At 72.2% G+C, this 112,562-nt stretch carries 108 protein-coding genes and 1 pseudogene (2 of these 109 cut by a window edge); 50 read left to right on the forward strand and 59 right to left on the reverse strand.

Translation table 11 applies throughout. From position 1 onward, the window contains the following. The 5 genes from OG417_RS25925 to OG417_RS25945 form a co-directional block, all read left to right on the forward strand. Positions 1-36, forward strand: partial view of a FecCD family ABC transporter permease gene (locus OG417_RS25925; RefSeq protein WP_329261245.1) — the 3' end only. Its footprint begins 996 nt before the window's first position; the window shows 36 of its 1,032 coding nt (coding positions 997-1,032); the start codon falls outside the window, past its left edge; the stop codon is at positions 34-36. Then, on the forward strand, positions 33-881 hold the full coding sequence (locus OG417_RS25930; protein ID WP_329261247.1) for an ABC transporter ATP-binding protein: 849 nt from the start codon (positions 33-35) through the stop codon (positions 879-881). Before OG417_RS25925 ends, OG417_RS25930 begins: the two co-directional genes overlap by 4 nt. Positions 882-969: 88 nt before the next feature. Next, positions 970-1,356: a DUF2752 domain-containing protein gene (locus tag OG417_RS25935; protein ID WP_329261249.1), complete on the forward strand. Its 387-nt coding sequence runs from the start codon at positions 970-972 to the stop codon at positions 1,354-1,356. Between the two features lie 11 nt (positions 1,357-1,367). After that, positions 1,368-1,646, forward strand: coding sequence for a DUF4190 domain-containing protein (locus OG417_RS25940; protein ID WP_329261252.1), 279 nt, complete (start codon positions 1,368-1,370; stop codon positions 1,644-1,646). A 244-nt stretch (positions 1,647-1,890) separates the two neighbouring features. After that, entirely contained in the window at positions 1,891-3,012 is a 1,122-nt protein-coding gene (locus tag OG417_RS25945; RefSeq protein ID WP_329261255.1) for an NAD(P)/FAD-dependent oxidoreductase, read from the forward strand. Between the two features lie 38 nt (positions 3,013-3,050). Here the strand turns inward: OG417_RS25945 and OG417_RS25950 are convergent, their stop codons facing one another. Continuing rightward, positions 3,051-4,289 carry a serine/threonine-protein kinase gene (locus OG417_RS25950; protein ID WP_329261258.1) on the reverse strand — a complete coding sequence of 413 codons (1,239 nt, stop codon included), beginning with the start codon at positions 4,287-4,289 and terminating at the stop codon, positions 3,051-3,053. Between the two features lie 197 nt (positions 4,290-4,486). Between OG417_RS25950 and OG417_RS25955 the strand changes: the two genes are divergently transcribed. Next, complete coding sequence (locus tag OG417_RS25955) at positions 4,487-5,431, forward strand: DUF72 domain-containing protein (protein ID WP_329261260.1); 945 nt, start codon at positions 4,487-4,489, stop codon at positions 5,429-5,431. 154 nt (positions 5,432-5,585) lie between these two features. Here OG417_RS25955 and OG417_RS25960 read toward each other — a convergent pair whose 3' ends face one another. Beyond that, entirely contained in the window at positions 5,586-5,852 is a 267-nt protein-coding gene (locus OG417_RS25960; protein WP_329261262.1) for a hypothetical protein, read from the reverse strand. A gap of 325 nt (positions 5,853-6,177) precedes the next feature. Here OG417_RS25960 and OG417_RS25965 point away from each other — a divergent pair, with 325 nt between their 5' ends. Next, positions 6,178-6,504 (forward strand): putative quinol monooxygenase, encoded by a 327-nt coding sequence (locus OG417_RS25965; protein ID WP_329261264.1) that lies wholly within the window; start codon positions 6,178-6,180, stop codon positions 6,502-6,504. 63 nt (positions 6,505-6,567) lie between these two features. Here the strand turns inward: OG417_RS25965 and OG417_RS25970 are convergent, their stop codons facing one another. The 4 genes from OG417_RS25970 to OG417_RS25985 all read right to left on the reverse strand — a co-directional run bounded on the left by OG417_RS25970 (position 6,568) and on the right by OG417_RS25985 (position 11,075). Then, the gene (locus OG417_RS25970) at positions 6,568-7,461 is read right to left on the reverse strand and encodes a diacylglycerol/lipid kinase family protein (protein WP_329261266.1); all 894 of its coding nucleotides are present in this window, start codon (positions 7,459-7,461) and stop codon (positions 6,568-6,570) included. 93 nt (positions 7,462-7,554) lie between these two features. Next, the gene (locus OG417_RS25975) at positions 7,555-10,080 is read right to left on the reverse strand and encodes an FtsX-like permease family protein (RefSeq protein WP_329261269.1); all 2,526 of its coding nucleotides are present in this window, start codon (positions 10,078-10,080) and stop codon (positions 7,555-7,557) included. Positions 10,081-10,083: 3 nt separating this feature from the next. Beyond that, positions 10,084-10,845: an ABC transporter ATP-binding protein gene (locus OG417_RS25980; RefSeq protein ID WP_329261272.1), complete on the reverse strand. Its 762-nt coding sequence runs from the start codon at positions 10,843-10,845 to the stop codon at positions 10,084-10,086. Beyond that, complete coding sequence (locus OG417_RS25985) at positions 10,842-11,075, reverse strand: hypothetical protein (protein WP_329261275.1); 234 nt, start codon at positions 11,073-11,075, stop codon at positions 10,842-10,844. Before OG417_RS25985 ends, OG417_RS25980 begins: the two co-directional genes overlap by 4 nt. A gap of 200 nt (positions 11,076-11,275) precedes the next feature. On the opposite strand from OG417_RS25985, the gene OG417_RS25990 reads away from it, so the two are divergent. The 3 genes from OG417_RS25990 (at position 11,276) to OG417_RS26000 (ending at position 15,230) form a co-directional block, all read left to right on the forward strand. Continuing rightward, positions 11,276-12,553 (forward strand): sensor histidine kinase, encoded by a 1,278-nt coding sequence (locus OG417_RS25990; protein ID WP_329261278.1) that lies wholly within the window; start codon positions 11,276-11,278, stop codon positions 12,551-12,553. Further along, positions 12,541-13,200: a response regulator transcription factor gene (locus tag OG417_RS25995; protein ID WP_329261281.1), complete on the forward strand. Its 660-nt coding sequence runs from the start codon at positions 12,541-12,543 to the stop codon at positions 13,198-13,200. Before OG417_RS25990 ends, OG417_RS25995 begins: the two co-directional genes overlap by 13 nt. 95 nt (positions 13,201-13,295) lie before the next feature. Beyond that, positions 13,296-15,230: a WD40 repeat domain-containing serine/threonine protein kinase gene (locus OG417_RS26000; RefSeq protein ID WP_329261284.1), complete on the forward strand. Its 1,935-nt coding sequence runs from the start codon at positions 13,296-13,298 to the stop codon at positions 15,228-15,230. A 26-nt stretch (positions 15,231-15,256) separates the two neighbouring features. On the opposite strand, the gene OG417_RS26005 is transcribed toward OG417_RS26000, so the two are convergent. Genes OG417_RS26005 through OG417_RS26035 form a run of 7 tightly spaced genes read right to left on the reverse strand, consistent with a single transcriptional unit; the run spans position 15,257 to position 23,091 of the window. Further along, positions 15,257-15,889 carry a GntR family transcriptional regulator gene (locus tag OG417_RS26005; RefSeq protein ID WP_329261287.1) on the reverse strand — a complete coding sequence of 211 codons (633 nt, stop codon included), beginning with the start codon at positions 15,887-15,889 and terminating at the stop codon, positions 15,257-15,259. A gap of 33 nt (positions 15,890-15,922) precedes the next feature. Further along, positions 15,923-16,702, reverse strand: a complete 780-nt coding sequence (locus OG417_RS26010; RefSeq protein ID WP_329261290.1) for an N-acyl homoserine lactonase family protein — start codon at positions 16,700-16,702, stop codon at positions 15,923-15,925. Beyond that, positions 16,699-18,168, reverse strand: a complete 1,470-nt coding sequence (gene tcuA / locus OG417_RS26015) for an FAD-dependent tricarballylate dehydrogenase TcuA (RefSeq protein ID WP_329261293.1) — start codon at positions 18,166-18,168, stop codon at positions 16,699-16,701. The genes OG417_RS26010 and tcuA overlap by 4 nt, the downstream gene beginning before the upstream one ends. Continuing rightward, entirely contained in the window at positions 18,165-19,067 is a 903-nt protein-coding gene (locus OG417_RS26020) for an NAD(P)-dependent oxidoreductase (protein ID WP_329261296.1), read from the reverse strand. The genes tcuA and OG417_RS26020 overlap by 4 nt, the downstream gene beginning before the upstream one ends. Beyond that, positions 19,064-20,395: an MFS transporter gene (locus tag OG417_RS26025; RefSeq protein WP_329261301.1), complete on the reverse strand. Its 1,332-nt coding sequence runs from the start codon at positions 20,393-20,395 to the stop codon at positions 19,064-19,066. Before OG417_RS26025 ends, OG417_RS26020 begins: the two co-directional genes overlap by 4 nt. Positions 20,396-20,416: 21 nt before the next feature. Further along, on the reverse strand, positions 20,417-21,889 hold the full coding sequence (locus OG417_RS26030) for an aldehyde dehydrogenase (protein WP_329261304.1): 1,473 nt from the start codon (positions 21,887-21,889) through the stop codon (positions 20,417-20,419). After that, on the reverse strand, positions 21,886-23,091 hold the full coding sequence (locus tag OG417_RS26035) for an alpha/beta fold hydrolase (protein ID WP_329261307.1): 1,206 nt from the start codon (positions 23,089-23,091) through the stop codon (positions 21,886-21,888). Before OG417_RS26035 ends, OG417_RS26030 begins: the two co-directional genes overlap by 4 nt. 126 nt (positions 23,092-23,217) lie before the next feature. On the opposite strand from OG417_RS26035, the gene OG417_RS26040 reads away from it, so the two are divergent. Further along, on the forward strand, positions 23,218-24,717 hold the full coding sequence (locus OG417_RS26040; RefSeq protein WP_329261310.1) for an FAD/NAD(P)-binding protein: 1,500 nt from the start codon (positions 23,218-23,220) through the stop codon (positions 24,715-24,717). 25 nt (positions 24,718-24,742) lie between these two features. Here the strand turns inward: OG417_RS26040 and OG417_RS26045 are convergent, their stop codons facing one another. Continuing rightward, a complete protein-coding gene (locus OG417_RS26045) occupies positions 24,743-25,333 on the reverse strand; it encodes a DUF6817 domain-containing protein (RefSeq protein ID WP_329261312.1) in 591 nt (196 codons plus the stop codon). A gap of 227 nt (positions 25,334-25,560) precedes the next feature. Here OG417_RS26045 and OG417_RS26050 point away from each other — a divergent pair, with 227 nt between their 5' ends. Next, on the forward strand, positions 25,561-26,481 hold the full coding sequence (locus OG417_RS26050; RefSeq protein ID WP_329261314.1) for a LysR family transcriptional regulator: 921 nt from the start codon (positions 25,561-25,563) through the stop codon (positions 26,479-26,481). Between the two features lie 46 nt (positions 26,482-26,527). Here the strand turns inward: OG417_RS26050 and OG417_RS26055 are convergent, their stop codons facing one another. Then, the gene (locus OG417_RS26055; protein ID WP_329261316.1) at positions 26,528-27,850 is read right to left on the reverse strand and encodes an MFS transporter; all 1,323 of its coding nucleotides are present in this window, start codon (positions 27,848-27,850) and stop codon (positions 26,528-26,530) included. A 137-nt stretch (positions 27,851-27,987) separates the two neighbouring features. Between OG417_RS26055 and OG417_RS26060 the strand changes: the two genes are divergently transcribed. Together OG417_RS26060 and OG417_RS26065 are read left to right on the forward strand one after the other, a co-directional pair. Continuing rightward, a complete protein-coding gene (locus OG417_RS26060; RefSeq protein ID WP_329261319.1) occupies positions 27,988-28,581 on the forward strand; it encodes a TetR/AcrR family transcriptional regulator in 594 nt (197 codons plus the stop codon). Positions 28,582-28,643: 62 nt separating this feature from the next. Then, on the forward strand, positions 28,644-29,675 hold the full coding sequence (locus tag OG417_RS26065; protein ID WP_329261322.1) for a histidine kinase: 1,032 nt from the start codon (positions 28,644-28,646) through the stop codon (positions 29,673-29,675). Positions 29,676-29,756: 81 nt separating this feature from the next. Here the strand turns inward: OG417_RS26065 and OG417_RS54440 are convergent. Then, positions 29,757-29,975, reverse strand: a pseudogene (locus OG417_RS54440) (phosphatase PAP2 family protein); the annotation flags it as partial. Here OG417_RS54440 and OG417_RS26070 point away from each other — a divergent pair. Together OG417_RS26070 and OG417_RS26075 are read left to right on the forward strand one after the other, a co-directional pair. Further along, positions 29,884-30,315: a hypothetical protein gene (locus OG417_RS26070; protein WP_329261324.1), complete on the forward strand. Its 432-nt coding sequence runs from the start codon at positions 29,884-29,886 to the stop codon at positions 30,313-30,315. The pseudogene OG417_RS54440 and the gene OG417_RS26070 overlap by 92 nt on opposite strands. Positions 30,316-30,695: 380 nt before the next feature. Next, positions 30,696-31,733: a fatty acid desaturase family protein gene (locus OG417_RS26075; protein WP_329261327.1), complete on the forward strand. Its 1,038-nt coding sequence runs from the start codon at positions 30,696-30,698 to the stop codon at positions 31,731-31,733. 307 nt (positions 31,734-32,040) lie between these two features. Here OG417_RS26075 and OG417_RS26080 read toward each other — a convergent pair whose 3' ends face one another. Continuing rightward, positions 32,041-32,775 carry an SDR family NAD(P)-dependent oxidoreductase gene (locus OG417_RS26080; RefSeq protein WP_329261330.1) on the reverse strand — a complete coding sequence of 245 codons (735 nt, stop codon included), beginning with the start codon at positions 32,773-32,775 and terminating at the stop codon, positions 32,041-32,043. 62 nt (positions 32,776-32,837) lie between these two features. Here OG417_RS26080 and OG417_RS26085 point away from each other — a divergent pair, with 62 nt between their 5' ends. Both OG417_RS26085 and OG417_RS26090 read left to right on the forward strand, forming a co-directional pair. Then, on the forward strand, positions 32,838-33,707 hold the full coding sequence (locus OG417_RS26085) for a DMT family transporter (RefSeq protein WP_329261333.1): 870 nt from the start codon (positions 32,838-32,840) through the stop codon (positions 33,705-33,707). Next, a complete protein-coding gene (locus tag OG417_RS26090; RefSeq protein ID WP_329261336.1) occupies positions 33,704-34,564 on the forward strand; it encodes a DMT family transporter in 861 nt (286 codons plus the stop codon). Before OG417_RS26085 ends, OG417_RS26090 begins: the two co-directional genes overlap by 4 nt. On the opposite strand, the gene OG417_RS26095 is transcribed toward OG417_RS26090, so the two are convergent. Beyond that, complete coding sequence (locus OG417_RS26095; RefSeq protein ID WP_329261339.1) at positions 34,545-35,606, reverse strand: MGDG synthase family glycosyltransferase; 1,062 nt, start codon at positions 35,604-35,606, stop codon at positions 34,545-34,547. The two genes, OG417_RS26090 and OG417_RS26095, sit on opposite strands and share 20 nt — an antisense overlap. Positions 35,607-35,635: 29 nt before the next feature. On the opposite strand from OG417_RS26095, the gene OG417_RS26100 reads away from it, so the two are divergent. The 15 genes from OG417_RS26100 to OG417_RS26170 all read left to right on the forward strand — a co-directional run bounded on the left by OG417_RS26100 (position 35,636) and on the right by OG417_RS26170 (position 49,629). Beyond that, the gene (locus tag OG417_RS26100; RefSeq protein WP_329261342.1) at positions 35,636-36,346 is read left to right on the forward strand and encodes a polysaccharide deacetylase family protein; all 711 of its coding nucleotides are present in this window, start codon (positions 35,636-35,638) and stop codon (positions 36,344-36,346) included. Positions 36,347-36,532: 186 nt separating this feature from the next. Further along, positions 36,533-37,399 carry a squalene synthase HpnC gene (hpnC, locus tag OG417_RS26105; protein WP_329261345.1) on the forward strand — a complete coding sequence of 289 codons (867 nt, stop codon included), beginning with the start codon at positions 36,533-36,535 and terminating at the stop codon, positions 37,397-37,399. Further along, entirely contained in the window at positions 37,396-38,253 is an 858-nt protein-coding gene (hpnD, locus tag OG417_RS26110) for a presqualene diphosphate synthase HpnD (RefSeq protein ID WP_329261347.1), read from the forward strand. The genes hpnC and hpnD overlap by 4 nt, the downstream gene beginning before the upstream one ends. Before the next feature lie 123 nt (positions 38,254-38,376). After that, positions 38,377-39,702, forward strand: coding sequence for a hydroxysqualene dehydroxylase HpnE (gene hpnE / locus OG417_RS26115; RefSeq protein ID WP_329261350.1), 1,326 nt, complete (start codon positions 38,377-38,379; stop codon positions 39,700-39,702). Next, positions 39,699-40,712, forward strand: a complete 1,014-nt coding sequence (locus tag OG417_RS26120; RefSeq protein WP_329261352.1) for a polyprenyl synthetase family protein — start codon at positions 39,699-39,701, stop codon at positions 40,710-40,712. The genes hpnE and OG417_RS26120 overlap by 4 nt, the downstream gene beginning before the upstream one ends. Beyond that, positions 40,713-42,596, forward strand: a complete 1,884-nt coding sequence (shc, locus tag OG417_RS26125) for a squalene--hopene cyclase (RefSeq protein ID WP_329261356.1) — start codon at positions 40,713-40,715, stop codon at positions 42,594-42,596. Beyond that, on the forward strand, positions 42,596-43,195 hold the full coding sequence (locus OG417_RS26130) for a phosphorylase family protein (RefSeq protein WP_329261359.1): 600 nt from the start codon (positions 42,596-42,598) through the stop codon (positions 43,193-43,195). Before shc ends, OG417_RS26130 begins: the two co-directional genes overlap by 1 nt. Continuing rightward, entirely contained in the window at positions 43,195-44,199 is a 1,005-nt protein-coding gene (hpnH, locus tag OG417_RS26135; protein ID WP_329261361.1) for an adenosyl-hopene transferase HpnH, read from the forward strand. Before OG417_RS26130 ends, hpnH begins: the two co-directional genes overlap by 1 nt. Positions 44,200-44,284: 85 nt before the next feature. After that, positions 44,285-44,614, forward strand: a complete 330-nt coding sequence (locus tag OG417_RS26140) for a YbaB/EbfC family nucleoid-associated protein (RefSeq protein WP_329261364.1) — start codon at positions 44,285-44,287, stop codon at positions 44,612-44,614. Continuing rightward, positions 44,611-45,534 carry a WXG100-like domain-containing protein gene (locus OG417_RS26145; RefSeq protein ID WP_329261366.1) on the forward strand — a complete coding sequence of 308 codons (924 nt, stop codon included), beginning with the start codon at positions 44,611-44,613 and terminating at the stop codon, positions 45,532-45,534. The genes OG417_RS26140 and OG417_RS26145 overlap by 4 nt, the downstream gene beginning before the upstream one ends. Positions 45,535-45,563: 29 nt before the next feature. Further along, positions 45,564-46,100, forward strand: a complete 537-nt coding sequence (locus tag OG417_RS26150) for a LysM peptidoglycan-binding domain-containing protein (RefSeq protein WP_329261369.1) — start codon at positions 45,564-45,566, stop codon at positions 46,098-46,100. A gap of 170 nt (positions 46,101-46,270) precedes the next feature. Then, positions 46,271-47,323: a Dyp-type peroxidase gene (locus tag OG417_RS26155; protein ID WP_329261372.1), complete on the forward strand. Its 1,053-nt coding sequence runs from the start codon at positions 46,271-46,273 to the stop codon at positions 47,321-47,323. Continuing rightward, positions 47,320-48,120, forward strand: a complete 801-nt coding sequence (locus OG417_RS26160; RefSeq protein ID WP_329261375.1) for a family 1 encapsulin nanocompartment shell protein — start codon at positions 47,320-47,322, stop codon at positions 48,118-48,120. Before OG417_RS26155 ends, OG417_RS26160 begins: the two co-directional genes overlap by 4 nt. 103 nt (positions 48,121-48,223) lie before the next feature. After that, positions 48,224-49,249 carry an MDR family NADP-dependent oxidoreductase gene (locus tag OG417_RS26165; protein WP_329261378.1) on the forward strand — a complete coding sequence of 342 codons (1,026 nt, stop codon included), beginning with the start codon at positions 48,224-48,226 and terminating at the stop codon, positions 49,247-49,249. Next, on the forward strand, positions 49,249-49,629 hold the full coding sequence (locus OG417_RS26170; protein WP_329261380.1) for a MerR family transcriptional regulator: 381 nt from the start codon (positions 49,249-49,251) through the stop codon (positions 49,627-49,629). Before OG417_RS26165 ends, OG417_RS26170 begins: the two co-directional genes overlap by 1 nt. Before the next feature lie 42 nt (positions 49,630-49,671). Here OG417_RS26170 and OG417_RS26175 read toward each other — a convergent pair whose 3' ends face one another. Beyond that, a complete protein-coding gene (locus OG417_RS26175; protein ID WP_329261385.1) occupies positions 49,672-50,046 on the reverse strand; it encodes an RNA-binding S4 domain-containing protein in 375 nt (124 codons plus the stop codon). A 55-nt stretch (positions 50,047-50,101) separates the two neighbouring features. Between OG417_RS26175 and OG417_RS26180 the strand changes: the two genes are divergently transcribed. Continuing rightward, positions 50,102-51,127, forward strand: a complete 1,026-nt coding sequence (locus OG417_RS26180; RefSeq protein WP_329261388.1) for an aminotransferase class V-fold PLP-dependent enzyme — start codon at positions 50,102-50,104, stop codon at positions 51,125-51,127. Between the two features lie 11 nt (positions 51,128-51,138). On the opposite strand, the gene OG417_RS26185 is transcribed toward OG417_RS26180, so the two are convergent. Further along, the gene (locus OG417_RS26185; RefSeq protein WP_329261392.1) at positions 51,139-52,020 is read right to left on the reverse strand and encodes a LysR family transcriptional regulator; all 882 of its coding nucleotides are present in this window, start codon (positions 52,018-52,020) and stop codon (positions 51,139-51,141) included. Between the two features lie 152 nt (positions 52,021-52,172). On the opposite strand from OG417_RS26185, the gene OG417_RS26190 reads away from it, so the two are divergent. The 5 genes from OG417_RS26190 to OG417_RS26210 all read left to right on the forward strand — a co-directional run bounded on the left by OG417_RS26190 (position 52,173) and on the right by OG417_RS26210 (position 57,834). Beyond that, positions 52,173-53,618: an MFS transporter gene (locus tag OG417_RS26190; protein ID WP_329261395.1), complete on the forward strand. Its 1,446-nt coding sequence runs from the start codon at positions 52,173-52,175 to the stop codon at positions 53,616-53,618. Between the two features lie 154 nt (positions 53,619-53,772). After that, a complete protein-coding gene (locus tag OG417_RS26195; RefSeq protein ID WP_329261399.1) occupies positions 53,773-54,207 on the forward strand; it encodes a T3SS (YopN, CesT) and YbjN peptide-binding chaperone 1 in 435 nt (144 codons plus the stop codon). Positions 54,208-54,426: 219 nt separating this feature from the next. Then, a complete protein-coding gene (locus OG417_RS26200; protein WP_329261402.1) occupies positions 54,427-55,557 on the forward strand; it encodes a M23 family metallopeptidase in 1,131 nt (376 codons plus the stop codon). Continuing rightward, the gene (locus OG417_RS26205) at positions 55,544-56,329 is read left to right on the forward strand and encodes a hypothetical protein (protein WP_329261405.1); all 786 of its coding nucleotides are present in this window, start codon (positions 55,544-55,546) and stop codon (positions 56,327-56,329) included. Before OG417_RS26200 ends, OG417_RS26205 begins: the two co-directional genes overlap by 14 nt. Further along, a complete protein-coding gene (locus tag OG417_RS26210) occupies positions 56,326-57,834 on the forward strand; it encodes an NADH-ubiquinone oxidoreductase-F iron-sulfur binding region domain-containing protein (protein ID WP_329261408.1) in 1,509 nt (502 codons plus the stop codon). Before OG417_RS26205 ends, OG417_RS26210 begins: the two co-directional genes overlap by 4 nt. Positions 57,835-58,031: 197 nt before the next feature. Here the strand turns inward: OG417_RS26210 and OG417_RS26215 are convergent, their stop codons facing one another. The 5 genes from OG417_RS26215 to OG417_RS26235 form a co-directional block, all read right to left on the reverse strand. Then, complete coding sequence (locus OG417_RS26215; RefSeq protein WP_329261411.1) at positions 58,032-58,352, reverse strand: DUF6191 domain-containing protein; 321 nt, start codon at positions 58,350-58,352, stop codon at positions 58,032-58,034. Positions 58,353-58,653: 301 nt separating this feature from the next. Next, positions 58,654-59,910: an MFS transporter gene (locus tag OG417_RS26220; protein ID WP_329261415.1), complete on the reverse strand. Its 1,257-nt coding sequence runs from the start codon at positions 59,908-59,910 to the stop codon at positions 58,654-58,656. A 49-nt stretch (positions 59,911-59,959) separates the two neighbouring features. Beyond that, on the reverse strand, positions 59,960-61,213 hold the full coding sequence (locus tag OG417_RS26225) for an MFS transporter (RefSeq protein WP_329261418.1): 1,254 nt from the start codon (positions 61,211-61,213) through the stop codon (positions 59,960-59,962). 66 nt (positions 61,214-61,279) lie between these two features. Further along, positions 61,280-61,738: an RpiB/LacA/LacB family sugar-phosphate isomerase gene (locus OG417_RS26230; protein ID WP_329261421.1), complete on the reverse strand. Its 459-nt coding sequence runs from the start codon at positions 61,736-61,738 to the stop codon at positions 61,280-61,282. Positions 61,739-61,792: 54 nt separating this feature from the next. Next, positions 61,793-62,740: a hypothetical protein gene (locus OG417_RS26235; protein ID WP_329261424.1), complete on the reverse strand. Its 948-nt coding sequence runs from the start codon at positions 62,738-62,740 to the stop codon at positions 61,793-61,795. A gap of 222 nt (positions 62,741-62,962) precedes the next feature. Between OG417_RS26235 and OG417_RS26240 the strand changes: the two genes are divergently transcribed. After that, positions 62,963-63,745, forward strand: a complete 783-nt coding sequence (locus tag OG417_RS26240) for a FadR/GntR family transcriptional regulator (RefSeq protein ID WP_329261426.1) — start codon at positions 62,963-62,965, stop codon at positions 63,743-63,745. Positions 63,746-63,778: 33 nt separating this feature from the next. On the opposite strand, the gene OG417_RS26245 is transcribed toward OG417_RS26240, so the two are convergent. The 14 genes from OG417_RS26245 to OG417_RS26310 form a co-directional block, all read right to left on the reverse strand. Continuing rightward, positions 63,779-65,371, reverse strand: coding sequence for an ethanolamine ammonia-lyase reactivating factor EutA (locus tag OG417_RS26245; protein WP_329261430.1), 1,593 nt, complete (start codon positions 65,369-65,371; stop codon positions 63,779-63,781). Further along, entirely contained in the window at positions 65,368-66,483 is a 1,116-nt protein-coding gene (locus OG417_RS26250) for a hypothetical protein (protein ID WP_329261432.1), read from the reverse strand. The genes OG417_RS26245 and OG417_RS26250 overlap by 4 nt, the downstream gene beginning before the upstream one ends. Before the next feature lie 140 nt (positions 66,484-66,623). Continuing rightward, positions 66,624-67,388 carry a phosphoglyceromutase gene (locus OG417_RS26255; RefSeq protein WP_329261434.1) on the reverse strand — a complete coding sequence of 255 codons (765 nt, stop codon included), beginning with the start codon at positions 67,386-67,388 and terminating at the stop codon, positions 66,624-66,626. A 2-nt stretch (positions 67,389-67,390) separates the two neighbouring features. Further along, a complete protein-coding gene (locus tag OG417_RS26260; RefSeq protein ID WP_329261436.1) occupies positions 67,391-68,395 on the reverse strand; it encodes a hypothetical protein in 1,005 nt (334 codons plus the stop codon). After that, positions 68,396-69,418 carry an amidohydrolase family protein gene (locus tag OG417_RS26265; protein WP_329261439.1) on the reverse strand — a complete coding sequence of 341 codons (1,023 nt, stop codon included), beginning with the start codon at positions 69,416-69,418 and terminating at the stop codon, positions 68,396-68,398. Between the two features lie 25 nt (positions 69,419-69,443). Next, the gene (locus OG417_RS26270) at positions 69,444-70,133 is read right to left on the reverse strand and encodes a 4-carboxy-4-hydroxy-2-oxoadipate aldolase/oxaloacetate decarboxylase (protein ID WP_329261442.1); all 690 of its coding nucleotides are present in this window, start codon (positions 70,131-70,133) and stop codon (positions 69,444-69,446) included. Next, entirely contained in the window at positions 70,130-71,245 is a 1,116-nt protein-coding gene (locus OG417_RS26275; protein ID WP_329261445.1) for a zinc-dependent alcohol dehydrogenase, read from the reverse strand. Before OG417_RS26275 ends, OG417_RS26270 begins: the two co-directional genes overlap by 4 nt. Before the next feature lie 71 nt (positions 71,246-71,316). Then, complete coding sequence (locus OG417_RS26280) at positions 71,317-72,165, reverse strand: alpha/beta fold hydrolase (protein WP_329261447.1); 849 nt, start codon at positions 72,163-72,165, stop codon at positions 71,317-71,319. A gap of 32 nt (positions 72,166-72,197) precedes the next feature. Beyond that, complete coding sequence (locus OG417_RS26285) at positions 72,198-73,031, reverse strand: 3-methyl-2-oxobutanoate hydroxymethyltransferase (RefSeq protein ID WP_329261450.1); 834 nt, start codon at positions 73,029-73,031, stop codon at positions 72,198-72,200. Between the two features lie 66 nt (positions 73,032-73,097). Then, complete coding sequence (locus tag OG417_RS26290) at positions 73,098-73,589, reverse strand: hypothetical protein (protein ID WP_329261453.1); 492 nt, start codon at positions 73,587-73,589, stop codon at positions 73,098-73,100. Between the two features lie 7 nt (positions 73,590-73,596). After that, entirely contained in the window at positions 73,597-74,883 is a 1,287-nt protein-coding gene (locus OG417_RS26295) for an aromatic ring-hydroxylating dioxygenase subunit alpha (protein ID WP_329261456.1), read from the reverse strand. 170 nt (positions 74,884-75,053) lie between these two features. Continuing rightward, positions 75,054-75,386, reverse strand: coding sequence for a 2Fe-2S iron-sulfur cluster-binding protein (locus OG417_RS26300; protein ID WP_329261459.1), 333 nt, complete (start codon positions 75,384-75,386; stop codon positions 75,054-75,056). A 116-nt stretch (positions 75,387-75,502) separates the two neighbouring features. Beyond that, the gene (locus tag OG417_RS26305; RefSeq protein ID WP_329261461.1) at positions 75,503-76,777 is read right to left on the reverse strand and encodes an NAD(P)/FAD-dependent oxidoreductase; all 1,275 of its coding nucleotides are present in this window, start codon (positions 76,775-76,777) and stop codon (positions 75,503-75,505) included. 380 nt (positions 76,778-77,157) lie between these two features. Continuing rightward, positions 77,158-77,337: a hypothetical protein gene (locus OG417_RS26310; protein WP_329261463.1), complete on the reverse strand. Its 180-nt coding sequence runs from the start codon at positions 77,335-77,337 to the stop codon at positions 77,158-77,160. Between the two features lie 209 nt (positions 77,338-77,546). On the opposite strand from OG417_RS26310, the gene OG417_RS26315 reads away from it, so the two are divergent. The 6 genes from OG417_RS26315 to OG417_RS26340 all read left to right on the forward strand — a co-directional run bounded on the left by OG417_RS26315 (position 77,547) and on the right by OG417_RS26340 (position 84,477). Further along, complete coding sequence (locus OG417_RS26315; RefSeq protein WP_329261466.1) at positions 77,547-78,260, forward strand: class II aldolase/adducin family protein; 714 nt, start codon at positions 77,547-77,549, stop codon at positions 78,258-78,260. 272 nt (positions 78,261-78,532) lie between these two features. Continuing rightward, positions 78,533-78,709, forward strand: a complete 177-nt coding sequence (locus OG417_RS26320; RefSeq protein ID WP_329261468.1) for a hypothetical protein — start codon at positions 78,533-78,535, stop codon at positions 78,707-78,709. A 483-nt stretch (positions 78,710-79,192) separates the two neighbouring features. Then, positions 79,193-80,299, forward strand: coding sequence for an ABC transporter substrate-binding protein (locus tag OG417_RS26325; protein ID WP_329261471.1), 1,107 nt, complete (start codon positions 79,193-79,195; stop codon positions 80,297-80,299). A 58-nt stretch (positions 80,300-80,357) separates the two neighbouring features. Further along, a complete protein-coding gene (locus OG417_RS26330) occupies positions 80,358-82,109 on the forward strand; it encodes an ABC transporter permease (RefSeq protein ID WP_329261474.1) in 1,752 nt (583 codons plus the stop codon). A gap of 19 nt (positions 82,110-82,128) precedes the next feature. Next, a complete protein-coding gene (locus tag OG417_RS26335; RefSeq protein WP_329261477.1) occupies positions 82,129-83,340 on the forward strand; it encodes an ABC transporter ATP-binding protein in 1,212 nt (403 codons plus the stop codon). 51 nt (positions 83,341-83,391) lie between these two features. After that, on the forward strand, positions 83,392-84,477 hold the full coding sequence (locus tag OG417_RS26340; protein ID WP_329261480.1) for an ornithine cyclodeaminase family protein: 1,086 nt from the start codon (positions 83,392-83,394) through the stop codon (positions 84,475-84,477). Positions 84,478-84,486: 9 nt separating this feature from the next. Here OG417_RS26340 and OG417_RS26345 read toward each other — a convergent pair whose 3' ends face one another. The 6 genes from OG417_RS26345 to OG417_RS26370 all read right to left on the reverse strand — a co-directional run bounded on the left by OG417_RS26345 (position 84,487) and on the right by OG417_RS26370 (position 92,408). Further along, positions 84,487-85,608 carry an extracellular solute-binding protein gene (locus OG417_RS26345; RefSeq protein WP_329261483.1) on the reverse strand — a complete coding sequence of 374 codons (1,122 nt, stop codon included), beginning with the start codon at positions 85,606-85,608 and terminating at the stop codon, positions 84,487-84,489. Between the two features lie 93 nt (positions 85,609-85,701). Next, positions 85,702-87,468, reverse strand: coding sequence for a thiamine pyrophosphate-binding protein (locus tag OG417_RS26350; RefSeq protein ID WP_329261486.1), 1,767 nt, complete (start codon positions 87,466-87,468; stop codon positions 85,702-85,704). Between the two features lie 181 nt (positions 87,469-87,649). Further along, positions 87,650-89,401, reverse strand: coding sequence for a thiamine pyrophosphate-binding protein (locus OG417_RS26355; RefSeq protein WP_329261489.1), 1,752 nt, complete (start codon positions 89,399-89,401; stop codon positions 87,650-87,652). 17 nt (positions 89,402-89,418) lie between these two features. Continuing rightward, positions 89,419-90,306, reverse strand: coding sequence for an AAA family ATPase (locus tag OG417_RS26360; protein WP_329261492.1), 888 nt, complete (start codon positions 90,304-90,306; stop codon positions 89,419-89,421). After that, a complete protein-coding gene (locus OG417_RS26365; RefSeq protein ID WP_329261496.1) occupies positions 90,303-91,373 on the reverse strand; it encodes a cupin domain-containing protein in 1,071 nt (356 codons plus the stop codon). Before OG417_RS26365 ends, OG417_RS26360 begins: the two co-directional genes overlap by 4 nt. Before the next feature lie 9 nt (positions 91,374-91,382). Beyond that, positions 91,383-92,408: a cupin domain-containing protein gene (locus OG417_RS26370; RefSeq protein WP_329261499.1), complete on the reverse strand. Its 1,026-nt coding sequence runs from the start codon at positions 92,406-92,408 to the stop codon at positions 91,383-91,385. A 340-nt stretch (positions 92,409-92,748) separates the two neighbouring features. Here OG417_RS26370 and OG417_RS26375 point away from each other — a divergent pair, with 340 nt between their 5' ends. Then, a complete protein-coding gene (locus OG417_RS26375) occupies positions 92,749-93,582 on the forward strand; it encodes an NAD(P)-dependent oxidoreductase (protein ID WP_329261502.1) in 834 nt (277 codons plus the stop codon). A 39-nt stretch (positions 93,583-93,621) separates the two neighbouring features. Here OG417_RS26375 and OG417_RS26380 read toward each other — a convergent pair whose 3' ends face one another. The 13 genes from OG417_RS26380 to OG417_RS26440 form a co-directional block, all read right to left on the reverse strand. Beyond that, entirely contained in the window at positions 93,622-94,404 is a 783-nt protein-coding gene (locus OG417_RS26380) for an enoyl-CoA hydratase/isomerase family protein (RefSeq protein WP_329261505.1), read from the reverse strand. Further along, the gene (locus OG417_RS26385) at positions 94,401-96,533 is read right to left on the reverse strand and encodes an acetate--CoA ligase family protein (RefSeq protein ID WP_329261508.1); all 2,133 of its coding nucleotides are present in this window, start codon (positions 96,531-96,533) and stop codon (positions 94,401-94,403) included. Before OG417_RS26385 ends, OG417_RS26380 begins: the two co-directional genes overlap by 4 nt. After that, positions 96,533-97,369, reverse strand: a complete 837-nt coding sequence (locus OG417_RS26390; protein ID WP_329261511.1) for a p-hydroxycinnamoyl CoA hydratase/lyase — start codon at positions 97,367-97,369, stop codon at positions 96,533-96,535. The genes OG417_RS26385 and OG417_RS26390 overlap by 1 nt, the downstream gene beginning before the upstream one ends. A gap of 26 nt (positions 97,370-97,395) precedes the next feature. Beyond that, positions 97,396-98,490, reverse strand: coding sequence for an ABC transporter substrate-binding protein (locus tag OG417_RS26395; protein WP_329261514.1), 1,095 nt, complete (start codon positions 98,488-98,490; stop codon positions 97,396-97,398). A 47-nt stretch (positions 98,491-98,537) separates the two neighbouring features. Next, positions 98,538-100,016 carry an aldehyde dehydrogenase family protein gene (locus OG417_RS26400; protein ID WP_329261516.1) on the reverse strand — a complete coding sequence of 493 codons (1,479 nt, stop codon included), beginning with the start codon at positions 100,014-100,016 and terminating at the stop codon, positions 98,538-98,540. 42 nt (positions 100,017-100,058) lie between these two features. Next, positions 100,059-100,949, reverse strand: a complete 891-nt coding sequence (locus tag OG417_RS26405; protein ID WP_329261518.1) for a DUF6282 family protein — start codon at positions 100,947-100,949, stop codon at positions 100,059-100,061. 9 nt (positions 100,950-100,958) lie between these two features. Further along, positions 100,959-102,713, reverse strand: a complete 1,755-nt coding sequence (locus OG417_RS26410) for an ABC transporter permease (protein ID WP_329261521.1) — start codon at positions 102,711-102,713, stop codon at positions 100,959-100,961. A 6-nt stretch (positions 102,714-102,719) separates the two neighbouring features. Then, on the reverse strand, positions 102,720-103,826 hold the full coding sequence (locus OG417_RS26415) for an ABC transporter substrate-binding protein (protein ID WP_329261524.1): 1,107 nt from the start codon (positions 103,824-103,826) through the stop codon (positions 102,720-102,722). A 33-nt stretch (positions 103,827-103,859) separates the two neighbouring features. Continuing rightward, positions 103,860-104,639, reverse strand: a complete 780-nt coding sequence (locus OG417_RS26420) for an SDR family NAD(P)-dependent oxidoreductase (RefSeq protein ID WP_329261527.1) — start codon at positions 104,637-104,639, stop codon at positions 103,860-103,862. A 278-nt stretch (positions 104,640-104,917) separates the two neighbouring features. Next, on the reverse strand, positions 104,918-105,640 hold the full coding sequence (locus tag OG417_RS26425; protein ID WP_329261531.1) for an ABC transporter substrate-binding protein: 723 nt from the start codon (positions 105,638-105,640) through the stop codon (positions 104,918-104,920). An 18-nt stretch (positions 105,641-105,658) separates the two neighbouring features. Next, positions 105,659-107,290: an FAD-dependent monooxygenase gene (locus tag OG417_RS26430; RefSeq protein ID WP_329261534.1), complete on the reverse strand. Its 1,632-nt coding sequence runs from the start codon at positions 107,288-107,290 to the stop codon at positions 105,659-105,661. Positions 107,291-107,292: 2 nt separating this feature from the next. Continuing rightward, entirely contained in the window at positions 107,293-108,318 is a 1,026-nt protein-coding gene (locus OG417_RS26435; RefSeq protein ID WP_329261537.1) for an amidohydrolase family protein, read from the reverse strand. Positions 108,319-108,411: 93 nt separating this feature from the next. Continuing rightward, positions 108,412-109,161, reverse strand: a complete 750-nt coding sequence (locus tag OG417_RS26440) for a class II aldolase/adducin family protein (RefSeq protein ID WP_329261539.1) — start codon at positions 109,159-109,161, stop codon at positions 108,412-108,414. Between the two features lie 99 nt (positions 109,162-109,260). On the opposite strand from OG417_RS26440, the gene OG417_RS26445 reads away from it, so the two are divergent. Beyond that, a complete protein-coding gene (locus OG417_RS26445) occupies positions 109,261-110,019 on the forward strand; it encodes an IclR family transcriptional regulator (RefSeq protein WP_329261541.1) in 759 nt (252 codons plus the stop codon). Positions 110,020-110,252: 233 nt separating this feature from the next. On the opposite strand, the gene OG417_RS26450 is transcribed toward OG417_RS26445, so the two are convergent. Then, entirely contained in the window at positions 110,253-111,068 is an 816-nt protein-coding gene (locus OG417_RS26450) for an SDR family NAD(P)-dependent oxidoreductase (RefSeq protein ID WP_329261543.1), read from the reverse strand. Positions 111,069-111,138: 70 nt separating this feature from the next. On the opposite strand from OG417_RS26450, the gene OG417_RS26455 reads away from it, so the two are divergent. Next, entirely contained in the window at positions 111,139-111,705 is a 567-nt protein-coding gene (locus OG417_RS26455) for a TetR/AcrR family transcriptional regulator (RefSeq protein WP_329261546.1), read from the forward strand. A 106-nt stretch (positions 111,706-111,811) separates the two neighbouring features. Beyond that, positions 111,812-112,562: the 5' portion of a penicillin acylase family protein gene (locus OG417_RS26460; RefSeq protein WP_329261548.1), read on the forward strand. The gene runs 1,730 nt beyond the window's last position; only the first 751 of its 2,481 coding nucleotides appear in the window; it begins with the start codon at positions 111,812-111,814; its stop codon lies beyond the right edge, outside the window.

A 112,562-nucleotide genomic window follows, 5' to 3' on the forward strand; every position in this document is an offset into this window, starting at 1 on the left:
CTCTTCCGTTCGCACCGGACCACCGAAAAGGCATGACCTCCCTCATGACACCTGGCCTGCGAGTGCGCTCGCTCCACGCCGGCTACCCCGGCCGCCCCGTCGTCAAGGACGTCGACCTCACCGTCCCCACCGGGCAGGTCGCCGCCATCGTCGGCCCCAACGGCTGCGGGAAGTCGACCCTGCTGCGCACCGTCGCCCGCCTGCACCGGCCCGACTCCGGCACCGTCCAGGCGGCCGGGGACGACGTCTGGCGGCTCAGCCGGCGGCAGGCCGCCCACCGCATCGCCCTGCTGCCGCAGTCGCCGCGCGCCCCCGAGGCCGTGACGGTGGCCGGCCTCGTCCGCTACGGCCGCCATCCCCACCAGGGCCTGCTGCGCCAGTGGTCGCACGAGGACGAGGAGGCGGTGCACGACGCGCTGGAGGCCACCGGCACCGCCGAGCTGGCCGGCGAACGCCTCGACCGGCTCTCCGGCGGGCAGCGGCAGCGCTGCTGGCTCGCGATGGTGCTCGCCCAGCACACGCCCGTCGTCCTGCTCGACGAGCCGACCAGCGCCCTCGACCTCGGTCACGTCGTCGACGTCCTCGAACTGGTCCGCGAGGTCGCGGCCGCGGGCCGCACCGTCGTCATGGTCCAGCACGACCTGGCCGCCGCCGCGCGCTACGCCGACACCGTGGTCGCCATGAAGGACGGCCGGGTCGTCGCGACCGGCACGCCCCGCGACACCGTCGACGAGGGGCTGGTGAAGGAGCTCTACTCCGTGGAGGCCGACATCTTGCGCGCGCCCGGAGACGGCTCGCCGGTCGTCGTGCCGCGGGCGCGGCCACCGCTCACGGACCCCGTGTCCGGTGCCGACGCGCATCGGCCGTCCGCCGGGCTGTGATCTTCGTCTCCTCACCGCGCTGCGCCGCGGTGCGGGTCCGCGTGGTATTCACCGGAGAAGCCGCACGTCCGTGGTGCACACTGTGCGTATGGTGATTACGCGCCCGCTGGCGGTGGCAACGCGGTCGGCGGTGCTCGTCGCCGTCGTCGTCGCGCTGGCCGCTCTCCGCATCCCGCGCCCGCCGACGTTGTGCCTGCTACGGCAGGTGACGGGGATCCCGTGCCCGATGTGCGGGTTCACCACGGCCGCGGTCCATCTCGGGCACGCCGACCTCGTCGGGGCGGCCGGGGCCTCTCCGCTGGCGGTCGCCGTCTGCGTCGGGTTTGTTCTCGTTCCCTTCACCCGGCGTTCCCGGATGGCGACATTTTGGCGTGAGCTACCGAATCGGTGGCGACAGTTGCTCCCTGTATTCGCTATTGTCGCGGTCCTTGCTTTCGCGGAGATCTGGCAGCTCCAGCGCTTCGGCATTCTCTAACGGGAGGAAATATGGGATACCCGCCTCAGCCGCCGCCCCCTGGTTATGGCGGCGCGGGCTACCCGCAGCAGCAGCCCGAGTCCAGCACGCCACAGGTCCTGTCGATCATCGGCATCGTGTGCTGGTTCTGCTGCTCACCGGCGGCGATCGTCCTCGGGCTCGTCGCCCAGAGCCAGTTCCGCTCCCAAGGGAGGCCGGACACGATCGCCAAGGTGGCGTGGATCGGCGGCATCGTCGCCATCGTGGTCAACATCCTGGTCTTCATCGTCAGGCTCAACTCCATGAGCTAGCTGACGACGTACCGAAGCCGGGCCGGGATCGTCCCTCGGCCCGGCTTCGTCGTGCCAGGGGCCGGGCCGCCCGCTCCGTACGGTGAGCGTGCGGGCCGGTCCGTCGCGGAGGCGGCCCCGCACCATGCTCGGAAGGCCCTCCGGAGCCATGGCGAACCGTCGCTGACGGACCGTCCGTGCCGACGTGGCAGCCTGGGGATCCGGTCGCGCCGCGATCGGCGCGCCGTCGTACGGAGGGAGAGCCGTGGAGATCATCGTTGTCGGCGCGGGCATCGTCGGGGCCAGCACCGCCTACCACCTGAGCACGGCCGGAGCCCGGGTGACGCTGGTCGACCGGGCGGACGAGGGACAGGCGACGGCGGCCGGGGCCGGCATCGTCTGTCCGTGGCTGTCCCGGGGGACGGACCCGGCGCGGTACCGGCTCGCGAGCGCGGGCGCGCGCTACTACCCGGAGCTGATCGGCCGGCTGAACGCGGACGGCTGGTCCGACACCGGGTACGCCCGTACCGGAGCACTGGCCGTGGCCGGCTCGGCCGAGCGGGTACGGGAGAGCGCCGAGCGGGCCCGGAGCCGCCGAGCCGGCGCACCGGAGGTCGGCGAGGTCACGGTGCTCGACCCCGGTGAGGCGAAGCGCCTGTTCCCGCCGTTGCGCGAGGACTGGCCGGCGGTCCACGTCACCGGCGCGGCCCGCGTGGACGGCGGGCGACTGCGCGACACGCTGCTGGCCGCCGCCGAACGGCACGGGACGGTGCGCCGCAGCGGCTCCGCGCGCGTCACGCTGACCGAGGACGGCCGGTGGACGGTACGGGTCGGCGGGGACGCCGTCGCGGCCGACGCGGTGGTCCTGGCGGCGGGTGCCTGGTCCGCCGACGCCCTGGCGTCGCCCGCGGCACCGCTGCCCGTGGTCCCGCAGCGCGGACAGATCGTGCACCTGCGGCTGCCGGGCACCGACACCGGCGGATGGCCGATCGTGCTGCCCGAGAGCGATCACTACATGCTGGCCTTCGACGACTCACGGATCGTGGTCGGGGCGACGCGCGAGAGCGGCGCGGGGTTCGACCACCGGGTGACCGCCGCGGGACTGCGCGAGGTGCTGGACGAGGCCATCTCCGTCGCGCCCGGGCTGGCGGACGCCACGGTCGCCGACATCCGCGTCGGCTTCCGCCCGGCGAGTCTGGACGAACGCCCGCTCCTCGGCGCGGTCGCGGGAGCCTCCGGCCTCGTCGTGGCGACCGGCTTCGGCCCGAGCGGCCTGACGATGGGCCCGTACGCCGGCGCGGCAGCGGCCGAACTCGCGTTCGGCCGCACGCCGGAGCTCGACCTGAGCCCGTATGACCCGTCGCGCGCCGTCGAGGGCCACGGCTGAATCTCCACGCTCGGCCGTACGCCGGAGTTCGAGCGCGGTCACGGCTTCTTGGGAACCGTCTTGGGCTTCTTCTGCCCGCCCTTGCCGTGCGACGCCGGTTTGTGGGCGCCGGCGGCCTTCGCGGTGGGGGCGGTGTCCTCCGGTCGGCCGACGGTGCGGGTGGCGCGCTGCCCGACGGGCTCGCGAGAGATCGCCGCGACGTCCGCCGCGGTCGGCGTGCGGTGCGCCTGCCGTACGGGGGCGCCGCCACCGGCCGGCGTCCCCGGCTGCACCGCGCCCGGCAGGATCCAGGCGCCGGCGGTGACGGCGGCCACCGACGCCGCACAGACCGCAACCAGCATCCGCGGCCTCCGGCGGGTGCCGGTGATCGGCGTCAGGTTCGTCGCGGTGTCGTCGGCCAGGTCGTCGGTCGCGAGAGGGTCGGCCGCATCCAGCCGGGCGAGCAGTTGCCCGGCGGTGGGCCGGTCGTCGGGCTCCTTGGCGAGCGCGGCGGTCACCAGTGACCGTACGGACGGGTCGAGGTCGCCCAGATCGGGCTGCTCGAAGAGGGCGCGGCCGGCCATCTCCACGGCGTCGCCCTCGCCGAAGGGGTTCCGCGCGGTGCCCGCGTAGGCGATGAGACATCCCCAGCAGAAGACGTCGGAGGCGGGCGAGGCCGGCCGGCGGGAGAGGCGCTCGGGCGCGATCCAGCCGACGCTCCCGACGACCTTGCCGGTCTCGGTGGGCCCGCCGGCGGCGGAGACGCTCTGCGCGATGCCGAAGTCGATGACGCGGGGGCCGGTCCGCGCCATCAGGACGTTCGCCGGCTTCAGATCGCGGTGGACCAGGCCCGCCCGGTGGATCGCGGCCAGGGCGCGCAGGACACCCGTGGCGAGCGCGCGCAGCCGTTCCGGCGGCAGCGCGCCGTCCCGTTCGACGATCTCCTTCAGCGAGGGGCCCTCGATGTACTCGGTGACGATGTAGGGCGGGGTCTGCTCGGTGCCGTCCGCCAGCGGGCGGGCCGTGCAGTGGGAGGGCACCCGGATCAGGGACGCCACCTCCTCCCGGAACCGGGTGCGCGCCTCCTGCTCGCCGACTCTCCCCGTGTGCGCGACCTTGACCGCCGCCAGGCCGCCGTTCGCGTCGCGGCCGAGGTACACCACGCCCATGCCACCGGCGCCCAGCCGCCCGACCAGCGTGTGCCCTCCGACCGCGTCCGGATCCCCGGGTGCCAGCGGGAGTACGCCTTCCGGCAGGACCTCACTCCCGCCCCCGGCCGGTACCGGTGTTCCGTCCATCCGTGTCCCTCCTTCGGGAAGGTTCGAGTTCCCCCGCCGGAGTGTCCTAATCGTGATCAAAGGTGCGATCTGCCACTTTTCACGGATGAATCGGCCCCGCCGTGGCCGGTCGGCCGCCTTGGCCGGGGACGCGAAGGGAACGCGATGACCGCGCCCGGCGCCGGGCCTGAGCCGGTGGTCCGCCTATCGTGGGGACCGTGGGTGACGTGCTGGTCGGCACGGCGTCATGGACCGACGAGACACTGCTGACGTCGGGGTGGTATCCGCCCGGGGCCCGTACGCCGGCCGAGCGCCTGCGCTACTACGCGAGCCGGTTTCCGGTCGTGGAGGTCGACTCGACCTACTACGCGCTGCCGGGCGAACGCACCACGCGGCTGTGGGCGCGGCGGACGCCGGACGGCTTCATGTTCGACGTCAAGGCGTTCTCGCTGCTCACCTGCCACCCCACCCGCGCGGCGATGTTCCCCAAGGACCTGCGCGCGGCGCTGCCGCCCAAGGACGGCAACCTCTACCTGCGCGACATCGGCCCCGAGGTCGTCGAGCAGGTCTGGCGGCGCTTCGTGACCGCGCTGACGCCGCTCCGCGAGGCGGGAAAATTCGGGGCGGCGCTGTTCTCCTTCCCGCGCTGGTTCCCGATCGGCCGGCGCAACAAGGACCACGTCGTGGAGTGCGCGCGGCGTTGCGAGCCGCTGCCGATCGCGGTGGAGTTCCGCAACCACACCTGGATGAGTGAGGAGAATCGGGAGGAGACACTCGGGTTCCTCCGCTCGCACGCCATCGCGTACGTGTGCGTCGACATGCCCCAGGGGCGTCCCTGGTCCGTCCCGCCCGTGGCGGCCGCCACCGCCGGCCTGGCGGAGGTCCGGTTCCACGGCCGCGGCCGGTGGCCCGGAGATGACCGGTACGAGCGCTACGGATACCTGTACTCCGGCCGGGAGCTGGAGGAGTGGGCGCCGCGCATCCGCGACCTCGCCCGGGAGACGTCGAGCACTCACGTGATCATGAAGAACGCCTACCGCGACTACGCCCCGCGCAGCGCACGGCGGCTCATCGAGCTGCTGGAGGCGATGCCGGACTGCCCGGTCCGCCCTCCGGGCGTGCCGGAGGCGACGGTGGGCGGCGCGGACCAGGCCGGACTCTGAGGGCCGCCGGCGGAGATGGGTGACGGTGGCCCCGCGCCGAGCGGCCGGTGCGAGCGTGTGCGGGCCGCCCCGTCGAGGAGGCGGCCCGCGCCGCGATCCGTGCCGTGCTCGGAAGGCCGCCCCGGAGCCACGGCGAACCGTCACCGATGGACGGTTACAAGACCTTCGTGCCGACCAGGCACCGGGACACGACGTCTCCGGTCGGGATGGTCTCGGCCCCCAGGGCGGAACAGACGGGAGAACTCCCGCTGAGGCCGGAGACGCCGTCGTCGGAACTGTCCCCGTCGCCCGTCATCTGCACGGACGCGATCGCCCGGCCGGACTGCGCGAGCGGAACGGCCGCGGCGAAGGCGGGCGCGGCGAATCCGATTGTCATGGTCGCCAGCGTGGTGCCGGCCAGGACCATTGTCTTGAGCCCCATATCTCCCCTTAGGTGTTAGTAGGTGCAGGCCAGTGCCTTGCTACCGGCATCGCCACGCGTTTCGCTGATTACCCGCGGATCCGGCCTTCGCCCGGGTTGTGAACGGGTTTTGAGGAAGATCTAGGCTCGCTTCACGCCCGATGCGCCACTTCCCGCGCCATTCCGGCCTCACGCCCTACTGAGGCGAACCGCGCGAAAGCGGAATCGCCCGAATATTTCGCCGATCCCCCGGACCACCCAGGCGGCACCGGCCCCGAACGCGATGGGACACCGACCCCGTCGCCGGATCGCGGCGAGGGACGGGATCCCGGTAACTTTGCCGGTCATGAACCGGATCGCACGCTATGGAAAGCTGGTCGCCCAGGACGGCCGCGGGGCGGAGCTCGCGGAGCTGCTCCTGGCGGCGGCCGCCGGTCTGGAAGATCGGCCCGGTTGTGAGCTGTACCTGGTCAACCGCCAGGCGGATGCGCCCGACACCATCTGGGTGACCGAGCTGTGGCGCGACAAGGACGCGCTGGACGCCGTGCTCGAGGCGATCAAGGGCACTCCCGAGACGGCCGCCGCCATGAAGCTCGTCGCGGCGGCGGAGATGATCGAACTGGATCTGCTCGGCGGCAAGGGGCCGACCCCGCGCGCCGGCGGATCCACCTGAGGCCCGCGAAGACCGCCCATGGACGGGGGCCGATGGGCCGCTCCACGAGATCGGTCCGGCCCGTCAGTCGCCGTCCGGCGGGGCGATGATCCGCCACGCCTTCGGGACGACGCGCCAGGTGCGCCGCGTGTACGGCCCGGACACCTCGCCGTCGCTGTTGACGAGGAACTCCTCGCCGCTGACGGTAGCGTTCGTCGCCGCCGTGTACATGACGTCGTCGTGATGCTTGTGCGCGCCGCTGCGCAGGCCCAGGGCGTACCGGATCCGGGCCAGCGGGCCGGTGGCGGCCGACACCACCAGTTCGACCCGGCCGTCACCGGGGGAGGCGTCCGGGGCGAGCAGCGCGCTGCCGCCGGCGATGCCCGGTGCGTTGCTCAGCCCCACCATGAGCAGCTTGTCCTCGGCGACGACCTCGCCGTCGGCCTCGACCGTGAGCCGCCAGCCCGTGGAGCGCGTTCCCGCCAGGACGGCGCCCACGGGGAACGCCGCGGACTTGAGCCAGGGCTTGAACCGCGCGGCGAACGTCGCCGCGACGGCGCCCACGCCGACGTGGACGGCGTTGAGCACCACGCCGCCATCGTCGTCGGCGAGGAGGTCGAGATCGCGGGTGCGGCCCTCGCGGATCACGCGCGCCGCCTCGTCCGGGTCCAGGGGGATGCGGAGGTTGCGGGCGAGGTCGTTGCCGGTGCCGAGCGGAAGCAGGCCCACCGTCCGCCGGTCCAGTTCGCCCCGTGCGTACAGCGTGGCGACGAGCCGGTGGATCGACCCGTCGCCGCCGGCCGCGACGACGGTCTCGTCGCCGGTCTCCTGCCGGTCGAGCGCCCGTTCGAGCTCGTCGGCCGAGGCGCACTCGCAGAGGGTGACGGGCTCCTCGCCTCCGGCACGCAGACGCTCGCGCACACGCTCCAGCGTGCCGGAGTCGAAGCGCCCGGCACCGCCGTGCGTGATGATCAGCATCTGTTCCTCCCGTTCCGCGAACATCCCGTACGGGGACGGAACACCCGTTTCCGGCCCTCGCCCCTTTCTGCCTCCGAGCAGGCGTCCTAATCCTCAGGCGCGGGTGAGCGCCTCGGCCGGCGGGATGCGCAGGGCGCGGCGGGTGGGCACCTCCATGGTGAGGAAGGCGATCCCGGCCACGACGGCCGCGATGGCGGGGAACAGCCACAGCGGCCCGGCCGGCCACGGGCGGTGCAGGAAGCCGGCGGCCAGGAGCGCGAGCGGTACGACGGACAGCAGCAGGCCGGTACCGAGGGCGACGACACAGATCAGCGCCGCCTCCCGGCGCATCATCGAGCGGATCTGCCCGGGCGTCGCGCCGATCAGCTGGAGCGCGGCGATCTCGTGGCGCCGCTGGACGGTGCTCGCGACGAGCTTGTTGGCGATGCCGAGGAGGAGGTAGCCGAGCAGCACCGCGAGGATCGCGATGTTGATCCACAGCTCCGGCGGCACCCCGTACGCGCCGTCCGGCGCGCCGTGGGCCCGGCCGAGCGCCAGCCCCGGACGCGAGGAGGCGAGGGCGGCCAGGCCGCGCCCGGCCGCGTCCGAGCCGTCGGTACGGATCAGCAGGCTCTGGTCGAGTCCCGTGGTGGTGTGCCCGGCGGCGAGGTCACGCGAGATCGCCACGGGGCCGAACCCGAGGCCGCGCGAGTAGATCGCCACGACGCGGGCCTCGACCGGGGCGCCGTCCCCGAGGACCAGGCTCACCGTGCCGCCCACCGACACCTTCCGCAGCCTGGCGGCGTCGGCGTCCACGGCGACCGTCGCGCCGGTGAGGTCCGCCAGGTCGCCGGACCGTACGCCGAGGTCGAGGACCGAGGACGCGGCCGGGGTCAGGATCGGCGCGGAGTGGGAGTCGGCCTCGTCGTCGCCGAACATCGTGTAGGTCCAGATGACGGTGGTCGTGGTGACCGGGGCGGTGGCCCGTACGCCGGGCGTGGCCCGCACGGCGGCGGCCAGGTCGTCGGGCAGGCCGCCCAGCCCGGGCGCGGTCATCGTGTACTGGGCCCTGGTGGCGGACTCGACGTCGTCGGACGTCGCCTTGAGCAGCGTCGTCTGGGTCAGGGCGTAGGTCAGCGTGAACACCACCGCCATGGCGAGCGTGGTGACGGCGCCCGCGACGCGCAGGGTGTACCCCCGGCTGTTCGCCACGGCCAGCCAGGTCGGCGCGGACGCCCGGGCGGGCAGCCTCCGCGCGAGGGCCCCGCTGATCCGGCCGACCACCACGGGGCCGGCGAGTCCGAGGCCGATCGTGGCGAGGATGCCGGCGAGGGCGGTCACGGCGGCGCCCTCCTGCGTCCGCGTCAGCAGGGGAGCGACCGACAGGACGGCGGCGCCGCCCATCAGCAGGAACCCGGCGAAGGCGCGCCGCGTGGAGGGAGTACGGGGTTCGCTGCGGGACTCGGCGACCGCCTCGGTGGCCGCCATCCGTGAGGTGCGCAGCGCCGCGCACCAGGCCGAGACCCGTACGACGAGGAGCAGCAGGAGGGCGGCGGCGATCGCGGGGAGAGGGCTGTAGGTCAGCGGCAGCGAGGAGGGGAGCATGCCGGCGAAGACCAGCAGCCGTCCGAGCCGGTCGGCCAGCAGGTACCCGAGGGGAATGCCGGGCACCAGGGCGGCGGCCGCGACGGCGACGGCCTGCGCGGCGGCGAGACGGCGGACCTGCTTGGGAGTCGCGCCGACGGCGCGCAGCAGGGCGAGGTCCCGACGCTGGGCGCCGATCGAGACGGCCAGCGAGCCGCCCACGATGAACCCGGCGACGAGCAGCGTCACCCCGGCGAGCGAGCCGGCCAGCAGGGGCAGCACGCTGCGCCCGGCCATCGCGTCGGGGGACTCGACGTCACCCCGCGCCGCCCCGGTGGACACGACCAGCCCGGCCGGACCCGCGACGGCACGGGCCCGCTCCGCGACGGAGTCGCGGGCGCCGGGGGCGGTCCGCAGCGCGACCAGGTCGACCCGGCCCCGCCCGCCCAGGTTCGCCGCGGTGGCGTCGGTGAAGAAGACCCCGCCGTCGGCGGCGCCGATCACGGCCGAGACCCGGTACGTCGCGCGGCGGCCGGCCGCGACCACGGTCACCTGGCCGCCCGGTGCCACGCCCGCGGCGGCCGCGGTACGCGTGTCCAGGGCGACGTCGCCGGGACCGGCCGGGGCCGCGCCGGACACCCGGGGGTGGTCCAGCAGCCCGGTCGAGGACCATCCGTGCCCGGCGACGGCCGGGTCGCCGGTGTCCCCGGTGGACAGGACCGCGCCATGCCGGTCGAGGACGGCGGCCGGGAAGCTCACGTCACCGACCGCCGCCGTCACGCCGGGCAGCCGCGCCAGCCGCGCGGTCAGCTCACGCGGCACGCGGGCGCGCTCGGGCAGCCCGATGGCCAGGCCGCCCTTCGGGTGGTACGTCTGGGCGGCCGACACGACGACGTCGGCGCGGGTGAGCCGTTCGACCGGGGCGTGCGAGCGGAAACCCGACTCGGCCAGCACACCGATGCCGGTGACGAACGCGGCGCCGCCCAGAGCGGCGCAGGCGACCGCCAGCAGCGCGGCGATCCGGTGGCGGGCCATGCGCAACGCCAGGTGCAGCATCGCTTACTCCGATTCCAGCGTGGTGATGCGGTGCGCCAGCTCGGTGGCGGTGGGCCGGTCCAGCGTCTCGCGCAGGCGCCCGTCCGCCATGACGAGGACCTGGTCGGCGCGGGCCGCGGCGGCCGGGTCGTGGGTCACCATCACGACGGTCTGGCCGAGGCCCGACACCAGGTCCCGCAGCAGGCCGAGCACCTCGCGCGCGGTCTTCAGGTCCAGCGCGCCGGTCGGCTCGTCGCCGAACACGACCGCGGGCCGGGTCACCAGCGCGCGGGCGATCGCGGCGCGCTGCTGCTGCCCGCCGGACAGCTCGGCCGGCCGGTGGCCGAGCCGGCCGCTCAGCCCGACCCGCTCGACCAGCAGGCGCACCCAGTCGTGGTCGGGCGCCCGGCCCGCCAGCCGCAGCGGCAGCGTGATGTTGTCCGCGACGCTGAGCGAGGGGACCAGGTTGTAGGACTGGAAAACGAACCCGACGCGCTCGCGGCGCAGCTCGGTGCGCCGCGTCTCGTTCAGCCCGTCGATGGCCACGCCGTCGATGCAGACGCTCCCGCCCGTCGGGGTGTCCAGGCCGGCGGCACAGTGCATCAGCGTGCTCTTGCCCGACCCGGACGGGCCCATGATCGCGACGAACGCGCCGCGCTCCACGGTGACGGACACGCCGTCGAGGGCGCGCACCCCGCCCGGGTACACCTTGGTGACGTTCCGCAGCGCCACGGCGGGGGCCTGGCGCGCGGTGGGGGTGGGCCCGTACTCGGCCGCGGTCCTCATTTGCGCCGCTGCCGGTAGTGCTGGACGATCAGCGCGGTGCCGCAGGCCAGCGTGGCCACCCCGAACGCCACGCCGACGAACACGTTGACGCCCGCGGTCGAGGTCACCATGTTGCCGGCCGCGCTGACCACCAGCAGCAGCCACAGCACCGGCCGTACGATCCCGCTCCGGTGACTCGCGGAGCCGGGCGGCGCCTCCTGTGCCTCGGTGATGCGGTACGGATCGGTCACGGTGTGCTCCTCGCTTGTGTCTTCCTTCGAGAGTTGCTGCGAGCCACAACGCTAGGAGCGGCGATCCGCCGGGACGATCCAGCGAGCGGGCCGATGCCCGGTACAGGAGGCTGTACCGGTACAGCCTGCTGTACTCCTTTTCCGGGAATCTGACAGAGATCGACCCGGTGCCCTAAAGTCACTCGCCGAAGGAGGCACCGATGCCGGCGAACCAGCCAGAAACGGCCGCCGGAGGGCGGAGCGGTCAGTGGCACCCCCGGGTCCGCGTCCGTGCCCTCTTCGACGCGCTGGAGCACCTCGTCGGGGGGCTTGGCACCGCTCTCCTGGCGTTCGCCGCCCTGGCCTGGCTGGCCTTCGTGGCGCTGGGGTCTCTCGTCGGCCTGGGCCGGCTCCTGGCGCCCAGTGCGCCGCGTATGGTGCGCGGCATCGCCGAACGCGAGCGCGCCCGGCTCTCCCGGTGGGGGCCCGAGATCATCGGTCCGGCGACGCCTCCACCGGCCGACATCCGCGCCACCCTCGCGGATTCGGACGGCGGGCGAGAGATGCGCTGGCTCTTCGTCCACGGCACGCTGGGCCTACTCCTCGGCCTCGTCGGGGCGACTCTCGTGCTGGACGCCGTACAGGACATCACCTTCCCGCTGTGGTGGCGGTTGCTGCTGCCCACCGACAACGCCGCTCCGAGCCTGGTGTTCTGGACCGTACGTGACGACTCCGCCGCGGCGGCGGTCGCGGTCTTCGGCGTGGTGCTGGCCGTCCTGTTCGTGGTCTTCGGGCCGGCGCTGGCCCGGCTGCAGGCGTGGCCGGGGAGGCGGCTCCTGGCACCCTCCGGAGAGGTCGACCTGTCGCTGCGGGTCGCGCAGCTGTCGGCGACCCGCGCGGCGGCGCTCGACGCCCACGCCACGGAGCTGCGGCGGATCGAACGCTCGCTGCACGACGGCACGCAGAACCGGCTCGTCGCGGTCACCGTGCTGCTCGGCGCGAGCCGCCGGGCCCTCGCCCGCGACCCCTCGAGCGCGGACGAGATGCTCGAACGCGCGCAGCAGGCCGCCGAACAGGCACTCGCCGAACTGCGCACGGTCGTCCGCGGCATCCTGCCGCCCGTCCTGGCCGACCGCGGGCTCGCCGGCGCGCTGGCCGGGCTCGCGGCCGACTCCGGCGTCGAGTGCGAGGTCGACGTCGACGTGCCCGGCCGATGCGCCGCCTCCGTCGAGGCGACCACCTACTTCGTGGTCGCCGAGGCACTGACCAACATCGCCAAGCACAGCCGGGCCCACCACGCCACCGTGACCGTACGCCGGCGGGGACAGGAACTGTCCCTGCGGATCGAGGACGACGGCATCGGCGGTGCGGACGAACACGAGGGCTCCGGCATCACCGGCATACGCCGCCGGGTCGAGGCCCACGACGGCCGCCTCGCCCTGACCAGCCCTCCCGGCGGCCCGACAACCCTCCAGGTGGAACTGCCATGCGGATTGTGATCGCCGAAGACGACCCCCTCCTTCGCGAGGGGCTGGCACTGCTCCTGCGCGCCGAGTCGCTCGACGTGGTCGCGACGACGGAGAATCCGGACAGCTTCCTCGAAGCCGTCGACGCCCACGCGCCCGACGTCGCCATCGTCGACGTGCGGATGCCACCGACCCACACCGACGAGGGCATCAAGGCGGCCGTCGAGGCCCGGCACCGCCGGCCCGACCTGGCCGTCCTGGTGCTGTCGGCGTACGTGGAGCAGGCGTTCGCCACCGACCTGCTCGCAGGCGGCGCGGTCCGCCTGGGCTACCTGCTGAAGGAGCGGGTGGGCCGGGTGGAGCAGTTCCTCGACGCGCTGCACCGGGTGGCGGACGGGGGCACGGCCATCGACCCGGAGGTCGTCGCCCAGCTCCTCACCCGCACCCGCCCGGACACCGCGCTCGAACGCCTCACCGCCCGCGAGCGCGACGTACTCGCCCTGATGGCCGAGGGCTTGGGCAATACGGCGATCGCCGAACGCCTGTTCGTCACCGAGGGCGCGGTTCACAAGCACATCCGCAGCATCTTCGCCAAACTCGACCTGGCCCCGACCGACCGCGCCGACCGGCGCGTCACCGCGGTCCTGCGCTACCTGGAGAACACCCAGCGCCGCCCCTGAACGACGCTCGGCCCACGAGTTTCGCGATCGCGTGCGGCGGGCGGCACTAGCCTGATGATCGATTCTTGGATTCTGTTCGGGGTGGGGGAGCGCTCGTGAAGCCATTGCGGCCCGAGGACCCGCGTCAGATCGGTTCCTACCTGCTGCGGGGCCGGCTCGGGGCGGGCGGGATGGGCGAGGTGTACCTCGGCCGTTCGCCCGGGGGCCGGGACGTGGTGGTGAAGCTGATCCGGTCCGAGTACGCCGGCGAGCCGAAGTACCGGCGGCGGTTCGCTCGTGAGGTGAACGCGGCGCAACGGGTCGGCGGGTTCCACACCGCGCAGGTCGTGGAGGCCGATCCCGAGGCCGATCCGCCGTGGATGGTGACCGAGTACATCCCGGGGCCGTCGCTGCTGGAGCTGGTCCGGGCCGAGGGCCCTCTTTCCGTCGACGCGGTGCTCGCGCTGGCGGCCCAGCTGAGCGAGGGCCTGGCCGCGATCCACGCCTGCGGGCTGGTGCACCGCGATCTCAAACCCGGCAACGTGGTGATGGCCGAATCCGGGCCCCGGATCATCGACTTCGGCATCGCCAGAGCGGCCGACGCCAGCGTCCTCACCGAGGACGGGGCGGTCGTGGGCACGTACGCGTTCATGTCGCCCGAGCAGGTCCACGCGCGGCAGGTCGGGCCCGCCAGCGACGTGTTCTCCCTGGGCGGGGTGCTCGTCTTCGCGGCCACCGGGCACAGCCCCTTCGCCGCCGACACTCTCGCGGCGATCGTCTACCGGATCGGCGCCGCCGAACCCGAACTCGACGGCATCGGCGGTGAACTCCGTGGCCTGCTCACCGCCTGCCTGGCCAAGAACCCCGAGGCTCGGCCGACCGCCACCGAACTGCTGGCCTGGCTCGGCGGCTCGGTCCCCGACCGCCCGTTCCCCAGCTCCACCACGGTGACCGAGCCGGGGCCGGGGCCGGGAACGACGCGGGTCACGACGGAAGACGGCGGCAAGGCGCCGGGCACCGTCCGCCGCCGGTTCGTCATCGGCGGCCTCGCCGCCGTGGCGGCCGCGGTGGCGACGGGCGTCCCGGCCGCGGTCATCGCCTCGCAGCGGGACGAGCGGCGCGACCCCCCGGCCGCCGCGCCCGCGAGCGCCGCCCCCTCCTTCACCGGCTCGCTCACCGGCCACGGCGCCGTCGTCTCCTCGGTCGCGTTCGCCCCGGACGGCAGGTCTCTGGCCAGCGGCGGAGCCGACGGCACCATCCTGCTGTGGGACACGGCCACCGGCAGGAAGATCCGCACGTTCACCGGTCACACCTACCCGGTGGTCGCGATGGCCTTCAGCGGCGACGGCAGGACGATGACCAGTGGCGCCGAGGTGGTCCGCGTGTGGGACGTCGCCACGGCCAGGCAGACCCGGATGATCTCCACGCAGACCCGCACCGGGTTCGACACTCCGATCGGCTCGATGGCGGTGAGCCCGGACGGCCGCACTCTGGCCACCGACGGCGCCGAGGGCCACGTCCTGTTGTGGGATCTGGCCACCGGCAAGGTCACCCGTACGCTCCCCGGCGGCTCCGCGGCCAACGCGGTGGCATTCGGTCCCCGCGGCGGCACCCTCGTCGGCGGCGGCGAGAACATCGCGCTGTGGGACGTCTCCACCGGCGGACGCGTCCGCACTTTCGGCGGCCTGCGCGGAGCGGCGACGTCGATCGCGCTCAGCCCCGACGGCAGGACGCTGGCCGCCGGCGGCGCCTCCAGCGCCACGCTGCTGTGGGACGTGGCCACCGGCAGGAGGGTCCGCACCCTCACGGGCCAGGGCGACTCGACCGGTCCGATCGCCATCAGCCCCGACGGCCGGACCCTGGCCAACACCGTGGGTCATGAGGCCAGAGGCGGTGAGGTCATAGCGCTGTGGGACCTGACCACCGGTGAGATCCTCCGCACTCTCGCCGGCCACACCGGTGCGGTCACCTCGGTGGCCTTCAGCCCCGACGGAAAGGCCCTGGCCAGTGCCAGTGAAGACAGGACGGCACGCCTGTGGAGGCTCACCTAGAACAGGCGCCCTCGGCCGGCGGACCCTCAGCCGATGATCTCCTCGCGGTAGATCCGCAGACGGATGTCGCGCGCCGTGGTCATGTGCCGGCCGGCCAGCTCCGCGGCCTTCTCCCGGTCGCCATCGCCGACGGCCGCGATGATCTCCTCGTGCTCCCGCAGCGCCTCCTCCCACCGGCCGGCGCTGGCCAGGGTCGTGGCGGGGTAGCGTGTGAGGTGGTTGTTGAGCCGGGTCAGCAGGTCGACGATGGTGCCGTTGTGTCCCGCCGCCCAGATGGCCTCGTGGACGGCGCGGTTCGCCAGCGCCATCGCCACCGGGTCGTCGGTCGGCGTCGCGGCCATGGCGTCCTGGGCGGCGCGGATGCGGATCAGGTCCAGCTCGGTGCGGCGCTCGGCCGCGGCGCCGGCCGCCGTGGCCTCCAGCGCGATCCGGGCCTCGTAGATCTCCAGGATCTCCTCCGGGCTGCGTCCGCGCACGCGCATGCCGCGGTCGCCGCGTTCGACCAGGCCGTCCTGTTCGAGACGCCGCAGCGCCTCCCGCACGGGAGTACGGGAGGTGCCGTAACGATCGGCGAGTGCGACCTCGGGCAGTGCGGCGCCCGCGTCGAACACCCCGGCCACGATCTCGGCCCGCAACCGCTCGTAGACATCCGCCTGCAATGACCCTCACCTTTCGCATACACCCGTATGCAGTCAGGCTATCCGGGCGGCGATCCCGTCGAGGCCCGATACGGCCGGGAACCGGTCGAGCACCCGCGGGTCGTGGCCCGGAACGATGAGCTCCTCCGCGCCGGCCAGCGCCCTCATCGCGTCGAACGCCTCGTACATCGACGGCAGGTGGTTGACGACGGCGTACGGCCGGTCGCGCCCGATGTTCTCGTAGAAGTGCGATCCGTCGGCGGCCAGCACGACGTGCCCCGCCTCGGTGGCCACGCGCAGGACCTGCAGGCCGGGGGTGTGCCCGCCGAGGCGGTGCGCGGTCACCCCCGGCGCCACCTCGTGCACGCCGTCGACCAGCCGCACCCGGCCGGTGAGGTTCTGCTCGACGAGGTAGGCGATGTCCCCGGGTTCGGCCAGGTGAGCGTGCTCACCCCGGGACGCGTGCCGGGACGTCCAGAACGCCAGCTCGCGTTCCTGCAGCACGATCCGTGCCCCGGGGAAGTCGCGGAGATGCCCGGTGTGGTCGTAGTGCAGGTGGCTGAGCACGACGTGCGGGATCGTGTCCGGGTCGACGCCCAGCGCCCGGACGGTGTCCATCGGGAACCGCAGGTACTCGCGGTTCCCCCGGCGGGCCGCGGTGTCCGGCGTGAACCCGGCGTCGAACAGCACCGCCTGGTCTCCGGACACCGCCAGCCACACGTAGTACGAGATCGGGAACCTGTCCAGCGCGCACGGGTCGTGCCCGTAGAAGTGCTCGCCGCGCACCGACGCGTCGCGATGGGCGAACCGGATGGCGTAGACCTGCCAGGTCATCGGGCATCCGCCGCGTGGTGGCCGGCCAGCCGACCGAACACCGCGCCCGAGGTGAGCCCGCTGCCGCCGGGGTAGTTGCCGGAGAACAGCCCGCCGACCATCTCTCCCGCGGCGTACAGGCCCTCGATCGGGCGTCCGTCGCCGTCGAGGACGTTCGCCGACTCGTCGATGTGCAGCCCGCCGAAGGTGAAGGTGATGCCACAGCCCACCGAATAACCGTAGTACGGCGGAGTGTCGAGCGCCTGCGCCCAGTTGGACTTGGGCGGCTCGACGTGCGCGGCGCGGCCGTCCTTCACCGCCGGGTCGAACGGCACGTCGACGATGGACTCGTTGAACTCGCGGACGGTCCGCGCCAGGCCCGCCGGGTCGATGCCGAGCTCGGCGGCCAGCTCGTCCAGGCTGCCGGCCTCCGCCCCGGTGATCGGGGTCGAGTCGTACTCCTCGGTGCGCAGCAGCGGCCGGGTCTTGGCGTCGAAGAGCTGGAACGCGCGCCCGCCCGGCTGCTTGAGGATCTCCCGGCCGTACTTGGCGTAGGTGTAGTTGCGGTAGTCGGCGCCCTCGTCCAGGAACCGCCGGCCGTCCCGGTTGACGACGATGCCGATCGGGTAGCTCTGCCGCGTCAGCTGGTTGGTCAGCACCCGATCGCCGCCGGCCGGATCCGCGCCCGCGTCCCAGGCGGTGCTGTGGCAGGAGGTCCAGTCGCCGTACGGCGCGGCGCCGGCCTCCAGCGCCAGCCGCAGGAGGTCGCCGGTGTTGGTCGGGCAGCCGCGGACGTAGGCGTGCCGCCACTCCTCGCCCATGTGCCGCGCCCGCATGTCCGGGTCCGCCTCGAACCCGCCGGCCGCCAGCACGATCGCGTTCGCGGTCACCGTGTGCCGCGTGCCGTCGGCGTCGCGGTAGGCCACGCCGCGCTCGGCGCCCAGGTCGAGCCGGTCCACCTGCGCGCCGTACCGGATCCGCACACCCTCTCTGCGGGCGGCCTCGGTGTGCTGGCCGATCAGGCCCTTCCCGCCGTCGACCGAGCCGATGTACAGGCCGCCGAAGAAGACCCACTTGCCGTGCGAGACATAGGACTGCCGTTCGTACATCAGGCGCCACCGCAGCCCCTTGCCGGCCAGCCAGCGCAGGGTCTCCGCGGACCGGGTCACGAGCAGCTTGGTCAGCACGGGATCGCAGCGCCCGTCGGTGACGCGCTCCATGTCGTGCTCGAAGGCGCTGGCGGGATAGGCCGGGACGACCGTCTCGCCCATCCGGCCGGTCGTGGCCGGGTCGAGCAGGTCGGCCAGGTCCGCGATGTCGTCGAACGCGACGCGGAAGGCTCCCGCCGTGTAGAAGGAGTTCCCGCCGGCCTCCTCGGCCGGTGCCTTCTCCAGCAGCAGGACCCGCGCTCCCCGCTCGGAGGCCGCGTGCGCCGCGCTGAACCCGGCGTTGCCGCCCCCCACCACGATCACGTCGAAGTCACTCACGATTGTTCCCCTGATTCCTGCGTCGTCTCGTTCATCGGGCGGCCGGTCCACTGCTCCCACAGCGTCGCGATCGCGGCGTAGTCCAGCCGTCCGAGTCCCTGGCTCACACCGAGTTCGTAGACCGTGTGCGCGCTCTGCACGGCGAACAGCGGTACGCCGGTCTGCTGCGCCATCGCCAGCGCGAGGGTGGAGTCCTTGCGGGCGGCCTCGGTGGGCATCCCGCCCTCGTAGTCCCCGCGCAGAATCCGCTCGGCGAACCGGTGGGTCAGCGGCCGGGTCAGCCCGGCGTCCGGGCCGGTGAGCAGCTCGACCAGTTCGGTGCCGGACACGCCGGTCGCCGACGCCAGCGCTCCGGCCTCGACCAGCACGACCATGACCGCGTGCGCCACCGCGTTGTTGATCACCTTGGCGGCCATGCCGCTGCCGGGCTCGCCGAAGCGCATGATCCGCTCCGACATCGCCCGCAGCACCGGCTCCGCCTTGCGCACCTCCGGCTCGCGCCCGCCGACCAGCAGTGTGGCCTTGCCGTTCGCCATCTGGGCGACGCCGGACAGGATCGCGGCGTCGACCAGGCCGACGCCGTGCTCGTCGCACCGGCGCACCTGCTCGTGGACGTCGGCGGGGTTGACCGTGCTCGTCTCGACGATCACGCTGCCGGGGCGCATGTCCGGGGCGAGCGTGCCGATGACCTCCAAAGAGATCTTCGGCGTGGGCAACGACAGTACGACGATGTCCGAGGAGGCCAGTCCGGCGAGATCGGCGGGCGTCACGTTCGGTGTTCCGGCCGCCCGCGCGACGCGTTCGGCGTCGACGTCGTAGGCCAGCACCGTGTCGTGGGCGGCGAGGCGGCCGGCGATCGCGCCGCCCATGTTCCCCAATCCGCACAGCGAGATGGTCATCGGGTTCCTCTCGTCAGGTCGGCGTGCCGGGTCTCCGGCCCCATCAGCGCCCCGGCCAGCGCGAGCAGCCCGCCGAGCACCACGAGAGGGATCTGCGTGTACTTGTAGGGCAGCAGGGCGTCCAGCCAGAGGAGGAAGAAGCTGTAGCAGGAGGGGATCAGCACGGCGAAGGTGTAGCCCACGCCGAAGCCCGACGCGCGGACCTCGGGCGGGAAGCGCTCCGGCAGGTAGGCGCTGAGGATGCACCACGGTGCGTTCGCGATGACGACGACCACTCCGGCGAGCACGAGCGTGCCGACGGCTCCCCCGTCCGGGTCGGCGTTCGCGATCATCACCCAGTACACGACGGGTACCACGGTCGCGGTGAGGGCGGCGAACAGGACCAGCACCGCCCGTCGCCCGATCCGCTCGGCGAGCCGGCCTATGCCGAGGTAGACGATCGCCAGGACGGCGAACATCGTCATCGTGCCGACGGTGACCGCGGTGCTCGGCAGCTTCAGCACCTTCGTCAGCAGGCCGGGCATCATCGACACCGCCGTCTGCAGCGACAGCCACATGCCCGTCATCAGCAGGAAGATCTGCCCGAGGCTGCGGCGGTTCGGACCTTTCGCCAGCAGTGCGCGCAGCGGCGACTCCTGCGACCCGGACGCGGCGGGCTCGTCGTCCTCCACCTGGCGGAAGTACAGCAGCACCGCCACCGACAGCAGCGCGCCGACGAAGAACGGCACGCGCCAGCCCCAGCTCAGGTACGCCCCGGACGCGGTCGGCGCGACGAACAGCATGAGCGTGGTCAGCGCACTGATCGCGATGAACGCGAACGGATAGCCCAGCATGATCCGCGCCGACACCTCGGCACGGCGGGTCTGGGGCGCGCGCTCCATCGCCAGGGGCACCGCGGCGGTGTACTCCCCGCCGAGGAACACCCCGTCGACGAACCGCAGCAGGATCAGCGCGACGATCGCGAACCATCCCCAGGACCCGTACCCGGGCAGGAGGCCGATCAGCAGCGTCACGACGCCGAAGCCGCCGATGGCGACGACGGTGGTGCGTTTCCGGCCGATCGAGTCGGCCAGGTGACCGAAGATCGCCGCGCCGACGGGCCGGCCGATCAGGGTCACGACGAAGGTGATGTAGTAGATCGTCGTGCTCGCGACCGTGCCGAGGTCCTTGGGCTGGAAGTAGGCCAGTGCGGGCGCGAGCGCGATCGTGGGCAGGTAGATGTCGTAGAAGTCGACGAAGTAGCCGAGGAAGGCGCCCACGGTGCTCCGCCTGCTCTCGGCGGACATGCGTTCGCGTGGGGGCGCGGTGGGGATGACGGCTTCGGTCATGGTCGTCTCCGGCGTGGTGCCTCAGGTGCGAATGGAGAAGGGGTCTCCGCTGGTCCCGGAAAGGTCGATCATCACGTTCTTGGTGGTCAGGTACTCGCTCAGCGCCTCGGCGCCGCGTTCCCGGCCGTAGCCGGACTTCTTGGTGCCGCCGAACGGAGCCTGCGCGGCGCTGGACCGGTAGGTGTTGACCCAGACGGTGCCCGCGACGATCCGTTTGGCGACCCGGTGTGCGCGGGTCAGGTCGTTGGTCCACACACCGGAGGCGAGGCCGAACTCGCTGTCGTTGGCGATGGCGACGGCCTCCTCCTCGTCGCTGAAGCGGATCGCGCTCAGCACGGGACCGAAGATCTCTTCACGTGCCAGCGGCGAGGCGTTGTCCACCTCGGCGAACACGGTCGGCCGTACGAACAGGCCGGCGCCCAGCTCCGGGTCGGCCAGGGGTTCCAGCCCGGTCAGGGCCACCGCGCCGCCCTCGGCGCCGTCCGTGATCGCCCGCCGGATCCGGTCGTACTGCGGGCGGTTGGCGACCGGGCCGAGCTGGGTGGGCTCGAGCATCGGGTCGCCGAGGCGGATCGCGCGGGCCCGCTCGGCCACCGCCGCGACCACCTTGTCGTAGACGGAGTCCTGCACGAGCAGCCGGCTTCCCGCGATGCAGGTCTGCCCGCCCGCGGCGAAGATCCCGGCCACCGCCCCGATCACGGCGCGGTCGAGATCGGCGTCGGCGAAGACGATGTTGGGCGACTTCCCGCCGAGCTCCAGCGTCACCGGCACGAGGTTCTTCGCCGCCGCCGTCGCGATCGCCTGCCCGGTCGGCACGCTGCCGGTGAAGCTGATCCGGTCGAGCCCGGGATGTCCGGACAGGGCCTGTCCCGCCTCGGCGCCGCCCGTGACGATGTTGACCACGCCCGGCGGGAAGCCGGCCTCCTCGACCAGGTCCGCCATCGCCAGGGTGGTCAGCGACGCGTGCTCGGAGGGCTTGATCACCACGCAGTTGCCCGCCGCCAGCGCCGGGGCGAGCTTGTTGGCCAGCAGCTGCATGGGGGAGTTCCACGCGGTGATCAGCGCGGCGACGCCGATCGGCTCGGCCGTCGTGTAGTCCAGCGTCTCCGGCGAGTCGAGCGGGATCGTACGGCCGTACAGCTTGTCGGCGTAGCCGGCGAAGAACCGGTAGTTGCGGGCGGCGAACCGCGCCTGGTTGCTCGTCTCGCGCAGCAGCTTGCCGTTGTCGCTGGTCTCCAGCCGGGCGAACTCGCCGGCGCGCTCGACCAGCAGGTCGGCCAGGCGGTGCAGGAGCTCCGCGCGGCGCACGCCCGGCGTGGTGGACCATCCGCCGTCGAAGGCCGCGCGCGCGGCGGCCACCGCGTCGGCGACGTCCGCCGGTGAGGCGTCGGGAACGCGGGCGATCTCGGTGCCCCGGAACGGGTCGGTGGCGGGCAGGGTCCGCCCGGTCGACGCGGGCACCCGTTGCCCGCCGATGAGCATCAACTGGTTCATACGAGTCGCTCCGTGCGGTCGTCGATCAGGGAAAGGGCGTCCAGCAGGTACGGGACGAACAGCGGAGGGTTCTCGGCGTGCGGGAAGTGGCCGAGCCGTGGCATCACCGCGAACGTGGCACCGGGGATCTTCTCCGCGGTGCGACGGGACATCTCCGCCGTGCACGAGTAGTCGTACTCGCCGGTCAGCATCACGACCGGGCAGCGGCCGGTGTCGATCCCGGCCACGCGGTCGGTGGCGTCCCAGTCCCCACTGTAGAAGAGGATGTCGCCGAAGAACGTGCCGTGTCCGCCCTGGCTGTAGCCCCACCAGACCTCCGCGCGGTACTCGGCGGGGCTGTGCGGAGCCATCAGTCCGTCGACCCATTCCGGTACGAACAGCGTCTGGTCGACGCGCGGGTCGCGGGCCCAGGAGACCTGGCGGCCGGTCACCTTGTCGCTGGCCTCGCAGGCGACGACCCCGCCGAACCGCTCCGGGTGACGAAGCGCCAGCTCCAGGCAGATCTCTCCGGCCATCGAGGCGCCGACCACCACCGGGCGGTGCAGGCCCAGCGCGTCCGCCAGCGCCACGACCGTCTCGGCATAGCGGTCCGTGGTGAGCGCGTACGAGCCCGGCGCCGCGCCGGGCGGCGGCGCCGAGCGGCCGTGCCACGGCAGGTCGAAGGCGACCATGTGACGGCTCGCGCGCAGCCGGTCGTCGTTCATCAGGTGCGTGAACTGGCGGGAGTCGGCGCCGGCGGTGTGCAGCAAGAGCACGTCCGGACCCGTGCCCGACTCCTCGTAGAAGATCCGGTGCGGCACGCCGCCCAGCCGTACGGTCGTGTAGCCGCCGGTGGTGGCGTGCGCCTCCGGCAGCGGGCCGGCCGCCGGCTCCGGCTCGCCGGACGCCAGCGTCCGGCCGATCTCGAGCACCCGGCGTACGAGGTGCGCGTGCTGGGCGAAGACGAGCTCGTCGCCGCGGACCTCCGTGCCGGGAACGCGCATGAGCATGCCGAAGAAGCTCTGGTACCAGGGCGGTGGGACGCGCTGGAAGAAATTCCCCCAGGCGGCCTCGGGTGCCCGCAGCTCGAAGGCCGGTGCGCCGGAACCCGCCCCGAAGACGAAATCGACCCCGCAGGCCGTGAAGGACACCTCCGCGGCGGAGGCGAGAGCCAGGCGCTCGTCCGCCGCGCAGGCCTCCCGCCAGAGCTTTCCATCGATCATGTCGTCTCCTCGCACACCGTTGTATCCCTGTGTATACAAGCGCATGCCATCTCAAGTCAACGCCAGGCTCCCGCCGCGGCGGCTTTACCTATATTCCTTGTAGGAATTATCGATTAAGCTGCTACGGTGACTCTTTCACCAGCTCGGGCGGGCACCGGTCGTGGTCGCGTGCCGGCGGTCGCCATCGTCGGCGGGGGTGCGAGCGGCTCCCTGACCGCCGTACACCTGCTGCGCCGCGCGACCGCCTCCGGCGTGCCACTGCGGGTCGCGCTGATCGACCGCGACGGGCGGCACGGCATGGGCCAGGCGTACGCGACCGCCGATCCCCGGCACCTCCTGAACGCCGGCGCCGCCACGATGAGCGCCCTGGCGGACGACCCCGGCCACCTGCGGCGCTGGACCCGGCGCACCGGGCTGGAGCCGGCCGGGCCGGAGTCCGCCGGGCCGGCGTTCATTCCGCGAGGGGAGTACGGACGCTATCTGCGGGAGCTGCTCGACGACGTGGCCGGCCGCGTGCTCCCGGGCGGGCGGCTCGCGCGGCTCACCGGCACCGTCACCGCGCTGACCCGGCCGGACCCGTACGGCCCGGTGCGCGTGCACCTGGCGAACGGCGGCCGGATCGACGCCGACGCCGTCGTGCTCGCCACCGGCAACCGCCCGCCCGCCGCGGGCCCGGCCACGGCGCCCGGCCGCCGTCACATCGCCGATCCGTGGGCGCCCGGCGCACTCGTCCCCCTCCACGACGGAGCCCCGGTTCTCATCCTGGGCACCGGCCTGACCATGGTGGACGTGGCGATCAGCGTGCTGGGCGCGCATCCGGACACGGTCGTATACGCGGTCTCGCGGCACGGCCTGCTGCCGCGGCGGCACCGATGTACGCCGGCGCCTCCGGTGGAGGCGCCCATCCCCGAGGGCGAGCTACGGCTGTCCGGCCTCCTGGCCGCCGTCCGCACCGCGGTCACGGCGGCCGGCGGCGACTGGCACGGCGTGGTCGACGCCCTGCGGCCCCGGGTCCCGTCGCTGTGGGCGCGCCTCGGCGTCGAGGACCGGCGTCGTTTCCTGGCGCTGGTGGCCCGCTACTGGGAGGTCCACCGGCACCGCATCCCTCCCGCCACGGCCGACCGGATCGAGGGATTCCGCGCCGCCGGCCGTCTCCGGCTGCTGCGCGGGCGGCTGCTGTCCGCCGCGCCCGGCCCGGACGAGGTGACGGTCCGGCTGGCGGAGGACGGCGGCGAACGCGAACTGCGCGTCGGCTGGTTCGTGAACGGCACGGGTCCGGCCGCCGACGTCGGCGGCGACCCGCTCCTGCGCGGCCTCATCGCCGCGGGGCTGGCACGCCCCGACCCGCTGCGGCTCGGCCTGGACGCCGACGAGACCGGCGCGGTCCTCGACGGCGCCGGCCGGCCGCACGAGCGGATCTTCGCTCTCGGCCCGCCGCTGCGCGGCCTGCGGTACGAGACCACGGCGATCCCGGAGATCCGGGCCCAGGCGGCGGCGCTCGCGCCGCGCGTGCTTCACGCGGTCGCCTCCGCGCCGGTCCCGGCCCAGGCCGGCCCGGCCGCGCGGACACCGGCGGCCCACCGCGGCGGCGCGCCTGCGACGGGCGCCCGGGCGCCGGCGACCTGACGACCGGTGGCGCGCCACGCTCGGGTCAGGCCAGTGTCGCCCGGACGGCCTGCCAGGCGGGGTCGCCGAGGAGTGCCCGCCACGAGGTGAACAGGTCGAGGAGCTCGGTGCCGAACCGGGCGCGAAGGCCGGGGTTCGCCCGCATGACGTCCAGTTCGTTCGCGGCGGTGAGCTCGGCGAAGTCCCGCCGCAGGGGGAGCGGTGGCCGCAGCGCGGCGCCCGTGAAGCGGTCCCGGAACGCCCCCTCGGGGTCGGCGAGACCCGGATAGGAGAAGCGGCGGTCGCAGCCGGCGTAGAAGTGGACGAGCCGTTCGGCCTCCTCGCCGACGAGGGCGGTCAGCTCGTCCCGGCGGTCCGGGTCTCCCAGCGCGGTGGCGAAGCCGTCGGTGCCGTAGAAGGCGTGGCACAGCCCGGCGAGCCGTAGCGCCGGCCGCGCGCCCCACTCCGCGAGCAGCGCGTGGACACGCTCCAGATGGGCCAGCAGAGTGCCACCCGGATGCGCGATCTCGGCCGCGCCGCGCGAGGCCAGCGCCTCGACCACGGTCGCGATCCGCGGTTCCTTGCCGGTCGCGTCCGGTTCGGGCTCGTCGGCGGGGCCGGTCGGGCGGTCGTGCATGGTGCGTCCTCACTGACGGGTCGGTCGGCGCCCGCTCGTGGCGCCACCGGCGCCGGTGACCGTACGCCCCGGGGTCGCCGGACGGCGCCGGGCGGCGCCACGAGCGGGTTGCCGCCACGGTCATGGGCCCTGGGGCCCGGCCGTTGCGGCCCATCCTCGAAGCCGGGCATGCTCCGAGTCAATTCCTGGCTTTCCTGGGAATCACCCAAGGGATAGCTTGGGTCGGTGTGACCCTCGACGACCTGCGGGTGTTCATCGCCGTGTACGAGACCGGCAATCTCAGCGCCGTCGCCCGCGCCCATTCGTGCACCCAGTCGGCGGTGAGCCAGCACGTCAGACGCCTCGAGCGGGAGACCGGCGTGGCCCTGATCGAACGGCGGCCTCGCGGTGTGGCGGCGACCCCGGCGGGACGGATCCTGTACGAGGCGGCGCTCGGTGGCATCGGCGCCCTCGACGTCGCGCTCCGGCGGCTCGGCGAGCTCCGCGACGGCCACGGCGGCACCGTCAGCGTCACCACGGGCGGGGTCACCGTGCGCCACTTCATGGCCGGCGCGATCTCCGCGTTCCGCGGCCGGTACCCGCACGTGAGCCTGGAGTTCCATTCGGCCCAGTCGACGCGGCGATGCGTCGAACTGCTGCACAGTGGAGGGGCCGACCTCGCGTGGGTCACCCTCGGCCGGCCGCTGCCCCAGATCAGGCAGCGGCCGGTGGTCGACCTTCCCTGGGTGCTGGCCGTCCACGCCGACGACCCGCTGGCCGCGCGGGAGTCCCTGGAACCCGCCGACCTGGCGGCCATCCGCTACATCGCTCACCCGGAGAACTCCGCCTCCCGGCGCCGCCTGGAGGAGGACTTCATCCGGCTGGGGGCCGGGCCGCCCACCCCGGTCGGCGTGGCCGACTGGGACACCGCCGTGCTGCTCGCCGAGCTCGGCGTCGGCCACGCCATCCTGCCCGCCCTGCCCCGGCTCGTCACCCCGCCCGACAGCCCGGTCCGTACCGTTCCCATCCCCGCCCTGACCCCGCTCACCGTCGGCTGGGCCGTCCGCCAGTGGAACGTCCTGAGCCCGCTGGCCACCGAGTTCGCCGAGCTCGTCGCCGCCGACAACGGACCGTGCCGTGGCGGAGATGAGGGGAGGCCGGGAGCGTGAGGAGAACACCTCTCCGGTGAACACCCGCAGAGGTGTCCGCGGTCGCTCAGCCGCCCGTTCGCTCGCGCAGCGCGTACACCCCCGCGGCCAGGGTGCCCGCGCACAGGGCGGCGGAGCTGAGGCCGAGCGACCAGTGCACGCCGATGGCGGAGGCGGCGAGGCCGACGGTGAAGCCGCTCCCGGCCCGCAGCCCGTTCGCGGACATGCCGTACAGGCCGATGATCCGGCCGCGGTCGGCGGCGGAGGCGCGCAGCTGCACGACGGTCTGCCCGATCGACATCGACGCGAGGTTGGCCACTCCGCCGGTCACCAGCAGCACGACGGCGAGCGGGTAGTGGGTGGTGACGGCGAAGAGCAGGCTGCTCACGCCGTAGACCAGGGTGCTGACGACGGCGGCTCTGGCGGTCGGCCGGATGCGGCCGGTGACCTCCAGCAGGATGCCGCCGATGACGCCTCCCGCGCCGCTGGCGAACAGCAGGACCCCGTACGCCGTTCCGGCGCTGCCGGCCCCGAGGTCGTGGGCGAAGATCGGCATCACCGACTGCAGCGAGGCGCCGACGAAGAACGACCCGAGCCCGGCCAGGATGATCATGCTGACCATGGTGTGGTCGGAGCGGACGTCGCGCAGCACACGCAGCGAGCCGAGGATGCCGACACGCGGTCGGGCCACTCCCTGATCCCGGGTGTGCCCGGTGAACCGGGTGCGGAACAGGAACAGGGTCAGCGGCAGGTAGAACACCACGTTGGCGAAGATGCCGGCGGTCGGGCCGAGGCCGAGGAGCAGCGCCGAGCCGACGACCGGGCCGAACAGGATGCCGAGGCTGCGGAAGGTCGCGTTGAGCCGTACCGCGCTGGGCAGCTCGGCACGGCCGGCGAAGTCGTGCAGCATCAGCTGTTCGGCGGGCGACCACAGCGAGCCCGCGCACCCGTGCAGCACGAGGAGCAGGCAGGCCTCCCACACCCGCAGCGACCCGGTGAGGAACAGCACGCCCCAGCTGATGGACACGAACATGAACAGCGCCTGCGCGCCCTGGATGAGACGGCGGCAGTCGTACCGGTCGGCCCAGGAGCCGAACAGGACCGACAGCAGCAGGAACGGCACCCAGTGGCTGATGACCTCGAAGCCGGTCAGCGCGGGGGAGTGGAACTTCTGCCACAGCACCCAGTACGTGATGACGTGCTCGATGTTGTCGGCCATCATCGCCAGGGCGGCGCCGAACAGGTACGGGCGGCAGTCGCGGTTGCGCAGGGCGGCGAACCTCGGCACCGGCGCCGCCGTCGTGGCGGCCGGTCCGGGCGGGGGAACGACGGCCGTTTGGTCGGTGCCGGCTTCGGGCACGTGGGTGGGGATACCGCAGGCGGCGCACATGGGGATTCCTCGGGCGAACGGTCGGGGGGAGAGCGGATGGGCCGCCGCGGCACCGGTCGGCGCTCCCAGTTACGGTTCACGGTGACTCGTAAGTGAATCTACCATAACGAGACACTATGCCTCGCTACACTCGTGGTGTGGTCCTCAACACAGACCCGGCCGCGCCCGGCGCCCGTACGGGGCGTCCCCGCAGCGAGCGCGCCCGCCGGGCGGTGCTCCACGCGGTCGATGACCTCCTCGTCGAGGTGGGCTACGCGGCGATGACGATGAAGGGCATCGCCGAGCGGGCCGGCGTCGGGCGGCAGACGGTCTACCGGTGGTGGTCGACCAAGGCCGAGATCCTGCTGGAGGCCTGCCTCACCGACGCCCGTGAGGAGCTCGCCATCCCGCCGCACCCGACCCCGGCCGGCGACCTGCTCGCCTACCTGACCGTGCTGACCGAGTTCCTCACCACCTCGCCTCCCGGGCTCGCCTATCGGGCCCTGATCGGCGAGGCGCAGCACGACCCCGCCGTACGCGAGCTGGTCCACGGCGCCGACCTGCTGACCGAGAGCGCCCGGGGCGTGCTCGACCGCGTCCGCCGGAGCGCGCCGGACATGCCCGACACCGCCCTGAGTGCCGCTCAGCTCACCGGGCCGGTCGTCACGCGCGTCCTCACCACGCCGGCGCCGCTGCCGGCGCCGCTCCTGGAGGCCCATGTCGCGTCGCTCCTGCGCGCCTGGGGATGCTGACGAGCGGGGATGCGACTTTCGGCAGTGTCGGGCGGCTCGCGGCATTCCGTATCGTCGCGTTCGTGAGACGACCGAACATCACGCGTTTCGTCAGGTCAGGGGCCGTGCTACCGGTGACCGCGGCGGGCGCGGCCGGCCTGAGCGTGCTCGATCTGTGGTGGGTCCCGCCGGCGATGCTGCTGTCGTTCCTGGCGGGGTGGCTGCCGGACCGGGCGCGGGCGGCGGTGGTGGTGTTGTCGGCCACGGTGGTGGCCGGCGGCGCGGCGGTGTACGCCGTGCCGTCCCGGCCGGCGCTGGGCGAGCGGTTCGTGCTCGTGCTGGCGGGCGCCGCGATGCTGCCGTGGTTCGCCGGGCGCTTCTGGCGGCAGTACCGGGCGCTGGTACGCGCCGGGTGGGAGCGGGCCGCGCACCTCGAACGCGAGCAGCGGCTCGTGGCCGAGCAGGCGCGGCTGCGTGAGCGGGCCCGTATCGCACAGGACATGCACGACCTGCTCGGCCACGAGCTCAGCCTGGTCGCCCTCTCGGCCGGCGCGCTCAAACTCGCGCCCGGCCTGCCCGACGAGCACCGCCGGGCCGCCGGGGACATCCGCGGCCGTGCCGCCGCCGCGGTGGACCGCCTCGGCGAGGTGATCGGCGTCCTGCGGGAGGACGCCGACACCCGGCCGGCCGCCGTCGAGGGGCTGGTCGAGAGCGCGTCGGCGGCCGGGCTGACGGTGACGCTGCGCACCGAGGGCGAGCCCGGCGCCGTGCCGCCGGTCGCCGAACGCGCCGTGCACCGGATCGTCCGGGAGGCGCTCACCAACGCCGCCAAGCACGCGCCCGGCGCGGCCGTGACGGTGCGGATCGCCTACCGCGCGACCGGCACCGAGGTCGGAGTCGAGAACGGGGCCGCGGCGGACCGCGCCGCGGCCGCGCCGGGCGTCGGCGCCGGGCTGACCAACGTCCAGATCGCCCGGCGGCTGCACGTGGTGGAGGGGACGGTCAAGGCGCACGTCAGCTCGATCCTGGCGCGGCTGGCCGTCGACAACCGCGCGGCGGCCGCCGTGGTCGCGCACGAGGCGGGCATCGTCCCGCCACCCGAGCCGTTCGGCTAGCGCGCCCAGCGGCGGGGTGAACAGCAGCACCGCCGCGGTCGCGGACGCGGCGCCGAGGGCCGCACCGGCCAGCACGTCGTGTGGATAGTGCACTCCGGCGGCCACCCGGGCCAGCGCCACCGCCGCGCCCAGCGGCAACGTGACCACGGCCGGCCGGGGGCGCAGCACGGCCAGCCCGGCGGCCAGCCCGAAGGCCAGGGTGGCGTGGTTGCTCGGGAACGACCAGTCTCCCGGGGCCGGGCAGCCGGCGACCGCCTCGGCGCCGCGCACCGCCCGGCACGGCCGCTCCTCGTCCACCACGAGCTTCAGCGCCTCGCTGGCCGCGTACGCCAGGGCGGTGCCGGCGACGATCAGGAACGTCCCGGCGGCGTGGTGGGCGTCGCGACGGCGCACGGCGGTCCACCCCGTCCACGCCACCGGCAGCACGAGCACGAGCAGCAGCCCTTCCGCGGCCAGGTCCGGCAGTGAACCCGCCCACGAAGGGGCATCGGCGGCCGCGCCGCTGAGCGCCCGGTACACCGACACCGAGGCCCCGGCGGTCACCCGTACCGGCCCGGCCTGGCCCAGTCCGCCCGGGTACAGCAGCGCCACGGCCATCGCCCCCGCCACCAGTGCCGCCGCCGCGGCGAGCACCCGGTGACCCACGTTGTACTGAGATCGCGATTCCATGCCCGCGACGCTAGGGACGGCGGCCCGCCGGCACCCGAGCCGAACGACGACCCCGCACCCCTGACGATCGTCCGGCTTGACACCTCCACCGCGCCGGGCGGTCGCTCAGGCCCGGCTCAGGTCTGGTGGAGGCGTTCGCCGCGGTCCTGGCGCGGCGGCCCTGACCTCTCGGCGTCCCGGAGGAGGGTGGGGCCAGCACCACCCCGGATGCGGGGTTACACGAACCCCGGTACGGGGGCTGACCGGCTGGGACGCCGCTCCCGCCGTTCCTACGGTTTCAGTCAACTGATCACCGGCGTCCGCGCTCCCGGAGGGGCGGGGTGCGTCCGGAGCCGTCCCGAGGAGAACTCGATGACCCTGACATCCGACGTGACCGTGGCCCGGAGCGGGTTCGCGCCACTGGTCCAGCAGATCCGCGCCCACGGGCTGCTGGAACGCCGCCGCGGCCGCTACGCGTGGCTGATCGGGCTGGACGTGCTCGCCTACGCCGCGATCTGGGGAGCGGTCGCGTTGATCGGCGCCTCGTGGTGGCAGGCGGTGCTGGTGCTGCCGGCGGCCCTGTTCACGACCCGCCTGTACTTCGTCGGCCACGACGCCGGGCACGGGCAGATCGCCGCCACCCGGAGGGCCAACCGGCTGCTGGGCCTCCTCGTCGGGAACCTCGGGCTCGGGCTGAGCTACGGCTGGTGGACCGACAAGCACAACCGGCACCACGCCAACCCCAACCACCAGGACAAGGACCCGGACGTCAGCCCGGGTGTCCTCGTCTGGTCCACGGACCAGGCGGCCGGCCGCCGTGGGGCGTTCGCCCGCTGGTTCACCCGCAACCAGGGCCGGCTCTTCCTCCCGCTGCTCCTCCTGGAGGGCATCAACCTCAAGGTGAGCAGCGTCCGTCACGTCGTGAGCCGCTGCCGTCGCGGCGACCGGCGCGGGCAGGCGTGTGCGGAGGCACTGCTGCTGTGCGCGCACTTCGGCGCTTACCTCGGGCTGCTGTTCACCGTGCTGTCGCCGGGCGCGGCGATCGCGTTCGTCCTCGCGCACCAGGCGCTGCTCGGCCTCCACCTCGGCTGCGCGTTCGCCCCGAACCACAAGGGCATGCCCATGCCGGGGCCGGGCGAGCGCTGGGACCACCTGCACAAGCAGGTCCTGACCTCCCGCAACGTCCGTGGGGGCGCGCTGACCGACTGGTTCCTCGGCGGGCTCAACTACCAGATCGAGCACCACCTGTTCCCGAGCATGCCGCGCCCGCACCTGCGGCGCGCGCAGCCGCTCGTGCGCGACCACTGCCGCCTCTCCGGCCTCCCCTACACCGAGGAGGGCCTCATCGAGTCCTACGCCACGGCGCTCCGCCACCTGCACGACGTCGGTAGCGGGGCAAAACCCGTCTGACCAGGCGAGATACCATGGGATGGCCTGCGAGTCCGCCCAACGAGGGAGCGTCCGCGATTGGGTGCCCTCTGGCTCCTGGCGGTCGTGGCGATCGTCCTTTGGATCATGTCATCGGGGCGCTGGTCCTCCTGATCGACATCTTCGTCGGCGGCCTCCGGTTCCGCCGCCGGCGCGGTCCCCGCTCCGCGCGCTGACGGCGCGGCCCACACGTGGGGGGCGGGGGAACGGGAGACCAGATGAGCCGCGAGCCGGCCCTGTCCCACGCTGAGGGGTGTCTCGGTCCGCTGCCCGGATTCGCGCACGGCATCTACGAAAGACCGCCGAGGAGCGCGGCGAGCCGCCGGAAGACGCCGGGCGCCGCGCCCCTGAGCCGGGCCGGCGCCTCCAGCCATCCCGGCACGTACACCTCGGGCCGCTCGCGCTCGACCGCGCCGACGATGGCCCGCGCCACCCGCGCGGCCGGCACGGGGACCGGGCGGGCCCGGTCGTACGGCGCGCCGCGCCGGTCGAAGAAGGGCGTGTCCACCACGCCGGGCAGCACCACGGAAACGCCGACGGCGGTCTCGGCGCGCAGCGCCTCGGCGAAGGCGATCAGGCCGGCCTTGGCGGCGGAGTACACCGCCTCGCCCGGCACGCCGACGACGCCCGCGATCGATGCCACGAAGACGACGTGGCCGCGGCCCCGCGCGACCATCCCCGGCAGCAGCAGCCGCGTGAGCCGCATCGGCGCGGCGAGGTCGACCGCCAGCAGGTCGTCGATGGTCCGTTCCGGCATGGTGGCGAACGGCCCGGCCCAGCCCGCCCCGGCGTTGGCCACGAGCACGTCGACCGGCCCCGCCTCGGACGCGAGCGCCGCGGCGCCGGTCGTCAGGTCGGCGGCGACCGCCCGCCCGCCGGTCTCGGCGGCGACGGCGTCCAGGGCCGCGCGGTTCCGCCCGGTCAGCAGCAGCCGAGCCTGGGCGCCCGCCATCGCGCGCGCGGTCGCCGCGCCGATGCCGGAGGAGGCGCCCGTGATCAGGACCAGGCGGTCGTCGATCCTCATGAGCCGATCCTGCCCACCCGCGCGACGATGCTCACGGACCGGTTGACCGGCGGGCCGGCCCGATGAAGATCTTTTTCGCACTGGCGGCGGCCTGCCTCATCGGGATCGGCTTCGTCGCCCAGCAGCACGCCGCCTACCGCGAGCCGCTCGGCGAGATGCTGCACCTGAAGCTGCTCAGTCACCTGGCGCGCAACCGGCTGTGGCTGCTGGGCATCGCCGCGATGGTCGGCGGCCAGGTGCTGGGCGCGACGGCCCTCGACGAGTCCGACCTGGCCTCGGTCGAGCCGATCCTGGCCACCAACCTGCTGTTCGCGCTGGTCTTCGCGCACGTGCTCTACCGCGAGCCGCTGAACCGCAGGGTCTGGCAGGGAGGACTCCTCGTGACGGCCGGGTCCGGGCTGTTCCTCGCCTTCGGCCGCCCTCATGCCGGGCGACCACCGGGCCCGGCGTCGACCAACTGGCTCATCGCCGCGATCGTCATCGCCCTCGTGGTGATCCTCGTGCTGCTGGCGCGGCCACGGTCGCTGCGTACGAAGGCCATGCTGCTCGCCGCGGCCGCCGGGATGCTGTGGGGTGTCCAGGACGTGCTGACGCGCGGCTCCCTGCTCGTCCTCGGGCACGGCGTGGGCGGCCTGGTGCGGAGCTGGCTGCCCTACGGGATGATCCTGGTCGCGGTCGCCGGGCTGCTGCTCGCCCAGAGCGCGTTCGACGCCGCCCCGCTGCGGATCTCGCTGCCCGCCGCGACCGCGGCCGAACCGCTGATCGGCATCGTCCTGGGCATCCTGATCTTCTACGAGCGCGTCCGGACCACTCCGGAGGCCCTCGCCGCGATGGTCATCGGCCTGCTGATGATGGTCGGCGGCATCGTGGTCCTCGGCCGGTCGCCGTACCTGGGCAAGCGGCAGACGGTCGAGAGGGAGAGGCAGCGATGATCGCCGTCGCGCTGGCCGTGCTGGCCGCCGCGAGCAACGCGCTCGCGTCCGTGCTCCAACGGCGCGCGGCGCGTACCGCCCCGGCGGGCCAGGCTTTCCGGCTCGGCCTCATCGCCTACCTCATGCACCGGCCCGCCTGGCTCGGCGGCATCGCCGCGCTCATCGGCGGGTTCGCGTTCCAGGCCGCCGCACTCATGTTCGGGGGGCTCTCCCTGGTCCAGCCGATCCTCGTGGTGGAACTCCCGCTCACGATGGTGTTCATCGGCCGGGTGTTCCGCGTCCGGCTGGACCGCCGGTCGTGGCTGGCCGTCGGCGTGCTCACCGCCGGGCTGGCGATGCTCCTGCTGGGGGCCAGGCCGTCGGAGGGCCACCAGATCCCCGGCCGGGCGATGTGGGCGGTCGCCACGCTCGTCACCCTCGGTCTGGTCGCCCTCCTGCTGACGGCGGCGCGGCTGGCGACCGGCGCGGGCCGCGCCGCGATCCTCGGGGTGGCGGCCGGCCTGGGCTTCTCCTTCACCGCCGCGCTGATGAAGCAGGCCGTGCGGGACGTGGAGCACCCGGCCACCCTGCTGACGACCTGGACGGTGTACGCCATGATTTTGGCCGGGCTGGTCAGCCTCTTCCTGCTCCAGAACGCCTTCCAGAGCGGATCGCTCGTCGCCGTGCAGCCGGCGCTGACCGTCGCGGACCCGGTCGCGAGCATCGGGTACGGCGTGGGCCTGTTCGGCGAGACCATCCGGCTGGGCGCCTGGTCGGTGCTCGAGATCTTCGCCATCGGACTGATCGTGTACGGCAGCACGCTGCTGGCCCAGTCGCCGCCGTTCCGCCGTCACAAGGTCATGGCAGCAGGCACCTGAGCAGGTCCTCCACCGGCCGCCGTTCGAACAGGGCGCCCGCCCGCCTGACCCGCCGGCCGCGTTCGAGGGGAGACCTCAGCCGGTCCAGCGCGGCGAGAAGCTCCGCGCCGTCCCGTGCGTGAACGCCCACCCCGGCGCGCGCCATCGCCCGCGCGCCCGCCAGGCCGTGCCCGGGGATCGGCCGGTAGCAGATCACCGGAACCCCGGCGGCGATCGCCTCCTCGCAGGTCAGCCCGGACGCGTTGTCGATGACGGCGTACGAGGCGGCCATCAGCTCCGGCACGTCCTCACGCCAGCCGAGGGCGACGCAGCCGCCGGTACGGGCCAGACGCCGGCGCAGCCGCCGGTTCTCTCCGCACAGGACGACGGGCAGGTAGCGTCCCGAGCCCGACAGCACCCGCGCCGTCTCCTCGATCCGCCCCACGCCCCACGAGCCGGCGGTGACCAGGACACGCGGCCGGCCGTCGGATCCGACCACGGGCGTGGCGCGGGGCCGCCGGAACTCCGGCCGTACGACGGGCGCGTGACACCATGCCGGGCGTCCGGTCGCCGCGCGCACCTCGCGGACGGCGGCGGGCGTCAGGCACAGGTGGCCGTCGTTGCCCGGGTGCAGCCAGAGCCGGTGGACCGCGAAGTCGGTCACCATCACCAGGCTGGGCACCGGGAGACGGCCGTGTGCGCGCAGGTGCCCGGCGGCCTGCGCGGCCACGTGGAACGTCGAGACCAGCGCGGACGGCGCCCGCCGGCGGACCAGCTCCTCCAGCCGTGCCGCGACCAGGGCGGTGAACGGCGAGACCGCCGGCGCCCGCGGTGAGGTGAAGAAGACCCGGTAGATCCCGGCGTACAGCCACGGCGCATGATGCACCGTCCAGCCGTACCAGCGGCGCATCCCGCGCCCGGACCGCAGCGGCAGCAGGTCGAGGACGTCGGTCACCTCCGCGTCGATCCCCGTCGTGGCCAGGCGGCGCGCGAGCTCGCCCGCGACCCGGTCGTGCCCGGCGCCCATCCCCGCGCTGAGGATCAGCACGCGTCGGGTCGACACCGGCGATCTCCTTCCGCACACTGGAGACCGTGAGGCACGCGCCGATCGCGATGGCGGCGGCCGCGGTCGCCGCGGTCCACGTCGCGCCGGCCGCGACCTGGCTGCCGGCCGTGCGCCGCGTCTTCCCCGGTCTGGCGGGGACCGGCGCCGCCGACCACGTCGCACTGACCTTCGACGACGGGCCCGACCCGCGCTCGACGCCGTGCTTCCTGGACGAGCTGCGACGGCTCGGCTGCTCGGCGACCTTCTTCGTGCTGGGAGAGATGCTCGAACGCCATCCCGGCCTCGGCCGCCGCGTCGTCGAGGAGGGCCACGAGATCGCCGTCCACGGCTGGCGGCACCGCTACGCCCTCGCCACCCGGCCCGGCCGGACCGCTGCCGAGATCCGTGCGACCGCCGCGCTGGTCACCGCGGTCACCGGTGTGCGTCCCGCGTGGTACCGCCCGCCCTACGGCGTGCTCAGCGCCGAGGCGCTGGCGCAGGCCGGCCGGTGCGGCCTGCGGCCCGTGCTGTGGAGCGCGTGGGGCCGGGACTGGACGGCCGGCGCCTCCGCGCGGTCGGTGCTGGAAACGCTGGAGCCGGACCTGCGCGGCGGCGCCACCGTCCTGCTGCACGACTCCGATCACACCTCCGCTCCCGGGGCGTGGCGGTCGGCGCTCGGCGCGCTCCCGGAGCTCGTGGGCCGCTGCCGCGCCGAAGGCCTTCGCGTCGGGGCGCTGCGGGACCACGGAGTGGCCTGACCGGTCGCCCGGCGGTCGCCGGGCGCGACCGAGGCACCGGCGCGCGAATCGTTGGCCCGGACTTGGTGTCGCATTTACCATAAGCGTGCCATTCGCATCCGATAATGCGTTGTCTAAATTGGGTAATGTGCAGGGTGCTGGACTGCGTCTGAGTTTATTCGACGGCATGGCGGAGATCATTCCTTCATGCTGTCCAGCGTGCCCACCAGGCGAGACGTCGTGCGCAAGGCTCGGCACGAGAACTTTCCCGTCGCCTCACGCCTGCTGCCACGTCGTTATCGCGGCCACCTGATGAACGTTTATCGTTTCGCTCGTTCGGTGGACGATGCCGGAGACGAGACGGCACCCGCATGGCGGCTTTCCTATCTCGATTCGATCGATGCCGACCTGACGCGCCTCTACGCGGGATCGGCGCCGCGTCTGCCCTTCATCCGCGCGCTCGCCGACACGGTCGAGGCCTGCGCGATCCCACCGGAGCCGTTCCGCCGGCTCGTGGAGGCGAACCGCCGCGACCAGTCGGTGCCGCGGTACACCACCTTCGACGAACTGCTCGGCTACTGCGAGCTGTCCGCCAACCCGGTCGGGCACATCGTGCTGCACGTCTTCGGCCGGGCCGACCCGTCGCGGTTCGCCCTGTCGGACCACGTCTGCACGGCGCTCCAGATCATCGAGCACTGCCAGGACGTCGCCGAGGACCACGCGCGGGGCCGGGTCTACCTGCCGGCCGAGGACCTGCGCCGCTTCGGCGCCACCGAGGAGGACCTGGTCCGGGCGCCGACGCCCGTGCCGCTGCGCCGGGTCCTGGCGCTGCAGACCCGCCGCGCGAAGGCCCTGCTGGACTCCGGGGGACCGCTCGCGGCCTCGCTGACCGGGTTCGCGCGGCTCGCGGTGGCGGGGTACGTCGCCGGCGGGCGCGCCGCCGTCGCGGCCCTCGAACGGGCCGACCACGACGTGGTGGGCCGGGCCGTACGGCCCGCCACCCGCAGGCTGCTGGCCGAATGGCCGGTGGCGGCCGTGGGCCGGACCGGACTGGGACGAAAGGCGGCACGGTGACCACGGCCGAGGCCTACCGGCACTGCGAGCAGGTCGTCCGCGAACGGGCGCGCAACTTCGCCTACGGCATCCGCCTGCTGCCGCCCGCCAAGCGCCGCGCGCTCAGCGCGGTGTACGCCTTCGCCCGCCGCATCGACGACATCGGGGACGGGAACGGGCCGGCCGCCCAGCGGCTGACCCGCCTGTCCGAGGCCCGTATCGCGCTGCGCCGGCCCGAGCCGCACCCGGGCGACCCCGTGCTGATCGCCCTGTGCGACGCCGCGCGGCGGTTCCCGATCCCGATGCGGGCCTTCGAAGAGCTGATCGACGGCTGCGCGGCGGACGTCGAGGGCGTGTCGTACGAGCGGTTCGGCAGCCTGCTGGCCTACTGCCGGTGCGTCGCCGGGTCGGTCGGGCGGCTGTCGCTCGGCGTCTTCGGCACCTCCGACCCCGACACGGCCGAGCCGCTCGCGGACGCGCTCGGCGTCGCGCTGCAGCTCACCAACATCCTGCGCGACATCCGCGAGGACCGGCTGGCGGGCCGGATCTACGTTCCCGCGGAGGACCTGGAGCGGTTCGGGTGCACACTCGACATGGACGGGTCCGGGGAGTTCACCGACCCGCCCGACCGGCTCGCCGCGCTCGTGCGCTTCGAGGCCGAACGCGCGCGCACGTGGTACGAGCACGGTGACCGGCTGGTGGCGATGCTCGACCGCCGCAGCGCCGCCTGCACCGCGGCGATGGCCGGGATCTACCGGCGCCTGCTGGCGCGCATCGCCGCCGACCCGGCCGGAGCGCTCAGCACCCGCCTGTCGCTGTCGCGCTGGGACAAGACGATGGTCGCCGCGCGCTCGCTCACCGGAGCGCAGCTATGACCGAGGGAATCGGGAACGAGCCCCTGTGGTCACATCCTCCGACGCGGGAGGACTCATGACCGAGCGAAGCGAGGGAATCAAAGACGCGCCCCTGTGGTCACACCCTCCGACGCAGGAGGACTCATGACCGGCCGCGTCGCCGTCATCGGCGGCGGGCTGGCGGGCATCGCCGCCGCCCTCGCCGTGGCCGAGACGGGCCGGCCCGTGACGCTGTACGAGGCGCGCCCGCGGCTGGGCGGCGCGACGTACTCGTTCGAGCGGGACGGGCTCACCGTCGACAACGGCCAGCACGTCTTCCTGCGCTGCTGCACCGCGTACCGGACCCTGCTGGAGCGGATCGGCTCGGCCGGGCACGTGCGGATCCAGGACCGGTTCGACGTGCCGGTGCTCGGCCCGCACGGGCGGTCCGCGCGGCTGCGGCGCGGACGGCTGCCCGGCCCCTTCCACCTGCTGCCGGCCCTGGCCCGCTACCCGCTGCTGCCGGCCGCCGCCCGGCTGCGTGCCGTACGCGCCGCAGTGGCGCTCGGCCGGGCCGACCCGGCCGATCCCGCGCTCGACGCGATCGACCTGGACACCTGGCTGGCCGCCCACGGGCAGGACGGGTCCGCGCGACGCCTGCTGTGGGAGCTGTTCGCGGTGGCCGCGCTCAACATCGGCATGGACCAGGCGGCCGTGGGCCCGGCGGCGATGGTGTTCCGTACGGCCCTGTTCGGCCGCGCGGGCGCCGCCGACATCGGCGTGCCGACCGTTCCGCTGGGCGACCTGCACGGAGTGCCCGCCCGCGCCGCCATCGAGGCCCGCGGAGGCGAGGTGCGCCTGTCCGCGAAGGTCAAGGCCATCGAGCCGGGCCCGACGGTACTCCTGGACGGCGTACGGGAGGAGGCCGCTGCCGTGGTGGTCGCCACGCCGCACCGGCAGGCCGCCGAGCTGGTCCCGCGCGAGGCGGCGCCGGACCGCGACCGGTGGAGCGGCCTGGGTGCCAGCCCTATCGTGAACGTCCACGTGGTCTACGACCGGCCGGTCACCGAGCTGGCGTTCGCCGCCGTCGTCGACTCGCCGGTGCAGTGGGTCTTCGACCGGACCACCGTCGGCGGCCCGGACCGCGGCCAGTACCTGACCGTCTCGGTGTCGGCGGCACGTGACTGGATCGACCGGCCCGCGGCCGAGGTCCGCGCGGCCTTCCTGCCCGCGCTCGAACGGGTCTTCCCGGCCGCACGCGCCGCGCGCGTCACCGACTTCTTCGTCACCCGCGAGCGTCACGCCACCTTCCGGCAGGGGCCGGGCAGCGGCGCGCTCCGCCCGCCCCCCGCCACCCGGTGGCCGGGGCTCTACCTCGCCGGCGCGTGGACCGACACCGGCTGGCCCGACACGATGGAGGGTGCCGTGCGCAGCGGCCTGACCGCCGCCGCCCTCGTCCGGCGGCACCTCGAACGGAACGGACCGTCATGACGGGCGACCTGTCGGAGTCCGTCCAGGCCGCGCGGCGGGTGGCCGAGCCGGTGCTGCGGGAGGCCGTCGCCCGGCTCGACCCGCTCACCGCCCGGGTGGCCGGCTACCACCTCGGCTGGAACGACGCGGAGGGCCGCCCGGTGAGCACGGGCGGCAAGAGCCTGCGGCTCACCCTCGCGGTGCTGTCCGCGCGGGCCGCCGGGGCGGACCCGCTGCGCGGCGCGACGGCCGCGGCCGCCGTGGAGCTGGTGCACGCGTTCTCCCTGCTCCACGACGACATCATGGACGACGACCGCACGCGACGGCACCGGCCGACGGCCTGGGTGGTCTTCGGCCGGTCGGCCGCCATCCTCACCGGTGACGCCCTGCTCATCCTGGCCATGGACCTCCTGCTCGAACAGGGCACCCGCGGCGCCGTGAGCGCGGCCCGCTGCCTGAGCGCCGCCACGCAGCGGCTCATCGCCGGGCAGGCCGCGGACCTGGACTTCGAGCGCCGGCAGGACGTCGGGGTGGAGGAGTGCCGCCGGATGGCGGCCGACAAGACCGGGGCGCTGCTGGCCTGCGCCTGCTCCATCGGCGCCCTGTTCGTCGAGGCGCCCCAGCCGCTGGTGACGGCGCTGGCGGCGTACGGAGCCGAGCTCGGCATGGCCTTCCAGCTGTCCGATGACCTGCTCGGCATCTGGGGCGACCCGCGGACCACCGGCAAACCCGCCCTGTCGGACCTGCGGGCGCGCAAGAAGACCCTTCCGGCCGTGGCCGCGCTGACCGGCGACACCGTCGCCGGCCGGCGGCTGGCCGAGCTGCTCGGCGGTTCCGGGCGCCTGTCCGAGGCGGACCTGCGCGAGGCCGCCCAGCTCATCGACCAGGCCGGCGGCCGGGCGTGGGCCGAGAAACAGGCCCAGCACCACCTCGACGCCTCCGAACGCATCCTCGGCGGCACACCGATGCCCGCCGACGTACGCGCCGAGTTCTCCGACATCGCCCGCTTCATCACCTCTCGGGACCACTAGATGACCACTTCCCAGACTTCACTCCAGACCTCGCACCCGGCCGCCCGTACGCAGGCCGCCCTCGACGCGGCGACCGACCACCTTCTCGACCTGCGGTCCCCACGGGGCTGGTGGAAGGGGGAACTGCAGACGAACGTCACGATGGACGCCGAGGACCTGCTCCTGCGGGAGTTCCTCGGCGTCCGCACCCCGCGCGAGACGGCGGGCGCGGCCCGGTGGATCCGTTCGCAGCAGCGCGAGGACGGCACGTGGGCGAACTTCCACGGCGGCCCCGGCGACCTGTCCACGACGATCGAGGCGTACGCCGCGCTGCGGCTGGCCGGCGACGCGCCCGACGCCCCGCACCTGCGGGCCGCGCGCGACTTCGTCCACCGGGAGGGCGGGATCGAGGCGAGCCGGGTGTTCACCCGGATCTGGCTGGCGATGTTCGGCCAGTGGTCCTGGGACGCCCTGCCCGTTCTGCCGCCGGAGCTGATGTTCCTGCCTCCATGGTTCCCGCTCAACGTCTACGACTGGGCGTGCTGGGCCCGGCAGACCATCGTGCCGCTCACCATCGTCAGCGCGCACCGGCCGGTGCGCCCGCTGCCGTTCGACCTGGCCGAGCTGCGGACCGGCCGCCCCGCCGCCCGGCGGCCCGCGCCGGGCTGGGAGACGGCCTTCACCGCGCTGGACCGCGCGCTGCACCGCTACCAGCGGCGGCCGCTGCCGGGCCTGCGCCGGGCCGCCCTCCGGCGCGCCGCCGAGTGGATCGTGGCCCGCCAGGAGGCCGACGGGTCCTGGGGCGGGATCCAGCCGCCGTGGGTGTACTCCCTGATCGCCCTGAGCCTGGAGGGCTACGACGTCGACCACCCGGTGATGCGGAGCGGGCTGCGCGGCCTGGCCCGGTTCACCATCGAGGACGAGCAGGGCCGTCGCCTGGAGGCCTGCCAGTCGCCGGTCTGGGACACCGCGCTGGCCATGAGCGCCCTGCTGGACGCCGGTACGCCCGGCGACCATCCGGCCCTCGTCCAGGCCGCCGGGTGGGTGCTCGGCGAGGAGATCCGCGGCCCCGGCGACTGGTCCGTACGCCGGCCGTCGCTGCCGCCGGGCGGGTGGGCGTTCGAGTTCGACAACGACGGTTACCCCGACACCGACGACACGGCCGAGGTGATCCTGGCGCTGCGGCGCGTCGCGCACCCGGACGCGCGTCCGGCGATCGAGCGCGGCGTGCGGTGGCTGTCGGGCATGGCGAGCCGCGACGGAGGCTTCGGCGCGTTCGACGCCGACAACACCCGCACGCTCTGCACCAAGCTGCCGTTCTGCGACTTCGGCGCCGTCATCGACCCGCCGTCGGCCGACGTGACCGCCCACGTCGTCGAGGCCCTCGTCGCCGAGGGGCACGCCGGGGAGCCGGTCACGCGCCGCGCGGTCACCTGGCTGCTCAAGGCGCAGGAACCGGACGGATCCTGGTACGGCCGCTGGGGCGCCAACCACGTCTACGGCACCGGAGCGGTCGTCCCCGCCCTCGTCGCGGCGGGTATCCGGCCGGGCGCGGCGTGCGTACGGCGAGCCGTCACGTGGCTGGAGGCGCACCAGAACGACGACGGCGGCTGGGGCGAGGACCTGCGCTCCTACGACGACCCCGCATGGGTCGGGCGCGGCGCCTCCACCGCCTCACAGACCGCCTGGGCGCTGATCGCCCTGCTCGCCGCGGGCGAGCGGGGCCCGGCCGTCGAACGGGGCGTGGCCTGGCTCGTCGACCACCAGAACGACGACGGCACCTGGGACGAGCCGTACTTCACCGGCACCGGCTTCCCCGGCGACTTCTACATCAACTACCACCTGTACCGGCTGGTGTTCCCGATCAGCGCGCTCGGCCGCTACCTGCGGGCGGTCGAGTCCTGATGCGCCTCCTCGTCTGCGCGCCGCTGGCCGTGGAGGCCCGCGCGGTACGTCACGGTCTGCCCGTCGGGCCGCCGGAGGCCCTGGTGATCCGGACCGGTCTCGGGACCCGCCGCGCCCCGTACCTGCACGGCTGTGACGCCATGGCGGTCACGGGCTTCGGCGGCGCGCTGGACGCCACGCTCCGCCCGGGCGACGTCCTCGTGGCGACCGAGGTCTGGTTCGGCGACCGCCGGTTGCCGTGCGCCGCACCCGAGACGCTGGCGTGCGAACTGGCGCGGCTCGGCGTCCGCGCGCAGACCGGGCCGCTGATCACCACCGGCCACCTGGTGCGGGAGCGCGAGCGGCGGCGCCTGGCCCGTACCGGCGCGCGGGCGGTCGACATGGAGGCCGGGCCGCTCGTCGCCGCCGCGGACGGCCGTCCGGTGACGGTCGTGCGCGCGATCGTGGACACGCCCGGCCGTCCGCTGCTGAGCCCCGCCGCCGTCACCGGCGGCCTGGCCGCCCGCCGTACGTTGCGCCGCATCGGGCCGGCGCTGGTGAACTGGGCGAAGGCCGTGCACCTCACGGCGGCGGCCTCCTCGGAGAAGGGCGGCCCGTGATGGCAATGCCGCTGCGCCAGGCGGTCCGCGTCGCCGGGTACATCCTCGGTCAGAAGCTCCGGCGGCGGACCAAGTACCCGCTGCTCGTCGAGCTGGAGCCGCTGTTCGCCTGCAACCTCAAGTGCGCCGGCTGCGGGAAGATCCAGCATCCCGCCGACGTGCTGCGCCGGCGCATGCCGGTGGAGCAGGCCGTGGCCGCGATCGAGGAGTGCGGCGCGCCGATGGTCTCCATCGCCGGCGGGGAACCCCTCATGCACCCGCAGATCGGCGAGCTGGTCCGCGAGCTCGTCGCCCGCAGGAAGTACGTCTTCCTCTGCACGAACGCCCTGCTGATCCCGAAGAAGCTGGATGAGTTCACGCCGTCGCCGTACTTCGCCTGGACCGTGCACATCGACGGGCTGCGCGAACGCCACGACGCGTCCGTCTGCAAGGAGGGCGTCTTCGACGACGCGGTCGAGGCGATCCGCGAGTGCCGGCGCCGCGGCTTCCGGGTCACCACGAACACGACCTTCTTCAACACCGACAGCCCGCAGTCGGTGATCGAGGTGCTCGACTACCTCAACGACGACCTGCGGGTGGACGAGATCATGATCTCTCCGGGCTACGCGTACGAGAAGGCGCCGGACCAGGAGCACTTCCTCGGGGTCCAGCAGACGCGCCGGCTGTTCCGCGAGGTGTTCGCCCGGGGGGACCGCCGCCGGTGGCGTTTCAACCACACGCCCCTGTTCCTGGACTTCCTCGAGGGCAAGGTCGACTTCCCCTGCACGGCGTGGGCGATCCCGTCCTACTCGCTGTACGGGTGGCAGCGGCCCTGTTACCTGATGGCGGACGGGTACGCCTCCACGTACCAGGAGCTGGTCGAGGACACCGACTGGAGCCGTTACGGCCGGGGCAACGACCCGCGGTGCGCCAACTGCATGGCCCACTGCGGATATGAACCGACCGCGGTCTTCGCTACGCTCAGCTCTTTGCGCGAGTCGCTGCGAGCCCTGAGACAGGCGTGAGCCGGGACGGTGCCGGACCAGTGATCAAGATGGGATGCCTGGGCTCTACTATGTCGATGGGTTTAGCCGACAATGCGAGGGGCCTGTGGACGCCGACCGGGAAACGCTGGAAGCGGAGCTGCGCGCACTCGAAGAACGGTCCCGCAAGGTGCGGGACGAGCTGTCGGCCGTCGCGATCGAGGCCAAGAGCAACGACGGGCTGATCGAACTCACGGTCGGCGGCCACGGCCGTCTGCACGCGCTCACCCTCGATCCCCGGGTGAAACGCCTCGACGTGGAGGAGCTCGCCGGGCGCCTCGTCGAGATGACGAACGACGCCCTCGACCTGCTCCAGCACGAGACGGCGGCCAGGATGCGCGAGGCGTTCCCCGAGTTCACCGCCGAGTCGCCGTTCGGCGACCAGGAGGGCCCGTGACAGCGCTGAGCGGAGTGCGCCTTGCGGGCGGGTTTCACCCGGGTGAGCTCTTCGTCGGCGGGAACATCGCGCTTCTGGTCTTCTCCATGCTGGCCACCCCGTACCCCGAGGGCGACCCCGGCCGGGCGCGGCAGGCGGGCCAGGTGTGGGCCGGTCTCGCCGGCGACGTCCTGGACTGGGGGCGGAACGGCGACGACGCCGCGCACGCGATCACGACGAACAACGCGGGCGAGGGCGTCGACGCCTTCGCGAAGTTCTGGCACAAGTACGCCGCCCCGGACCCTCCGGCCAGGGGCGAGGCGACGCGGCTCGCCGACCTGTGCCGGCGCATGAGCGAGGCCTGCGAGGAGTACGCGTCGCTCGTCGAGAAGGCGCAGCACACCTTCGCCACCATGGCGTGGGCCAACTTCGCGAGCGCGATGTTCATCACCACGTTCCCCTGGCAGGCGGGCGCCGCGTACGAGATCACCCAGTTCCTCATGCGGCGAGCGGAGGCCGGGATCCTGGCCAGGCTGCTGGAGAGCGCGATCGCCCGTACGCTGCTCGCCAAGCTGACGGAATACTCCATCGGCAGCGCGTTCTTCGCCGTCGGCGACGTCGCCGTGATGGACGGGGTCAAGGCGCTGCGGGGCGACGACGTCGGCTCGTGGGGCGACAACATCGAGGAGGTCATGAAGGAGTTCCTCGCCTCCGTCGCCTTCTACGGCGTGTTCGACGCCGCGATCAAACCGGTGAGCGCGATCACCAGCAACAAGGAGGTGCAGTACTTCGTCTCCCGCCTGGCGGGCGGCTCCATCGGCTACGGGCCCACCTACGGCGCTCTCAACGGCAAGAGCGGCGACGACCTGGTCCCCACCGCCAAGGACACGACGCTACGGGTACTCCTCTACGGGACCATGGCGCACAAGCCGGCCGGCTGACCCCACCCGACCCTCCAGGAGGACCCGCCATGACACCGCTGCCCCCGGCGCCGCCGACCCACGTCACCGTCACCCCGTGGGACACGCCCCACAGCACGCTGACGGGCATCGCCCAGGACCTGTACGAGGACCCCTCCAAGTGGCGTGACATCTATGAGGCCAACCGCGCCGTCATCGGCGACGACCCGGGGGGGCTGCGGGTCGGCATGCGGCTCGCCCTGCCGCCCACGGAGGTCCACCCGGGCTACATCCGCTCCGTCGCGGGCGCGTTGCAGGACGAAGGCGGTGAGATCGGCGCGAAGCTCGCCGCGGCGCGGAGCGCGCTGGACGCCATCGGGAACTTCTGGGGCGGCGACGACCTCGGAACGAAGTTCTACAAGGGCGCCGAGGGACGGCCCGGCTATGAGACCTCGGCCGCGCGTGCCCTCGACGGCGTCACGGCGTTCGCGGACTTCTACCGCAACGTCGCCGGGGGCCTGCGCGACATGGCGGACCGCCACGCCGGCACCGAATGGGAGAACACGGTCCGCGTCCTGGAAGCCGCCCTGCGGGCCGCCGAGCAGTAACACCCACCGCGGCCGGCGGCGGATGACCCGGTCGCCCGGTCCGTGGCCGGGCCCGCGCGGCTCGGTATCGTGGCGAGTCCCGAGCCGGTCGGCGGCCGTGTCCGCCCGGTGAGGGCAGACGACCGCCGGCGCCGCGGCCCGGACCGGACGAGTACAGGAAAGAGGCGCCGATGGGGGAGCCGAACGAGCGCGTCGAGCCGCAGGCGGTGCTCAGCCCGCTGACCAGGGCGGCGATATTCCTGGTGGTGACGATCGACCCGGGCGGGGAGCCCGCCGTACGCGAGCTGCTGCCCGACCTGGCCGGCCTGCGGCGCTCGATCGGCTTCCCGGCGCCGGACGACCGGCTGAGCTGCGTGACGGGCATCGGCTCGGAGGCGTGGGACCGTCTGTTCGGCGGGCCGCGTCCCGCCGGGCTGCACCCCTTCCGGGAGCTGACCGGCCCGGTGCACCACGCGGTCTCCACGCCGGGCGACCTGCTGTTCCACATCCGCGCCCAGCGGCACGACCTGTGCTTCGCGCTGGCGACGCAGATCATGAAGCGGCTGCGCGGCGCGGTGACCGTGCGCGACGAGGTGTACGGCTTCAAGTACCTGGACGTCCGTGACCTGCTCGGCTTCGTCGACGGCACCGAGAACCCGGAAGGGCCGGAGGCGGAGGACGCGGTGCTGATCGGCGAGGAGGACGCCGACTTCGCCGGCGGCAGCTACGTCATCGTGCAGAAGTACCTGCACGACCTCCAGGCGTGGAACGATCTGACGGTCGAGGCGCAGGAGAAGGTCATCGGCCGTACGAAGCTCGACGACATCGAGCTGGACGACGACGTCAAGCCGGCCGACTCCCACGTCGCGCTCACCACGATCGTCGACCCCGACGGCACCGAACGCCAGATCCTGCGCGACAACATGCCCTTCGGGTCCGTGGGACGTGGCGAGTTCGGCACGTACTTCATCGGTTACGCCCGCACGCCGGACGTCACCGAGCGGATGCTCGAGCGCATGTTCCTCGGCGACGAGAACGCGAGCCACGACCGGATTCTGGACTTCTCCACCGCCGTGACCGGCACCCTGTTCTTCGTCCCGAGCGCCGACCTGCTCGACGACCCGCCCGGCCCGCCGAAATCGTCCGGGTCGCGGGCCGGCGTCGAGACCCGGCCCACGACCACCGAAGTTTCGCACGACGGCTCGCTGGGGATCGGCGACCTGAAAGGAACGATCACGCGATGAACAACCTGCACCGCGAACTCGCCCCGATCTCCTCCGCCGCCTGGGCCGACCTGGAGGAGGAGGCCCGCCGGACGTTCGAGCGCCACGTGGCCGCCCGCCGGATCGTCGACGTGCCCGAGCCCGGAGGCATCGAGCTGTCGGCGGTGGCGACCGGGCACCTGGACGACGTCGCCGCGCCCGCCGTGGGCGTCATCGCCCGTACGCGCCGGGTCCAGCCCATCGTCGAGCTGCGGGTGCCGTTCACGGTCGACCGCGGGCAGGTCGACGACGTCGAGCGCGGAGCCAAGGACGCCGACTGGCAGCCCGTGAAGGACGCCGCCCGCCAGATCGCCTTCGCCGAGGACCGCGCGGTCTTCGAGGGATACGCCGCGGCCGGCATCACGGGCCTGCGCGCCGGTGCGTCCAACCCGGCGATCACCCTGCCGGACGACGTCCGCGACTATCCGGACGCCGTCAGCCATGCCGTGAGCACCCTCCGCCTGGCGGGCGTCGGTGGCCCGTACACCCTGGCGCTCAGCGCCGACGCCTTCACCGCGGTGAGCGAGACCTCCGACCACGGGTACCCGATCCACCAGCACATCGCCCGCCTGCTGGACGGGGAGATCGTCTGGGCCCCGGCCATCGACGGCGCGTTCCTGCTGTCGACGCGCGGCGGCGACTTCGAACTGCGCATCGGCCAGGACGTCTCGATCGGCTACCTGTCGCACGACGCGACGAGCGTCGAGCTGTACTTCCAGGAGTCGTTCACCTTCCTCGCCTACACAAGCGAGGCCGTCGTCCCGCTCCGCGGCGCGTGAGGTCCCGCCGTCCACATCGTGAGACGGCGGGCTTGCCCCTGACGTGCGGGTCAGGAGTTAACGTGCGGCGCTTCCTGTCGCGCGTTCTCCTGAGGAGTGAACGATGTCCGAACACCCCCGTACGTCACGTGAGGTGCGTCTCGGCGCGGCGCCGTCCGGGATTCCACGGCCGGAGGACTTCACCGTCGCCGAGGTCCCGGTTCCCGAGCCCGGACCCGGCGAGGTGCTGGTCAAGAACCGCTTCTTCCACGTGTTCGCCGCGCTGCGCACGCTGATCGGCGGAAGCGTCGAAGGAGCGCCGTTCGCCGGGCTGCGCCCCGGCGACCCGCTGTTCGGCCCGGCGATCGGCGAGGTCGTCACGGCCCCGGACGGCGGTGGCCTGCGCCCCGGCGACCTGGTCGCGCACTGGCAGGGATGGCGCGAGTACGCCGTCCTGGACGCGGGAGGGTGCGAGCCCCTCGGCGACGCCCTGCCGGACCCGGTCGCGCACCTCGCCCAGGCCCGTACCGCCTTTGAGGCGCTCACCCGCGCCCAGGTGAGGCCTGGGGACGTCGTGTTCGTCTCCGGCGGCGCCGGGTCGGTGGGGTCGATGGCAGGCCAGATCGCCCGGCTGCTCGGCGCGGGCCGGGTCGTCGGCAGCACGGGCTCCGCGGCCAAGGCGGAGCGGATGGTGGCCGAGTTCGGCTACGACGCGGCCGTGGTCCGCGGCGCGGGCCCGCTGGAGGAACAGCTCGCCAAGGCCGCGCCGGACGGCGTCGACGTCCTGTTCGACAACGTCGGCGGCGAGGACCTGCGCGCGGCCGTGGCAGTGGCCCGCCAAGAGGCCAGGTTCGTGCTGGTCGGAGCCTTGTCGGGGCAGATGTCCGAAGGAGGCGGCGGTACGACGGCCCCGGTCGAACTCGACTCGTTCGCGCTCATCGTCAAGCGGATCACGATGATCGGCTACAGCGACCCGGGCCGGGCGGACGCGGACGGGGAGTGGCTCGACCGGTTCGCGGGCTGGCTGCGCTCCGGTGAGATCGTCTTCCCGTACGTCCGCGTTCCGGGCATCGAGAACGCGCCCCGGGCGTTGCACGACATGATGAGCGGACGGCACCTGGGCACGGTCGTGGTGGCACTGGAGGACTGATGCGGATCGGCGACGCGGCGGCAGCGGCGGGGACCACGCCCCGCGCCCTGCGGTTCTACGAGCAGAACGGGCTGCTGCCGCCGCCACGGCGCACCGCGACCGGACAGCGGGAGTACGGACCGCGCGACGTGGCCCGCATCCGGATCATCCGCCAGCTGCTTTCGCTCGGCCTGACGGTCGCGGACGTTCGCAGTTGCGCGGACCGTCTGGACCTCTTCGAGGGCGACACCCTGCCGCCGTACGGGGACCCGGCCGCGTGCGACGGGACCTCGGGAGTCGTCCAGCGGCGGATCGCCGCGCTGGATGAGGAGATCGCTCGCCTGACCCGTCTCCGCGAGAACCTCGCGGCCCGCGTCGCCCCGGTCGAGGCCCGTACCTGACGGACGCCGAACCGCCCGATCGCTCGGTGAAACGGCGGCCGGTCACTGGCTGCGGAGGCGGTCCAGCTCCCGGCGCTCCCGCTTGGTGGGGCGTCCGGCGCCGCGCTCCCGGCGCGCGACCGGCATCAGCATCTCGCGCGGCGGCGGGGGCGGGCTGTTGTCGGTGAGGCACTCCTGCGCGACGGCGGCGCCCACGCGCTTGCTCACGATGCGGCGGACGACCACGACCCGCTCGCGCCCGTCGTGGCGCACCCGCACCTCGTCGCCCGGCCGTACCGGGGACGCCGGCTTGACGCGCTGGTCGTTGACGCGGACGTGCCCGCCCCGGCACGCCGCCGTCGCCATCGACCGCGTCTTCACCAGGCGTACCGACCAGATCCAGACGTCGACCCGCACGGATCCCTCATCCTCGGCCATGTCTCGACGATAGTGGGCGGATCCGGTGCGGGCGGCTCGCGGGCACACTGGAACCGTGGATCTTCGCGATGCGGTACGTCTGTGGGAACCCGAGCCGGGCTGGCTCAACACGGCGAGCTACGGCCTGCCGCCGAGGCCGACGGTCGAGGCGGTACGGCGGGCGCTGGACGAGTGGCAGCGGGGCACCCGGCCGTGGGCCGGATGGGACCTGGCGACGGGCCGCTCGCGGGCGGCGTTCGCGCGGCTGGTCGGCGCCTCCGCCGACGACGTCGCGGTCGGCGCCACGGTATCGCAGCTGCTGGCACCCGTCGCCGCGTCCCTGCCGCCCGGCGCGGACGTCGTCGTGCCCGACATCGAGTTCACCTCCAACCTCTTCCCCTGGCTCGTCCAGGACCTGAACGTGCGGACGGTGCCGCCGGACCGGCTGGCCGACGCCGTCGACCGGCGTACGGCGGCGGTGGCCTTCAGCGTCGTGCAGTCGGCGACGGGTGCGCTCGCCCCGGTGGAGGACGTCCTGGCCGCCGCCCGGTCCGTGGGCGCGCTGGTCGTCGCGGACGCCACCCAGGCGGTGGGCTGGCTGCCGGTGGACGCGACGCGCTACGACGTGCTCGCCTGCGCGGCGTACAAGTGGCTGATGGCCCCGCGCGGCGCCGCGTTCTGCTACGTCGGGGAGGCGGTACGCGACCGGATCCGGCCGGCCGCCGCCGGCTGGTACGCGGGGGAGGAGCACGCCTACTACGGCCCGCCGCTGCGCCTGGCCGCCTCGGCGCGGCGCTTCGACATCTCGCCCGCGTGGTTCTCCTACGTGGGCGCCGCGCCGTCGCTGGACCTGTTGAACGACATCGGCGTCGAGCCGATCAGGGCGCACAACGTGGCGCTCGCCAACCGTTTCCGCGAGGGCCTCGGCCTGCCTCCGTCGGACAGCGCGATCGTGAGCGTGGACGTGCCCGGAGCGGAGGAGCGCCTGGACGCGGCGGACATCCGTGCCGCGGTGAGGGACGGCCGCCTGCGCGTGTCCTTCCACCTCTACACCACCGAGGCGGACGTCGACACCGCCCTCGACGCGCTCACCTCGCGCTGACCGCGTACCCGTTACGCAGGATCCCGGGCAACGGTTCCGGCGGCGGCGAGCAGGCCGGTCACCAGCGCGCGCCGGGTCGGATCGGGCACGGCGAGCGCGGTGGGCATGAAAATCGGCGGGGCCGGCTCGACGAAGGAGACCGCCGCCGACTCGGCCCGGATCGCGCTGGAGGGCAGCAGCGCCCAGCAGTGCCCGGCCGCGACGGGCCCGGCGAGGATGTCCTGAGCGTGGGTGAGGGCGGGGCCGGGCCGAGGCACGAACCCCGCTGCCCGGCAGGCGTTCGTGATCAGGTCGAAGGTTCCGGGGTCCTCCTCGCGCGGGGCGCGAGCGAGGGGCAGGTCGCCCAGGGACGCGAGGCCGGCGGCGGTGGCCGCCCGCCGCGCGGGGACGGCGAGCAGCAGCGGCTCGTCCCACAGATGGTGGACGGCGACTCCTGGGGTGTGCGGCGGGACGGAGACGAACGCCGCGTCCAGGTCTCCGGCGGCGACCGCCGCCAGCTTGTCCGGAACGGACGTGATGGTCGTCAGCTGGATCATGACGTTCGGGTGGGTGCGCCGGAACGCGGCGAGGATGTCCTCCAGGCGCCTGCCGAGCCCGCGGGCGCCGCCGATGCGGAGAATCCCGGCTCCGCCGGCGGCGAGGTCGGCGGCCGCCTTTTCGGCGCGGTCGATGCCGCGGAGCGCTCGACGGGCGTGGGGGAGGAACGCCTCGCCGTCGGCCGTGAGCCTGATCTGCCGGTGCGAACGGTCGAACAGCGTGAGGCCGAGCTCGCGTTCGAGGGCGGCGATCTGCTTGCTGACGGCCGGCTGGACGATGTGCAGCGACTCCGCCGCCCGGCCGAAGTGGCCGATCTCCGCGACGGCGACGAAGTAACGAAGCTGGCGGACCTCCACTGCCTACCCTCCGCTGATTCCCATCGGTGATTGTTCCACGGTGCGTTCGATCGTTGATCGCCGTCCTCCCGCGCGGCTGCACTGGGACCGCACATGAGGTCGGCGAGACGCGTGGAGGAGAACCGGTGCCCCGATCAGAGCCGATACCGGGAGTGGACCCGAACCGATGGCGGGCGTTCGCGGTCTGCCTGATGGCCGGGTTCATGACCTTGCTCGATGTCAGCGTGGTGAACGTCGCGCTGCCGTCCGTGCAGGCCGGTCTGCGGACGTCGTCGTCGCAGCTGTCCTGGGTGGTGGCCGGCTACACGCTGACGTTCGGGCTGGCCCTGGTGCCCTCGGGCAGGCTCGGCGACGGCTTCGGACGCCGCCGCGTGTTTCTGCTCGGTGTGGCCTCGTTCACCGTGGTGAGCGTCGTGTGCGGGCTGTCCGCCTCCGGCACCTGGCTCGTGTGCGCCCGGCTGGCTCAGGGCGTCGCGGGCGGGTTGCTGACACCTCAGGTGGTCGGGCTGATGCAGCAGTTGTTCGAGGGGCGCGAACGCGGCACGGCCGCCGGGCTCTACGGCGCGATGGTCGCGGCGGCCACCGCGGTCGGCCCGCCGGTCGGCGGACTGCTGATCCAGGCCGCCGGCTCGGCGGACGGCTGGCGGTGGGTCTTCTTCGTGAACCTGCCGATCGGCGCGGTGACGCTCGCGCTCGGGATCCGGTTGCTTCCGCGCGACCGCGGGCACCGCCGGCCGGCCCGGCTCGACCCGGTCGGTGTCGTGCTGCTCGGCGCCGGGATCGCCGCGATCATCCTGCCGCTGATCCGAGCCGGGGGAGGGCAGGGGCCGGTGCCGTGGCCGCTGCTCGGGTTCGGCCCCGTGCTGCTGGCGTGTTTCGTCGCCTGGGAGCGGAACCACGGCCGCCGGAAGGGCGTGCCGCTGGTCGACCTTCGGCTGCTGCGCCACCGGCCTTACGCGATCGGGTTCCTCATTGGAGTGGTCTATTTCGCCGGGTACACCGGACTCGTTTTCGTGCTGTCGCTCTACTTCCAGCGGGGCCTGGGGTACTCCGCGTTCGCCGCGGGAGCGGCGGGAGCGCCGTTCCCGATCGGCTCATCGATCAGCGCCGCGGTCGGCGGCCGCGCGGCGTACCGGTTCGGTCGCCTGCTGGTCGCCGCCGGAGCCCTCACCGTGGTGCTCGCGCTGGTGACCGTGGGCGTTTTGATCCACGTCCATGGCCGGACGCCGATGTGGGCGGTGCTCGCCGGCCCCTTGTTGATCGCCGGCATGGGCAGCGGGCTGGTGATCGGACCGAATCTGACGCTCGCCCTTCAGGGCGTTCCTGCGGCCCAGGGCGGCACCGCGGCGGCGGTCCTGCAGACCGGGCAGCGGATCGGATCGGCGTTCGGCCTCGCCGTGGTCGGATGGTCCTTCCTCGGCACGCTCGCCGCTTCCCACGGCGATCACCGCCTTGCCGCGGGCCGGGGCGTGTTCACCTCGGCCGCCGTCGTGGGAGCGGCGCTGCTGGTGTCCGTCGGGGACATGCTCGGCTCGGCGCGCGGACGACGGCGGACGCGGCCTGTCGCCGATGGCGACCGACAAGCGGCTATTAAATAGGCAGAAGTCGGGAAATGCGAGCTGGGATGCTGCGTATGTGCGCTACGTCCAATACATGATGACGCGTGTGAATTGCGCGGTGACAATAACGTCTTGCCACCAAAAATTACGGCAGGACGGCGAACGCCAGGCGAAGGACACCAGGGACGTGGTCATGTCTGAGCTCACCGACGCACTGCGCGCGCGATGCCTCGACTGGGTGCGGAGCCGGTTCGACGGCGTCTACGTCAACCGGCACGGCGCCATCATCGTGCCGTTCGCCAAGACCGTGGTCTTCGTCGAGGTGACCGAGGTGTTCACCGGAAGGGGGCGGGTGAACGTCCGGGCGCCCGTCCTGGTGGACCTCGGGCTCACCCCTGAGGTCACCCGGCACGTCGCGGTCAACGGCGGCAACTTCCTCTTCGGCGCCCTCAGCTTCTACGCCGAGGGCGACGCCGACACGGCCACCCTGGAGTTCGACTACTCGCTGTTCGGTGAGACCGTGAACGAGGCCGTGCTCGCCGCGGCCGTACGCCTGGTGAACGCCAGCGCCACGAAGATCCAGGATCAGCTGCGTCCCCGGTTCGGCGGCCGCTCGATCCTCGCGTGAGCGAAGCGGACCCGGGCGGCGCGGCTCGCGGCTGCGGGCCTTCACCTGCGATTATGTGGCGATTTTCGGCTTTTCCCCCGAGATGACTGCGTTAGTGGGGGTGAACTCTTACACTCCTCGCATCGGTTTTGGATCACTTCAGGTCCCCCAGGAGGTGGTTCGATGCCCAGCCGTCACCGAAAAGTGGCGTCGCCCGGTTCGCCGCGTAGCGGGCACTTATTGCTCTCGCTGGTCAACCGGGCCGGCGCGGCCAGCACGGCGGTGGTCATCGCCGTCGGCGTGGTGCTGGCCGCCATCGTCGAGGAGAAGGTGCTTCCGGTCGGACCCCGCCACCGCCCGGTCGCCGCTCCCGGTCCCGCGCGCGGTGGCGCGCGCCACACGCCGCCGTCGCGTTCGAAGCAGCGTCACAAGCCGGTCAGCCCGACGGTCCTGCTCGACCGCCAGGTCCAGAAGCTGGCGCTGCGCCGGCGCGGCGCCGCCGCGCGCAGCGAGTACGGCGTGCGGACGGTCGCCTCACCCGTCGTGCACCAGAGCCGGTTCGACAAGAAACGCAGGTGGGTGCTCGGCACGGAGGCGATACCGCCGCCGGACGACAGCACCGCGATGCCGGAGGCCTCGCTGTTCCTGGCCCACGCCACCGGCAGGACGTGGAAGGCGGCTCTGGCCGGGTCGCCGGACTTCGCCGCGATGGTGACCGAGGCCCCCACCTCGATCCTGTCCGCCGGCGAGCGCACCACCCTGCGGAAGTTCGCCGCGGCCAAGAGCACCCCGGCCGAGAACGCCGGCGGAGCGCCGCTGATGCTGCCCTGGGCCATCGGCCAGTCGTGGACGCTGGTGCCCACGGACCGCGGCCTGTCCTTCGACGGCGGGGACGGCCGTGTCCTCGCCGCCTCGGCGGGACGGGTCTACCGGCTGTGCTCCTCCTCACCGGACCGCGGCCTGGTGCTGGTGATCGGTGACGACGGCACGGCCACCGAGTACTACCAGCTGGACCGGCTCACCGAGGTCCCCGACGGCGAACGGGTACGGCAGGGCGACTACCTCGGGCACGCCGGCACCGACCAGCCCTGCGGCGGCGGTCAGGCGTCCCGCCCGCTCGTCCGCTTCGGGCTGCGGGGCCCGGACGGCCCGGTGTCGCTGGACGGATGGCGGATCGGAGGATGGACGGTCCACGACGCTCCCGGTGAGGCGTTCGCCGAACGCGAGGGCCTTCGCGTGCAGGCGGGCAACCCGCTGCTCAACTTCGGCGTCGACGTCTCGCCCAGCCCCAGCCCGTCCAAGCCCAAGCCGGCCCCGGACCGCTCGCCGGACCCCGACACCGTGCCCGGGGGTGTCGATGCCCAGACCTGACGCCGCGCTCGCCGCCGGGCGCCGGCGCGCCCGGCCCGTGGTCGCCACTCTGCTGCTCCTCATCGCCGTCCTCGCCGGGGCGCGTACGGGCCCCGGCGCCACGGCGGTCCTGCGGGCACAGGACTTCCTGGAGTTCTTCTCCGGCGTCTTCACGCTGGTCGCGCTGACGGCCGCGGTGACCGCCGGCGTGGGCGCGGCGCAGCGCCTCGTGCCGATCCGGTTCCGGATCCTCTTCCAGGCGGCGCATCGCGCGATGGCGGTGCTGGCCGTCGGATTCCTGGTGACACACATCCTGTTGAAGATCATGGAGTCGCACGCCGGCGTCCTGGAGGCCGTCATCCCGTTCGCCGGCGGAGCGGGCCGCCTCTACGTCGGGCTGGGCACCATCGCCGGTGACCTGCTGGTCCTCGCGCTGGTGACCGGTGTGCTCCGTGGCCGTTTCGTGGCCCGCTCCCGGCCCTGGCTGTGGCGGGCCGTGCACGCCACCGCGTACGTCATGTGGCCGCTGGCGATGATCCACGGACTCCTCGCCGGCCGTGCGCCGAAATCCTGGGTGACGTGGAGCTACGTCGTCTGCTTCGCGGTCGTGATGGCCGTGGCGGCGAGCCGGCTGCCGCGCATGGCACGTGACCGGCGCATGCTGGGAGCGCGAGCGCACACGCGGCCCCAGACGGCGGCCCCCCGTACCCGGCCGGAGGCGGATGTGCCCGACGAACACTTCTGGGCGTCACTGCGGGCCGAGAAGGGCAGCTGGTCCGGTGGTCGGCGATGACCGAGTTCCGCCATCTCAGCCCCGTACGGCTCGGCGCCGGGCTCGACCGTCTCCAGCGCATCGACCGGACGTCGCATCGGGAGATCCACGGTGCCTTCCGCCGCCGTCGCCTGCGCGACCTGATCGACCTGGCCAAGCGGGTCGACCTGCGAGGGCGTGGCGGGGCGGCCTTCCCGTTCGCCCGGAAGGTGAGCGCGGTCGTCTCGTCGGCGCGCAGCCGGGACTGCCGGCCCGTCGTCCTGGTCAACGCCACCGAGGGCGAGCCCGCCAGCCACAAGGACAAGTTCCTGCTCGACCGCACGCCGCACCTGGTCCTGGACGGCGCGGTCCTGGCCGCCCAGGCGCTCGGCGCCCGCGAGGTCGTCGTCGCCGTCACCGACCAGGGCCGGCCCGCACGGTCGATGCGCACCGCGATCACCGAGAGCGGCCTCGGCGGCTTCGTGCGCATGGTCCGCCTGCCCGAGCGGTTCGTCACCGGTGAGGGCGGGGCGCTCGTCAACGGGGTCAACGGCAATCCCGCCCTGCCGCCCGGCCGCAAGGTGCGGGCCGCCGACTCCGGCGTGGACGGGCTGCCGACCCTGCTGTCCAACGCCGAGACCTTCGCCCAGCTGGCGCTGCTCTCGCAGCTCGGCGCGGACCTGTACTCCGCGGTCGGCACGGCCGCGGAACCGGGCACCGTGCTGTTGACCGTCTGGGGCGCTGACGGGCGGCCGCGCGTCATCGAGACACCGGCCGGCGTGCCGCTCGCGCAGATCCTCGACCTGGGCGGCGCGAAGGTCGGCCAGGCCGTCCTGGTCGGCGGGTACCACGGCACCTGGATCACTCCGTCCGCCGCGAACCGCGCGCTCGTGTCGCGCGAGGGCATCGCGCGGGCGGGCGGCGCTCTCGGGGCCGGGATCATTCTGCCGCTCCCCAAGGGCGTCTGCCCGCTCGGCGAGGTCGCCCGCGTCGCCGCCTACCTCGGGGAGGAGTCGGCGCGCCAGTGCGGGCCGTGCCGGCTCGGGGTGCCGGCCATCGCCCGGTCGCTGAACGCCCTGGCGTCCGGCCGGCGCGGCGGCGAGGCGCTGTCGGCCGTCCGGCAGGGGACGCAGACCGTGAAGGGCCGAGGAGCCTGCCATCATCCGGACGGCTCCGCCCGGTTCGTCACCTCGGCGCTGACCGTGTTCGCCGCCGACGTCGAGAAGCACCTGGCGGACGGCACCTGCGGCCGTCCCGTACGCGGACTGCTGCCGACCGGAGAGGAGCCGGTGGCCGCGCAGCCCGAGGAGACCGGCCTGCGGCTCACCGTCGACTGGACGCGCTGCGCGGCCCACGGCCTGTGCGGGCACCTGCTGCCGGAGCTGGTCCGCCTGGACGAGCACGGCTTCCCGGTCATCGACGGCGCGAGCGTGCCCCGACGGTTGCTGGCCGACGCCCGCCAGGCGGTCGAGATGTGCCCGGCACTCGCCCTGCGCCTCAGCGGCGCGACCACCGGCACCCGGCACACCGCCACGGCGGCCCGCTGACCGGCCGCCCGTACGACCCCGGTCCGGCCGGAGCCGTACGGGCGCCCCTTGGCCGGTGGCGACATCAGTGGGAGATCGACGTGTACCGCTGCCCGCGGTGCCGCCACCTGGAACTGTTCGCCGAGAACCCGCCTAGACGGCCTTCGCCGAGAGGCCGACTCCGCCGGCGGCGCTCATGCCATCGGCGGAGGGGCCGGTCACCTCGTCTTCCGGATGACCGCCTTGCCGGAGTGGAGGTCGACCTCGCTGCGCGGTGGCGCGCCGTCGCCTTCCTCGTCCCGCAGCATGAGCGAGGTGCGCCGCTCGTCGAGCTCGTGCCGTTTGGTCGCGTAGAAGATCGCCTGCATCTCGTCGAGCCCGGGCGCCGCGAGCGGCCGGCCGGACTCCGGCGAGCGCCACGGCAGCCGCAACCGGCGCCGCGCGGCCCGCCCCATTCGATCGATCGACGCGAGCACGACGAGTACCAGCACCAGTCCGGGAATCGAGACCACGGCCATGAGCGAGACGATGGCAGCCACGTGAGGTGAACGCACGGGCGGGGGAGGCGGTTCCGCGTCCGCGGCGTCCGGGCGGCTGCGAGGGGCGCCACGGCCTCGGGGGACAAGACGCCCCTCGCAGTTGGGATCCGCGCGGTCGCGGTCTAGTGGCCTCCTGCCACGAACAGGAGGCCACCCTTTTTCGGAGGATTCCCCGGAAGACACCTACGTCTCCGGGGTTTCCACGGTGAAGTCTAAAGGTAAGTAAATGCTTCTCTAATGGCTTCCCGAAAGGTCTGAAAGGTCCCCATACGAAGTTAATATTCGGCTGACAAATAGCCAATTATGGGTTCGTGGTAAAACTCCCGCCGCGCACTGTGCCCGCCATGGCGGCCGCGGCGACCGCCGCGGTCAGCCCCGCGATGACGAAGCCGCTGCGCGCGCCCCACTCCTCGCAGGCCCAGCCCACGAGCGGCCCGCCGATCGGCGTGCTGCCGAGAAAGACGATGCTGTACAGCGCCATCACGCGGCCCCGCATCGGCGGGTCACTCGCGATGACCATGAGCGTCCGGGCGACGGTGTTGAGGACGATGTTGGTCACCCCGATGCCGACGATCGCGAGGAGGGCGAGCACGAACGACGGCATCGCCGCGGCGAGCAGGTTCACGCCGCCGAAGGCCAGGCAGGTCAGCAGCAGCCCGCGCAGTGACGATCGGCTCCGTGCCGCGCTGCCCAGCGCGCCGGTCACCGCGCCCAGACCGAGCGCGGCGGTCAGGTACCCGTAACTCTGCGCCCCGCCCCGGTAGGTGTCCTGGGCGAGCAGGGGAAGGACGACGCGGAAGTTCTGCCCGAAGACGCCGACCACGGCGACGAGGAGCAGGCTCACCCGCAGTTCGGCGTGGCCCCACAGGTAGGCCATCCCCTCACGGATCTGGCGCGGGGCCCGGGGCGTCGGCGGGACGCGCTGCAGCGCGCCGACGTCCATGGACGCGAGCGCCACGATCATCGCGACGAACGACAGCGCATTGATCCAGAACGCCGCCGAGACGCCCAGCCAGGCGATGACGATCCCGGCCAGTGCCGGCCCGACGAGCCGCCCCCCGTTGTGGACGGTGCTGTAGAGCGACTGGGCGTTGATCACCTTCTCGGTCCCGACCATCTCGGCGACGAACGTCTGCCGTGCCGGGCTGTCGAACACCGTGACGACACCGAGGCCGAGCGTCAGCGCGTACACCATCCACAGCGTCACCAGCCCGGTGGCGGTCACCAGGCCCAGCACGGCGGCGAGCACAGCGGACAGGAGCTGGGTGAGCAGCAGCAGCCGGCGCCGGTCGACCCGGTCGATCACCGCGCCGCCCCACGCGCCGAGGAACAGCACCGGGGCGAACTGCAGGGCGCTCGCCGTCCCGAGGGCGACCCCGCTGTGGGTCAGCTGGAGGACGAGCCAGTCCTGGGCGACACGCTGCATCCACGTGCCGCTGACGGAGACGGCGCTGCCGAGGAAGTACGCGCGATAGTTGCGGTCCGTGAGAGAGCTGAAGGTCCGCCTTCTCCAGTCGCTGACCAGGGCCAAAGCTCCTCCGGCGCGTTCCTGTCCCATCGAGTTGCCGATTCGGGCCGATCGCAGGCACGAGTCCTGCGATGAATCGTCAAGGCGATGCCCGTTCTTCCTGCTCGGCTTCCTCCGTCTCGCGGTTGATCGAGTACCGTTCGACTCGGCTGCGGCGCACGTAATGCAGGCCCGCGTACACGATGGGTGCGATGCTGCCCAGCGAAAGTGCGGCGACCGGACCCACGAAGCCGGCGATCCAGCCGATGTTGACGTCGCCGAGCGCGGGCCCTCCCCGCGACGCCATCTGGTAGATCGCCGAGACCCGTCCACGCATCGTGTCCGGCGTCTCCAGCTGCACGGCCGCCTGGCGGATCGTCGTCGCCGTCGCGTCGAAGACGCCGATCAGCAGGCCGGCGGCGAGGGCGAGCGGAAGCCAGGGAGACTGGGCCAGCGCCAGGGTGGCGGCGCCGTAACCCGCCGAGGCGGCCAGCACCACCTTGCCGAGCGCGGTGCTACGCGCCATCACGCGGTACACGGGATAGGTCGCGATCAGCGCGCCGGCGCTCGGAGCCGCGGAGAGCAGGCCGTACCCCCTGGGCCCGGCGTGCAGCACCGTGAGCGTCAGGGCGGGGAGCACCACGCGGTACGCGCCGAAGAGCGTCGCCGACAGGTCCAGGCTCATCATGAGCCAGACCACCGGGCGCCCCTTGACGAAGGCCGCGCCCTGGGCGATGTCCCGCCAGACGGACCGTCGTCGTCCCTCGGGCACGAGCCGGGGAACCCGGATGAGCGCGAGCACGACGACGAGCACGGCGTACGTCGCCGCGTCGACGGCGTACATGAGACCGGGGCCGTGCGCCGCGATGAGCAGTCCGGCCAGCGCCGGGCCGAGCAGCACGGCGAGCTCGCGGGACGGATTGAGCAGCGCGAACGCCTGCGGCAGTTCGTCGCGTGGCACCATGGCCGGGATCAGCGCCTGCCGGGCCGGCTGGTCGAAGGTGCCGGCCGCGGTGGTGAGCAGGACGCACCCGAGCACCTCCGGCGTCGTCGCCCTGCCGACCTCGGTCAGCACCGCCAAGGCCCCGGCGACGGCCAGGGCGACCAGCTGGGTCGCCTGCAGGAGCCGACGCCGATCGAGGCGGTCGGCGTAGGCGCCGCCGAGCGGGCTCAGCACCAGCAGGGACACCGCCTGCGCCAGACCGACCAGGCCCGTGGTCGTCGTCGACCCGCTGAGCACGTAGACCTGGTAGAGGTTGGCTGCGACGGTCCCTCGCGTGCCGATCTGCGAGAACACCACGCCGAACCAGTAGAGATCGAAGTCGCGATGGCGCAAGGCCGGTGGCGGTCTCATCAGGCGGTGCATCCTCCAGCCCGGGAACGGTCGGTGGGCGATCGGCCGGGGGACCGGCCCGCGGCATCAGGTCAGAGGCTCGCCACGCTCCAGCGCGGCGATCTGGTCCAGCCGCTTCCGGTGGCGGCCGCCCCTGAACGGAGTGCTGAACCACAGGTCGACGATTCGGTCGGCCTGTTCCGGGCTGAGGACCTTGGCCCCGATCACGATCACGTTGGCGTCGTTGTTGGCACGGGAGATCTCCGTGGTGAACAGGTCGTGGCACAGCCCGGCGCGGATTCCGCGGATCTTGTTGCAGGCGATCACCTCGCCCATCCCGCTGCCGCCCACCACCACCGCGCGGTCGGCATGACCGTCGACGACCCGGCCGCAGGCGTCCGCGCACAGCGGCGGATAGTCCACGATCGCCTCGCCGGTGTCGTACGCGCCGCGGTCGTCGACGTCATGACCCTGCGTGGTGAGGCGGGCGATCACGCGGGCCTTCAACGTCAGGCCGTTGTGATCCGCCACGATCGCGATGCGCATGCCATGGCCCTCGCTCTCTGTTCGGCTGGTGGATCCGCTTGTGTGGTCGTGCGCTCAGCCGGTCAGGTCCACGGTGCTCTCGGCGAACAGCGACTCCACGGCCGGCCGCCGGTCGAGGATGCGCTGGCTCACGGCGTGCTCGATGAGTTCCTCGATGACGCCGCGGTTCGGCGCTATGCCGTACGGCAGCGGGTCCGCGCCGGTGATCTCCATGACGCGCCGGTACATGATGTCCGCCGGTGTCGGTTCCTCGATCGCGTCACGGCGCAGCCGGTCGACGTAGAGGTTCTTGGCGCGGGAGAAGGCCTCGAACACGTCCGTGGCCAGTTCGGGGTGCGCCGAGAGCAGGTCGTCCCGGACGACCACGAGGTGGTTGATGGGGTAGTGGCCGCGTCGGCGGAGCGCCGCGAAGCCGGCCTCCGCGGCGTCGGGGATCAGGGGCGTGAGGCCGGGAGCGCCGGCGCTGACACCGACCGCGGCCGCCAGCTCCCCGGCGGCGACCAGCTCGGGGAGGCGCCCGGCCGGCCGCATCGGCACGACATTGGCCGGCGGGCGGTACTCGGCGACGTGCTCGTCTCCGGAAAGGACCCAGGTCACCTGGCTCAGGTCGACGCCGTACTCCTCCTGCAGGACGCCGCGCGCCCACACGCCGGTCGTCACGGTGTAGCCGCGGTTGACGCCGACCTGCCGGCCCTCGAGGTCCTTCGGGCTCTGGATGCCGGCCCGCGGAGCGTGAACGATCGCGCCGTGGTGAAACCCGCGCACAAGGAAGATGGGCAGTGCCGTGAACGGCTTGCCGTGGGCCTTGGCGCAGAGGTAGGTCGTCATCGCCATCTCGCAGACGTCGAACTCCAGCCCCCGAACCATCCGGCGGAACGCGTCGACGAGAACCGGAACCTCCTCGAAGACGAACTGGAACCCTCGGGGAGTGACCGCGCCGTCCTTGAGGGCGCGGTTGTTGCCCTGGGTCCGGGTCACCGTCCGTAGCCGTATGTCCGGCATGTACTCTCCCGCTCGCTGACGGCCGCCCATCCGGATCGGTCCCCGAAGTCGGCCCGGCAACTCGATTCAACATACGATATTATAAAAAACCATCATACCATTAACCCAACGGATCGGGCCCTCTGGTCCGGCGCGGTATCGCCGTACGGAACGTATTGGTTAGACCATTCCTGCTAACATGCACGTGCGGGGAGATCTATCGAGACTGGGGAGGACGCCGGTATGCCAGGGAGCGCGTCGGGTGGAGCGCCGGGCGACAGGAGCACGGCGGACTTGTTCAGTCCGGTGAGCGTCGGTCGCATCTCCGAGGTCATCGTGGAGCAGATGCGGCTTCTGATACGTGAGGGAAAGCTCGTCCCCGGCGACCGGCTCCCCAGTGAGCGGAGCCTGTGTGAGCGGTTCGGCGTCAGCCGGGTGACGGTCCGCGAGGCGCTCCGGGTGCTCGAGGCCAGCGGGCTGGTGGAGATCCGCGTCGGGGCCCGGGGAGGCGCCTTCGTCACCAAGCCGTCCAGCGAGCGTGTCGGGGAGGGGCTGGCCGAGCTCATGACCCTGGCCCCGATGACCGCCAGTGACGTCACCGAGGCCCGCATGGCCTTCGAGCTCGGCATCCTGCCGCTGGTGGTCGAGCGCGCCACGGAGGAGGACATCGCGGACCTCCGGGCACTCGTCGAGCAGGGCCTGAGTGCGCTGGAGACCGGCTCGTACACCATGGCGATGTCGGCGGCGTTCCACGTCAGGGTCGCCTCCTCCACCCACAACCCGGCGATCGAGATGCTGGTGCAGAGCTTCCACGGCCCGATGCTCATGTCCCTCCAGCAGGCGCAGGTCGCCGCGCCGCTGATGGGTCCCCGGGGAGCGCACGAACACTTCGAGCTGGTCGAGGCGATCGAGCAGCGGGACGCCGAGCGGGCCCGCGCCATCATGTCGCGCCACCTGCAACGCACCGCCGACCGCCTGGCGGAGAACCCCGCCTCGGGTCTGGCGGATCTGGGCGGCGGCCAGTAGCGCCGGGCGCGCCGCCCACCCTGGTCGCCCGCGTCACGCGTCGGTCGGCCGGTCTGGCCGCGGCTCCTCGTGGAAGACGAGCGACTTGATCGTGACCGGCACGGTGTTGGACGGAAACCGGATGCGGCCGATGTCGATGTAGTCGAAGTCCCGCAGGCTGATCCCATCGATGACCAGCAGCTCCCCGGTGACCGCGAGCTCCTCGCGCAGCAGCCGGCCGAGCGTCATGGCGACGTCTCCGTCGAGCATGACGTAGACGGGCCGGCCCCGCGCGATCCGGTCCGCCAGGCCGTCCCGGATGCCGCGGGCGAAGGCGAGGATCCGCTCGTAGCTCGGCAGGCCGTGCCAGGACAGGGCCAGGGCGACGTCCGCGTCGGTCCGGTCGGCGTCGAGGGCGACGAGGTGGCGGCGGATCGCGGTCGCGACCGCCGCCGCGTCGACCGTCTCCCCGAGCGTGTGGTCCGGACGTACCACCTGCACGTTGCGGCGCGGGAGCAGCGCGTCGGGGTCGGTGATGCAGCCGGTGTTCCCGCTGAGCTGGACGCTGTACTCCGATGCGCCCAGGGCGGTGGCGCGGATGCACTCGCCCGGAGGCAGGAGCGGGAACGGCAGCGTCCCGGAGTCGACCCGGCGGCGCAACGCCTGGCCGAGCGGCCGGCCGAGGTCGCCGAACCGCCTGCTCTCCCGCCCGTACACGTACTCCGCGACCCCGCCGGAGAACATCACCCCGTCGACCGGGCCGGTGTCCGCGAGCGGCTCGGTGAGGTACAGCCGTGCGACGTCCCGGGGGAGCGGGGCGGTGGTGAGCGTGGCGACGAGCGCGTCCGCCATCGTCTCCGCCACCTTCTCGAGCTCCTCCGGCCGGGCGAGGTCGCCGAGCTCCCAGGAGTACCCGGCGCGTGCGGCGTGCCGCTGCCCGGCCGGGTCCAGACGTACGATGCGGTCGTGCTCGTCGACGACCAGGAGGCGGCCGCCGACGTGGACCGCGGCGGTCGCCGTGACCCGGCCGCCGTCCAGCACCGCGAGCTTGGTCGTCCCGCCCCCGATGTCGATGTTCAGGATGCGCCGGCCGGTGTCGTGCGAGGCCTTCGCCGCGCCCGAGCCGTACGCGGCGAGCATCGCCTCCATGTTGTGGCCCGCGGTCGCGTTGACCAGTTCGCCCCCACGCTCGGCCAGCACGGTCGCGATGGCCTCGGCGTTTCGGCGGCGCAGGGCCTCGCCGGTGAGGATCACGACCCCGGTGTCGACGTCGGCGGCGCGGACGTCCGCCTCCTCGTACGCGCGGTCGATGATCGACCCGAGTGCCTCCGCGTCGATGTGCTCGGCGCTCGCGTAGGGGGTGAGTGCGACCGGTGAGCGGTACGTCGTCTCCCGGCGGATGACGATGTAGCGGGTCGTCAGACTCTCGCCGATCCGCCGCAGGTGCAGGCGGGAGAAGACGACCTGCGTGCCGGACGACCCGATGTCGATCCCCACACTGTGCAGCGTGACGTTGTCCTGCTGCCAGATCGGGTTCTCCTCGATCGGGCTCAGCGCCTCGTCGTCGTGGGCGTGGTCGTGGTCCGGGACGTACGCCGAGTAGACCGTGGTGTTCTCGTGACCGTGACCGTGGGTGTGGTCGTTCACGGCTTGGGCGGCAGCGTCTCGAGCTCGGCCGAGTACGCCTCTTCCATCCTCGGCTCGATGCCGATCTTGGCCAGGGCCTCACGGAAGGTCTCACGCACGTACGGCGACTCGTCGGCGTAGTCGATCTGGTCGCCGCCGATGCGCTGGCTGATCCATGCCTTCGGCACGCCCTGCGCGTTGCGGACCGAGACCACCTCGTGCTTGAAGGCGAGATATCGGGCGGGGTCGGGACCGGTGTTGAAGTGCTGGTGGAACCACATGTTCGGCGGGACGATCAGGCTGCCGGGGCCCCACTCGTAGCGCCGCGGCTCCTCTCCCTCCGGCCACATCAGGCTGTAGCCCGTACCCGTGAGGATGATGACGTGGGCGCCCGGGCCGTGGCGGTGACCCTTCTTGTACGTCGCGATCGGGAACTGGGAGATGTGGCTGTTCATCGACCCCTTGGCCATCGCGAAGCGGATGTGACCGCCGCCCGCGCCGCGTTCCTTCGCCTCGACCAGCGGCAGGTTGACCGCGTCGGCGACGAAGTTCGTGTCCAGGAGCAGGCCCTTCTGCTCTCCCTTCGGGGAGAAGTAGTCCGGCTCGCCGTCGAAGCGGTTCGGGAAGTCGCGGGAGGTGTTGAAGACGAAGTCGGCGTCGTCGTAGAGGTTGATGACCGGAGGCAGGTTGGTCGAGGCGACGAAACGCGCGGCCTTCCGCCCCGAACCGTTGAAGTGCTGGTGGTGGGTGTTGAGCGGGATGGCGAAGATCGAACCGGCCTGCCACTCGAACGTGACCTCGGCGCCGGCGTCGTTCCACACCTTCGTCGACCCCTGCCCGTCGAGGACGAGGATCATCTCCTCGAAGAGTTGCCGCTGCGGCGCCAGCTCGCCGCCTGCCGGGATCTCGCACACGTAGCAGTCGTTCGACGTGCGGGTGGCCTCGTGGTTGATGAACACGCCCCGCCCGCCGCGCCGCGCCCAGGGCTTGAGCTCCACCGTGCGCAGATCCGGGACGTAGTGGGCGGCGATGATGTCCAGCCCCTCGGCGGCGACCCAGCGGGTGTAAGGGGATTCCTTCTCGGTCACGAACTTCGCCGCGAAATCGTCTTTGACGAGTGCGTCGCCGGCCATGCATCAGCCCTTCCTCATGGGCCGGACGTGACGTCTCGAGCCGGGTCGGCCGGCGAGGTCACGGTCCGGGGTCGTACCAGGCGGTGCGATTGGTAGGACCATAAGTCCAATTGGCGGCGGATGTCAATACGCCCGGGTCGTCAGGCGCGCTCGTCCTTCCGCTCCTTGCCCTGGTCGGCCACCGCCCGGGCGGCCACCGCGGCGGCCTCCGGATCGAGATAGCGCCCGCCGCGCTCGACCGGCGCCAGGTCCTCGTCGAGGTCGTAGCGCAGGGGAATGCCGGTGGGGATGTTCAGCGCCAGGACCTCTTCCGGGCTCAGGCGGTCCAGGTGCGCGACCAGCGCGCGCAGCGAGTTGCTGTGCGCCACGACCAGCACCGTCCGCCCGGCGCGCAGGTCGGGCACGATGACGTCGTACCAGTAGGGCAGCAGGCGGGCGATGACGTCGGCGAGGGACTCGGTCCGCGGCAGGAGGCCGCGGGGGAGCCCGGCGTATCGCGGGTCGCCGGTGACCTGCCACTCGTCGTCGGGCCCGATCGGCGGTGGCGCCGCGTCGTACGACCGGCGCCAGAGCCGGAACTGCTCCGCGCCGTACTCCTGGACGATCGTCGTCTTCTCCCTGCCCTGCAGCGCGCCGTAGTGGCGTTCGTTGAGCCGCCAGTGCCGTCGGGAGGGCACCCAGGACCGGCCGACCGCGTCGAGGACGATGTTGCCGGTGCGTGCCGCACGCGTGAGCAGGGAGGTGTGCACGACGGTCGGCGGCAGCCCGGCCTCGCGCAGCATCCGCCCGGCGCACCGTGCCTGCTCCTCACCGAAGGGCGTGAGGTCGACGTCGACCCACCCGGTGAACAGGTTCTTGGAGTTCCATTCGCTCTCGCCGTGGCGGAGCAGAAGCAGCGTCGTCACGGTCAGATGACCGCCGACTCCGTCGACTCGGGCGCGAACAGCTCCTCGGGTGTCCACCGCCGCGTGGACAGCCCCTGCTCGTGGTGGTAGCGCAGGAAGGTGGCCAGCGTCGCGTGGTTTCCGTCCAACCCGTAGGACCAGAAGTCCTTCCCCATGAGGGCTCGCGCCTCCTCGAGCTGCGGGATCAGCCAGGGGAGCGCGAACCGCAGCGCCGAGGTGTCGTAGAGGTCGGCGTACGCCTCGTTCTTCGCCGCCAGCAGGGCCTTGTAGAGTGACTGGGCGACCCAGCGGTGACGGTCGTAGACGTCGCGCCGGATCACCACCACGTGCATGATCGGGAAGATGCCCGTCGCCGCGTAGTACTCCTTCTCGCTGGCGACGACGTCGGGGAACACCCGCCGCACGCGCGGGTCGCCGGCGACGAACGGGCTCGGCACGCGCGGGGTGCACAGGGCGTCGATCTCGCCGGTGGCCAGCATGGCGGACAGCGTCCTGCCCTCGGGAACGCGGCTGATCCGCAGCGAGTCCGGCAGGTCGACGCTCGCCTTCTCGATGCGGCCCGCCGACTCCTGCCCGCCCGTGACGTAGCTGACCGAGTCGAACGGGACGCCGTGCCGGTCACCGAGGATGCCGCGCATCCACACGCAGGCGGTGAGCTGGTACTCCGGTGTGCCGACCACCTTGCCCCGCAGGTCTTCCGGCGAAGCGATGCCGGCATCGGCGTTGCAGTAGAGCGACCCGTGCCGGAACATGCGGGAGGTGAAGACGGGCAGGGCCACGAACGGCGAGGCGCCGACGTCGCCGGGACGCAGCGAGAGGACGTAGGAGGACAGCGACATCTCCGCCACCTCGAACTCCTGATGCCGCATCATGCGGAAGAACGTCTCCTCGACGGGCAGCCGCAGATAGGTCAGGTCGATGCCGTCGGGGCGGATCGTCTCCTCGGCGAGGGCCCGCGTCCGGTCGTAGTCACCGCAGGCGAAGGTGAGGTGCAGCCTGGCCATCATCTACCTGCCTTCCGAAGTCAGCCGTGCGTGCAGACGGGGGTAGACGCGCCGGGCGTTGGTCTCGAAGATCTTGTGCCGTTCCTCGTCGGTGAGGCCGGCGTTGTCGATGTAACGCTTGGTGTCGTCCCAGGCGATGCCGGTCTCGGGATCGACGCCGCGGACCGCGCCCAGCATCTCGGAGGCGAACAGGACGTTGTCCGGACCGATGACCTGGTGCAGCAGGTCGATGCCGGGCTGGTGGTAGACGCAGGTGTCGAAGAAGACGTTCTTCATGACGTGGTCCGACGGGTCCGGTCGTCCCATCCGGACGGCGAGGCCCCGGTAGCGCCCCCAGTGATAGGGCACCGCGCCGCCGCCGTGCGGGATGACGAACCGCAGCGTGGGGAAGCGCTCGAACAGGTCCCCCTGGACGAGCTGCATGAACACCGAGGTGTCGGCGTTGAGATAGTGCGCGCCGAGGGTGTGGAAGGCCGGATTGCAGGACGCCGAGACATGGATCATCGCCGGGACGTCCAGCTCCGCCATCGTCTCGTACAGGGGAAACCAGTACGCGTCGGTGAGCGGCGGAGAGGTCCAGTGCCCGCCGGACGGGTCGGGGTTGAGGTTGCAGCCCACGAAGCCGAGGTCCTCCACGCATCTGCGGAGTTCGGCCGTCGCGTCGTCGAGGGCCCCGCCGGGTGTCTGCGGGAGCTGGCAGACGCCGGCGAAGTGCCGCGGGAACAGGCCGACCACCCGGTGGACGAGGTCGTTGCTCGCCCTCGCCCAGACGCGCGCGGTCTCCGGGTCGGGCACGTGGTGCTCCATCCCGGACGCCCGCGGGGAGAAGAGCATCAGGTCGCCGCCCCGCTCGCGCAGCACCTTCAGCTGGTTGTTCTCGACGCTCTCGCGAATGGCGTCGTCGCCGATGGCGGGCGGTGCCGGCACGGGCAGGGAGGGGTCCGCGAGCCGGGCGAGCTGTGCGTCGCGGAACGCCTGCTGCCGTGGCGGGGTCGTGGTGTAGTGCCCGTGGCAGTCGATGATCAACGTGGTCCTCGTTCCTGGCGGCGGTTCACTCGTCCGGCGCGCGGTCGATGTACGTCAGCCCCTTGCTCGTGAGGCGTTCGCGCATGGAGTTGACGTCGAGGCCGAGTTCACCGCGCGCGTAGCGCTCGCGGAGCGCCGCCTCCCTGTCCTCCCGGGCCCGTGACGCCTCGAGCACCTCGCCGGCGCGGCGGCGGGGGACGACCACGACCCCGTCGTCGTCCGCGACGATCACATCTCCCGGCTCGACCCGCTGCCCGGCGCAGACCAGGCCGATGTTGACGTCTCCGAGGGTCTCCTTCACCGTCCCGAACGCGCAGATGTGCCGCGCCCACACGGGGAAGCTCATGCGTTGGAGCTCCGCGACGTCGCGGCAGCCGGCGTCGATGACCAGCCCTCGGACCCCGCGTGCGGCGACCGAGGTGGCGAGGAGGTCGCCGAAGTAACCGGCCTCCGAGGGGGACGTGGGCGCGACCACGAGGACGTCACCCTCCCGGCACTGTTCCACCGCGACGTGGATCATCCAGTTGTCCCCCGGCGGCACGCTCACCGTCACCGCGGTCCCCGCGATGTGCGCGCCGGAGTAGATGGGGCGCAGGGCGGGCGCGAGCAGGCCGGTCCGTCCCTGGGCCTCGTGGATGGTGGCCACGCCGTACCGGCCGAGGCCGTCGACCGTCGCCCGGTCCGTACGCCGCGGGTCGCGGACGACGACGCTCATGCCCGCGCCCAGGGCAGCAGGGAGACGTGGATGACGTCCGCGGCACCCTCACCGCCGACGGTCCGGATGGCGCGGTCGGCGTCTTCCAGGCCGAAGGAGTGCGTGCTCAGCTTCTCCAGCGGGAACCGCCCGGAGGCGAGTTGTTCGAGGGCGAGCTCGCAGGCGCGGTAGCCGTGGCCCCGCGCGCTCTTGAGGGCGATGGACTTCTCGGTGAGCTTCTTGAGGGGGAAGTCGGGAAAGGCGGCCAGCTCGCCCTGGACGACCATGGTGCCCTCACGGCGTTTGAGCGCGTCGATGCCGAGCATGACCGGGGCGGTGCCGGCGCCGGCCGTGCAGTCCAGCACGACGTCGACGCCCCGGCCGCCGGTGATCTCCAGTACCCGCTGGAGGGTGTCCTCCCGCGTGATGTCGATGACGTGGTCGGCGCCGAGCTCCTCGGCGAGAGCGAGCCGTGCGGCGTCCCGCGTCGTCCCGGTGACGATGATGAGGGAGGCGCCTGCCTGCTTGCAGGCGACGACCTGGGAGAGTCCCTGCTGTCCGGGGCCCTGGATGAGGACCGTCGAGGCGTAGCCGACGCCCGCGGTGACCAGGGCCCACTCGATGCCGTTCGACAGCGGCGTCACCAGGCCCGCCAGCTCGGCCGAGACACCGTCGGGAACGCGATGCGTCACCGAGTTCCAGGGCAGGTAGAGGTACTGAGAGAAGCCGCCCCAGAGGCGGAAGGGGTTGTCCGCGGAGGTGTAGCCGTAGCGCCGGGCGTCGGGATTGGTGCGCCAGTCGGTCGCCTCGCAGTGGCGGTACTCACCCCGGTGGCACCATTCGCAGCGGAAGCAGCCGACGTAGTGCTCGACGAAGACGCGATCGCCCTCCACCAGCCCTTTGCGTTCGGAGAAGGTCCGCCCCGCCTTCGCGATGACGCCGACGTTCTCGTGGCCCATGATCACCGGGTCGGTGAACGGCGGTTTGGCGTACATCTTGACGTCCGTACCGCAGATCCCGGCGACCTCGACCTTGAGCAGGGCACCGTCATCGGGGATGTCCGGCATCGGAAACTCGCGTAGTTCGGTCCTGCCCGGACCGGTCCTGACCGCGGCCAGCACCTGCTCCGCCATGCCGTCTCTCCTTGTCTTCACGCCCGTCAGGGCACGTTACCCCGTGGACTGATGGTCTGACCAAGACGTCTCTAGACGCCGTTCAGGAACCGCAGCACCCGGGCGGGCGCCGTCGACTCGGTCTGCTCGGCCACCGGGACGTCCCAGTACTCCGAGCGGGGGAGGCACTCCCGGAGGTAGCGGGCGGCCGAGGGCGCGTGCGAGTCGTCCTGGCCGGGGACCACGAGCGCGGGGACGTCGAGCGTCAGCAGGTCCTCGGGCTCCGGTCCGGGAACGGTGTCGCGGTCGAACATCGACCGCGCCATGCCGCTGACCAGCACGCGGTAACGATCCGCGTCCGTCCGCGCGTACCTCTCGGCGAACTCCGGATCGCCGCGGAGCACGGGTGCCCAGGGGCCCACCCGAGGGTCCGCGGAGAAACCCTTGTCCGTGCTCTTCGCGAGCTTCACCACCTGCTCAAGGCCGTGCTCGTCCGCGTAGGCCAGGTGGCGGGTGAACCGGGCATGCTGTTTCATGCGGTACTTCACCCCGCCCGCGGGGGAGTACAGCACCATGCTCAGAACCCGCTCCGGCCGGGCCACCGCCATGGCCGCGACGGTCGAGCAGCCCACACAGCCGCCCATGAGATGCGCCCGCGCGATGCGCAGATGGTCGAGCAGCCCCACACCCTGCGCGACGTAGTCGGCCCAGGAGATGCGTTCCAGCCGGCCACCGGACCGGCCCGACTCCCGCCGGTCGAAGGTGATGCAGGTGTACTTCTCGCCGAGGTGGTCGAGCAGGCGCAGGCGCCGGTAGACGCCGACCGTCCGCCAGCCCTCCAGGGTCGAGTCGAATCCTCCGGGAGAGAACAGCAGCAGCGGCGGCCCGGAGCCGGCCATCTCATAGCGGGTGGAGATTCCGTCGACGACCGCGGTGGGCATGAGCGTGGCTCCTGGTGGAGGTGGGCGGGAGGTCAGGGCGCGGGTGGGACGGGAATGCCGCCGGCGATCTGACGTGCGGCGCGTACGTCCTCGGCGTAGGCCGTGATCGCGGTGAGTGTCGTCTGGGCGACGTTCGCGTACGTGTCCGGAGGGTCGTCGATGGCCGACGCGGCATAGCCGATGGCGGCGTGCGCCATGCGCATCCGGCCGTCGAGCCACGGGCCGCCGCCGAAGCCGCCGACGACCGGAACGGAGACGGCCCGGGCGACGGCGGCGCCCACGACCGGCCCGGAGTTGGTGAAGTTGAGCAGCACCGCGCCCGCGTCCTCCAGCCTCTTGGCCTCGGCGACGAGCGCGTCCTTCATCTCCACCGGCACCTGGTCGGCACTGGACGGGATCGCGTTGTACTCGACTCCGTACCGCAGTGCGGTCTGCGGTGTGATCCCGAACTGCGCGAACACCGGGATGCCCGCTCGCGTGATCGCCGTGACGGAGTCGAGGAAGTCCGAGGCCGCGTCCAGCTTGACCATGTCGACGCCGGCCTCCTTGACGAACCGGATGGCGGCGCGGACGGCGCTGTCCGTGCCCTCCTGGAGCGGGCCGAACGGGAAGTCGGCACTGAGCAGGGCCCGGCCGACACCTCGGCGCACCGCCCGCGTGACCAGGATCATCTCCTCCATCGTGACCTCGAAGGGGTTGGCATGCCCCCACAGGTTCACGCCCACCGTGTCACCGACCGAGACGATGTCCACGCCGGCCCGATCGACGATGCGGGCGATCTGGTAGTCCCACGCCACCACGCCGACGATCTTGCGGCCGTCCTCCTTCATCCGCTGCAGGGCGCGCAGGCTGATCTTTTCGGACATCTCGCTGTCGGTTTCCTCCGTCGTCGTGGGCCGGGCGTCCGCCCGCCTCCGCCGTCCGTTCGTTCTCTAGACCCTCAGGGCCGTGAGCAGTTCGAAGACATCGCTCTCATCCGCCGACAACAGCAGCACCCGGGCGTACGGCCGGAGGGCGGCGACCGCGTCCTCCGCCTCGAAGCCGTCGCCGAGCACCAGCCCCGCCGTCATGACGGCGCGCGCGCCGCAACTCCTGCCGATGGCGGCGGCCTGCGTGCGTCCCGAGTCATCCGTCGCGATGACGACCACCACGTCGGTGCCGGTCAGGGCGTCCGCCAGCGTCGACGTCGCGCCGTCGAGCCCGCGCAGCAGGACGCCGTCCTCACCGCCGTTTCCCGACGTGACCTCGCACGTGTAGAAGCCGGCGGCCGCCCACGGGCCCTCCGCGATGCGCCGCGCGACCGTGGCCGCTCTCGGGTCCAGGGCGATGACGCGCGCGTTCCTGGCGGGCCTGATGGGCGCGGTGATCCGGAAACGCGCCTCACTCGCGGAGGCCGCACGGGCGGATTCGCTCGGATAGATCATCGACATCTCAGACCGACGCCTGCGGAACGCCGGGTGTGGCCTTGACCGCGTCGCGGCAGGAGTCCAGGAAGGATTCGGCCTGCGGCAACACGACCGCCGCCGAGCGCACCCGGTGGTGCTCGGGATCCACACCGGGCGGTGTCACGCCCTCGTCCCGCAGCGCGACCGCCGCCTTGCGCAGCTTCTGGCGGGCCTTGATGATCCCGCTGTCGGCCGGGACCAGCCGCTCCTTCGTGCGGTCCACGATCGGCCCCATGCTCTCCTGCAACGAGGCGTCCTGCATGGCGATCCCCGCCACACCCGAGTAGGTGTCCCCGCGCTTCTGCGCCTCGCGGTCGATCAGGTAGTCGTTGTCCATGTTGGCCACGGGCCGGTAGGTCCCGGGGATGTTCTTGCTGTGCACCCCGTGGCCGTCGATCATGGCCTGGCGCTCCTGCGGCGTCAGGGCACGGACCGGGTGGTAGTCGAAGGAGTACGTCCAGCAGTTGTGGTCGTCGATCGGCACCCAGAAATGGCCGTGGATCGGGTGATCGCCGCGTGGCGGCACCATCGTGAAGGCCGGCATCACCCACGGCGTGATCCGCCAGTAGTACCTGCCCTCTTCGGCGTTGCGGCGCGCGCCGACGAAGAGCCCGCCCTCGCTGTCGGCGACCTCGAAGAACGGCTTGGTGTCCTTCATGTTGTACTCGTTGCCCTTGGCGCCCTTGAACAGCGGGTCGCTCTTGAGGCCGCCGGAGTGCAGGAACGTCACGTGGCTGGAGTCGATGCCGCCCTCGAACGCCTGCAGCCAGTTGCACTGCTGCCACCGCTTGGAGGTGTAGGTCTGCTCCGGGGCGACGTGCAGGAACTCATACTCCGGAAGGTCCGGCCGGTTCGCCGGGTCGCCCATGTGGGTCCACAGGACGTCGCCGACCTTGACCAGCGGGTACGCGGTCAGCTTCACGTTCTCGCAGAAGCTGCTGTTGTCCGCCTCGGACGGCACCTCCACGCACTGGCCGGTGACGTCGTACTTCCAGCCGTGGTACGGGCAGCGCAGGCCGGACCCCTCGTTACGGCCGAACCACAGCGATGCGCCGCGGTGGGCGCAGAACTCGTCGACGAGGCCGTATCGCCCTTCGCTGTCGCGGAAGGCGACCATGCGTTCGGACAGGAGCTTCACACGCACCGGCGGTGAGTCGTTCTCCGGCAGTTCCTCGGCCAGCAGCGCGGGGATCCAGTACTGCCGGAACAGGTCGCCCATCGGCGTCCCAGGACCGGTCTGTGTCAAGAGCTCGTTGATGTCCTGCCTAAGCACGGCCGTTTCCCTTCACGTGATGGAGCGTCACTGGAATGGCGGTATCGGGTTCGCGATGGTGGTCCCCGGTCGCACCGGGCGGCCGGCGTCTCCATTGATCGGTCACGTGGCCTCCTGCGTCGGCGGAGTGATCCGGCGGGCGGTGCCTTCGTCTCCCTCGCTTCGCCCGTTCACGGCTGCTCCGGGGGGATCTCCACGGTCAGGCCGTCGAGGGCCTCCGTGACGCGGATCTGGCAGGAGAGACGACTGGTGTCCCGTCGCTCCGAGACACCCATGTCGAGCAGGTCCTCCTCCATGTCGCCCGGAGGCCCCACCGCCGACGCGAACTCCCCGGCCACCCATACGTGGCAGGTGGCGCAGGAGCAGTTGCCGCCGCACTCGGCGACGATCCCGGGGACGCCGTTCTTGACCGCGGTCCCCATGACCGTGTCACCGACCGCCGCGTCGACGGCGTACTCGCGACCGGCGCTGTCGATGTAGATCACCTTGGCCACAACGCCCATGTCCTCCCGCGGTCGTTCCACTCCGTCTGCCGGATGCACGTGCCGGTGAAGTGTCTTGTCTTTTGGTATGTCCATTAGACCAGATGCCGTCAGAGGGTACAAGCGGCCCACCGTGCCTAGGTCTCTGTCCGGTGTGCGATGGCGGCCGGATCGCCGATGAGGGACTTCAGCGGAACCGTGGGATCGCCGGCGCGGTCCCGGGCGATGGTCGCTCCCCGGCCGAGCGCCTTGCGTACCGCCATGTAGTCGGCCGGGCGGTTGACGGCGTCGATGGCCAGCAGGCGGTTCCGCCGGTAGTAGAGGACCGAGAAGCTCTCGTCGTCGGGGTCACCGCGTACGACCTGGTCGTCGTGGTCCGCCGACAGGCCGGCGATCTGCAGCCTGAGATCGCCCTGGTAGGACCAGAACCACGGCACCGGCGTCACGCCGTTCGGCCGTCCGAGAAGCGTCGAGGCCGCGGCCTGGGCCTGGGCCACGGCGTTCTGGACCGACTCCAGGCGCACCCGTCCCTGCCCCGTCATCGGGTGCGGCTGAACGGTGCAGTCGCCGGCGGCGACGACCATGGGATCGCTGGTGCGGGCGTGGGTGTCGACGACGATGCCCTGGTCGCATGTGAGCCCCAGTTGCTCGGCGAGTTCGGTGCGCGGCAGAACGCCGATCCCGACCAGGACCAGATCGGCGGGCAGCCGCGTTCCGTCGGAGAGCTCGACGGTGGTCACCTGACCCCGTTCACCCTCGAAACCGGTGACGCCGGCGGACAGCCGGACGTCGATGCCGCGGCGTCGATGCGCGCGGCGGTAGAACTCCGAGACGACCGGGCCCACGGCCCGCGCCATCAACCGGTCCGCGGCCTCGACCACCGTGACGGACCGACCGGCGGCGCGTGCCGCCGACGCCACCTCCAGGCCGATGAATCCGCCGCCGACGACGATGACGTTCGTGGCGGTCGCGAGCCGCGCCCGCAGGTCCACGGCGTCATCGTGGTCACGCAGATAGCAGATCCCGCCCAGGTGCGCGCCGGGTAGGGGGAGCCGCCTGGCGTCCGCTCCCACGGTCAACGCCAGCCGGCCGAAGGGCAGCTCGCGCCCGCTCGCGGTCGTCGCGACGCCGGAGCCCACCGGGCCCGACGCGGACAGGCTCACTCCGGTCACCCGTTCACCGCACACCAGGTCGATTCCGGAGTCGGTGTAGAAGCCGGGCGTGCGGAACGTCAGCGAGTCCAGGTCCGCCCGGCCGGCGAGGAACTCCTTGGAAAGGGGCGGCCGCTGGTACGGCGGACGTGTCTCCTCGCCGACCAGGACGATCGGTGAGGTGTCGCCGAGCTGTCGTAGCGACACGGCCAGCTGTACGCCGGCCTGACTGCCGCCGACGATCAGTGTTCCCTCACTCATTCCGGTCTCCGGGAGCGGGTCCGGAACGGCTGCGTGAGTCGAGGCCGCCCGGCCGTCGGAGTCCGCCATGGGCGACGCGACTGGTCCCTGCGTGACATGGGGTCCTCTCGCTCATAGGGCTTAATGTTAGACCATTATACCCTTCAGGGTCGGGGTGTCCCTGCGGACGGGAAGTGGGAGCGTCCATCCGGCTACGGCGCACCCCCCGGGGCCGTGGCCGAGGCGCGCCGGTGCGGCGCGAGAACCGGAATTCATCCGCCCGTGCCGGGCTCGGCCGGCGTGTGGTCATGCGAGGTGCCGGGCATGTCGCTCACCCGCTCGTGCATGGCGGCGTGGTGTGCGGGAGGGAGGGAAGTGCGGCCCGCGGGGAACCCCCGCTGTCACCGTGGCTCCGCGCGGCCGGTGAGGCTTCGCGGGCGGGCGGCCGTGGTCAGAGCGGCCGCGGTCAGGGCCGCCGTGGTCAGGGCCGCCGTGGTCAGGGCCGCCGTGGTCAGGGCGGCCGTGGTCAGGGCGGCCGTGGACCGCGCTCCGGGTGAGCGCGGATGCGGGGGTTCCTCCACTGTCGCCTCCATCGGGTGCGCGGTGAGACGGTCCGGTTGTCGCCATGGCACGCTGAGGTACGGGGTGTAAGGTATGTTGGTCTGACCTTATCTCCTTAGTGGGCTCGGTGGGAAGGCGTGGACGTCCCGCTGCCGGGACGCCCGGCCGGGATGCTTCCGGCCCCGAAGCGGGAAGGCCCGCGGCGAAGCACGGAGAGGACGGACCGCACATGACCGATCCGCGCGCGACGGTGGCCCAGGCCTGCCGCATCCTCGCGATGGAAGGGCTCGTCGAGGGCGTGCTGGGGCACGTCAGCGTGCGGACCGGTGAGAACCGGATGCTGATCCGGTGCCGAGGCGGGGACGAGCGCGGGTTGATGTTCACCGACGAGCGGGACGTCCGGCAGACCGATCTCGACGGCGCCCTCACCGGCGCGGCGGAGGGATACGCCGTACCCAACGAGCTGCCGATCCACGGTGAGGTGCTGCGCGCCCGCCCCGAGGTGAACGCGGTCGTGCACGCCCACCCGCCGGCGGTGCTGCTCTGCGGTGTGGCCGGGCTCGAGCTGCGACCGGTCTTCGGCGCGTACAACATCCCGGCGATGCGGATGGCCCTTGAAGGCGTCCCGGTCTATCGGCGGTCGGTGCTCATCCGCCGGCCCGACCTCGCGCACGAGATGATCGCGGCGATGGGGGACCGGCCGGTCTGCGTGCTGAAGGGGCACGGCATCACCGTCACGGGCGCGAGCGTGGAAGAGGCCGTCGTGCGGGCCGTCAACCTGAATGCCCTGGCGACGGTCACGCTGGAGCTGGCCCGGCTGGACGCCCGGCCGGAGGACCTTCCGGATGACGACGTCGCCGAGTTGCCGGATCTCGGCTCGGCCTTCAACGACCTGTCGGTCTGGCGATACCTCGTGGAGAAGGCCCGCTCTCGCGGCATGTGACCATCGCACGTGGAGTCCCGTACGATGCGGAGCTTCGCACGCCGGCGTGGTCGGGAGCCTCGGCGTGAGGCCGGCGATGGAGAGTTCCGAACCAGGGGCGCCGGTGATGGGTGATTCGTTCCCCGATCGCGGCCAGGCCGGTACCGGTGACGCGGAGCTTCGTGTCCCCGGCCGTGGCCGGGGACCGTGCGAGAGGGCGGTGGCCGCCCGGCCGGGTCGGCGCCGGACCGTCGGCGACCGCGCACGGGAGGACGAGGGACGCGTCGACGCCGTTGGCGATCCGCAGAGGCCGGCCGCCGGGCCGAGGTGAGGACCGCGGCGTTCAGGGTGTCGGCCGTGCGCTGCTCACCCCGGCGGCCCTCGCGCTGATCTGCACGGGGTTCGCCGAGGGCCCCGAACACAACCGGGCACCGGGCCGCCCGCGTACGAGGCGTCTCGCCGGCCGGTGAGACGTCCTCGCCGTACCGGTGACCGCCGGTCTGATGGTTGCTTTCGGCCAGTAGATGCTGCTAAGCCGCTGTTTCGGGCGTATTTCTTACCGGTAACTCTTGTAATGGTATTACCTTCAAACCATAATGGCCGAACCGGCGGACGCAGGGAGAACGGCCTTCGGGGCGAGCCGGCCCGATGGGTCCGTCGAGTACGGAGCCGCGTGAGCGGCTGAAGGCGGCCGGAGGCGAATCGCGTGAAAAAGGTCGGTGCCGGGGTCGGAGTGGTCGGTGTACCCGCCGTGATGGCCGAACGCCCGCACCGGACGGTCTCGGGCGAGAACCCCTCGGCCGACGTGACGGCGCCGACGGCGTCGTCAGGCCGCCTTCGCGGTCCGCACGCGTGAGGGGAGACATCGTGCGCAGGGACTGTTCCGCGTGCCGGCTCCCACCCAGCAGTCAAACGAATCGTCCGATCGGGGGGTACGACAAAGGAGGGGACCGATGAGGCCCTCTGTTCGGCCCGGCCGCACGACCGCGCTCGCTCTCACCGCCGTTCTGCTCGCCGGATGCGGTGGCACGCCCACCGCCGCCTCCGGCGGTGGCGCAGGCGGAGGCAAGGACAGCGCGGCGCTCGCCAAGTACGCCGCCATGCCCGACGGCCAGCTCGTTTCCGCCGCGAAGAAGGAGGGCTCGGTCGTCATCTACGCGTCGAACAGCTCCATCCAGGAGAACGCGGCGGCCTTCGAGAAGCAGTACGGCATCAAGGTGAAGACCTACCGAGCCGACTCCGAGGAGGTGCTGCAGCGGGTGCTGCAGGAGGCGGGTGCCGGCAAGCTGCCCGCCGACCTCGTCGACACCAATGGCGGCGAACTGCTCGCCATGGCCGCCAAGAGCGTGCTCGCCGACTACGACGACAAGCAGGTCACCAGCCAGCTCAGACCCGGCTCCGTGCACCCGGGGTGGGTGGCGACCCGGTACGACGCGTTCACCGTCTCCTGGAACACGGCCAAGATCAAGACACCGCCGACGAGCTACCAGGACCTCACCGACCCCCGGTTCAAGGGGCAGATCGAACTCGAGCCCGACGACTGGGACTGGTACCTCGGTCTGCACAGCTACTTCACGAGCCGGCTGCACTGGAGCACCCAGCAGGCCGACGCCTTCTTCACCAGGCTCGCGGCCAACGCGAAGGTGGTGAAGGGCCACACCGTCCAGGCGCAGTTGCTGGACTCCGGGCAGGTCGGCATCGCGCCCGACGGCTACAAGCACCTGATCGACGAGGACCACTTCGGCAAGGGCGCCCCGGTGGTCTGGCAGCCCGTCGTCCAGCCGGTCCTGTACCGCCCCAACGGCATCGGGCTGACGAGGACGGCCCCGCACCCGGCCGCCGCCACGCTCTACATGAAGTGGTCGCTGACCGACGGGCAGCAGCTGTTCCCCAAGCAGTACCGCGTCCCCGCCAACCTTTCGGTCACCACCAAGAACCCCATCCCGGCCGGAACGAAGATCTACGACATTCCGCTCGACCAGATGACGAACGACAGCGCCAAGTGGAGCGAGGGGTGGCAGAAGCTGCTCCAGGGCGCGCCCACCGCCGGCAAGGGCTGATCTCCGTCGCCTCGCTCCGGAAGCGGGCGAGTAGACGGTCCGATGTGAGGAGTCCTCGATGACCACAACCACTCCCGTTCGCCCGTCGCCGGAGGTTCCGCGGCTGCCGGACGGTACGCGCGTCGGCCTGCTGAGGCGGGCGCGCGACGCGGTACTCACCCCGCGCACCGCGATCGTCGGGATCTGTGCCGTCGTCGTCGGCTATCTCGCGATCGTGCCGCTGTACTACCTGCTGTGGGGCACGTTCTTCGACGAGCACGGCTTCACGCTGAAGGGCTTCGGCGAGGCGTTCGGGAAGGGCAGCCTCGCCGGGCCGATGCTCCTCAACTCCATCGAGTTCGCCCTCGGATCGGCGGTCTTCGCGCTGGTCCTAGGGGCGGCTCTCGCCTGGGTTCAGGTACGCACCGACGCGCCGCTCAAGGGGCTCTTCTTCGCGGCGTCGCTGGTGCCCCTCATCATCCCGGCGATGCTGTACGCCATCGCGTGGATCTTCCTCGCCGACCCGCACACCGGTGTGATCAACAGGGTGTTCGGCACACAGGTGCTCAACGTGTTCTCGATGCCCGGAATGATCTGGGTGCAGGGGCTGCACCTGTCGCCGATCGCGTTCCTGCTGATGGTCGCGGCCTTCCGCGCGATGGATCCGTCGCTGGAGGAGGCCGCGCTGATGTCCGGCGCCTCCCGCCGCGCGACGCTGCGCCGGGTGACCGCGCCGCTTCTGCGTCCGGCGATCATCGCGTCCGTGGTCCTGGTGTTCGTGCAGTCGATGGAGAGCTTCGAGGTGCCCGCCATCATCGGGCTGCAGGCGAAGATCTACGTGTTCACCAGCCGCATCTACAACGTCCTGCAGATCTATCCGATCGACTACCGCGAGGCGGGCGCGCTGGCCGTGGTCCTGCTGGCCATCGCCGCGTTCGCGGTCCTGCTGTCGAGCTGGCTGTCGCGGCACGCGTCGCGGTACCAGACCATCACCGGAAAGGGCTTCCGGCCGCGTCCGATCGCGCTGGGGCGCGCCCGGCCGTTCGTCGGTGCGGCCGTCATCATCTACTTCTTCGTCACGGCGGTGCTCCCCGTCGGTGTACTGCTGTGGGCCAGCCTGCTGCCGTACTACCAGGCACCGTCCGGCAAGGCGGTGAGCTCGATCACGCTGCACAACTACAGCACCGTCCTGCACATGCCGCTGGCGCTGACCGCGTTCCGCAACTCGGTGCTTCTCGGGCTCGGGGCCGCGACCGGCGTGATGTTCCTGACCGCGGTGGTCGCGTGGCTCATCGTGCGGACCCGGGTGCCCGGCCGGCGCGTGCTCGACGTGCTCGCCTCGACCCCGCTGGTCATCCCGGGCCTGGTGATGGGCCTGGCGGTGCTGTTCGTCTACCTGCGCTCGCCGCTTCCCATCTACGGCACCCTGTGGATCCTGCTGATCTCCTACGCGACCCGCTACCTGCCGTACGGGATGCGGTACTCGGTGACCGCCATGGCGCAGATGAACAACGAACTCGAGGAGTCGGCGCTGGTGTGCGGGGCGTCCTGGTGGCAGAGCTTCCGGCGCATCCTCATGCCGCTCATGAGCTCGGGAATCCTCGCGGGATGGGTCTACATCCTCGTGGTGTCGTTCCGCGAGCTGTCCAGCACGGTCCTGCTGTACAGCCCCGGCAAGGAGGTCCTGTCGGTGCTCCTCTGGGAGCAGTTCAACAACGGCAACTTCACCGTCGTCGCGGCGATCGGTGTCCTGATGGTGGTCACCCTCATGCTGCTCGTCGGTATCGCGTACCGGGTCGGCCTGCGCTTCGGCGCCGGCACCGACTCCTGACGGAAGGAACGCTTGAGCCATGCTGGTCGTAGACGATCTGGTGAAGACCTTCGACGGTTCCGGACGACGGGCGAGATCCGCGGACGACACCCGGGTCCTGGCGGTCGACGGCGTGAGCTTCGACGTGCAGGACGGTGAGCTGTTCACCCTCCTCGGCCCGTCGGGCTGCGGCAAGACGACGACACTCCGCTCCATCGCCGGCCTCGAGCGGCCGGACGGGGGGCACATCGCGCTCGGCGACCGTGTGTTCTTCGACGGCAAGCGCAAGATCAACACCCCGGCCAACAGCCGCCGCCTCGGCATGGTCTTCCAGTCGTACGCGATCTGGCCGCACATGTCGGTGTTCGACAACGCGGCCTTCCCGGTGACCGTGCTCCCACGCGGCCAGCGGCCCTCGCGGACGCAGCTCCGCGAGCGCGTCATGCGCGTGCTGGAGGTGACCGACCTGGCGGCGATGGCCGATCGCGCCGCCACGAAACTGTCCGGTGGCCAGCAGCAGCGCCTCGCCCTCGCGCGGGCGCTCGTCGGCGAGCCGGACCTGATGCTGCTCGACGAGCCGCTGTCGAACCTCGACGCCAAACTGCGGGAGGCCATGCGCTTCGAGCTGAAACGGCTTCAGCGCGAGCTGGGCCTGACCGCCATCTACGTCACCCACGACCAGGCCGAGGCGCTGGCGATGTCGAGCCGGATCGCGGTCGTGAACGAGGGCAAGATCGTCCAGGTGGGCAAGCCGCGCGAGATCTACGAGCGGCCGGCGAGCGAGTTCGTCGCGACCTTCGTGGGCGTCACCAACCTGCTCCGCGGCACCGTCGCCGCCGTCGACGCGGCGGACGGCTCCTGCCGGGTCGACACTCCGGACCTGAGCGTCTGGGGAGTGATGACGGGATCCCCGCTCCAGGTCGGAGACGACGCGGCGGTCTCCATCCGGCCCGAGTGCGTCCAGCTCGACGCCGACACCGACGGCGCCCGGGCGGACGGCTCGTCCGGTGTCCGGAACGAGTTCTCCGGCGAAATCGGCACGCGCGCCTTCCTCGGTGACTCCGTGGACCACGTGATCGCCGTCGGCAAGCAGGAGATCCGGAACCGCTCCAACCCGGCCCAGTCGATCGCGCCGGGCAACCGGGTGGTCCTCCGCATCGACCACACGCGCGTCGCCGTCATCCCGCCGGCGGACCAGAAGACGGCCGCGGCCGGCGTGGCGGCGACCGAGACGCCCGGTGACGCCGGGTAACACGAGCGACCGACGGCTCGGCACAGACGGAGATCTCGGAAAGGGCGTGGCATGCGGCTGCTGGACAACGACGACGTCAGGTCGGTGCTCGACATGCGGGGGACCATCACGGCCCTCCGACGAGCGTACGACGACCTGCGTGACGGCGAGGCGACCTACGTGCCACGCATCGACATGTTCGCCCCGACCGGGCGCCCCGACGACTACTACCAGTGGGGGAGCATGGCCGGGGTGAGCGTGTCGTACGGGATCGCGGCGGTGCGGATCAAGTCGGACGTGGTGTCCTGGCAGGGCGGCACGCACGAGAAGTACTGCGTGCGGCCCGGCCGGTACTGCGGGCTCATCCTGTGCTTCCGCGTGACCGACGGCGCCCCGCTGGCCATCCTCCAGGACGGCTACCTGCAGCACATGCGCGTCGGCGGCGCCGCCGGGATCGGCACCGACGCGCTGGCGCGCGGCGACGCCGCCACGCTCGGGGTCCTCGGCTCGGGCGGGATGGCATGGACCTTCGTCGAGGCGATCGCGCAGGTCCGCGAGCTGACGACGATCCGCGTCCACAGCCCGACACCGGAGCACCGCACGGAGTTCGCCGGCCGGATCCGCTCCGAGCTCGGCATCGACGCCGTCGCGGTCGAGCACGCCGAGCAGGCCGTCCGGGGCATGGCGATCGTCGCGACCGCCACCGACTCCATGTCACCCACGTTCGACCCCGCATGGCTCCGGCCCGGCGCGCACGTCGTCTGCGTCACCCGCCGCGAGCTCGGCGACGCGCTGCTCGACCACGCCGACGTCGTGACACAGCTCGGGATCCACACCGTGCCCCACGGCGCCGACGTGCCGATGATGGAGTGGAAGGCCGGGGCGATCGCCTCGTACGTCGCCGGCCGTCCGGAGGACCGGCGGCGCATCCCCGCGGGCCGGGCGCCCGAGAGGGGTGCCTGGCCCACTCTGCTGGACCTGGAGACCGGGCGTGTGCCGGGGCGCCGGAGCGACGACGACGTGACGGTCTTCGTCACCACCGGCACCCAGGGCCTGCAGTTCGCGTCCGTGGCCGGTCACGTGCTCGAGCGGGCCGAGAAGGCGGAACTCGGCCGGCGGTTGCCGGCCGAGTGGTTCCTCCAGGACATCAGGGACTGAGGGCGCCGGTCACTTCAGCTTCGGCGTGCTGCTGATCAGCCGGTCCCACTCGTCCGCCCACTTCTTCTGCTGGGCCTCGTACCCCTTGGTGTCATAGGGCACGACGTTCAGGCCCTTGGTCGTCGTGTCCCCGGGGACCTTGGTCGCCGGTGTCAGCCCCTGGTCGACGAGAACCTTCTGGCCGTCGCTGAGCATCCAGTCCTCGAAGAGCCATGCCGCGGCGGCGTGCTTGGCCGCGGCGGTCACCGCCACGCCGTTCGGCCGTGCGAACGCCGGAACCGGGTTGGCGCCGCCGGCGCCGACCGCGGTGACGGGAGCACCCTTCTTCGCGACCACGGTGTACTCGTAGCTGTAGTTGTCGGCGTTGAGCGCGGTCTGGCCGGCGGCCAGCAGGTCCGCCATCGTGATGTGGCCGTTGACGACCTTGGCGTTGGCCACGATCTTCTGCCACAGCTGCGTGATCTCCTGGTCGCTCTTGCCGTGGTCCTTCCACCACTTGGTGACGTTCTCGTACCAGTCGTTGTCACTCTGCTCGATGGAGATCTTGCCCTTGAACCGCGGGTCGGCGAGGTCCTCCCACGACTTCGGCAGGTCCTTCTCCTGCATCTGCTTGGTGTTCCAGCCGTCGACGAGGATGTTGAGACGGTCGGCGATCCAGCTGGTGTAGTGGTATTGGCTCGGGATCTGCTTCCCGGCCGTGCCGTCGTAGCCGCCGAAGATCTTCTTGGTGCCCAGGACGTCCATCTCGGAGAAGTTGCTCTCGATGACGTCGGCGCCGAGCTTGTTCGCCGCGGCCTCCTGGAGTGTGCGCTGCAGGACGTCCTCGGAATGCCCGCGGTACGTCGACACCTTGATACCGGTCTGCTTGGTGAACTCCGCCGCGACCCGGTCGGCGATGTCGGCGTTCATCGAGGTGTACATCGACAGGGTGCCACCCGCGGACTTGGCCTCCTTCAGCGCTTCGGCGCGGGCCTGGTCCTTCGGCATGGCGTTCAGCTTCTGGTATGTGGCGGCCGCCGCCTTTCCGCCCTTGCCGGATCCGATGTCGGAGTCCTGCGCAGGGGTGCCGCCACAGGCGGTCAGCGCCAGGCCCAGCGTCACCAGGCCCGCGGTCATCGTCGGTTTCCTCATCCGTCTCGCCTCCATGGTGGAACCGGGTCGCCGCTTCGGCTCGGGTCGGACGTGTCGAGGGCCGGGCGGCGTGCCGGCACCTCGCCGTCCCGGTCAGTGGCGTGCCGTCCGCACGTGGACGACGGCCACCGCACCGTCCACCGCGTCGGCCGTCGCGGCCCGCAGGACCGCCGGCAACTTCTCCGGATCCTCGACGGTGCCGTGTGCGGCGCACCCGTACGACGCCGCCAGCCCGGCGATGTCGATGGCCGGATCACCGATGCGCATGCCGATCCAGGAGTTCTCCTCCGGCCGGCCGCGGTGCCGCGCGACGTGCGCCTGGTGGGGCTCGTCGTTGTAGAACGAGCTGTTGTCGTTGACCACGACGAGCATCGGGATCTTGTAGTGCACCGCGGTCCACAGCGCGCCGGAGGCCATGAGCAGGTCGCCGTCACCGACGATCGCGACGCCGAGCCGGCCCTGGTCGCGCGCGGCGAGCGCACCGCCCACCATCGCTCCGGGGCCGTAGCCGACGCCTCCGCCCCCGGAGTGCCCGAGGTACTCGCCCGCGCCGCCGAACTCCCACACGCCGGCCGGCCAGGTCCGTGTGTTCCGCAGCGTCAGCAGCCGGTCGACGTCGCGGACCGCGGCCCACGTCTCGGCCACCAGGCGCCCCGGCCAGATCGGCGTGTCCGACCAGTGGGCGCGCAGCTCGGCCTCGGCCCGCTCATGCACCGCGGCCCGCCGCGACCGTGCCTCCGCCGCCGAGCGCTCGACGTCGTCGTCGGCGCGTCGCCCGTCGAGCGCGTCCACCAGCGCCTCCAGGCCGGTGAGCGGGTCGGCGAGCAGCTGCACCGCGCGGGGGAGCGGGGCGGCGAAGGCGTTCGCCCACGACCGCATCGCCAGGTCGCCCGCCGACAGATCGATGATCGCCGGTAGCGGCGCGCCGACGGCCGCGGCGCCACGGTCACCGCGGCCGCGGTCCGCCAGCAGGCCGGGGAGATCCACCACGTCCACGGCGAGGACCACGTCGGCGTCGCGCGGCAGGCGCGCGTCGCCGGTGCAGTTGGCCGGGTGCGCGGTCGGGAACGCCACCAGGTTGCGGTCGTCGACGTACGCGGCTCCGATCGTCTCGACGAGCCGGCGCAGCAGCGGTGTGGCGGCCGGGTCCAGTCCGACCCGGCCGCCGACGACGACGGGCAGGCGCGCGCCGGCGAGCAGGCGTGCCGCGGACTCCACCTCGGCCGGGTCGGGCCAGAGGGGTGGGGCGGGGCGGTGCAGGGCCAGGTCGGGCAGGTCCACCGGGCCGGGGAGCCGCTGCTCCTGCACACCCGCGTCGAGCGAGACGTAGACCGGCCCGGCGGGTGCCGAGTGGGCGAGCTGGTGCGCGCGTACGACGCTGTGTGCGAAGGCCTCCGGAGTCGTGGGCTCGTCGTCCCACTTGACGTACTGCCGCACCAGCTCGGCCTGGGTGGTGGCCGAGTGGAGCCAGTCGATCGGCCGCCGTGCGGCGGGATCGGCCGGCCCGCTGCCGCCGAGCAGCAGCAGCGGTGCGCGGTCGGTGAACGCGTCGTAGACCGCCATCGACGCGTGCATCAGGCCGACGAGATCGTGTACCGCGGCCGCGACCGGACCGCCCCGTGCCTTGGCGTATCCGTGCGCCAGCGCGACCGCGATCTCCTCGTGCAGGCACAGGAGCAGCTGCGGCGTCTCGTTGCCGCCGTGGTTGACGACCGAGTCGTGCAGTCCGCGGAAGCTCGACCCCGGGTTCATCGGCAGGTACCGGTAGCCGAGCGCGTGCAGGAGGTCGACGACGAGGTCGGAGCCGAAGCCCGGTTCGGTACGCCGCGGGGGAAGGCCGGCCGGTCGCTCGACGCTCACCGCAACGCTCCCACGGCCGGGTCCTCGGGGCTGGCCGGCAGGGGGCGATGGTGGTGCGTGCGCTCGGTCAGATGCGGTTCGACCATGGGCGTCTCTCGCCTCCAAGGACTAATGGACTAACCAAAATAGACCATAAGTGGCACATGCCACAAGAAGCTGGGAGATATCGCCTCCGCCGCTCTCAGCGCGGATGGCACACCACGTCGACCAGGGCGGGCAGCCCGGTGGCGGTCACCCGGTCGGCGGCGCGTCGGACGGCCGCGCCGACCCTGCCCGGGTCGTCGATCGGACCCTCGGCGTACCAGCCGAACGAGCGGGCCAGCGCGGCGAAGTCCGGCGCCGGGTCGGCGATCTCCATGCCGATGTACGCGCGCTCGATCGGGGTGCCGCGTTGCCGCGCGAGGCGTTCCTGGTGCTCCCAGTCGTTGTGGTAGGCCCGGTTGTTGTACATCACCACGAGCATCGGCAGCCGGTAGTACGACGCCACCCAGAGGGCCCCGGCATCGAACATCAGGTCGCCGTCCGGTTGCAGGTCGACGACGAGACGCCCGCTGCCGCGGTGGGCGAGCGCGACCCCGAGGGAGATGCCGATCTGCGTGGCGGTGCCGAGCTGGCGCCCGGGGTGACGGTGCGGCGCGTCGAAGTCCCACAGGCGCCGGGCCCACTCGGCCGCGGTGCCCGCGGTCAGCACCCAGTCGTGGTCCTTGACCACGTCCCAGACCTCGGCGGCCAGCCGCGAGGTGGAGACCGGCGAATCCTCCGCGTGCCGCGCGGCCTCGGCCTCCCAGGAGGCGCGCCGGTCGGCGTGCAGGCCCGCCAGCCCGGCGGCGTACGCCCTCCGGCGTCCGGCCCGGTCCGCGTCGTCGGCGCCGACGAGTTCCCGGCACAGTGCGAGGAGCATCGGCAGGGCGACGACGGTGTCGGCGGTGACCTGGAGATCGGTCTCCAGCAGGGCCGCGTGGTCCTCGCTCCACGAGGAGGTCCCGATGTCGCCCAAGCCCAGGTCGAGAACGGTGGTGCCGGGCGCCAGGCGCGAGGTGATCGTTCGGGTCGTCGAGTCCAGCCGCTGCGTCGGCTTGCCCATGTCCTTCACGTCGACGAACAGCACGCAGTCGGCGCGTTCGATGGCGGTGGTCCCGGTGACGCACAGCGGATGGCGGTTGGGGAAGTTGAGCCGGATGCCCGTGTCGTCCACGCCCGCGCCGACCACCTCGGCCAGCTCGGTGAGCAGCCCGAACGCCGCGGGGTCACGGCCGGCGTAGCCGGGCACGATCACCGGCCGTTCGGCCGCGCAGAGGAGTTCCGCGAGCCGGCGCAGGGCGGCCGGGTCGGGACCGATCCGCGACGGTGCCGCCAGGCGCGAGAAGTCCGGCATCGCCACCGGCTCGTCCAGCGGGTCCTCCTGCAGCCCGGCGTCGAGCGCCACATAGACCGGGCCGCAAGGTTCGCTCGTCGCGATCCGGTGCGCCCGCGCGAGGGTGGTCGGCACGTCGGAGACCGAGCGCGGTTCGTGGTCCCACTTGGTGTAGTCGCGGACCGCGTTGCCCTGGACGTTGGCCGAGTGGATCCAGTCGATGTTGGGTCGCCGCCGGTCGTGCGTGGCCGGTCCGGAGCCGCCCAGCACGACGACCGGCGCGCGGTCGAGGTGCGCGTAGTAGATCCCCATGGCGCCGTGCAGGAGACCGACCACGTTGTGCAGGATGACGCCCATCGGCGTTCCCGTGGTCTTGGCGTAGCCGTGCGCGATCCCGACCGCGATCTTCTCGTGCGGGCAACAGATCATCTCCATCTCGTTGCCCGCGTAATTCACCAGGGAGTCGTGCAGGCCACGGAACGAGGACCCGGGGTTGAGGCTGACGTACGGCAGGCCCAGCGCCCGCATCGAGTCCACCATCACGTCCGAGCCCCAGGCGGGCTGGTCCGTCGTGTCCATCGGTCCTCCCGTCGGGATCACGCCGCACCGGCGGGAACACCGGTCGCGGCCATCAGGTCGTCCGCCTCGAGCCTTCCGGGGTCCATGGCCACGTCCAGCCGCTGCGCGAGGGCGGCGAGGACGAGTTTGCGCACCCGGCGGCCGTCCCACCCCGCACACCGCTCGGCGACGCGGGCGTGCAGCTCCTCGTCGGCCGCCAGCTTGGCGAGCTCCGGCCACAGCCCCGCGAGCTCGACCAGGGAGTGGCGGATGATCGAGGCGATCGTGGCGGTGTCGGGGAGCTCGAACGTGATGACGAGGTCGGCGCGGGACAGGAACGCCTCGTCGACACCGGTCAGGAAGTTGGTCGTGGTGAGGAAGAGCACGCGGGGGAGTTCGGCGGCGATGGCGTCGATCCCGGCGAGCACCGCGTCCGTGGACCGGTGCACGTCGACCGGGTTCGTCTCCATGGAGGCCGCCGAACGGGCCACCGCGAAGGACTCGACCTCGTCGATGAGCACGATCGTGTGCGGCCGTCGCATCGCGAGTTCGGGGATCGTGTCGCGGAGCAGCCGGGTGATCGCCCGCTGGCTCTCGCCGAGCAGTTCGGAGGGGAACGCGTGCGGGTCGATCTCCAGATAGGTGGTCGCGCCCTCCGCCGCCACCGCGAGGGCGGCGCGCTGGGCGAGGCCACGGGCGAGGGTGGTCTTGCCCGTGCCCGGCGGGCCGGCCAGCACGATCAGTCCGTGCGGCAGCCCGGCGAGGGTCGCCAGGCGCCGCCCGTGCAGGAGGGTGAGCAGCGCCTGGGAGAGCAGTCGCTCCTTCAGGCCCGGTGGCGTGACGATGTGGTCCCAGGGGCCCTCGTGGTGATCGGCGGGCAGGGCGTGCAGCGAGAGCACGCCCTCCGGCAGCGCCGGTCCGTTCACCATTCCCAGGTGGGCCGGGTGAGGGCCGGCCAGTCGATGGTGCTGGGATCGCCGGCCTGCTTGTCGCGGATCGCGTCCGGCGGTTCCTCGAACAGCACCATCGGGTCCATGAGGACGCGCATCGTGTCGAGGAGGCTGTCGAACATGTGGATACGTACGACTTTGGCGGTGTGGTCCGGGTCGGAGTTGAGGTGCTGATGCCACAGGTAGTGGTCGACGACGATGATGTCGCCCTTCTTCCACTCGTGGAACTCTCCGACCTCGGGCTCGGTGCCGAGGAACGACCTGCCGTGACCCTCCACGACGTACAGCCAGGCCTCTCCGGGGTGGCGGTGCATCGACTGGCCCCGGCCGGGCCCGATCTCGAACATCGCCATCGACATGCCCGACGCCTGGTAGCCGATCGCCCGGTCGAGGAGGAACGTGGTCCGGGTGCCGCGGGGGGTGTTGAGCAGTTCCAGCTCGTCCCAGTCGGTGTGGAGCCGGCCGTTGCGCCGGCGGTCCTGTTCGGCCGCGAGGCGCTGGCTGCGCCGGGCGTACGGGTCGGCCCCGGGGATCGCCGGGGACTGGACGGGCTTGGGCGCCAGCTCGGCGTACGGGGTGTCGCCGCCGTCCTCGTAGATGGAGTAGCCCATCGTGAACATGAGCGGCTCGGCGGAGAACGTCAGGTACCGGCAGGGCTCGGTGCCGTCGTTGCCGAAGCGGTGCCAGGACCACAGCGGCAGGTGCAGTGAGTCGCCGGGCCCCCAGTCGATGCGCCGGCCGTCGATCTCGGCCCAGCCGTGGCCGGCGACGCAGAAGACCATGACGTCCCAGGAATGCCGGTTGACGTTCGTGACCGTGCCCGGGTCGAGTTCGTGCGCGAGGGCGTCCATCGTCCGCGTGGGGCGGTCGCCGTCCGCGCCGACGTACACGCCGCGGCGTACGCCCGGCGCCGTCTCGGCCATCGCGACGTCCTCACGGGCCACGACGGTCTTCTGGTAGCCGCGCCATTCCTCGAGGAACTCCGCACGACGCTTCTTCTGCACGTGGTAGTGCGTCACGCGGGTGGTGGTTCGGTTCGGCATGAGCGCTCCTCAGGCCTCGGCGTTCGCGGGAGTACGCGCGTCGTCGTATTCGGGGGCGTTCTCGAGGTAGACGACGTTGTCGTAGCCGAGGTGCTTGAAGATGCGGTTCTGGCCGGAGAGCAGCTGGAGAGGGGTTCCGTCGGCGGCGAAGTGCTGGGCGACGGTGTTGTGGGGGACGTAGAGGGTGTCGCCGGCCTTGATCTCGTGCCGCGTCGGCTCCTTGGCCACCCGCGCGTAGTAGCGTTCGGCGATCTCGGCCTCGACCTCCCAGTGCAGGCTGTATCCCTCACCGGAGAGCACGTACAGCACCTCATCGGCCATGTGCCAGCGTTTGCCCGACCGGCTCCCGGCCGGAATGTCGAGGACGAAGGCGTCGACGCTGAAGGTCCGCACGTCGGTGTGCCGGGGGGAGGACAGCACGCGTACGCGGCCGAGGGGCGTGGTCTCCCAGGGCGTGTCGGCGGGCTTGACGACCTTCTTGCGGTCGTCCACGCCGGGCGTCCAGATCGCGCCCCAGTCCTCGCGCGGCCCGAAGCGGTCCTCGTCCTCGACCGGGCCGCTGCGCCCCTGCTGGATGAGACCCAGGTACATCCACAGGGACTTGGCCTTAATCACCAGGCAACGGGCGGTCTGGTCATAGGGGTTGAAGTGGCGGTGAACGGAGTCGGTGTGGACCAGGACGAGATCGTCTTTGGACCACTCGTAGCGCTGGTCGTCGTGGATCTCATAGCCGGCGCCCTGCAGGATGTAGAAGGCCGCTTCGTTCTGGTGCCCGTGGCCGTGGTTGGAGGAGTGGGGAGGAAGCTCGACGAAGTGAACCTGGAGGCTCTGGGTCAGGAACGGGTCGTCGCCCGGACCGATTCGCCACCATGTACGGGACTGCGCCGAGTCGCCGGAGTGGGCGACCTTGGCGTCGTCGACGACGACCGAGTCGTCGCGGACCCGGGGAGCGGCCAGCTGCCGGCGCCGGAACTCCTTCAGCCCGTAGGTCTCCGACGTGATGCCACGCAGAAAAACCCGCCCGCTCTTGCCCATGTGAACCTCCAGTGGTCTTCGTCGCGCGGCCACGACGGGGGCGGAAGCGGTCCGCCCGGGCCGTCACGACGCCGAGCGCGCAGGGGACGGGGGACGGCCCGGTGGGACCGGCCCCGACGATCGGCGCGCCGGCCGATACCCGCGCGGGTGTGCCGCCCGCCGTACGCTGCGCTCCATTGGTACTACCTTTATACCTAAGTGGGAGGCCGGTCAATGAGGCGGCGTACCGTGATGAGGTTGCTACGTTTGGTCATGCCGATTTTGGGATTGAAAATGGTATTACCAACATGCCATAGTGCGTAAGTTGCGTCGGGTTCGTGGGCCGGCCGGAGGCCATGGGATGACAGTGGTGGGCGCGCTGGGACTCGGCGCGATGGGCGGTCCGATCGCCGGGCACATCCGCCGGGCCGGATTCGACGTACGCTGCCTCGACATCGATCCGGAGGCGACCCGGCCGCTGGCCGCGCTCGGTGCCCGGGTCTGTGACTCGCCGGCGGAGCTCGCCGCGGGCACCGACGTCTGCCTGGTCTGCCTGCGCGGCGACGAGGACGTGCTGGAGGCGTGCCTGCCGGACGGCGGGCTGCTGGCCTTCCTCAAGCCCGGCTCGGTGCTCGTCGTCTGCAGTTCGGTACGCCCCGAGACGTGCCGGACGCTGGCCGGCGCGGCGAACGCCGTGGACGTGCTCGACGCGGCCCTGACCGGCGGCGTGCGCGGTGCCGAGGCCGGGGAGATCAATCTGCTGGTCGGCGGGGAGGAGGCGCCGCTGCGGCGCGCCCGTCCGGTGTTCGACGCCTTCTGCTCGGCAGTTCACCACCTCGGCGAACTCGGGTGCGGTCAGGTCGGCAAGACCGTCAACAACCTGATCCACTGGGCTCAGATCGCCGCGATCGCCGAGGCGCTCTCACTCGGCTCGCGACTCGGCGTGCCGCCGGAGCTGATGCGTCCCGCGCTCGCCGCCGGGCCGACCGACAGCCGTACCCTCCGCGAGATCGAGCTGATGCGCCTGACGTGGTACGTCAAGGACATCGACAACGCCCGGCGGATGGCTCGCGCCGCCGGCACGCCGTTGCCGCTGACCGACGAGGTCCGCCGCCTGATGGACCACATCACCGTGCCCGGCATCGCCGCGCTCCTGGAGGAGGGCCGCCCGATCGACCTCCCGGCCCGGGAGTGACCGCGGTGCGGGAACGGCCTGCGGCCGTTCCCGCACACCTCACGTGCCGGCGGGCCCGTCGTCCCGCTCCGTGCCGCCTGGCGGACGGGCCGCCGAGGACAGGACGTTGAAGAGCGTGTCCGTCCAGGCACCGGCGTCCTCGGGTGCGTCCGTCGCCTGGCGCACACCGGCCTTGGCCGCGTACAGGACCAGATCCGACCGTGCCGTCAGCGACCGGGCCAGCCGCGCGACCTCGCCCTTCAGCTCGGCCGCGGGCACGACCTTCGCGACCAGGCCCCAGGACAGGGCGGTCTCGGCGTCCAGCGTACGGGCGCAGAGCAGCATCTCCATCGCACGTGCCTCACCGACCATCCGGACCAGGCGTCGCGCCCCGCCACCCCCGACCACCATGGCGTGGTCGACCTCGGGATAGCCGAGACGGGTGCCCTCCGCCGCGATCCGCAGGTCGGCGGCGAGCGCGACGTCCAGCCCGCGGCCGAGCACGTGGCCGTGGAGACCGGCGACCGTCGGCACCGCGCACGAGGCGACGGCGGCGGCGAGGTTGCCGTGCACGCGCGTCCACAGCGCCACCCGGGCACCGGGGTACGGGCCGCGCGGCTCGCGGAGATCCTGGCCCGCGCAGAACGACGGCCCGGCGCCGCCCAGCGTCACGGCGCGCACCTCCGGGTCCTGGCTCGCCCATGCGAGCGTCGCGGCGAGATCTTCGCGCATCCGCGTGGACAGCGCGTTGTGTTTCGCCGGCCGGTTCAGCACGACCTCGGCCACCCCGCCGGTCACCGTGACGACGACGTCCTCACCGGTCGTCGGCTGCCGTACCGTCATCGTGCCGCCCCTCCCACGGCCAATGCGTCGAGGGCCAGGGCCCCGCTCCGGCCCGGCGACGCGACGAGCGGGTTGATCTCCGCGGCGGACAGCAGGTCGCCCAGTTCGGCGGCGAGCCGGCCCATCGCGCAGACGGCGTCGAGGACCGCGTCAAGGTCGCAGGCCGGACGGCCACGCCACGCTCGGAGGAGCGTGGCCACGCGGGTGCGGTTCAGCGCGGCGAGCGCGGTGTCGCGCGAGCAGCCTGCCGGCGCGAAGGCGACGTCGCCGAACAGCTCCACACCGACGCCGCCCGAGCCGACCATCACGACCGGCCCCACCTCCGGATCGCGGACGAAGCCGACCACCAGCTCGACATCGGCCGGCACCTGCTCGGCGACGAGGAAATCGGTACCCGCGCCATGCCGGGCGGCGATGCCCGCGCAGGCGTCGCGGACGTCGTCCGGAGTGGTCAGCCCGAGCACCACGCCGCCCACGTCGGACTTGTGGCCGACGTCCGCGGAGACGAGCTTGACCACGTACGGCGCGGTGAGCCGGCTCGCGGCCCGTGCCGCCTCCTCCGGCGTGCCCGCCTGTTCCTCGCGGGGTGTGCGCAGGCCGTAGGCGCGCAGCAGCGACTTCGCCGCGGGCTCGGTGAGCCGGTCCGTGCCCGAGGCGGACAGCAGCCCGGCCGCGAGCGTCCGCCGCTCCGTGACGCCGGGATCCGGCTCGCCGGGCGGCGGAGGCGACGGCGTCGCGCGGGCGATGGCGGTCACCGCGCCGAGCGCCCGGTCCGTACCCTGCAGGAAGGCCAGGTTGCCCAGCCGGTCGCGCAGCGACCGGCCATGGGCGGTGACGTTGACGGACGCCATCGAGAACAGCGCGACCGGTGTCCCCGAGCCGGCCACCGCACCGCCGGGGAACCGTGAGTCGAACAGCCGCAGCGTCCGCTCCTTGCCCGGTTCGGCCCGGCCGAGGAGCTCCTCCTGGAGCAGGACGACGCCGACCGCCGGGTCCGCCGCCATCGCCTCGACGCAGCGCGCCAGCGTCTCCGGGTCGGACAGGCCGGCGTAGCCCGAGTCGAGCGGGTTGCTGACCTCGACGCCCTCGCCGACCAGCTCCCGCAGGCGGCGGTGCGTCTCCCCGCCCAGCTCGGCGAAGGTCGCGCCCTGCCGCTCGGCCCCGTCGAGCAGCAGTTCGCGTACGCCGCCGGAGACGGTGACGGCGCCGACGGCGGGCCCGCGCGGGCGCGCGACCCGGGACAGGTACTCACACGCCTCGACCGCCAGGTCCATGCTCGCGACGCAGACGATCCCCAGCTGCTCCGCCACCGCCGAGAACGCGGCGTAGGACCCGGCGAGGGCGCCGGTGTGGCTGGCGGCCGCCTGCCGGCTCTGCGGCGTCTGGCCGGCCTTGAGCACGACGACGTGCTTGCCCGCCGAGATCATCTCCGCGCAGGCGGCGAAGAACGCGTCCCGGTCCCGGATGCTCTCGGCGAACACCAGGACGACCCGTACACCGTCGTCGGTGGCGAAGAAACGGAGGTAGTCGGCGGTGGTCAGGCAGGTTTCGTTGCCGCTGGAGACGACGTAGCGCGTTCCGATGCCGCGGTCGGCGAGGACCCGGTTGAACGACATGATGATGCCGCCGCTCTGGCCCACCACGGCGATCGGGCCTTCCTTCAGCTCGGCGAGCCGCGAGTCCGTGGTCGTGACGAGCGAGGCCGGTACGGAGATGTTGCCGAGGCAGTTCGGCCCCGAGACGGCCAGCTCGTCCGCCGCCGCGATGTCGCGCAGCCGATCGAGCAGCCCGCCGCGCTCGCCGCCGAAGCCGCTGGAGAACACGGTGGCGCTGCGCGCGCCCGCCTTCCCCGCGCCGTTCAGGACCTCCACGGCGGCGGGGGCGGGCAGCAGCACGACCAGGTGGTCCGCCGGGCCGGGGAGGGAGGCGAGGTCCGGGTAGCAGGGCTCGTCCCACAAGGTCGGATGCCGCGGGTTGACGGCGAAGACCGGGCCGGGGAAGCCGAAGCGCCGGAGGTTTCCGCGGATCCGGTCCGCCCACCCGCCGGCTCTGTCGCGCGCCCCGACGATCGCCACGCTCCTGGGCCGCAGGAGCGCGGCGACGCCGTTCGCGGCCTGCTCGCCGGGCATCAGGCGCGGGCCTGCGGCATCGGTGCGAACCCCGGGCGGTACTCCTTCTTCAGGAAGCTCTCCGCGCCGTCCGTGCGCCCGGCCTGTGCCTGCCGGCGCCTGAGCTGGTCGGACTTGGCGGTCAGCCAGGACAGCGACGCCTCGGCCGACATGCCCCGGATGTCCACGCCCTTGAACGCCTCCTTGCAGGCGCGCAGGGTGAGCGGGTCCTTGGCCTTCAGCTCGTCGGCGAGCTCGCCCACCGTACGCTCGAGGTCGGCGAGCGGGACCGACATCGTGGTCAGGCCGATCCGCGCCGACGTCGCGCCGCCGAACGTACGGCCGGTGAGGATGTAGTACAGCGCCTGCTTGGGCGGCATGAGGTCGGCAACGATCTTCGTCACCATGCCGCCGGGAATGTGTCCCCAGTTGACCTCCGACAGCCCGAACGTCGCCTCGTCCGCCGCGACCGCGATGTCGCAGGAGGCGACCACGGTGAAGGCACCGCCGAAGCAGTAGCCGTTGACGGCCGCGATCGTCGGCTTGGGGAAGTTGTACAGCAGGCGGTACCGCCAGTCGTGCGAGTCGCGGCGGGCCTGCTCCCGGGCGCGGGCGTCGTCGCGGATCTCGTGGAAGTACTCCTTGAGATCCTGCCCGGCGCAGAACGACCGGCCCGCACCGGTGAGCACGAGGACCTGCGTGGTGTCGTCGTCGGCCAGCCGGCGTAGCGCGTCCACCATCTCCCGGTGCATCGTCGGGTTCATCGCGTTGCGCTTGTCCGGCCGGTTGAGCCGTACGGTCGTGACGCCGTCGGCGGTGCCCACGACGATCGTCTCGTAACCGTCCATCTCTGCCATGGATGCTCCTTTCGAAACCGCGTGGGTCAGCCGGCCTCGACGAAGAGGCGCTGGTAGAGGGAGTTCCACTGGGACATCTGCGCCGACGCCTGATCGGCGGGCACGTAGTTGGCGGTGAACCTCCCGCCGTCGGGCTTCAGCGCGGCAAGCTTGGCGGGGACCGCGGGACTGGCCGGGATGTCCCCGTGGTCGGCGATGATCTGCTGGCCCTCCTTGGAGAACATGAAGTCGAGGAAGAGCATCGCGGCGTGCGGGTGCGGCGCCTTGGCCGCGAGCGAGATCCGGCCGAGCTGGCTGGTCACCGGCTGCAGCGGCACCCAGTCCACCGGAGCGCCGTCGGCCCTGCTGCCCGTGACCTGGTGGTTGAAGACCTGGAGCGCGATCGGGAACTGGCCGGCCACGACCTGGTCGAGCACGGTGCGCCCGGAGGAGTTGACGTTGTGAATGTCCTGCTTCGCCAACTGCCGAAGGTAGGCCATGCCCTTGCTCTGGCCCATCGAGGTGAGGATGTTGCCGACGAAGGTCGGCGCTCCGGACCCGGCGCTGGTGCTCCAGGCCATCTTTCCCTTCCACTTCGGGTCCAGGAGATCCTGGTACGTCTTCGGCGGCTGACCCCGCGGAACGAGTTTGGTGTTGTAGGCGAGGACCATGTAGTAGAGCAGTTCGGTGCCCCAGTAGCCCTCGGGGTCCTTGAACCGCGACGGGAAGGACTTCAGCTCGGGGCTGTCGAACTTCTGCACGAACCCCGCCTTCCGCAGCAGCGTCGAGGTCCCGGACCCGTCGACCACGTCCGCCCGGTACGACCGGGCGCGGTATTCCTGGATCATCTTCTGGGCGACCTGGTTGGAATCCCCCCGGTACAGCTGAACGGTGATGAACGGGTACTTCTTGTGGAAGGCGTCGGCCATCGGCTTGGACACCTCCGTGGGGATCAGAGTGGTGTACCAGACGAGCCGCTTCTCCTTCTTCGCGCCCTCCACCAGCATGTTCGTACGGTCGGCCTTGGTGTACTGGGCCACTTGGGCGACCTGCTGCGCGGAGACGCCTCCGCTCGCGCAGCCGGCCACCGCGAGCGTGACGACCGCCGCGCAGAGCGCGCCGGCGACTCGATGACCGCGCATGTCCGTCCTCCTCACCCCCGAGACGTGTTCTCCGTCGTTCGCCGGGGTCAGGTGAGCGTGATGTTGACCGTCTTCTCGCGGGTGAAGGAGAGCAGCTCCTCCAGGGAGTTCTCCTTGCCGAGGCCGCTGTGCTTCCACCCGCCGAAGGCCGTTCCCGCGGGACGTCGGCCCGTGCCGTTGACGTAGACGTAGCCGGCCTCGAGCCGGCGGGCCATCCGGTGCGCGGCCGTGACGTCGCGCGCCCAGACGTTGGCGGTGAGGCCGTACTCCGAGTCGTTGGCCCGGCGCAGCACGTCGTCCACGTCGGACCAGGCGAACACCGACATGACCGGGCCGAAGATCTCCTCGCGGCCGATGCGCATGTCCTCGGTCACGTCGGCGAAGACCGTGGGCTCGACGTAGAAGCCGCGGTTCAGGTGTGGCGGCCGGCGGCCACCGGCCAGCAGCGTCGCGCCCTCACGCTTGCCGCTCTCGATGAACTCCATGACCCGCTCGTAGTGCGCGCGGAACGCCAGGGGCCCCACATCGCTGCCCTCCTCGCTCGGGTCGCCGACGACGAGTTCGCCGACCCGCGCGACGAGCGCGTCGAGGAAGGCGTCCCGGATGTCGTCGTGGACGTACACCCGCGAGGCCGACCCGCACGACTGGCCGGCGCACCGGACGAGGTTCATCGCCGCGACGGCGGCGTGCGCGGCCTTGACCGGGTCGACGTCGGGGAAGACGACCAGGGGGTTCTTCCCGCCGAGTTCGAGGGTGACGTGCTTGATGTGGTCCGCCGCGGCGCGCAGGATCGCACTGCCCGTCGGCACCGAACCGGTGAAGGCGATCCGCGGCACACCGGGGTGGGCGGTGAGGGCGTTGCCCGCGCCCGCGCCGCGGCCCGTGACGACCGACACGACGCCCGAGGGGAACACCTCCGCGGCGATCTCGCCCATCTCCAGCGCGGACAGCGAGGTCTGCTCCGCGGGCTTGAGGATCACCGCGTTACCCGCGGCGAGCGGGGCCGCGATCTTGCCCGCCGCGAACTTCAACGGGTGGTTGAACGGGATGATGCGGCCCACGACCCCGTACGGGCTGCGCTCGGTGAAGGTCAGGCTGTCCGGGAGCTGCGGTGCGGTGAACCCCTTGGTCTCCGAGGCGATCCCCGCGTAGTAGCCGATCTCGTCCGAGACGCTGCGCGCGTCGGCCAGCATTCCGGCCAGGGGATTGCCCGAGTCGGCGACGTCGAGCCGGGCGAACTCCTCCGCCCGCTCCCGGATGCGCGCGGCGAACTCGCGCAGCAGCTCGCCGCGCCGCCGCCACGGCACCGCCGCCCAGCCCTCGGCCGCCTCGCGGGCGGCCGTGACGGCGCGGTCGACGTCCGCGGGCCCGGCGTCGGGGAACGTCCCGATCGTCTCCTCGGTCGCCGGGTTGACGGAGGTGAGCCGCGCCCCGTCCGCGGCGTCCACCCACTCACCACCGACCAGCATCGGGCGATGGGGAACATCCACGGGGGCGGTCGCGCCGGCCTGGACCGTCTCAGTCACTGGGCATCATCCTCACAAGCGTCGATTCGTTGGTGGCGGGAGTCATTCCAGGCCGAGCGCCCGCGCGGGGTTCTCGGCGGCGACCCGGTGGATCTCCGCGGCGGTCAGCCCGGCGTCGTGCAGCGTGCCGAGCGTCAGCCGGAAGAGGTCGGACGGCTGCGGGACCGCGCCGGTGAAGTAGTCGGTGGCGACGACGACACGGTCCAGGCCGATCTCCCGGATGGCGGCCACCACCTCGGCGGGGTCCTTCCGGCCCGGCGCGATGTTGGTCCAGCACACCTCGGCGTACGCGCCGAGCTCGGCGACGCGCCGTACGGCGTCGAGGGGTGCGCGCACCGAGTTGGAGAGCGGATGGCTGCAGACGAGCCGCTCCAGCCCGACCGCCGCCGCCTCCTCCGCCACGGCGAGGGACTCCTGCCACGACACGTGCCCGGTCGCGAGCGTGAGGCCGTGGTCGCGGCAGAACCGCACCAGATCGCGGACGTCGTCGGTCGGCTTGCCGTCGTCGTCGATGACGCGCTGGACGCACAACCGCTCCGGGCGGAACCACTCGAACGCGTCAGCCAGCCGCCGGTGGAACCCGCCGTTGCGCAGGTCGTTGACCGAGCCCCAGGTCGGCAGGAACACCGTCCGCGCGCCCTGGTGGTACGCGGCCTCGACGCTCCACAGGTCGATGCCGCCGGTGGCGCCGTTCAGCGTGATGCTCGGCCACACCTCGACCGGCCCCTCGTAGAGCCGCCTGATGAACGGCACCACCGAGACGGTCGGCCACAGGTGCGACTTCAGGACGACGCCGCGCATGCCCGAGCGCTCCGCGGCGGGCAGCCATTCGTCCTCCGGCCCGCGCTTGCGGAACAACGTCTCGGAGAACTCCAGGTCGACGTGGCAGTGCAGGTCGATCGTGTCCTGAAGGAGATCGTCGTAACGGTTCATCGTGCGCCCCTAGCCCTGGATCTCGATACGGGCGCGCCGCGCGATGACGCTCAGCAGCGCGACGCAGACGCCGAGGCCCAGCGTCCACACCACGCCGAAGGCGGCGCTCTGGGTGATCTGGCCGTTGTTGAACAGGTCGAACAGCGACACCGCCATGACCTGGGTGTCCGGGCTGGAGAGCAGCACGGACATGGACAGCTCCTTGCCGGCGACGAGGAAGACGAAGATCCACGCGGCCGCCAGCGACGGCATCAGCAGCGGCAGGACGATCCGTGCGAACGTACGGCCGGGCTTGGCGCCGCTCATCACGGCGGCCTCCTCCAGCTCCCGGCCGATCTGGACCAGGCCCGAGCCCGTGTAGCGCATCCCGTACGGCAGGTACCGTGCGACGAAGGCGAGCACGAAGATCCAGATCGTCCCGTACACCGCGATCGGGACCTGGAGGTAGAAGGCGGACACGCCGAGTCCCATGATGATGCCGGGGATGACGAGCGGGATGCCGCCGAGCTGCTCCAGCACCCAGCGACCGCGCAGTCGCGTCCGGGCCACGAACCAGCCGGCGCCCGCGGTCAGCAGGCACACCACCGTCGCGGTGCACACGCCGATCAGCAGGGTGTTGGTGATCGAGCCGAGCAGCGCCGGCTGTCCGAGTACCGCGTGGTAGTTGTGCAGCGTCAGCAGCCGCGTCGGGATCTGCCCGGGCGCCGCGTAGTACGGCAGCACGCTCGCCCAGACCAGCAGCCCGATCGGCGCGACCAGGCCGACCAGGACGAAGAGCCACACCAGCGCGGTCGCCAGGGACCGCCACCGGCCCAACGTGATCCGGTGCGGCCGGAAGCCACGCCCGGTCACCGTCGCGTACGCGGCGCCTCGGCGGGTGATCCGGGCCGACAGCGCCAGCAGCACGCCGACCGCGACCATGAGGAGGACGGCGTACGCACCGGCGCCTCCGTAGTCGGGCGGCTGTCGCTGCGTGCCGAGGTAGATCCTGGTCGTCATCACCGTGACGCCGCCGGGCAGGCCGACCATCGCCGGCACCTCGAACGCCTCGAGCGCGCGGACGAAGATGAGCATCGCGACGGCGATCCCGCCCGGTGTGACCAGCGGCGCGGACACCCGCGACAGCGTCTTCCGGACTCCGGCCCCCGACACCTGCGCGCACTCTTCCAGAGACGGGTCCATGTTGCGGAGTACGGCCGCCAGCAGCAGGAAGGCCAGCGGCGCCGACACCAGACCCTCCACGAAGATCATCACGGGCAGTGAGTAGGGCTTGACGACCTGGCCCAGGCCGAACCAGTGCCTCGCCGCCTGGTTCACCGGGCCGTTCGGCCCGAGCAGCAGGATCCACGACATCGCGTACAGCACATAGGGCATCGCCAGGGCCAGCAGCATCGCGACACGGCACACCCCGCGTCCGCGGGCGTCCGTGCGCTCGACCACCCACGCGAGCGTGCCGCCGACCACGAGGGCGAGGACGGTCGCGCCGGCCGCGAGCATCAGGCTGTTGCCGACGACGCGCAGCGACGCCCCCTGCGTGAACAGATGCTTGTAGTTGTCCAGCGTGAACGTGCCGGGCTCGCCGATGAAGTCGGTCGTGTACAGGCTCCGCTGCACCACCGTGACCAGCGGCGGAACCGTGAGCAAGGCGAACACGGCCGCGACGAGCCACATGACGATCCGCGGGGACAGGAGGGACGCTCGCTCGGCCCGCGGCCGTGCGGTGACGGAGGCCGCCGCGATCCGCGGCTCGGATGACACACCCATCGCGGATCAGCCGCCCTGCACGAAGAGCTGCTGGTACACATCGCTCCAGTGGCTGAGCTGGGTCGCCGCCCGATCCTGGATGTAGTCGGCGGTGAACCTGCCCGGGCCCGGCTTCAGCGTGGGCCGCAGCGCCTCGACCTGGGGACTGGCCGGGATGCCTCCGCGCTGCCGGACGATCTGCTGGCCCTCCTTGGAGAACATGAAGTCGAGGAAGAGCATCGCGGCGTCCGGATGTGGTGCCCGGGCCGCCAGCGAGATCCGCGAGACCTGGCCGGTCACCGGCTGCAGCGGGACCCAGTCCACCGGTGCGCCCGCCGCCTTGCTGAAGTCGACCTGATCGTTGAATACCTGCAGAGCGAGCGGGAACTGGCCGGCCACGACCTGGTCCAGCACGCTCCGGCCGGAGGAGCTCACGTTGTGGATCCCCTGCCCGGCGAGCCGGCGAAGGTAGGCCGTGCCGCGGGTCTGGCCCATGGAGGTGAGGATGTTGCCGACGAAGGTGGGTGCGCCGGAGCCGGAGCTGGTGCTCCAGGCGAGCTTGCCCTTCCACTTCGGGTCCAGCAGATCCTGGTACGTCCGCGGCGTCTGACCGGAGGGGACGAGCTTGGTGTTGCGGGCGAGGACCATGTAGTAGAGCAGCTCGGCGCCCCAGTAGCCGCTCGGGTCCTTGAACTGCGCGGGGTAGGAGGCCAGCTCCGGGCTGCGGAACGGCTGCAGGAACCCGGTCCGCCGCAACATGGCCGACGTGCTGGTGCCGTCGATCAGGTCGACCCGGTACGAGCGCGTGCGGTACTCCTGGATCATCTTCTGCGCGACCGTGCCCGAGTCGCCGCGGTACAGCTGAACGGTGATGAACGGGTACTTCCGGTGGAACGCGTTCGCGAGCGGTTGGGCGATCTGGTTGGTGATCACGGTCGTGTACCAGACCAGACGCTTCTCCTTCTTCGCGCCCGCGATCAGCATGTTCGTACGGTCGGTCTTGGTGTACTGAGCGACCTCGGCGACCTTCTTGGCCGCCGAGGCACCGGTCTGTCCGCATCCCGCCGTCAGGACCCCCAACGTGACGGCGGACACGGCACCGATGATCGCCCGTAGCGTGCGCGGACCGGTCATCTCGCCACCTCTTCCGGGTTCGCTGGGATTCGATCAGTGCATGACCGAGCCACCGTCGACCACCAGGGTCTGTCCGGTGACGAAGTCGCTGTCCGGCGAGGCGAGGAACGCCACGGCGCCGACGAGGTCGGCGGGCATCTGGACGCGCTTGAGCGCGCGGTCGCCGAGCCGCTCCGCCCGGCGGTTCACCGTCGCCTCGTCCGGGTTCTCCTCGCTCAGCGTGCTGCCCGGGGCGACGCAGTTGACGGTGATCCCGTCGCCGCCGAGCTCGCGCGCCAGCGTCCTGGTGAACCCGAGGATCGCGGCCTTGGCGGTCACGTAGTGGATGCGGGTCGCCGAGCCCTTGAGCGCGGTACCCGAGCTGATGTTGACGATCTTCCCGTAGCCGCGCTCACGCATGGCCGGCGCCACCGCCCGGGTGGTCAGCCACGGTCCCTTGACGTTGACCTCCATCAGCCGGTCCCACTCGGCCGGCTCGATCGCGTCGAAGGACGCCCGGGACATCGGGACGACGGAGAACATCGCGGCGTTGTTGACGAGCACCGTGATCGTGCCGAAGGCGTCCAGGGCGGTTTTCGCCAGCTCGCCGACGGAGGCCTCGTCGGCGATGTCGGCCTGGACCGCGATGGCCTCCCGGCCCTCCTCGCGAAGCGACGCGGCGACCTTCTCCGCCGCGTCGCCGTCGAGATCCGCGACCACGAGCCTGGCGCCCTCGGCGGCGAGGCGGCGCGCGTAGGCCACGCCGATCCCGTGGGCCGCGCCGGTCACGATCGCGGTCGCTCCCGTCAATCGTCGGCAGTTCACTTCATCCATTGATCCTCCCTGGATAAACGCCATGCCGGACAGGAGCTCGAGCGTGATCGAGCGCATCACCGGAATCGCCGGGGGCTCGGCAGGGCTTTTCGGGGGTCGGCTGAGATACGCGACAGGGTGACGTGCCGCCGTGGGCGGCGAATCGGCGTGAATTAGGGGTGCTCGCGGAGTCCGCCGGATCGGCCTGGCTAGTCGCCACTTTTGCATATTGGTAATACCATTGCAATACCCAGACCTTATTTTCCGGCATGGCAAGGCCCGGCCGGGCGCGCCGGTTCTTACTTCAGGCTCGTGATGATCGACGCCGGGGGCACGACCGAGTCGGTGACCTTGAACTGCGCGGCCGCCTGGGACCACGGCTGGACGTCGGCGGGGGTCATGGTCGTGGCGAAGTCGGGCAGCGTGACCCGGCCGGCGAGCTGTGCGGAGACCTTCGTGTACTTCGGCAGGATCGAGGACAGGCAGCCCGGGTGCGCGGCCATGTACTGGTCGGCCTCGTTCAGCGCGGCGGTGAACCGCGATGCGACGTCCTTGTGATGGGACAGCCATGAGGACGACGCCATCCAGCACGCGTACACGGGATGCGGCGTGATCTCGCTGTCCGGCTGCGGCGACATGACCTTCGCCTCGGTGTCGGCTCCCGCGATGCACGGCTCCTTGACTCCGCGGCTCGCGCCCTGGACGACCGAGAGAACGTTGGACTCGCCGATCTGCACCGCTCCGGACGCCAGGGCCGGCACGATGGCCGAGCCGCCGTTGACCGTTTTGATCTTGACCTTGAGGTGGTGCTGGGTGAAGTAGCCCTGGGCCTGGGCGGCGTAGACGTCGATTCCGGAGACGGCAGGCGGGATGGCGACGGTGATGCTCGTCGTGCCGCCCGCACCGCCGTCGGATCCGCCGCAGGCCACGGGGGCCGGTAGGAGTGTCGAAGCCGCGACTCCGGTGGTCAGACGGCGGGGGAGGAGGTGACCGTCCGGTGTGCGATGGGTGCCGGCATTCATGGGATTACCCCTTGGTCGTCACGACCGTCCGAGGGCGCTCTGGTGACTGAGATGGCCGCTGGCCAGTGCCGCCAGGCGGCCGGGTTCGGGCAGCCCGTCCCGGCCGCGCCAGACGACGTGCAGGTCGGGCCGTACGAGAATGAGATGGTGGCCCTCGTAGACCGTCTCGGCCGCGGCCGAGCGGACCTCGAAGGCGGCGAACGGCGCGTCGTACCGCGCGAAGGCCCCGGCCAGCCCGGCGACGTCCGCCTCGGTGCCCGGGGTGTACAGCAGTGTGAAGCAGCGGCCCAGGCGGTCGTGCAGGGCCGTGCCGTCATCCAGCCAGATGTGCGGGAGCCGCGCGCCCGGCCAGGTCGTGGGCGTGTACTGGAAGCTGTTCGGATCCGGTCCGTCCCCCTCTTCGGAGACGATCAACGGTGAGTCCTGGTAGCGGTAGCCGAGTTCGATGCCGAGCAGGTCGTTGCTCCAGCGCTGCTCGCGGTCGGCGATCTCGGCCAGTGCGGCGCGCGTGCGCGCGCCCGCCGGGGTGTCGTCGGCGATGTCGGGCCGCCACGCGGCCCGCCAGGCACGCCGGCCCCCGGCCGCCTTGCGGGACGCCGCGACGTTGCGCTCGCCGATCGGCCTGCGCTCCCGTTCGTACGAGTCGAGCAGCGCCGGTCCGCCCCATCCGCGCAGGGTGCCGGCGAGCTTCCAGGCCAGGTCCACGGCGTCGCCGGCGCCGGTGTTCATGCCGAGCCCGCCGGTCGGGATGACGAGGTGGGCGGCGTCGCCCGCGACGAACACCCGGCCGTCGCGGTAGCGGTCGGCCAGCATGAGGCGCTGCGTCCATCGGCCGACGTACAGCGTCTCGTAGTCGACGGGGATGCCGGCCACCGACTCGAAGAGCCGCGGCATGTCCTCGTCTCGGTCGACGACCGCGTGCAGGGAGAAGTGCTTCGTGTCGTCCTGGACGATGAGGAAGGAGGACCGCTCGTCCGCGATGTGGTAGTGGCGGCCCTTGCCGATCGGGATGCGCTCGAACAGGTCCGGGCAGTGGAACAGCGCCTGGCGCAGTTCGAGCAGCGAGTCGCCGCGCAGTTCGATGCCGAGTGCCTTGCGCACCGTGCTGTTGCCGCCGTCGCAGCCCACCAGGTAGTCGGCGCGGATCTCCCGGGATCCGCCGCCCGCGGTCCGTACCCGCGCGGTCACGCCGTCGCCGTCGTCCTCGAGCCCGGTCAGCTCGTGGCCGAACCGGACCGTGACCCCAGGAGTGCGCTCCGCCACCTCGCGCAGCAACGGTTCCAGGGTGTACTGGGAGATCAGCTGGTACGGCTCCAGCGGCAGCGACCCGTCATTGACGTCGCGTGCGGTCGTGACGAACTCCGCGACCGACGGGTACCGATGGTGCACCAGCGGTGGCCGCGTCACCGACTCGACGCAGACGAAGACGTCCATCGGCACGTCGCGAGGCAGCCCCGCCGCCCGGATCCGGTCGGCGATGCCCGCACGCCGGAAGTTCTCCATCGTCCGTGCGTTGCACCGCTCCATCTTGGGCAGCCGGCCGAGTTCCGCCCGCTTGTCGATCAGTTCACAGGTGACGCCCTGCTGGCCGAGCTCGATCGCCAGCGTCAGCCCCACGGGGCCGCCGCCGACGATCAGAACCTCCGGCATGCTCACGCCTCCGCGGTGAGGCCGAGAAGGCGGGTGACGTTGCCGTGGAAGATGGTGTCCTGCTCGGCCTCGGTCAGCCCGACCTCCTGCAGGTTCTTGATGGTGGACCGGATGTAGCCGGGGCCCCGCTCCGGGTCGTACGGGCTGTCGGAGCCGAACAGCACGTGGTCGACGCCGTAGAAGTCGATCGAGCAGCGTACGGCGTTGGCGGCACCGAACATCGCGGTGTCGACGTACATCTGCTTGAAGTACTCGATCGGCCGTTTGGTCAGTGGGTAGCCCTCGACGTCCTCCTTCTGGTCCTCCGGCGTACGGGCGCCGAGCTGGTCCCAGCCGGGGCCGACCCGGCCGGCGAAGTGCGGCACCATGCTGCCGCCGTGGTGGATGAGCGGCTTGAGATCCGGATGACGTTCCAGCACGCCGGAGAAGACGATCCGGGCCATGAACGCCGACAGGTCGTACTCCCAGCCGAACGTCCACCAGATCTCATACCGGGACCGCGGCTCGGTCGGGTAGTCCGACCACGCGGAGCTGCGGCAGGGATGCACCTGGAGGAGCCCGCCCGAGGCCGCCATGCGTTCGTAGAACGCCTCGAACCGCGCGTCGTCCATCGGCCGGCCGTTCACGTGGGTGTAGATCTGCGCGCCGTAGGCGCCGAGCTCCTCGACGGCATAGTCGAGTTCCGCCACCGCGGCGTCGGGATCGTCCATCGGAACACACGCCGTGAACCCGGCGAACCGGTCAGGATGGTCGCGGACCAGCTCGGCCATCGACTCGTTGCCGATGCGCGCCATCTCCTTGGAGATGGCCGGAGAGCCCAGATCCTCCACGGGCGGCGCGGCGATGTTGATGATCTGGCGGTAGTCGCCGAACTCATCCATCTGGGCGAACCGGACGTCCATGTCCACCAGCGACGGGATGTTGGACACGCGCTTGCGCAGGTTCGCCGCGTGCACGGCGACGTCCAGCTCGAAGAAACGGTCGTAGTAGGGCCGCGGCATGATGTGGCAGAAGGCGTCGATCTTCACGGTGTATCGGTTCTCCTCATCGTGTCCGCACCGCTGGGTGCGTCGTGGCCGGCCACGCATGTACCGTCACGCGGCCGAACGGAGTCGTGCCGGTTACGCCGGTACCGCCGCGACCGGATCGAGACCGGCCAGCTCCAGGTAGTACGCCCAGCGCCCGCCGATGGCCGCCACGGTCTCGTCCAGCCGGCTCAGCTCGTCCGGCTGGATGATCCGCGGCCGCAGTCCGGTCTTCAGGATGGTGAGGTTCGCCTCGGCGAGCTGTTCCACGGCGATCGCCGCCAGCACCGCCCGCCGCAGGTCGTCGGCGGCGCTGACGACGCCGTGACCCTGGAGATGACACAGTCCTCTCTGGCCCAGGGCGCCGGCGAGCTCGCGGCCGAGGTCCGGTGAGGTCACCAGGAGGGGGCACGGCCAGGTTCCGACGTCGCCGCCGGCCGTGAGCACCGATGGGACGTGCAGCACCGGGAGCAGCTCCGCGCCGATGACGCCGAGGAGGGTGCCGGCCGGCTGATGCGTGTGCACGACCGCGGACACGTCCGGCCGCGCGCGGTAGATCTCCGTATGGATGAAGCGCTCCGCCGGCGGCCCCTCGGCGTCCCCGGCGGCGCCGGCCTCGACGAGTTCGCCGTCGAGGTCGATCACGACCATGTCGTCGGGGGTCAGGCCGCCCAGGCCACGCACCCGGGGAGAGTGCTTCGGCTTGATGAGCACCCGGTCGGTGCCCGGCACGCGGGCGCTGCAGTGGCCGAGGTAGTCCACGAGGCCCTGGTGGTACAGCACGCGGTGCGCGGCGGCCAGCAACTCGCGGAGGTGATCTTCTTCGGGGTGTCGCGACAAGGACATGCGGCCCGCCCTCCTACTATCATGTAGTGATAGTCAGAGTCTCTCGATGTGAGAAATTTACGGCCGAGTTAAATCGCTAATGCGGGCGGTGTCAACCCTTTGTCCAGCTCTGCGCCGGTTCGCGGCGCCGAAAGCGCTCGGCGAGTCCTCGCCGTGCTCATGGCGTTCACCAAGGAACGCCACACCCTGTCAGCGCGCGACCTCGCCGAGGTCACCGGCATCCCGTTGCCGAGCGTCTACCGGTACGTCGCGTTCCTCCGGGACACGGGGCTGCTGGTCGGTGCCGACCAGGGCGGCTACCACCTGTCCGCGCGGGTCATCCAGCTCGCCCAGGCGGCCGAGGCCGCCGAGACGCTCGTCGACCTCGCCGATCCGGTCATGCGCCGGCTCGCCGCCGAGACCGGGGAGACGGTCATCCTGGTCCGCCTGGTCGGCAGTTCCGCCGTGTGCGTCCACCGGGTGGAGTCCTCGCACCGGCTGCGCACGTCGTACGAGCCGGGCCAGCCGATGTCCCTCGAGCACGGAGCGAGCGCACGGATCCTGCTGGCATCGATGTCCCCGGAGGCGCGCCACGCGTACCTGGAGCCGCTGGCCGCGCGCGATCCGGCCGCCGCGGCGCGGCTGGAGGAGGAGGTCGTGCTCGTGGAGCAGCGCGGCTGGGAGTGCAGTGAGGAAGAGATCGATATGGGGATCTGGGCGGCGGCCGCCGCGGTCCGGGACAGCACCGGAATCCTGGCCTCACTGTCCGTGCCGTCACCGTTGGTACGGGCCCCCGCCGCGAAGCAGCACAAGCTGCTCGACCAGGTGCGCGCCGCCGCCGAGGAGATCAACGAGCTGCTGCGCTCCGCCCACCGCTGACCGGTGGACCGCGTGCCCACGGGAGGAGGCGGCCCTCACTTCCTCGAGCGCCGCCCGCGTGGCCGCCGCATACGCCCGGCGGGTGGTCCGGCGCGCGACGGACCGCCGGGCGACGGCGACGGCCTCGGCGAGTCGCAGAGTCGCCGTCCTCCCGCTGCCGCGCACGTCGGACCTCCTCCCGCCCGTCGGCGGGCGGCTGTGGTCCCTCGTGCCGTCCGGTGAGACCGGCCGGCTCAGCCGCCGATGAGTTCCAGGGAGACGTCCCACAGGCGTTCGGCGGCCGCGGGGTCGAGCGCGTGGGGGCGTACGCCGGACTCCGCGTCCGGATCGATGGTGAGCTCGGCCTCGTTGTTGTCCTCGAAGTACCGGCCGGTGACACCGGCCACGAGCGGCGACGCCGCGAGCAGAACGGTCGTCGAGGCGCCCTGTTCCGGGGTCTTCCAGTCGTAGTGGTCGAAGATCTCCTGGGCGGCGGCGCTGGTCTGGTGCCGCTGCAGGCCCGTGCGGATGCCGCCGGGCATGAGGGCGTTCGCGGTGATGCCCTCGGTGGCGTACCGCTTCGCGGCCTCCACGGCGAACAGCACGTTGGCCGTCTTCGACTGCCCGTAGGCCGACCACTCCTCGTAGGGGCGGCGCTCGAACATGATGTCGTCGAAGACGATCGGCGAGACCCGGTGGACGTTCGAGCTCACCGACACGATGCGGGCGCCGTCGGCGGCGGCGGCGAGCGCGTCGTGGAGGCCGAGGGTGAGCGCGAAGTGGCCGAGGTGGTTCGTGGCGAACTGCACCTCCCAGCCCTCGGGCGTGCGGTGGAGCTCCGGCAGCGCCATGACGCTGGCATTGTTGACCAGCACGTCGAGTGGCCCCCGCCAGGAGCGGGCGAAGGCGCGGATCGACGCCCGGTCGAGAAGGTCGAGTTCCGCGACACGGACACGGCCGGCGCCCGCCGCGGCCCGGATCCGCTCGGCCGCGCGCTCGCCGGCGGCGACGTCGCGTACGGCGAGGGTGACGTGCGCGCCCTTCGCCGCGAGGGCCCGGGCCGACTCCAACGGAATTTTTTCCGGATAGCCGAGCGAGACTCGGAACTTATTCCGGTTCGCAAGCGGATCAGGAGGCCTGGTGACCACCGAGCGCGCCCCGCGTGCCGACGCACGACGCAATCGCGAACGACTCCTCACCTCCGCGTCGCGGCTGTTCGTCGAGCGCGGTCCCGAGGTGCCCTTCGCCGAGATCGCCAAGGACGCCGGTGTCGGCGTCGGGACGATTTACCGGCACTTTCCGACGCGTGAGGCGCTCATCGAGGCGGCGTACCGCAGCGAACTCGACGCGGTCTGCGCGGCCGCCCCGGAGCTGCTGCGGACGCTTTCCCCGGAGCGGGCGCTACGCACCTGGATGGACCGGTTCATCGACTACATGACCACCAAGATCGGCATGAGCGAAGCCATCCGCGCCGTCATCTCCGCGGGCGGCGACCCGTACGCCCAGAGCCGGGATCGTCTCGACGCCGCCCTCGACGTGCTCGTCACGGCGACGACCGAGGCGGGCCGGACGCGCGCCGGTGTCAACGTCGACGACGTGCTCATGACGCTGAGCGGCATCGCCATGGCGGCGAGCGGACCCGGCCAGCGGGAACAGGCGGGCCGGATGCTCGACCTGCTTCTCGACGGCCTCCGCTACGACGCCTGAGCCGACCGCGAAGCGGCAACCTGTCGGGCGTGGGCCGGGAAGCCGGCGGACAGGAGGTCCGAAATGCTCTAGCCTTCCTCCACCCTCGGTACGGAAAGAGGCGTTCATGACGAGGTTCGCGCCGCTGGGCCGGCTGCCGCGTCCCGCCCGCTGGCTGGTCCGCATCCTGATCGTGCTCCTGGTCCTCGCCCTGGTGCTCACCCTGTACGCGCGGTGGACGATCCGGCGGTCCTATCCGCGGACGAGCGGCCGGATCGCCGTCGCGGGACTGAGCAAGGACGTCACCGTCTACCGCGACCGGTACGGCATCCCGCAGATCTACGCCGACGACGCCGACGACCTGATGCGCGCCGAGGGCTACGTGCACGCGCAGGACCGGTTCTGGGAGATGGACTTCCGCCGCCACGTCACCGCCGGCCGGCTGTCGGAGCTGTTCGGCCGGACGACGCTCGACACCGACAAGGTCGTGCGGACGATGGGCTGGCGCCGCGTGGCCGAGCGAGAGCTGCCCCTGCTGCGCCCCGACACGCGGCGCTACCTCCAGGCGTACGCCCAGGGCGTCAACGCGTGGCTGCGGCAGCATCCGGACACCGCGACGCAGAGCCTGGAGTACGCCGTGCTGGGCCTCCAGCGCACCGGCTACCACCCCGAGCCGTGGACCCCGGTCGACTCACTCGCCTGGCTCAAGGCCATGGCCTGGGACCTGCGCAGCAACATGGACGACGAGCTCGGCCGCGCGCTGGCCGCCACGAAGGTGCCCAGGGACCGCGTCGACCAGCTGTATCCGGCCTACCCCTACGACCGGAACCCGGTCATCGTCGCCGGCGGCGAGAAGGCACGGGGCGGCCCGGTGAACC

The sequence above is a fragment of the Actinoallomurus sp. NBC_01490 genome, assembly GCF_036227085.1.
Lineage (GTDB): Bacteria > Actinomycetota > Actinomycetes > Streptosporangiales > Streptosporangiaceae > Actinoallomurus > Actinoallomurus oryzae.

Excerpts from the sequence above, each read along its gene's own strand:
- OG417_RS25930 (WP_329261247.1), top strand. The coding sequence starts at position 33 with ATGACCTCCCTCATGACACCTGGCCTGCGAGTGCGCTCGCTCCACGCC.
- OG417_RS25935 (WP_329261249.1), top strand. The coding sequence starts at position 970 with ATGGTGATTACGCGCCCGCTGGCGGTGGCAACGCGGTCGGCGGTGCTC.
- OG417_RS25940 (WP_329261252.1), top strand. The coding sequence starts at position 1,368 with ATGGGATACCCGCCTCAGCCGCCGCCCCCTGGTTATGGCGGCGCGGGC.
- OG417_RS25950 (WP_329261258.1), bottom strand. The coding sequence starts at position 4,289 with ATGGACGGAACACCGGTACCGGCCGGGGGCGGGAGTGAGGTCCTGCCG.
- OG417_RS25960 (WP_329261262.1), bottom strand. The coding sequence starts at position 5,852 with ATGGGGCTCAAGACAATGGTCCTGGCCGGCACCACGCTGGCGACCATG.
- OG417_RS25965 (WP_329261264.1), top strand. The coding sequence starts at position 6,178 with ATGAACCGGATCGCACGCTATGGAAAGCTGGTCGCCCAGGACGGCCGC.
- OG417_RS25970 (WP_329261266.1), bottom strand. The coding sequence starts at position 7,461 with ATGCTGATCATCACGCACGGCGGTGCCGGGCGCTTCGACTCCGGCACG.
- OG417_RS25975 (WP_329261269.1), bottom strand. The coding sequence starts at position 10,080 with ATGCTGCACCTGGCGTTGCGCATGGCCCGCCACCGGATCGCCGCGCTG.
- OG417_RS25980 (WP_329261272.1), bottom strand. The coding sequence starts at position 10,845 with ATGAGGACCGCGGCCGAGTACGGGCCCACCCCCACCGCGCGCCAGGCC.
- OG417_RS25990 (WP_329261278.1), top strand. The coding sequence starts at position 11,276 with ATGCCGGCGAACCAGCCAGAAACGGCCGCCGGAGGGCGGAGCGGTCAG.
- OG417_RS25995 (WP_329261281.1), top strand. The coding sequence starts at position 12,541 with ATGCGGATTGTGATCGCCGAAGACGACCCCCTCCTTCGCGAGGGGCTG.
- OG417_RS26010 (WP_329261290.1), bottom strand. The coding sequence starts at position 16,702 with ATGACCTGGCAGGTCTACGCCATCCGGTTCGCCCATCGCGACGCGTCG.
- OG417_RS26020 (WP_329261296.1), bottom strand. The coding sequence starts at position 19,067 with ATGACCATCTCGCTGTGCGGATTGGGGAACATGGGCGGCGCGATCGCC.
- OG417_RS26025 (WP_329261301.1), bottom strand. The coding sequence starts at position 20,395 with ATGACCGAAGCCGTCATCCCCACCGCGCCCCCACGCGAACGCATGTCC.
- OG417_RS26030 (WP_329261304.1), bottom strand. The coding sequence starts at position 21,889 with ATGAACCAGTTGATGCTCATCGGCGGGCAACGGGTGCCCGCGTCGACC.
- OG417_RS26035 (WP_329261307.1), bottom strand. The coding sequence starts at position 23,091 with ATGATCGATGGAAAGCTCTGGCGGGAGGCCTGCGCGGCGGACGAGCGC.
- OG417_RS26045 (WP_329261312.1), bottom strand. The coding sequence starts at position 25,333 with ATGCACGACCGCCCGACCGGCCCCGCCGACGAGCCCGAACCGGACGCG.
- OG417_RS26055 (WP_329261316.1), bottom strand. The coding sequence starts at position 27,850 with ATGTGCGCCGCCTGCGGTATCCCCACCCACGTGCCCGAAGCCGGCACC.
- OG417_RS26075 (WP_329261327.1), top strand. The coding sequence starts at position 30,696 with ATGACCCTGACATCCGACGTGACCGTGGCCCGGAGCGGGTTCGCGCCA.
- OG417_RS26080 (WP_329261330.1), bottom strand. The coding sequence starts at position 32,775 with ATGAGGATCGACGACCGCCTGGTCCTGATCACGGGCGCCTCCTCCGGC.
- OG417_RS26085 (WP_329261333.1), top strand. The coding sequence starts at position 32,838 with ATGAAGATCTTTTTCGCACTGGCGGCGGCCTGCCTCATCGGGATCGGC.
- OG417_RS26090 (WP_329261336.1), top strand. The coding sequence starts at position 33,704 with ATGATCGCCGTCGCGCTGGCCGTGCTGGCCGCCGCGAGCAACGCGCTC.
- hpnC (WP_329261345.1), top strand. The coding sequence starts at position 36,533 with ATGCTGTCCAGCGTGCCCACCAGGCGAGACGTCGTGCGCAAGGCTCGG.
- hpnE (WP_329261350.1), top strand. The coding sequence starts at position 38,377 with ATGACCGGCCGCGTCGCCGTCATCGGCGGCGGGCTGGCGGGCATCGCC.
- OG417_RS26120 (WP_329261352.1), top strand. The coding sequence starts at position 39,699 with ATGACGGGCGACCTGTCGGAGTCCGTCCAGGCCGCGCGGCGGGTGGCC.
- shc (WP_329261356.1), top strand. The coding sequence starts at position 40,713 with ATGACCACTTCCCAGACTTCACTCCAGACCTCGCACCCGGCCGCCCGT.
- OG417_RS26130 (WP_329261359.1), top strand. The coding sequence starts at position 42,596 with ATGCGCCTCCTCGTCTGCGCGCCGCTGGCCGTGGAGGCCCGCGCGGTA.
- hpnH (WP_329261361.1), top strand. The coding sequence starts at position 43,195 with ATGGCAATGCCGCTGCGCCAGGCGGTCCGCGTCGCCGGGTACATCCTC.
- OG417_RS26150 (WP_329261369.1), top strand. The coding sequence starts at position 45,564 with ATGACACCGCTGCCCCCGGCGCCGCCGACCCACGTCACCGTCACCCCG.
- OG417_RS26155 (WP_329261372.1), top strand. The coding sequence starts at position 46,271 with ATGGGGGAGCCGAACGAGCGCGTCGAGCCGCAGGCGGTGCTCAGCCCG.
- OG417_RS26160 (WP_329261375.1), top strand. The coding sequence starts at position 47,320 with ATGAACAACCTGCACCGCGAACTCGCCCCGATCTCCTCCGCCGCCTGG.
- OG417_RS26165 (WP_329261378.1), top strand. The coding sequence starts at position 48,224 with ATGTCCGAACACCCCCGTACGTCACGTGAGGTGCGTCTCGGCGCGGCG.
- OG417_RS26170 (WP_329261380.1), top strand. The coding sequence starts at position 49,249 with ATGCGGATCGGCGACGCGGCGGCAGCGGCGGGGACCACGCCCCGCGCC.
- OG417_RS26175 (WP_329261385.1), bottom strand. The coding sequence starts at position 50,046 with ATGGCCGAGGATGAGGGATCCGTGCGGGTCGACGTCTGGATCTGGTCG.
- OG417_RS26195 (WP_329261399.1), top strand. The coding sequence starts at position 53,773 with ATGTCTGAGCTCACCGACGCACTGCGCGCGCGATGCCTCGACTGGGTG.
- OG417_RS26205 (WP_329261405.1), top strand. The coding sequence starts at position 55,544 with ATGCCCAGACCTGACGCCGCGCTCGCCGCCGGGCGCCGGCGCGCCCGG.
- OG417_RS26210 (WP_329261408.1), top strand. The coding sequence starts at position 56,326 with ATGACCGAGTTCCGCCATCTCAGCCCCGTACGGCTCGGCGCCGGGCTC.
- OG417_RS26220 (WP_329261415.1), bottom strand. The coding sequence starts at position 59,910 with ATGGGACAGGAACGCGCCGGAGGAGCTTTGGCCCTGGTCAGCGACTGG.
- OG417_RS26225 (WP_329261418.1), bottom strand. The coding sequence starts at position 61,213 with ATGAGACCGCCACCGGCCTTGCGCCATCGCGACTTCGATCTCTACTGG.
- OG417_RS26230 (WP_329261421.1), bottom strand. The coding sequence starts at position 61,738 with ATGCGCATCGCGATCGTGGCGGATCACAACGGCCTGACGTTGAAGGCC.
- OG417_RS26235 (WP_329261424.1), bottom strand. The coding sequence starts at position 62,740 with ATGCCGGACATACGGCTACGGACGGTGACCCGGACCCAGGGCAACAAC.
- OG417_RS26240 (WP_329261426.1), top strand. The coding sequence starts at position 62,963 with ATGCCAGGGAGCGCGTCGGGTGGAGCGCCGGGCGACAGGAGCACGGCG.
- OG417_RS26250 (WP_329261432.1), bottom strand. The coding sequence starts at position 66,483 with ATGGCCGGCGACGCACTCGTCAAAGACGATTTCGCGGCGAAGTTCGTG.
- OG417_RS26260 (WP_329261436.1), bottom strand. The coding sequence starts at position 68,395 with ATGATGGCCAGGCTGCACCTCACCTTCGCCTGCGGTGACTACGACCGG.
- OG417_RS26270 (WP_329261442.1), bottom strand. The coding sequence starts at position 70,133 with ATGAGCGTCGTCGTCCGCGACCCGCGGCGTACGGACCGGGCGACGGTC.
- OG417_RS26275 (WP_329261445.1), bottom strand. The coding sequence starts at position 71,245 with ATGGCGGAGCAGGTGCTGGCCGCGGTCAGGACCGGTCCGGGCAGGACC.
- OG417_RS26280 (WP_329261447.1), bottom strand. The coding sequence starts at position 72,165 with ATGCCCACCGCGGTCGTCGACGGAATCTCCACCCGCTATGAGATGGCC.
- OG417_RS26285 (WP_329261450.1), bottom strand. The coding sequence starts at position 73,031 with ATGTCCGAAAAGATCAGCCTGCGCGCCCTGCAGCGGATGAAGGAGGAC.
- OG417_RS26290 (WP_329261453.1), bottom strand. The coding sequence starts at position 73,589 with ATGATCTATCCGAGCGAATCCGCCCGTGCGGCCTCCGCGAGTGAGGCG.
- OG417_RS26300 (WP_329261459.1), bottom strand. The coding sequence starts at position 75,386 with ATGGGCGTTGTGGCCAAGGTGATCTACATCGACAGCGCCGGTCGCGAG.
- OG417_RS26305 (WP_329261461.1), bottom strand. The coding sequence starts at position 76,777 with ATGAGTGAGGGAACACTGATCGTCGGCGGCAGTCAGGCCGGCGTACAG.
- OG417_RS26315 (WP_329261466.1), top strand. The coding sequence starts at position 77,547 with ATGACCGATCCGCGCGCGACGGTGGCCCAGGCCTGCCGCATCCTCGCG.
- OG417_RS26325 (WP_329261471.1), top strand. The coding sequence starts at position 79,193 with ATGAGGCCCTCTGTTCGGCCCGGCCGCACGACCGCGCTCGCTCTCACC.
- OG417_RS26330 (WP_329261474.1), top strand. The coding sequence starts at position 80,358 with ATGACCACAACCACTCCCGTTCGCCCGTCGCCGGAGGTTCCGCGGCTG.
- OG417_RS26335 (WP_329261477.1), top strand. The coding sequence starts at position 82,129 with ATGCTGGTCGTAGACGATCTGGTGAAGACCTTCGACGGTTCCGGACGA.
- OG417_RS26340 (WP_329261480.1), top strand. The coding sequence starts at position 83,392 with ATGCGGCTGCTGGACAACGACGACGTCAGGTCGGTGCTCGACATGCGG.
- OG417_RS26345 (WP_329261483.1), bottom strand. The coding sequence starts at position 85,608 with ATGAGGAAACCGACGATGACCGCGGGCCTGGTGACGCTGGGCCTGGCG.
- OG417_RS26355 (WP_329261489.1), bottom strand. The coding sequence starts at position 89,401 with ATGGACACGACGGACCAGCCCGCCTGGGGCTCGGACGTGATGGTGGAC.
- OG417_RS26365 (WP_329261496.1), bottom strand. The coding sequence starts at position 91,373 with ATGCCGAACCGAACCACCACCCGCGTGACGCACTACCACGTGCAGAAG.
- OG417_RS26370 (WP_329261499.1), bottom strand. The coding sequence starts at position 92,408 with ATGGGCAAGAGCGGGCGGGTTTTTCTGCGTGGCATCACGTCGGAGACC.
- OG417_RS26375 (WP_329261502.1), top strand. The coding sequence starts at position 92,749 with ATGACAGTGGTGGGCGCGCTGGGACTCGGCGCGATGGGCGGTCCGATC.
- OG417_RS26380 (WP_329261505.1), bottom strand. The coding sequence starts at position 94,404 with ATGACGGTACGGCAGCCGACGACCGGTGAGGACGTCGTCGTCACGGTG.
- OG417_RS26385 (WP_329261508.1), bottom strand. The coding sequence starts at position 96,533 with ATGCCCGGCGAGCAGGCCGCGAACGGCGTCGCCGCGCTCCTGCGGCCC.
- OG417_RS26390 (WP_329261511.1), bottom strand. The coding sequence starts at position 97,369 with ATGGCAGAGATGGACGGTTACGAGACGATCGTCGTGGGCACCGCCGAC.
- OG417_RS26395 (WP_329261514.1), bottom strand. The coding sequence starts at position 98,490 with ATGCGCGGTCATCGAGTCGCCGGCGCGCTCTGCGCGGCGGTCGTCACG.
- OG417_RS26405 (WP_329261518.1), bottom strand. The coding sequence starts at position 100,949 with ATGAACCGTTACGACGATCTCCTTCAGGACACGATCGACCTGCACTGC.
- OG417_RS26410 (WP_329261521.1), bottom strand. The coding sequence starts at position 102,713 with ATGGGTGTGTCATCCGAGCCGCGGATCGCGGCGGCCTCCGTCACCGCA.
- OG417_RS26415 (WP_329261524.1), bottom strand. The coding sequence starts at position 103,826 with ATGACCGGTCCGCGCACGCTACGGGCGATCATCGGTGCCGTGTCCGCC.
- OG417_RS26420 (WP_329261527.1), bottom strand. The coding sequence starts at position 104,639 with ATGGATGAAGTGAACTGCCGACGATTGACGGGAGCGACCGCGATCGTG.
- OG417_RS26425 (WP_329261531.1), bottom strand. The coding sequence starts at position 105,640 with ATGAATGCCGGCACCCATCGCACACCGGACGGTCACCTCCTCCCCCGC.
- OG417_RS26430 (WP_329261534.1), bottom strand. The coding sequence starts at position 107,290 with ATGCCGGAGGTTCTGATCGTCGGCGGCGGCCCCGTGGGGCTGACGCTG.
- OG417_RS26440 (WP_329261539.1), bottom strand. The coding sequence starts at position 109,161 with ATGTCCTTGTCGCGACACCCCGAAGAAGATCACCTCCGCGAGTTGCTG.